This window comes from Kitasatospora sp. NPDC059673 (assembly GCF_042734215.1).
Lineage (GTDB): Bacteria > Actinomycetota > Actinomycetes > Streptomycetales > Streptomycetaceae > Kitasatospora.
Map to the genome: position 1 here is coordinate 1 of NZ_JBHWEN010000022.1, position 114,654 is coordinate 114,654.

The window sequence follows — 114,654 nt, forward strand, 5'->3', positions numbered from 1 at the left end:
CGCGCCGCCCCGCCCGCCCCGCCCCCCGCGCCCGCGCCGCCCCCCCCCGGGGGGGGGGGGGGGGGGGGGGGGGGGCGGGGGGGGGGGGGGGGGGGGGGGGGGGGGGGGGGGGTCCTTTGCCCGCCCACCCACCCGTGGCCCACCTGCAGGGAATGTGAGGAGGGGGAGGCGGGGGCCGAAGGGGAGGGAGGGCTGTGAGGAGGGCTGGGGGAAGGGGAGACGGGGAGGCAGGTGGGGGGAGGGGACGGCGGGGGCCGCGAGGAGGCAGGTGGGGGATGGGGTGGCGGGGGAGGCGAGGGGGCAGGCGGGGGAAGGGGAGGGTGGGGCCGCGAGGAGGGGAGGAGGAGGGAGGGGGCAAGGGGGAGGTGAGGAGGCAGGTGGGGGAAGGGGAGGGCAGGTGCGAGGAGGGCAGGTGGGGGGAGGGGCGGCGGGGGAGGCGAGGTGGGGGTGTGTGGGGGTGTGGGTTGACGTGGGGCCTACTGGGGGCGTGGTTAGGATCTGCGGTTATGGGGTTCGCTGAGGCGTGGCGTGGGTGGGTGGTGCGTCGGCGGGTGGTGGTGGCCGGGGGCGCGGTGGTGGGGTTGTTGGTGGGGGGTGGGGCGGTGGTCGCGGCGGTGGGGGAGCCGGGTGCGGTGCATCGGGAGGATCGGTTTTTGGAGGGGGCGGACGGGGTTCGGATTGATACCTCGTTCTTTTCGGCGGGTGGGGCGGGTCGGCGGCCGGCGGTTCTGTTGGCGCATGGGTTCGGGGGGTCGAAGGAGGGGGAGCGGCAGCGGGCCGAGGAGTTGGCTCGGGCCGGGTATGCGGTGCTGACGTGGTCGGCGCGCGGGTTTGGGCAGTCGTCCGGGCAGATCGGGCTGAATGAGCCGGAGCGTGAGGTCGCGGATGTGTCGCGGCTGGTGGACTGGTTGGCGCAGCGGCCCGAGGTGCAGTTGGACGGGGAGGGCGATCCGCGGGTCGGGGTGACGGGGGCGTCGTACGGTGGGGCGGTGTCGCTGTTGGCGGCCGGGTACGACAAGCGGATTGATGCGATTGCGCCGCAGATCACCTGGTGGAATCTGGCGGATGCGTTGTTTCCGCAGGCGGCGCAGGGGAGTTCGGCCGCCGACGGGGTGTTCAAGAAGTTGTGGGCGGGGATCTTCTTCACCACGGGTTCGGCGTCCGGGCTGGGTGAGGGCGGGCCGAAGCAGCAGGTGCAGGGGCCGGTGGGGTGTGGGCGGTTCCGGGACGAGCTGTGTGCGATGTACAACCGGGTGGCGGCGGCCGGGCGGCCGGATGCGGACGCGGTGCGGGTGTTGGAGCGGTCGAGCCCGTCGTCGGTGGCAGAGCGGATCAAGGTGCCGACGCTGGTGATCCAGGGCCAGCAGGACTCGTTGTTCCCGCTGGACCAGGGGGACCGGATCGCGAAGGCGGTGGCCGCGAACGGTGCGCCGGTGGCGGTGGACTGGTTCGGTGCGGGCCATGACGGCGGGCAGGAGAGCAGTACCCGCTCGGACGCCCGGGTGACGGCCTGGTTCGATCATTATCTGAAGGGCGCCGACGGTTCCACCGGGCCCGCGTTCCGGGTGACGCGTACCGGTGGCGTCGATTCGACGGGTTTCCAGGCGGTGCTGCGCGGCGCGGACGCCGATGTCTACCCCGGGTTGGGTGGGACGGCGCAGCGCAGTGTGGAGTTGACGGGCCGTGAGCAGCGGGTGGCGAACCCGCCCGGTGGTGCGCCGCCGAATATTTCGACGCTGCCGGGGATCGGGGCGCTCTCCCAGTTGTCCTCGGTGGGGGCAGGCCTGTCGATCGACTTCCCCGGCCAGTTCGCGTCGTTCGATTCCGCGCCGCTGGGCAGTGCGCTGCACCTGACGGGTGCGCCGACGGTGGCGGTGCGGGTGGCGGCGGATGTGCCGGAGGCGGTGCTGTTCGCGAAGGTGTACGACGTCGCGCCGGACGGGAAGCAGGTGCTGCCGCAGCAGTTGGCCGCGCCGTTGCGGGTGACCGGGGCGGACGCGGCGGGCGGGCGGACGGTGCAGGTGGCGCTGCCGGCCGTGGACCACGAGTTCCCGGCCGGGCATCGGCTGCGGCTGGTGCTGGCGTCCACCGACCTGGCGTACGCCTCACCGGCGCAGGCCGCGACGTACACGCTGTCCGTGGCCGGGCCGCTGAGTGTGCCGACGGTGGAGCAGTTGCGCACCGAGGCCGCGCCGGTGCCGAACCGGACCTGGGTGCTGCCACTGGTGGCGCTGGCGATCGGTGCGCTGCTGGTGTTCGCGCGGCGGCGGCGGGTGGCGACTCCTGCGCCGGATCCGGAGCTGGCCGGGGTGCCGTTGCAGATCACCGGGCTGTCGAAGAAGTACAAGGGGTCGGTGGACCGTTACGCGGTACGGGAGTTGTCGTTCCGGGTGGAGGCCGGGCAGGTGCTCGGTCTGCTCGGTCCCAACGGCGCGGGCAAGACCACCACGCTGCGGATGCTGATGGGTCTGATCCGCCCCGACGAGGGCGAGATCCGGGTGTTCGGGCACGCGATCCGGCCGGGTGCGCCGGTGCTGTCCCGGGTCGGGGCGTTCGTCGAGGGCGCGGGCTTCCTGCCGCACCTGAGCGGGCGGGCCAACCTGGAGTCGTACTGGGCGGCCACCGGGCGGCCGGTCGAGGACGCGCACTTCGCGGAGGCGTTGGAGATCGCCGGTCTCGGCGAGGCGCTGGAGCGTGCGGTGCGGACGTACTCGCAGGGCATGCGACAGCGGCTGGCGATCGCGCAGGCCATGCTGGGCCTGCCCGATCTGCTGATCCTGGACGAGCCGACCAACGGGCTCGACCCGCCGCAGATCCGTGAGATGCGGGAGGTGATGGTCCGTTATGCCGCCGCCGGGCGGACCGTCATCGTCTCCAGCCACCTGCTCGCCGAGGTCGAGCAGTCCTGCACCCACCTGGTGGTGATGGAGCGCGGCCGGCTGGTGGTGGCCGGGCCGACTGTGGAGATCACCGGTGCGGGTGAGCAGTTGCTGGTGAGTGTCGAGGAGGGGTACGGGGAGGCGGCGGCGGTCGCGGAGAAGCTGGCCGCGTTGGGCGGGGTGGAGTCGGTGCAGGCGGTGGACGGCGGGTTGTTGGTTCGGCTGGACGGGCTGCCGGTGAGTCGGTTGACCGCCGAACTGGTGCGTCTGGGCGTACCGGTGGCGGGCATCGGCCCGCAGCGACGGCTGGAGGACGCCTTCCTGTCCCTGATCGGAGGAGCGGCATGAGCGCGGTGAGCGCGGTGGCGGACACGGCGGCTCCCGGGTACCGGCCCGGGCGGACCTTGCCGCTGCGGGTCGAGGCGATGCGGCAGTTGCGGCGGCGTCGGACCCTGGTGGTCGGTGGGGTGCTGGCGGTGCTGCCGTTGATCGTTCTGGCGGCTTTTCAGATCGGTGGGACGCCCGGGCGGGAGAACCGCACCACGTTCATCGAGCTGGCCACCGCGTCCGGGGTGAACTTCGCGACCACGCTGCTGTTCATGGGCACCGGGTTCCTGCTGGTGATTCCGGTGGCACTGTTCTGCGGTGACACCGTTGCGTCCGAGGCGAGTTGGTCCTCGCTGCGGTACCTGCTGGCGGCGCCGGTGCCGCGGGCACGGTTGCTGGCGCGGAAGTTCACTGTGGCGATCGGGTTCTCGGCCGCGGCGGTCGTGCTGCTGCCCGCCGTCGGGCTGGTGGTCGGTACGGCCGCGTACGGGTGGGGCGACCTGAAGCTTCCCACCGGGGCGACGCTCTCCGCGACCGAGGCGGTGCCGCGCCTGGCGCTCGCCGTGCTGTACGTCTTCCTCGCCGAGATCGTGGTCGGCGCGCTGGCGTTCTGGCTCTCCACCGCGACGGACGCTCCGCTGGGGGCGGTGGGCGGCGCGGTGTTCGCGTCGATCATCACGGGTGTGCTGGACGCCGTCACCGCGCTCGGTTCGCTGCGCGAGTGGTTCCCCGCGCACTGGCAGTACGCGTGGGCGGACGCGTTGCAGCCACAGCTGGAGTGGGGCGGGATGGTGCAGGGGTTGGTGCTGTCGCTGTCGTACTCGGTGGTGCTGTTGGCGCTGGCGTTCCGTGGGTTCGCGACGAAGGACGTGGTGTCGTGAGGGTCGGTCAGAAGCCGCGGTGGACGCCGTCGGGGTCGGTGGAGCGGAGGTAGTCGGCGAAGTCCAGGTTGGAGATGGAGAGGTTGTTCTCGACGCTCCACAGTCTGGTGGCCACCACCCGGACGGTCGGGGTCGCCGGGTCGCGCAAGTGGGCGACCAGGAGGGGGAGTTCGGGGTCCGTGAGGGCTCGGCGGTCGGCGAGGACGAGCAGCGGGTGGTGGTAGCCCGACGGCAGGTGGGCCGTCAGGCCGGCGAGGTGGAGGCCGGAGAAGGCGGGGTCGTCGACCGGGACGACGGCGGGGAGGAAGCCCTCCTCGGTAGGAGTGGCCAACACCTCGCACAGGCGCTGCCAGGCCGCTGGGTCGGCGAAGTCGGTGCGCACCACCAGGGCGCCGGCGGTCATCGGGCACCGTCACGGAGCAGCAGGAGGTCGAGGGACTGGGCGTGGGCGTGCGAGGCCCAGGTGGGGAGGTGTTCGGTGAGGAACCAGGCGGCGTCTTCGAGGTCGTCGTCCTCCAGGTTGGCGGTGGGGTGGTCGGGGAGGGCCTTGGGGTCAAGGGCGGCGAGGTCGGTCAGGACGGCGGGGAGGGCGGCGTGCGGGGTGAGGGTGGGGTAGGGCCAGGGCCGGTCGTCGGTGGCGCCGTCCGGCCAGGGCCAGCGTCGGGACCAGAGGCCGGTGAGGGCGGGCAGGCGCAGGGCGCGGAAGACGTCGGCGAGTTCGTCCCAGTGGCGGCCCGCGAGGACGGCCTCGCCCAGGGGGGTGCCGAGGGTGCCCGCGAGAGTCGGCAGCAGGGCGGTGTAGCGGGAGTCCGCGTCGGCGCGCAGGCGGCCGGAGAGCAGCTCGGTGAGGGCCGCGCAGCGCGGGACGCCCGGCAGCCCCGGCCCGCCCGAGCCGGGCAGGCGCAGCAGCAGCGCGGCGTCCACCGCGAAGGCGGTGACGTACTGTTCGGCCATGTCCGGCACTCTTCCCCAGGGGTGTGACAACTCCGGTGCGGTGTACGGGAGTCGGGTCGGGATCGGCTCAGGAGAAGCGGAAGAGCTGGGACTTGTCGCCGGGTGAGCAGTTGGTGAAGGCGAGGGTGTTGCCGGTGCCGCTGTCGGTGAGGCAACTCTGCACGCCGTAGCCGAACTTGATCTGGAAGGTGCCGGAACCGGCGTCGGTGACGTACCAGTTGGTCAGGTCGCCGTAGGAGTTGGAGTCGGCCAGTTCGGCGATGTTGGGGTTGCCGGCGTAGCGGCCGCCGAGTTTGATGCCGCTGCCGCTCTTGCAGGCGGTGAAGGTGGTCTGGCCGGAGCCGTCGGTGGCCTTGATCCAGCCGTAGGAGGTGTTGCGGCCCGATACCACCGGAACGCCCGCCGTCAGCGCGTCCGAGCCGAGGCCGGCGGCTTGGCCGGTGCCGACGTTGACCAGTCGGCCCCAGCCGCTGCCGCCGCAGCCGGAGGCGGGGCCGCCGCCGGTAGTGGGGGGTTTGGAGGTGTTCGGGGCGGGCTGGGCCGGGGTGGAACCGCCGCCACCGGTGTTGTTCGAGCCGCCGCCCGAACTGCCGCCTGAGCCGCCGGTGTTCGAGCCACCGGTGTTCGAGCCGCCGTTGTTGGTGCCTCCGGAGCCGCCCGTGCTGCCGCCGGTGTTGTTCGAGGAACCGCCGTTGGTGGAGCCGCCGTTGCCCTGGTCGGGTGCGCCGCCGGGCTGCGGGGGGTTGCCGTTCGGGTCGGTGGACGGTGGGGCGGAGGACTGGGGCTGCTGCGGTTCCGGGCTGTTCCGGGCGGGGTCGGAGGGTGATCCGATGGGGCTGGAAGTTCCTTGGTTGCCGGGTGAGTTGGCGCCGTTGGTGGATTCCGGGCGGTGCTGCCAGGGCAGCAGTTCGAGCTGCTGGGCCGTCACCCCGCCGCCGGTGACCAGCACCAGCGGCAGGAACAGGGTGACGAGCCGTCGGCGGCCGGAGCGTTCTGCCTGCTTGCGGGCGGTGGCGGCGGGCGGAGGTTCGAGGGCCACGACGGCGCCCAGTCCGGCCTGGGTGGACATTGCCTGCCGGGCGGCGAGGGCCATTGCCGCGGCGTCCGGGTAACGTTCGCCGGGTTCTTTGGCGAGGGCCTTCGCGACCACCGCGCGCACCGGCGCGGGCACCGTCCCGGGCAGTTCCGGTGCCGGTTCGCGGACGTGCTTGAGCACCACCTCCAGCGGGGTCTCGCCGGTGAACGGCGGCTTCCCGGCCAGGAGTTCGTACAGCACCACGCCGACCGAGTACAGGTCGGAGGCGGCCGAGGCGTCCTTGCCCTCGGCGCGTTCCGGGGCCATGTACAGGGCGGTGCCGACCACCGCGTGGGCGGTGGTGATCCGGGTGTCGGCCAGGGTGCGGGCGATGCCGAAGTCGGTGACGGTGATCCGGCCGTCCTGGTCGATCATCAGGTTGGACGGCTTGATGTCGCGGTGCACGATGCCCTGTTGATGCGCGGCGTGCAGGGCGTCCAGCATCTGTGCGGCGATGTCGAGCGCCCGGTCCGGCGGGAAGCTGCCGCGTCCCTTGGCCTTGTCCAGCGGCCGGCCGGACAGCAGTTCCATCACGATGTACGCGATCTTCGCGGACGGGTCGGAGGCGTCCTCGCCGTAGTCATGGATGTGCACCACGCCGCGGTGGCTCATCGCCGCCAGCACGGTCGCTTCGCGGCGGAACCGGGCCGCGAAGACCTCGTCCTCCATCAGCGCCGGAAGCACGATCTTCACCGCGACCTGACGGCCCAGCACGTGGTCGTCCGCCCGCCAGACCTCGCCCATGGCGCCACTGCCGAGCCGCTCGGTGAGGGCGTAGCGGCCCCCGAGTACCGTCCCCCGACCCCACATGTCCCGTTTCCCCCGAGCATGGTGTACGACCTGTCAACAAGAGAGTCTGGCCTGCCGGGCCACCCGATGGGAAGTCGGCCGGGCCCCCTCTTCGCGCGGCGACTCTACACGCCGCCCGGGCACGTCCGTTCGAGTGGAACGTTGGCACTGACGTACGGTCAAGTGACGGGCCGTGCAGGACAGATCCGAAGGAGCGCCCCAGTGACCGGCAACTCGATCGACTTCACCACCGGGCGGCCCGAGACGCGGCCGCTGGACGTCAGCTGGAACCACGGCTCGCCGTCGGCCAAGCACAACACCGACCCCGACCTGCAGGTGTACGCGTACGACGAGCACACCGTGATCCTGCGGCAGAACATGGCCGTCAACTACGAGGCGCCGTTCCTGTACCTGCTGTTCGGCAACGAGCGGGCCGTGCTGATCGACACCGGGGCCACCGCCGAAGCCGAGTACCTGCCGCTGCGGCGGACGGTGGACGAGCTGATCGACGGCTGGCTGGCGCGCAACCCCCGGGAGGACTACCGGCTGCTGGTGGTGCACACCCATGCGCACGGCGACCACGTCGCCGGGGACGGGCAGTTCGCGGACCGGCCCGGGACGGAGCTGGTGCCGGCCGGAAAGGACAGCGCCTGGCCGTGGTTCGGCTTCGACGCCGACCCGGAGGCCGTCGCCCGGATCGACCTCGGCGGGCGGGTGCTGGAGTGCCTGGCCACCCCCGGGCACCACGCCGCCTCGGTCACCTACTACGACCCGTGGAGCGGCTTCCTGCTCACCGGCGACACCGTCTACCCCGGCCGCCTCTACATCGAGGACTGGGCCGCGTTCACCCACAGCATCGATCGGATGATCGACCTGGCTGAACGGCGGCCCGTCACCCACGTGCTCGGCTGCCACATCGAGATGTCGATCCGGCCCGGCGTCGACTACCCCATCAGGTACACCCACCAGCCGTACGAGGCGCCGCTGGAACTCACCGTGGCGCACCTGTACGAGATCCGCGGGGCGCTCGGCGCGACGGCCGCGCACGGCGGAGAACCGCGGCGCATCGCACTGCCGCGGTTCATCCTCTGGCCGAGTGAGTAGCCCGCCGGGCGGTCAGCGACGCAGGCGGGCGTCCTCGGCGAGGGACTGCACCAGGGCCTCCACCCGCTCGGGTGGCAGGCCCCGGGAGACGAACCAGGCGCCGACATTGCGGACGTCCCGCTCCAGGAAGGACAGGCCGCGCGGGTTCGCCACCACGTCCACGATCTGCGGGACGTCGATGATCACCAGGCGGCCCTGGTGCACCAGGATGTTGTACGCCGAGAGGTCGCCGTGCGCGTAGCCGTCGTACGCCAGCAGTGAGAGGCTGCGGCCCAGCTGCTCCCAGAGGTCGTCGATGTCGGCCTCCTCGGCGCGCAGTTGGGCCAGCCGCGGGGCGGCCGTGCCCGCCTCGTCGCCGACGAACTCCATCAGGATCTCGGTGCCGGTGATCTGCACCGGGTACGGCACGGCGACCCCCGCCGACCACAGGCGGCACAGCGCCGAGAACTCGGCCGCCGCCCACTGGCCGGCGATCGCCTCCTTGCCGAACGCGGTGCGCTTGGCCATCGCCCGGCTGACCCGGGACTCCTTGTGCTGGCGGCCCTCCAGGTAGCCCGAATCCCGGTGGAACATGCGGTGCTGGGCATCGCGGTAGCGCTTGGCCGCCATCAGGGTGCGGCGCTCGGTGCCGGGGACGGCGCGCTCCAGCAGGAAGACGTCGGCCTCCTTGCCGGTCTTCACGATGCCCAACTCGGTGTCTACGGCCGCGAGTTCGGTGACCACCCAGTCAGGGCGCGGCTGCGGGCCCTTCTCGGTCGGGGTGGACTGGTCCCAGGTGGACCAGCGGTCGCCGACGGCGGGGCCGTCAGGGGTGGTCGGGGCCTCGTGGTCCTCCTCGAAGTCGAACTCCTCGGAGGGGAAGTACAGGTACTCGGGCTCGGCGTCGTCGAAGCGGTCGGCCTTGCGGCCACGACGGGAAGCGCCCTTGGGGCGGATACGGGAGAAGGAATCGCTGTCGGCAAAGCGCTCGCGCACTGCGGTGGCTCCTGAGGAGTGGCCCACCGGGGCGCGGTATGGCGCGCAGTCAGCCGGTGGGGAGAAGACGGGGGGAAGAGGCGTATGGCGCGCAGGCGAAAGCGCGCCGCGTCACGGCGGCAACCATCCTGGCCACACCTCCTCACTCGTCTCGCCACCCGCGCATGGGTGCTTGCGGGCGGACTTGGACCACCTTAGTCAGCGGGCCGGTGGATGCAAACGGTTTTTTCGCGGAGTGGGGAGGGTGAGGTTCGGGGCAGTGGCGGGCGGGGGTGGCCTTGGTGGCTGTGACAGCTAAATGATCGACATATCTCAATGGTTGACCTATCGTCTTCGCATGACCGATCGTCAACTGCCTGAGCCCACACGGCTCGTGCTCACCGCGCTCGCCGACGCGCCCCGGCACGGATACGCGATCCTCCAGGAAGTCCTGGCGATCACCGACGGGCGGACCAGGATGCTCACCGGCACCCTCTACACGGCGCTGGACCGGCTGCTGCAGCAAGGGCTCATCCAGGTCGAGGCCGAGGAGGTCGTGAACGGGCGGCTGCGGCGCAGCTTCGCCCTGACCGACCAGGGCCGGCACACCCTGACCGAGGAGACACGGCGGCTGCGCGCCGGGGCCGACGAGGCCGAACGTCGGCTTGCCCTCGGCGGGTTGCGGCTGAGCGGGTTGCGGCTGGGCGGGGGGACGGCATGACCCGTCCGTTCCTCGGGTTGCTGCGCCGTCTGTACCCCACCGGATACCGGGCCGCGCACGGTGAGGAGATCGTCGCCGTCTTCGCCGAATCCGTTCGGCATGCCGACCGCCGTACCGCCGTGCGCGAGTGGGCCGTCCTGGCCGCGCACGCGCTGCGGCTGCGCGCCCGGCTCAGCTCCCGCGACCCGGCGGGCCGGGTGCTCGCCGGTGCCGCGCCGTTCCTGGTGGCCGGTGGTGCCGCACTGGGCGCGGTCCAGCTGCTGACCATGCTGCTCACGCGCGGCACGCACGACATACCGGCGGCGCTGGACGTCGCTCACGCCGCACCCTTGGTCCTCGCCCTGCTGTGTGCCCTGCTCGGCCGTTGGGCCCCGGCCCGGGTCCTCGTCCTGCTCGCCGTCGTCACCGCACAGTTCGGTGCGGACGCGGAGTCCATCGGGGCCACCAGCCTGCTCGGAGTCTGGGCCGTCGTGGGCGCGTTGGTGCTTCTCGCCCCGCCCGACGCGGTCGGGCTCTCCCGGCGCGACCGCACCCGGCTCGTGGCCGCCGCGACGGCCGTCGCCCTGCCGATGATCGGTGTCGCCGCCCTGTGGCTCGGCGTTTGGGCCGAGGACTACGCCGCTGTCCTGTTCCCGCCGATCGCGCAGACCCCGATCGACACGTCCCTCGCCTGGCCGGCGGTCGTCATGGCCGTCGCGTACCTGCTGCACCTCGCCGACCCCGGCACCGACCGACTGCGGGCCGTCGGCGTGGCGCTGGCCGCCCTGCCCTGGGCCGCGATGGTGGCCCCGCCGCTCTACCGCAACGCGCCCGCCGAGCCGCGCGACCTGCTGCGCGACGCTGTCGTCGTTCTCGGGTTCCTGGCCGCGGCCACCGTCATCGGCCTGCGGCGCCGCAACCGCCTTGCCGGCGCGGGCCGAGGGGGAGCGGCCGGCCCGCTGCTCTGAACGGCAGTCGAGAGGCCCCGTCGATCCCTGGGCAGCAGGGGCGGCGGGGCCTCGCGTGCGTCGTGGGCGGGCACGCGTTGCGGAAGTGGTCTGCCGTGACGGCGTCGATGAAGGCGGCGAAGCTCGCCGGGCCGAACGGCAGGTGGGAGCCCTCGGGGCGCTTCGGGTCGCGGAGGGGCGCGATGCCTTCGGTGGCGGCCAGGTGCCGTGCAGCCGGGCGGGTGAGTGCCGATGACGTGGTGACGACGGCCGCCGCGATGCGGGACGGGCCCGCTGCCCGTGGGGTGCGCCGAGTCAAGGGCGGCCGAGTTGCCTGCGGCGATGGAGGGGCAACTGGCGTGGCATGCAGCGGGACTCCGAACGGTGAACACGGGGCGGCGAATCCGGGGAGCCGTTTCGGGTGGCGGTGCGGCAGGAGTGGGCCGAAGAGGCCGGCGGGTGGCCGGAGTTCGGGGTCGTGTCGGCTCTTGTCGCCCGTGACGCCGGGCGGGGCCGCCGCTGTGGCGGCACGGTGTGCCCTTCGAGCAGGCCCGGCCCCGGGTGAGGTGCGGGTTGGGGGCAGTGGCAGGGCGTCCGGGCCGGCGCGTTTGTGCAGGCGGCGGCGGAGGCGCAGCGCGTGGTTGGTGCGTTCCCGGGGGCGCGATCGGCCCGGGCGATTTGAGTGTGCCCGAGGCCGGCGGGGGCAAGTGGCGGGCCCGGTGAGGTGGGGCGATGGAGAGATGGTGCCGTATCCTTCCCTACTGGTTGGGTGATAGGGAATGATGGGGAAGGATACGGCAGTGCAGGAGTTCTACTCCGTCGAGGATGTGGCCGAGCTGCTGGGGCTGCATGTGAAGACCGTCCGGGGTTATGTGCGGGACGGGAAGTTGAAGGCGGTGCGGATCGGGAAGCAGTACCGGATCGCGCGGGCGGAGGTGGAGGCGTTCACGGGGGGTGCCGAGGCGGCGGGGCCGCCCTCGCGGGTGGAGGTTTCGGCGGTGGTGCAGGTGGAGGGGGTGGGGCGGGGGGAGGCGGATCGGTTGGTGACGGCGGTGCTTGCGGCGGCGTCGGCCTGGTCGTCGGGGGAGGAACGGCCGTTGTGGGTGCAGGCGGTGCGGGACGAGGCGCGGAGCGGGTTGCGGTTCGTGGTGCTGGGGCCGCCGCGGCGGGTGGGGGATGTGCTCGGGTTGATCGAGGAGTTGACGGGAGAAGTGCGGTGACGGTGGTTCAGGAGCTGGGCGGGGTCCAGGTGATGGTGTGCGCGGCGGAGGGGGAGGCGGTCGCGGGGGAGCAGGACGCGGTGGACCTGCTGGGGAACGCGTACTACCAGGGGGCGTCCTGGGTGGCGGTGCCGGTGGAGCGGTTCGGGGAGGAGTTCTTCCGGCTGCGCAGTGGGGTCGCGGGCGGGGTGGTGCAGAAGTTCGCCCAGTACCGGATGGGTCTCGCGGTGGTGGGGGATGTCGCGCCGCATGTGGCGCGGTCGGGCGCGCTGCGGGATTTCGTGCGGGAGAGCAATCGCGGGTTGCAGCTGTGGTTCGTCGCGGACTTGGCGGAGCTGGCGGGCCGGTTGGCCGGCTAGGCGTCAACTCCGGGGTTATGCGGGCCAGTTGATCCGGGACTGAGGGGTTCCCGCGTGAGGTGACATGTGCAATTGTACATGTCACCCCCTGCTGTTGAGCCGGTCTCGACGGCGTTTTCCCCCCATCCGCCGCGCCCCAACACGCGGCGTCATATCGGCCCGGAGGCCCCCACGTGCGAACCTTCCGGATACCGTTCGCGTCCCCCGCGCGAACGTGGAGTCTGCTGCTGTCCTTCTGCCTGACCCTGGGCTTCCTTGCCGCCTTCGTGCCGGGCGCCCGGGCGGCCACCCCCACCGATCCCACCGGTGAGCGGCCCGCGAAGGCGTCGAAGTCGGCGCCGCGCAGCACCGAGGCGGCCGAGCGCCGCAAGGACTCCGACCGTGACGTGCGGTCGGACGCCAGCAAGCGGCCGCCGCTCGCCGTCAACGGCGAGCCGGAGCAGGCCAAGTCGCTCGCGGCGGCGGCCAGTTGCAACGTCTCCGACTTCACCGGGAAGACCGGCGGCGCGCTGGTCGCCCAGATCAAGTCCGCCACCGTGGACTGCGTCAACTCGCTGTTCCTGCTCAAGGGCAACGACGCGAAGCTGGCGTTCAACGAGGCGCAGATGGTGAGCGCGGCCAACGCGCTGCGCGAGGTCTCCGCCAACTACCCGGGTGACGACTCCACTTCGGCCACCCAGATCGTGCTGTACCTGCGGGCCGGGTACTACGTGCAGTGGTACAACCCGGACGTGGTCGGCCCGTACGGCGCCAACCTGAAGTCCGCGATCGAGGGCGGCCTGGACGCCTTCTTCGCCGCCCCGCACTCGCAGGACGTGACCGACGCCAACGGCACCACGCTGCGCGAGGCCGTCACCCTGATCGACAGCGCGGCCGAGAACGCCCGCTACCTGTCGGTGGTGAAGCGGCTGCTGAACGGCTACAACAGCAGCTACGACTCGTCCTGGTACATGGTCGACGCCGTCAACAACGTGTACACGGTGCTCTGGCGCGGCCACCAGAACAGCGACTTCCTGCCCGCCGTCCAGGCCGACCCGAGCGTGCTGGACACCCTCCAGTCGTTCGCCACCCGCAACAACGCCCTGCTCGGCGGGACCAACGACTTCCTGGTCTCCAACGCGGGCCGCGAACTCGGCCGGTTCCTCCAGTACCCGGCGATGCAGGCGAAGGTCCGGCCGCTGGTGAAGAGCCTGCTGGACCAGAGCGCGATCACCGGGCGGACCGCCTCGCTGTGGGTGGGCCTGGCCGAGATGACCGACAGCTACGACAAGGCGAACTGCGCCTACTACGGCACCTGTGACCTGCCGAACCGGGTGAAGGCGGCCGTGCTGACCGTCAACTACACGTGCAGCCCCAGCATCCGGATCGTCGCCCAGGCGCTGACGGCCGACCAGCTGAACACCGCCTGCACCAGCCTGAAGGGCCAGGACGCGTACTTCCACGGCGTGGTCCGGGACAACGGCGCGGTGGCAAACGACAACAACTCCACCATCGAGGTGGTGGTGTTCCACTCCAGCAGCGACTACCGGATGTACGCCGGCATCATCTTCGACATCTCCACCGACAACGGCGGCATGTACCTGGAGGGCGACCCGGCCGTGGCCGGCAACCAGCCGCGCTTCATCGCCCACGAGGCCGAGTGGGTCCGCCCCGCCTTCCAGATCTGGAACCTCAACCACGAGTACACCCACTACCTCGACGGCCGGTTCGACATGTACGGCGACTACAAGGCCGGCCAGACCACGCCGACCGTGTGGTGGGTCGAGGGCCTCGCCGAGTACATCTCCTACGCCTACCGGGGCGTCGAGTACACCGGCGCGATCACCCAGGCCGGGCAGCACACCTACGCGCTGTCCACCCTGTTCGACACCACCTACGACAACGCCGACCAGACCAGGGTCTACAACTGGGGCTACCTGGCGGTCCGTTACATGCTCCAGTCGCACCGCAGCGACATGGACGCGGTGCTCGCCAAGTACCGCGCCGGCGACTGGAACGGCGCCCGGACGATCCTGAAGTCCACCATCGGCACCCGGTACGACGCCGACTTCAACAGCTGGCTGACGGCCTGCAACGCCGGGAACTGCGGCCCCACCGTGCCGACCACCCCCGAGTGCACCGGCTCCGACACCCGGCAGCTCGACAAGAACTGCCGCCGCTCGAACGTCGCCGCCACCGTCAACAACTACGCGTACTTCTACCTGTGGGTGCCGGCCGGCACCACCAGCCTGACCGTCACCGTCTCCGGCGGCACCGGCAACGCCGACCTGTACTACAACGGCAGCAACTGGGCCACCACCGGCTCGTACAACGCCAAGTCCACCGGCAGCGGCAACAGTGAGACGCTGACCATCGCCAACCCGCCCGCCGGGTACAACTACGTCAGCCTGTACGCCCAGCAGGGCTTCAGCGGGGCGTCCGTCAGCACCTCGTACTGACCCGCCCGCCCGAGCGGCCCGGCCCACCCACTGGTGGGCCGGGCCCCGGTGCGTTCCCGGATGGGAGATCATGGAGGGTCCAGCACCCCGCACCGAGGAGCCCACCCGTGGCCGAGATCGTCCTGTTCCACTCCGCGTACGGCCTGCGCCCCGCCGTGCACCGGGCCGCCGACCGGCTGCGCGACGCCGGGCACACCGTGCACACCCCCGACCTGTACCAGGGCCGCACCTTCGACGAGGTGGAGGAGGCCATGGCGTACCGCGACGAGGTCGGCAACGACGAGCTGCTGCGCCGCGCCGTGACCGCCGTCGCCCCGCTGCTGCCCGCGAAGCACGGCCTGGTGTACGCCGGCTTCTCGCTCGGCGGGTCGCTGGCGCAGAACCTGGCCCTGGCCGACGAGCAGGCCCGCGGGCTGCTGCTCCTGCACGGCACCTCCGACCTGCGGGAGGACGCCGCCACCGGCATCGCCGTGCAGCTGCACGTGGCCGAGCCGGACGCGTACGAGTCCGAGGACTGGCTGAACACCTGGTACCTGCAGATGACCCGGGCCGGCGCCGACGTCGAGGTGCACCGCTACCGGGGCGCCGGGCACCTGTACACCGACGCCGACCTGCCGGACTACGACGCCGAGGCGGACGAGCGGACCTGGGCGGCCGCGCTGGCGTTCCTGGCGGAGCTGGACGAGCAGGAGTAGGAGCGGGGCGTCAGGACGCGAACGTCACCGTCCGGCAGCGCCCGCGGGCAGTCCAGCAGATCAGGTGCGGGCCCGGCCGCCGGAGAGCCCCGCCGCCCACGCAGCTCGGGCCGACGGCGGGCACTCCGACAACGCGCCCGGACAAGCGCCCGGACCGCTCAGGCGGGCGGCTGCGCGGGCGGAGCGGGCGGCTGGGTCGGCGGCTGGGCGGGCGGCGGCGGGGGAAAGACGGACGCGGCGCCGGGGGCGCCCGGGGGCGGCTGCGGGGGCCGGTACCCCGTGGGAGCGGCGGGCGGCGGGGGAGCACCCCAGGTGCCCGGGGCCGGGTCGGTGGCAGCGGGCGCCGGGACGGGCGGGGCCGGGTACGGCGGGGTCGGGTAAGGGGGCAGGGCCGGAGCCGACTGCTCACGGCCGGCGGCCGCGATCAGCACGACGGCCAGGGCGAGCAGGACGTCCGCCACATAGGTGGCGGTGAGCAGCATCGGGACGGCGTCCTGGTGCAGGACGCCCTCGCCGTTGTTGACGAACGCCGCGATCAGCGTGGTCGCCGAGCCGTAGGCGTTGACCGCGAGGACGGCGACCGCGCCCGCCCGGGCCCACGGGCGGCGGTTGAACGCGCCGAAGGCCAGCACCAGTGAGGTGAGCACCAGCGCCGTGTCGTAGCCGGTGAAGGCGGCCGGGGCGGGCACGTAGTAGCGGGGGTCGACCGGCACCCCGAGGGCGATCGGCAGATAGTTCAGGCCGCTGTGACTGAGGTCGTAGCCGAGGATCGCGAGCTCCACGGCGATCTGCACCAGCAGCAGGACGCCGACTCCGGGCAGTCCCCGGCCCCCCGGCCGGGGTGTCGGCAGCGGTGGTTGGACGAAGGCCATGGCGGGTCCCCTCCCGTAACCGTGTGGTGGTCGGAGGTTAGCGCTTCCACGTCCGGAGGGGGACTAGACTCGGGGACGCGATCCCGGAAGCCGTGGTCCGAGCCCAGGTGGTGGCTCGGGCCTTACGTGTTTCAGCCCCCCTCAGGACCCCGGAGGCCCCGCCTTGAGCGACCAGCCGTACGCGCACCTGCACGTCCACACCGAGTACTCGATGCTGGACGGCGCCGCCCGGCTGAAGCAGCTCTTCAAGGAGGTCGAGCGGCTGGGCCAGACCCACGTCGCGATGACCGACCACGGAAACATGTACGGCGCCGCCGAGTTCCACAAGCAGGCCACCGCCGCCGGCATCACCCCGGTGATCGGCATCGAGGCGTACGTCGCGCCGGAGTCCCGCTCCAACACCAAGCGCATCCTGTGGGGCCAGCCGCACCAGAAGAAGGACGACGTCTCGGCGTCCGGTGCCTACACCCACAAGACCATCTGGGCCCGCAACAAGGAGGGCCTGCACAACCTCTTCAAGCTGACCTCCCGCTCCTACGCGGAGGGCTGGCTGGTCAAGTGGCCCCGGATGGACCAGGAGATCATCGCCGAGCACGCGGCCGGCCTGATGGCCACCACCGGCTGCCCGTCCGGCGTGGTGCAGACCCGGCTGCGGCTCGGCCAGTTCGACGAGGCGCTCAAGTCGGCCGCCGAGTACCAGGAAATCTTCGGCAAGGAGAACTACTTCCTGGAGCTGATGGACCACGGCCTCGACATCGAGAAGCGGGTCCGCGACGGCCTCCTGGAGATCTCCAGGAAGCTGAACATCCCGCCGGTGGTCACCAACGACTCGCACTACACCACCGAGGCCGACGCGGGCGCCCACGACCTGCTGCTGTGCGTGCAGACCGGCAAGAACCTCTCCGACCCGGACCGCTTCCGCTTCGACGGCACCGGCTACTACATCAAGTCCGCCGCCGAGATGTACGCCCTCGACTCCTCCGACATCTGGCAGGAGGGCTGCCGCAACAGCCAGCTGCTGGTGGCCTCCCGGGTCGACACCGAGGGCATGTTCAAGTTCAAGAACCTGATGCCGCGGTTCCCGATCCCGGAGGGCTTCGAGTCCGAGGCGGACTTCTTCAAGTCCAAGGTCTGGGAGGGCATGGACTGGCGCTTCCCGGGCGGCTACGACGAGGAGCACAAGAAGCTCGCCGAGTACGAGATGGACACCATCATCCAGATGGGGTTCCCGGCGTACTTCCTCGTGGTCGCCGACTTCATCATGTGGGCCAAGAGCCAGGGCATCGCGGTGGGTCCGGGCCGTGGTTCGGCGGCGGGTTCGCTGGTCGCCTACGCGATGGGCATCACCGACCTCGACCCGATCCCGCACGGCCTGATCTTCGAGCGCTTCCTCAACCCCGAGCGCATCTCCATGCCCGACGTCGACATCGACTTCGACGAGCGCCGGCGCGGCGACGTGATCCGCTACGTGACGGAGAAGTGGGGCTCCGACAAGGTCGCCATGATCGTCACGTACGGCACCATCAAGGCGAAGGCCGCCATCAAGGACTCCTCGCGCGTCCTCGGCTACCCGTACGCGATGGGCGACCGGATCACCAAGGCGATGCCGCCGGACGTCATGGGCAAGGGCATCCCGCTCTCCGGCATCACCGACAGCTCGCACCCCCGCTACGGCGAGGCCGGCGAGATCCGCGGCCTGTACGAGAGCGACCCGGACGTCAAGAAGGTCATCGACACCGCGCGCGGCATCGAGGGCCTGATCCGCCAGCCCGGCGTGCACGCCGCCGGCGTCATCATGTCCGCCGAGCCGCTGACCGACCACATCCCGGTCTGGACCCGGCACACCGACGGCGTCACCATCACGCAGTTCGACTACCCCACCTGCGAGGGCCTCGGCCTTCTCAAGATGGACTTCCTCGGCCTGCGCAACCTGACGATCATGGACGACGCCGTCAAGGCGATCGAGAAGAACAAGGGCATCAAGATCGAGCTGCTCGACCTGCCGCTCGACGACAAGCCCACCTACGAACTGCTCGCCCGCGGCGACACCCTCGGCGTCTTCCAGCTCGACGGCGGCCCGATGCGCTCGCTGCTGCGCCTGATGAAGCCCGACAACTTCGAAGACATCTCCGCCGTCCTCGCGCTGTACCGCCCGGGTCCGATGGGCGTCAACTCGCACACCAACTACGCGCTGCGCAAGAACGGCCAGCAGGAGATCACCCCGATCCACCCGGAGCTGGAGAAGCCCCTGGAGGAGATCCTCAAGCCGACCTACGGCCTGATCGTCTACCAGGAGCAGGTGCAGAAGGCCGCGCAGATCCTGGCCGGCTACTCGCTCGGCCAGGCCGACCTGCTGCGCCGCGCGATGGGCAAGAAGAAGAAGGAGATCCTGGAGGCCGAGTTCGTGCCCTTCCAGAAGGGCTGCCGCGAACACGGCTACTCGGACGCCGCGATCCAGGCCGTGTGGGACGTCCTGGTCCCGTTCTCCGGCTACGCCTTCAACAAAGCCCACACCGCCGGCTACGGGCTGGTCTCCTACTGGACCGCCTACCTCAAGGCCAACTACCCGGCCGAGTACATGTCCGGCCTGCTCACCTCGGTCAAGGACGACAAGGACAAGTCCGCGGTCTACCTCAACGAGTGCCGCAAGATGGGCATCCAGGTGCTCCCGCCGGACGTCAACGAGTCCGACGCCGACTTCACCCCGCACGGCAGCGACACCGTCCGGTTCGGCCTGACCGCCATCCGCAATGTCGGCGGCCCGGTGGTGGAGTCGATGATCCGCACCCGGAAGGCCAAGGGGAAGTACACCTCCTTCCCGGACTTCCTGGACAAGGTCGAGGCGGTGGTCTGCAACAAGCGCACCGTGGAATCGCTGATCAAGGCCGGCTCCTTCGACTCGCTCGGGCACACCCGCAAGGGCCTGACCGCCCAGTTCGAGCCGATGATCGACAACGTGGTCTCGATCAAGCGCAAGGAGGCCGAGGGCCAGTTCGACCTGTTCGGCGGCGACAGCGTCTCCGACGAGCCGAGCTTCGGCCTGGACGTGGTGTTCTCCGAGGAGGAGTGGGAGAAGTCCTTCCTGCTCACCCAGGAGCGCGAGATGCTCGGCCTGTACGTCTCCTCGCACCCGCTGCACGGCATCGAGCACGTGCTCGCCGACAAGGCCGACTGCGCGGTCGCCGACCTCGCCGAACGACCCGACGGCACCATCGTCACCATCGGCGGCATCATCTCCGGCCTCCAGCGCAAGATGACCAAGCAGGGCAACGCCTGGGCGATCGCCACCGTCGAGGACCTGGCCGGCTCCATCGACTGCATGTTCTTCCCCGCCAGCTACCAGCTGGTCTCCTCCCAACTCGTCGAGGACGCCGTGGTGTTCGTCCGCGGCAAGCTCGACAAGCGGGAGGACGTGCCCAGGCTGATGGGCATGGAACTCTCCGTGCCCGACCTGTCCAACGTCGGCGCCCAGCTGCCGATCGTGATCACCGTGCCGGAGAACAAGCTCACCCCGCCGATCGTGGCCCGGCTCGGCGAGGTGCTGGGCAGCCACCGCGGCTCCACCGAGGTCCACGTCCACCTGCGCGGCCGGACCAGGACCGTGGTGCTGCGCCTCGACCGGCACCGGGTGAAGTCCGACCCGGCGCTGTTCGGCGACCTCAAGCAGCTGCTCGGGCCGAGCTGCCTGGCCAGCTGACGCGTCCCGTCACAACGGAAGGCCCCCCGCGTTCGTGCGGGGGGCCTTCCGGCGTGTGGCGGAGGATCAACCCTCCTTGACCACCACGGTCTTGGCGGCCTTGTCGTGGAAGGTCTGCTGGAACGGCTTGTCCCACAGCTGCGAGAGGCCGTTGACCAGGCCGAGCAGCCCGCCGATGAACGGGACGATGAACGGACCGCCCCAGACGCCGGCCCGGGTCCACAGCTCGTTGTCGGTCGGACGGCCGCCGTGGGCCAAGCTGACCACCCGGAGCTTCATGACCTTCTTGCCGACGGTCTGGCCGTGCTGGCTGAGCATCAACGCCGCGTCGTAGGCGGCGTAGGCCAGGGCGATCACCAAGGAGGCGAGGACGAAGGGCATGATCGAGACGACGATGTAGACCGGGATCAGCAGGATCGCCCAGTCGATCAGGCGGGCCACGAAACGGTCGGCGAACGTCGCCAGCGTCCGGACGCCCGGGGTCGGCGGCATGCCGGGCGGCGGGGTCTGGCCGAGCCAGGCCGGCCACTGGGCCTGCGGGGCGCCGTACCCCGGCTGCTGGCCGTAGCCGGGCTGGGCGCCGTACCCGGGCTGCTCGCCGTAGCCCGGCGGCGGGGGAGGCGGCGGCGGGGTGCCGTAGCCGCCGGTCGCCGGAGGCGGCTGCTGGCCGTACGGGTTCTGGCCGTACGGGTCCTGCGGCCCGTAGCCAGGAGGAGTGTTGCTGCTCATGCGTCCGACTCCAGGTCAACTGTTGGGAGTTGCTGGAGCCGTTGTACCCGGTTGAGGGCAAGCTGTGTATGACGATCGGACAATCGTTACTCAGTGCCAGCCGTAACGATGCCTCAACGAGTCGACCACCAGCTGGAAACGGGCCCGGTCAAGGGCACAGGCCTCGCGCCGCATCCCCCCGTCGTGCACCCGGAACACCCGGTCCAGGGCCACCCAGGAGTCCCGGCCGCTGCGGTCCCACGGGCCGGCGCCGAGCGGCACCCAGTCCGGGTCCTGGTCGTGACCCTTGCTGGACAGCATCACCGTCAGCAGCGTGCCGGCCCGCTCCCGGGCCACCACCAGCACCGGCCGGTCCTTGCCGCGCCCGTCGTTCTCCTCGAACGGCACCCAGGTCCAGACGATCTCGCCCGGATCCGGGTCCCCGTCGGGGTCGGGCGCGTACGCGGTGTGCACCGACCCGATCCGCTCGGCCGCGATCTCCACCGTCGCCTCGGCCCCGAACCGGCCGGGCTGCTCCGTCTGCTCGTTCACCTCATGCATGGCGGAAGGCTATCGACCGCCCGGGGCGTCCGGCAGGTGGGCGTCGTAGAGGCGTTGCAGCAGCCGGTTCAGCCGGGCCCGGTCGGCGGCGGGCAGGGCGGCCAGGAAGCGGTCCTGCTCGGCGGCGGCCGCGGCGGCGAGGCCGTCCACCAGCGCGCGCCCCTCGGCGGTCAGCGCGACCACCCGGCGGCGGCCGTCGGTGTCGTGCGGCCGGCGCTCCAGGAGGCGGCGGTCGGTCAGGCCGTCGAGCACCGACACCAGGTTGCGGGCGTCCACCGCCACCAGCCCGGCCAGCCGGCCCTGGCCGACCGGGCCGTGCTGCCCGAGCGCGACCAGGACGCCGTACTGGGCCTGGGTCAGCCGGTGCTCGCCGAGAAAGGCCGTCCAGGAGCGGGTGGCGAGCGAGCCGAGCCGGGCCAGCAGGAAGCCGGTGCCGCGCTCGTAGCCCGGGCGGTCGTCGTTCATGCGGCCCAGCCTAGACGACCAGGGATCGACATGATCCATGTCTTTTGATAGACATGGATCATGTCGATCGAACTGAGGCGCCGTCAGCTGCCCGTTGGTGAACTCTCCCTGCACGTCGTGGAATCCGGCGACCCCGAAGGGGAGCCCTTCCTGCTGCTGCACGGCTGGCCCGAGTCCTCCCGCACCTGGCAGGGCGTGATGGCCGCGGCCGGTGAGGAGGCCCGCCTGCTGGCCGTGGACCTGCCCGGCATCGGCCGCTCCACCGGCGGCGTCGGCGGCTCCAAGCGGCGGATCGCCGCCGCCGTGCACTCCCTGATCGGCCAACTCGGCCTCACCGGCACCACCTTGGTCGGCCACGACGCCGGCGGCATGGCCGCCTACGCCTACCTGCGGACCTTCGACGCCGTCGACCGGGTGGTGGTGATGAACACCGTGCTGCCCGGCGTCGCCCCCTGGGAGCAGGTGCTGCGCAACCCGCACATCTGGCACTTCGGCCTGCACGCCGTCCCCGGCCTGCCCGAGACGCTGGTGGACGGCCGGCAGGAGGCCTACTTCGCGTACTTCTACCAGGTGCTGTCCGCCGACCCCGAGCGGATCACTCCCGCGTCGCGCGCCGAACAGGCCGCCGCCTACCGCGAACCCGACCGGCTCACCGCCGGGTTCGACCTCTACCGGGCGCTCGCCCAGGACGCCCGCGACAACGCCGAGTCCGCCGCCGCCGGGCCGGTCGACACCCCGCTGCTCTACCTGCGCGGCACCCGCGAACCCGTGGACCTCGACGCCTACGCCGCAGGCCTGCGGGACGCCGGGGTGCGGGCGCTCAGCACCGGGCTGGTGGACGGCGGCGGGCACTTCATGCAGGAGGAGCGGCCCGCCGAGGTCTGGCGGCTGATCCGCGAGTTCGCGGGCTGAACGGCCGTCAGGCGGCCCGCAGTTCGGCCGGGACCGCCGCGTGCAGGGCCGCCGCGAAGGCGGCCACCGCGGGGTGGGCGGCGGCGCCCGCGCGGAAGGCGGTGCGGGTGCGGCGGTAGATCGGCAGGCGGGTCAGGGCGACGTTCACAGGGCAGTGGCCGGTGCCCAGGTGCGGAACCAGTGCCACGCCCTGGCCGGCCGCCACCAGCGCCAGCTGGGCCGCGAAGTCGTCCACCCGGTGCCGGACCCGGGGGCTGAACCCGGCGGCCTGGCAGGCGCGTTGGGTGAGTTCGTGGCAGCGGGTGCCGGGCGGGGCGGTGATCCACGGGCTGCCCTGGTGGTCGGCGAGGGTGCCCGCGCTGCGGGCTGCCAGGTACATCGGCTCGGCGAACACGGGGCCGGTCAGCGCGATGCCCTCCTCCGGCTCGTCCGGCACCAGGTCGTACTCGTGCACCAGCGCCAGGTCCAGCTCGCCCGCGCGCAGCGCCGCCGCCACCGCGGCCGGGTCCACCTCGCTCACCATGGCCTCCAACTCCGGGTGCCGGGAGGCCAGTTCGGCCAGCGCGGCCGGAACCAGGGCGCGCACGGCGGACGGGTAGGCGCCGATCCGCAGCGGGCCGGCCAGGCCGCGGCGGGCGTGGGCCAGCTCGGCGTCGGCCCGCTCCAGCAGCTCCAGCACCGCCTCGGTGTGCCGCACCAGGTTCCGCCCGGCCGGGGTCAGCGCCACCCGCCGACCGGTCCGCTCCAGCAGTGGCACCCCGGCCTCCCGCTCCAGCACCGACAGCTGCTGGGACACCGCCGAAGGACTGAACGCCAGGGCGTCCGCCACCGCCGCGATCGTCCCCAGGTGGGCCAGTTCGCGCAGCAGCCGCAGTCGTCGCACATCGAGCACCGGCTCAGCTTACGAGAAGCATCGGAAATGTGAACTGGACCCGCACGGTCGGCGCCCGGCACGCTTCCCCCATGGAACTCCACGGCATTCACGTCCCGCTGGTCACTCCGTTCACCGCCGACGGCGCCCTCGCCCTCGACGCGCTGGAGCAGCTGGCCCGCGACAGCCTGGACGCCGGCGCCGCCGGACTGGTCGCCCTCGGCACCACCGGCGAACCCGGCTCCCTCACCGACGCCGAACAGGACGCGGTGGTCGAGCTCTGTCGGCGCGTCACCACCGAGTACGGGGCCGTGCTGACGGTCGGCGCCGGGCACGGCGGCACCGCGCGGACGGCCGAGGCGCTGGGCCGCCTCGACGGGCGGGCGGACGCGGCACTGGTCGCCGTCCCGGCGTTCGTCCGGCCCGGCGAGGCCGGGGTGCTCGCGCACTTCCGGGAGCTGGCCGCCACCAGCCCGGTGCCGCTGGTGATCTACCACATCCCGTACCGCACCGGGCAGCCGCTGGGCGCCGCCACCTTGCTGGAGCTGCTGGCCCTGCCGCAGGTCGCGGGCCTCAAGTACGCCCCCGGCGGGATCGACGAGCAGGCCGTGGCGCTGCTGGCCGCCGGCCCGCGCGGGGTGCTGGTGGGCGACGACCTGTTCCTGTCCCCGCTGCTGGCACTCGGCGCCGACGGCGGCATCCTGGCCTCCGCGCACCTGGAGACCGCCCGCTTCGTCGCCCTGCACCGGGCCTGGGCCGACGGCGACGTGCCGCTGGCCCGCCGGCTCGGCGCGGAACTGGCCGGGGTGTCCAGGGCCGCGTTCGCCGGGCCCAACCCGACCGCGCTCAAGGCCCTGCTGCACCGCGCCGGGCGGATCCCCACCCCGGCGGTGCGGCTGCCGCTGCTCGCGCACGGCTGATTTCCGCGCAGGATTTCCGGCCCGCGGGCGCCCCGACGAAAGGGATTGCCGCGCCGGACGGCAGGCGTTCACGCCTTGGGACGCCCCCGCGCACACCAGCTCTGACAAGGCATGATGGCTTTGCACAACGTAGGAGGAGGAGACGGATGAAGGTCGGCATCGTAGGAGCCACCGGTCAGGTCGGCGGCGTGGTCCGCGAGATCCTGGCGGAGCGCAGCTTCCCGATCGAGCAGCTGCGGCTGTTCGCCTCGGCCCGCTCGGCGGGGCGCACCCTGCCCTGGAAGGACACCGAAGTCACCGTCGAGGACGCCGCCACGGCCGACTACCGCGGCCTCGACATCGTGATCTTCTCCGCCGGCGGCGCCACCTCCAAGGCCCTCGCCCCGAAGGTCGCCGAGGCCGGAGCCGTCGTCATCGACAACTCCTCCGCCTGGCGCCGCGACCCCGAGGTCCCGCTGGTCGTCGCCGAGGTCAACCCCGAGGCGATCGCCGAGCGCCCCAAGGGCATCATCGCCAACCCGAACTGCACCACCATGGCCGCGATGCCCGTGCTGCGGCCGCTGCACGGCGAGTCCGAGCTGGTCTCGCTGGTGGTCTCCACCTACCAGGCGGTCTCCGGCTCCGGCCTGGCCGGCGTCTCCGAGCTGCACGAGCAGGCCCGCAAGGTGGTCGAGGACGCGACCGCGCTGGTGCACGACGGCGCCGCCGTCGAGTTCCCCGCCCCGGGCGTCTACAAGCGGCCGATCGCGTTCAACGTGCTGCCGTTCGCCGGCGGGCTGGTGGACGACGGCAGCAACGAGACCGACGAGGAGCAGAAGCTCCGCCACGAGAGCCGCAAGATCCTCGGCATCCCCGGGCTGAAGGTCTCCGGCACCTGCGTGCGCGTCCCGGTCTTCACCGGCCACTCGCTCCAGGTCAACGCCCGCTTCGCCCGCCCGCTCAGCCCCGAGCGCGCCACCGAACTGCTGGCCGACGCCCCCGGCGTCGTCCTCACCGACATCCCCACCCCGCTGCAGGCTGCCGGCCAGGACCCGAGCTACGTCGGCCGGATCCGGGTGGACGAGACCGTCGACAACGGCCTGTCGCTGTTCCTGTCCAACGACAACCTGCGCAAGGGCGCCGCGCTCAACGCGGTGCAGATCGCCGAACTGGTCGCCGCCGAACTGCGCGGCTGACGCAGACCTGCCGTCAGGGGCGCCGGGGAACCTCCCCGGCGCCCCTGACGCGTTCACCGGCCGGGGCCGACGCGTTCACTGGCCGGGGTTGGCCGGCTCCGGGTCGACGGTGATCGCCAGCTCCGCCGAGGTCGCCGAGCCCGTCCACTTGTCGCCCGGGGTGAACCACTGGTACGTGCCCGGCCGGAGAGCCGGGACCTGGACGGACACCTGGCCCTCGGCGTTCGTGTTGGCCGCCGTCAGCGTGCTCCAGGTGTCCGAGCCGGTCGGGCGGAACTGCAGGTACACCGTCGTCCCGCTCTGCGGGATGTAGCCGTTCTCGTCCCACATGGTGCGCTGGAGCCGCGCCTGCACCTGGATGCTCTGGCCGAAGGCCGCCGTGGCCGGGGCGGACGCCTGGTCGATCCGTGCCGTCCGCTTCAGCGAGAAGCCGCCCGCCGACTTCGACACGTAGCGGTCGCCGTCGTTGGCCTGGATCCGCAGGTCCACGAACCAGGTGCCGGCCTGGTCGTCGAACAGCACCCGGGAGGTCGCCGAGGCCGTCACCTCGCCCGTGCAGCGGCTCACCGTGCCGGTGGCGTCCAGCGGGACGCAGCTCATCGGGCCGACCTTGAGGGTCGCGTAGTTCGGGCCCCACACGCCGATCGGATCGACCGCGCGGATACCGGAACGGTCCGTCGCCGTCACCTCCACCGGGAAGGTCCGGGTCTCGGTCGGGCCCAGCTCGATCGTGCGGCCGCCGTTGACCACCACCGAGACCAGCGCGGTGTCCCCCTGGGAGGTCTCCGGAACGGTCGAGGGCACCAGAACAATGGCGACCGCGCCGATCGCCGCCACTGCGCACATTGCCACCGCACTCTTCCGCACGGTGTCCCAGTATCCAGGCTCGCGAGCCGAACCGTTCGACGCGGTTCACGGAGCGAACGAGGGGTAAAGGTGTGCGCAACGGTGGGCCGGACCGCCGGGCGGCCTCCCCACCGCCGCGGCGCCGGGCCGAGGAGGAGGTGCCGGATGGACCGCTGCGTCGTCCTGGTGGACGCGGGCTACCTGCTGGGCGCCGCCGCCAGCCTGCTCGCCGGAGAACCCGGCCGGTCACGGATCGCCGTCGACCATCACGTGCTGATCGCCGCGCTGCGCGAACGTGCCGAGGAGGAGACCGGGCTGCCCCTGCTGCGGATCTACTGGTTCGACGCCGCCATCGACCGCAGACCCGTGCCCGAACACCGCCGCCTCAGAGTGCTGCCCCGGGTCACCGTCCGGCTCGGCGCGCTCACCCGGGCCGAGGGCCGCTGGGTGCAGAAGGGCGTGGACGCCGCGATGCACGCCGAACTCAGCGAACTCGCCCGCAACCACGCCTGCGCCGACGTGGTGCTGGTCACCGGGGACGGCGACCTGCTGCCCGGCGTCGCCTCCGCCAAGGAACACGGCGTGGCCGTCCACCTGTGGGCGCTGGAGGCCGCCGACGGCGACTTCAACCAGTCCGAGGAACTCGTCGGCGAGGCCGACGAACGCCGGGTGCTCGACCGTGCCTGGATCGAACGCTGGGCCCGCCCCCGGGAGAGCACCCCCGAACCCGTCACCCCCGTCGTCGCACCCGTCGCCGTGCTGCCCACCCCGCCCCGCCCCCGCGCCACCGCCCCCGCCGCAGCGGCCCCCAGTGGGCGGACAGCCCCGTTACGCGTCATCCCGACCCCCAAGGACCTGGCAGGCCGCACCCCCGTCCCCGTCCCCGCTGCCGTGCCGTCGGCCGCCGCGCTCGGCGGGCCGGTGCTGCGCTGGTCCTCCGACCGGGGCTGGCTGGAGCGCACCGACACCCCCAGCGCCGCCGACGCACTGCCCACCCTGGACCGCCTCACCACCGCCGCCCAGCGCTGGGCCGACCGCGAGGAGGACATCACCAGCGTCGGCGGCGACCCGCAGGAGGTCGGCCAGGTCTTCGCCCGCCGCTGGCTCGACCGCCTCGCCCCCACCGACCGCCCCGCCCTGCTGTGGACCGAGCACCCGCGCATCCCGCACCGCCTCGACGGCGAACTGCTGCGCTACGCCGCCCGGTTCGGCCTGCTCGCGCACAAGGAGGACCAGATCGACGAGCAGGACCGGTACGCCATCCGGGAGGGCTTCTGGAAGGAACTGGCCGCCCGCGTCCCCGACACCCGGCGCCCGGCGGAGGCCCTGGAGGACAACTGACCGCCGCCGGCGACCCGACCCGCGTGCCCGGAACGTCCCCCGCGGCGCGTAAAGTCTTCCGTCGTGAGCAAGGCACCTCAGGGCTGCTGCACCGTCAGCGGCCTGGTCAAGACCTATCGGGCGGGCGGCACCGAGGTCCGGGCCAACGACGGCATCGACCTCGCCGTCGGGCGCGGCGAGATCTTCGGGCTGCTCGGCCCCAACGGCGCCGGCAAGTCCACCCTGGTCCGCCAGCTCACCGGCCTGCTCCGCCCCGACGCCGGCACCATCGAGCTGCTCGGCCACGACATCGTCCGCCACCCCGAACGGGCCGCCCGGCTGCTCGGCTACCTCGGCCAGGAATCCACCGCCCTCGACGAGCTCACCGTCGCCCTCGCCGCCGAGACCACCGGCCGACTGCGCGGCCTGTCCCGCGCCGCCGCCCGCGCCGAGACCGCCGACGTGATCACCGAACTCGGTCTCGAACCGCTCGCCCACCGTCCGCTCGCCAAACTCTCCGGCGGCCAGCGCCGCCTCGCCTGCTTCGCCGCCACCCTGGTCGGCGAACGCCCGCTGCTGGTCCTGGACGAGCCCACCACCGGCATGGACCCGGTCGCCCGCCGCGCCGTGTGGAGCGCCGTCGATCGCCGCCGCGCCGAGCGCGGCACCACCGTGCTGCTGGTCACCCACAACGTCATCGAGGCCGAGACCGTGCTCGACCGGGTCGCCGTGATCGACGGCGGCAAGGTCATCGCCTGCGACACCCCCGGCGGCCTCAAGGCCCTGGTGGACGGCAACGTCCGGCTCGACCTGGTGTGGCGGCACGACGCCCCGATGGGCGTCCCCGCCGTTGCCGCGCTCGCCGAACGCGCCGAGCGCACCGGCCGCCGCTGGACCCTGCGCACCACCCCCGACGAGGCCCGCGAACTGGTCGCAGCCGTCACCACCGGCCCCGCCTTCGCCGCGCTCGACGACTTCACCCTCGCCACCCCCACCCTGGAGGACGCCTACCTCCGACTCGGCGGCCGGCACGAAGGACTCACCCGATGACCCTGCTCGATGCGCCCGCCGCCACCGGCACCGGGCAGGCCGCCCCGCTGGCCCCCGCCGCCCGGCTGCTGCCCGCCCTGGCCGCCGTCTACCGTGCCCAGCTGGCCCGCGCCAAGGTCGCCCGGATCCCGCTGCTGTTCGTCGCCACCTTCCAGTCCATCGGCATCCTGGTGATGATGCGCGGCGTGGTGGACCCCGGCGACAACCCCTCCGCGCACGCCGTGGTGGCCGGCTCCGCCGTCCTGGTCGTCGCATTCGTGGCGCTCAACCTGCTCGCCCAGTACTTCGGGAAGCTCCGCCACACCGGCGGCCTCGACCACTACGCCACCCTGCCCGTCCCGCCCGCCTCCGTGGTGCTCGGCACCGCCGCCGCGTACGCCTCCTTCACCGTGCCCGGCGTGTTCGTCACCGCCGCGGCCGGCAGCTGGATGTTCGACCTGCCGATGGGCCGGCTGTGGATCCTGCTCGCCGTCGTCCCGCTGGCCGGTGCCGCGCTCGCCGGACTCGGTGCGGCGCTGGGGCTGCTCGCCCCGCGCCAGGAACTCGCCACCCTCGCCGGACAGCTCGGCATGTCCGCCGCCCTGCTGCTGGGCGTCCTGCCGGCCTCCCGGCTGCCCGTCCCCGTGCAGTGGCTGCGCGACCTGCTGCCCTCCAGCTACGGCGTGGACGCGCTCGCCCTCACCTTCGCCCCGCAACCGGACTGGGCCCGCGTCCTGCTCGACCTCGGCGTCTGCGGCGCCGTCGGCCTCGGCTCGCTGACGCTCGCCACCTGGGCGTACCGGCGGGCCGCCCGCTGAGACCGCTCCCGTGGGGAACGTGCACCGGGTCGTGCGGGAACGTGCACCGGGTCGTGCGGGAACTTGCACCGACCGGAGATCGACAGTGGCGGGGGCGGCCATGAAACGATGGGGCCGTGACCGTACCGAACACACCTGCGGGTAACACGCCGCCCGGGGCGGACCCGTTCGCCCCGCCCCACCCGCACCAGTCGCCCGCCCCCGTCGAGCGGCCGCCGGTCGGCCCCGAATTGCGGATCGGAGCGATCATCGCTGTCGCCGGAGCGGTCCTCGGCGTCGTCCTCGGCCTGCTCTGGCTCTGGCTCGCCCCCCGGGTCGGCTTCGAGGTCCAGGACAACCGCATCCTCTACCGCGACCCCGAAGGCGAAGCCCAGATCGCCGCCGTCGGCGTCTTCTCCCTGCTCGGCCTCGCCCTCGGCGTCGCCACCGCCCTCGGCGCCTTCCTGTGGACCCGCGCCCGCGGCGGCGGCATCGCCGTCGCCGTCGGCCTCACCGCCGGCGGCCTCCTCGGCTCCGTCATCGGCTGGCAGCTCGGCAGCCGCCTCGGCCCCACCACCGATCTGCGCGCGCACGCCCTCGCGGTCGGCAACGGCGGCACGTTCGACGGGCCGCTGGAGCTCACGGCGCACGGCGCGCTGCTGGTGTGGCCGATGACGGCAACGATTGTGCTGCTCGCACTGTCGGCGACGTTCGGCAAGCGGGAGCCGGACCGGCCGCCTTATTGGGCGCAGCAGTAGGAATCGAACGCAGGCGGGCGCGAACCCGGGGGCGCGGGGAACTGCGCGACAAGCGCACACCGGTCCGTAAGGTCGCGATCAATGGCAAGTCATTGCCCGCGTCGCGATCTTGCGGTTGGGGTCTTCCGCTTCGCGCAGTTCCCCGCGCCCCTGGTTGTGCTCTCCTCACCCCTTCCCGATCGCCCACGTCTTCGCGTTCGTGAGCCGGATCAGGTCCGCCGGGGCGAGTTCGATTTCCATGCCGCGTTTGCCGGCGGAGACGTAGATCGTGGGGTGGCTCAGGGCGGTGGTGTCGATGACGGTGCGGAGCTTCTTGCGTTGGCCGAGGGGGGAGATGCCGCCGAGGACGTAGCCGGTGGAGCGTTCGGCGGCGGTGGGGTCGGCCATGGTGGCGCGTTTGGTGCCGAGCGCGGTGGCGAGGGCCTTGAGGTCGAGTTGGCCGGAGACGGGGACGACGGCGACGGCCAGGGTGCCGTCGGTCTCGGCGAGGAGGGTTTTGAAGACCCGCCCGGGCGGGACGCCCATCGCCTCGGCCGCCTCCGCTCCGAAGGAGCTTGCGGCGGGGTCGTGGGCGTATTCGTGAACGGTGAACGGGACCGCGGCGGTGTCGAGGGCGACGGTCGCGGGGGTGCCGCCGGCGGTCTTCTTCTTGGACATGGGCGGGGGAGTCCTCAGTTCGGGCTGAACGCCTGGCGGGTGAGGTCGGTGGCGGGCAGGGACGGGAGTTTGGCGATCACCGCGCTCTCCTGGCGGAGCAGTTCGAGCTCGCGGGTGAGGCGCTGCGCGGTGTCGGGGCAGGCGAGGAGTTCCTGCTTGACGGCCACCGGCAGGGTGGTCGCGGCGGCGACCAGGTAGGAGAGCACCTGCGGGTCGTCGGGCAGTTCGGGTTCGCCGTTGAGGGTGGCTTCGCGGGCGCCGGCCAGCCGCTTCTGGTAGGTGCGGAAGGCGCGTTCGACGCCGGCGGCGAGTGCGCCGGAGCCCTCGCCGGGCTGTTCGGGCAGTACGGAGACGTCGCCGACCAGGTAGGGGCCGGTGGCGTCGATGGCGCGCAGCCGGAACCGGGTGGTGCCGGTGACGAGGAGTTCGTAGCGGCCCTCGGGCTGGTCCCGGACGGAGGCGACGTCGGCGACGCAGCCGACCGGGTGGAGGGCGTCCAGCGGGTCCTCGCCGGGGGCGCCGATGCCGTCCAACGGGCCTGCGGGCTCGTCGAGTTCGCGGACCGGCGCGATCTCCCGGCCGTCCCTGATGGCGATCACGCCGAAGCGGCGCGGTTCGTCCTCGGGCAGCTTCTGCAGGTCGGCGACCAGGTGTCGGTAGCGCTCCTCGAAGACGTGCAGGGGCAGCACCAGGCCCGGGTAGAGGACCGTGTTGAGGGGGAAGAGCGGGAGCCGATCAGTCACGGCGGACAGCGTAGTTCCCGTGGGGCCGCCGCCGCGCCGCACTTACCGGCTAGCCCCGCTGGAGGAGGCGGGTGACGCCGGCCACGGCGGTGGTGGCGAGGACCCAGCCGGTCAGGACCAGGGCGGTGGCGACCCACTGGCCGGGGTGGTCGGGGTTCCAGCCGGCTTGGCCGAGGTCGATCAGCGGGAGGACCTTGCCGGCCGCGTACAGGGCCGGGTTCCACACCACATGTTCGTCGGATTTGACCGGCTCGGGCGGGTGCTCCTGGAAGTAGATGGTGCCGAGGGCCCAGGCGAGGACCAGCCAGGTGGCGGCCCGGCCGGGGCGGTAGCCGTAGCCGACGGCGGCGTCCTGGAGGTGGCCCCAGAGCCGGCCGGGCAGCGGCAGGGTGCCCCGGCGGCGGCGCTGCTTGGCGAGCAGGACGGTGCGGGCGTCCTCGTCGGCGCCGTCGCGGCGCAGTGCCGCGGCGAGCTGCTCGTAGGCCTCGGGGCGGAACTCGGCGCCGGACTCCAGCCATTCGACGCGGCGTTCCAGCGGGAAGGGCTCGGCGGGGCGGAGCGATTCGTAGCTGAAGCCGGTGAGCGAGATGTGCCGGTCGGTGGGCCAGGCGCCGGGGGAGTCGACCAGGTTGCCGATCCGGGCGCGGTTGAGGCTGACGGTGCCGGTGGGCGGGGTCTCGCAGGTGAAGCGCAGCTCGGGGGTCTGGATCCGGTTGAGGGAGAGTTCCTGGCCGGGGCCGAGGTGGAACTCGGCGGCGGTGATCAGGCAGGCGTTGTCGAAGCGGGCGTCGGAGAGCCGGACCCGGCCCCAGGAGCGGAACGGGGTGTGGCGGGTGGCGCGGTATTCGAGGGCGTCGCCGGACTCGCCGTAGCCGGAGCCGTAGACGGTGCGGGAGCCGGTCCAGGTGGTGTCGTCGGAGCCGGACAGGTACAGGGTGTGGCCGATGCTGATCCGCGGGGCGTTGAGCGCGTTCGGGTTGTTGGGGGCGGAGCGCAGGGCGGCGCCGCGCAGCGAGAGCCGGCCGCCGATCCGGGCCGAGCGCAGGCTGAGTTCGCCGAGCAGGCCGAGGCGTTCGGCCTCGCAGTCCTGGCTGACGGTGATGCCGTCGGCGGAGATCGCGCGGCCGAACGAGTCGGGGCCGACGGCGGACTGGTTGAGCAGCAGGTCGGTGCCGATCCGGGCGTCGGTGAGGCGGATGCCGCCGGGTATGCCGCAGCGGGCGAGGTGCATGTCGCCCTCGGTGGCGAGCCGGGAGGCCTCCAGCCGGGGGAGGACGCAGGAGACCAGCCGCAGGGTGCCGGCGGTGGCCTCGGAGAGCAGCAGTTTGCGGTCGAAGCGGCAGAGCTGGAACTCGACGTAGCAGCCGATGGTGCCGCCGGCCAGGGTGAGGTCGCCAGTGATCCGGGCGCCGGTGAGTTTCAGCGCGGCGACCCGGCCGGGGACGGGTTCGGGCCCGTGCAGCAGCAGCCGGGCGAGCACCTCGGCGCGGACGGTGCGCCCGGGGCCCCACTCCTCGGCGGTGAACGGGTCGTCCGGGCCGAGGCTCTCCTCGTCGGGGCGGACGGCCGCACCGGCGGGGGCGGGCAGCAGGAGATCGGTGGCCCCGCCGACACGCCCGGCGCGCAGGTCGTACACCTCGCCGTGGCGGAAGGCGTCCCACAGGCCGCGTTCGGTGTCCGTCCAGTCGTCCGGTGCCTGTTCCACCGCGCCCCCCGATGATCTTGTAGATGTCTCACCTTTCGTATCACGGACTGAAATGCCCGGCTGCCGGTTTTCGCCACTCCTTACACTTGGCCGTGTGATTTCTCGAATCGACCTCCGCGGCTCCGACCAGGACCCGCGTGACGTGCTGCCCCGTGCCGAGTTCGACGTGGAAGCCGCCCTTGAGAAGGTGCGGCCGATCGCCGAGGACGTACGCCATCGCGGCGTAGCGGCGCTGATCGAGATCACCGAACGCTTCGACGGGGTGCGGCTGACGTCCACCCGCGTCCCGGCCGGGCAGATCGCCGAGGCCCTGGAGCAGCTCGACCCGAAGGTGCGCGCCGCGCTGGAGGAGTCGATCCGCCGGGCCCGCGCCGTGCACGGCGACCAGCGGCGCACCGGCCACACCACGCAGGTGGTGCCGGGCGGCACCGTCACCCAGCGGTGGGTGCCGGTGGACCGGGTCGGCCTGTACGTGCCGGGCGGTCTGGCGGTCTACCCGTCCTCCGTTGTGATGAATGTGGTGCCCGCGCAGGAGGCCGGGGTGCGCGGCATCGCCGTCACCTCGCCGCCGCAGAAGGCGTTCGGCGGTCGGGTGCACCCGACCATCCTGGCGGCGTGCGCGCTGCTCGGCGTGGACGAGGTGTACGCCGTGGGCGGCGCCCAGGCGGTGGCGATGTTCGCGCTCGGCACCGAGGAGTGCGCGCCCGTCAACCTGGTCACCGGCCCCGGCAACATCTACGTGGCGGCCGCCAAGCGGCTGTTCGCCGGCCGGATCGGCATCGATTCGGAGGCCGGCCCGACCGAGATCATGGTGCTCGCGGACGACACGGCGGACGCCGCCGAGGTCGCCGCCGACCTGATCAGCCAGGCCGAGCACGGCCCGACCTCCGGTTCGGTGCTGGTCACCGCCTCGGCGGAGCTCGCCGACGCGGTGGAGGCCGAGCTGAAGACCCAGGTCGCCCGCACCCGGCACTCCGCGCGGGTGGCCGAGGCGCTGGGCGGCCCGCAGTCCGGCATCATCCTGGTCGACGACCTGGACCAGGGCCTGGCCGTGGTCAACGCGTACGCCGCCGAGCACCTGGAGATCCAGACCGCCGACCCGCACGCCGTCTCCGAGCGGGTCCGCAACGCCGGCGCGATCTTCCTCGGCCGCTTCACCCCGGTCTCGCTGGGCGACTACGCGGCCGGCTCCAACCACGTCCTGCCGACCGGCGGCTGCGCCTGCCACTCCTCGGGCCTGTCCGTGCAGACCTTCCTGCGCGGCGTCCAGGTCGTCGAGTACGACCGCGCGGCGCTGGCCGGGATCGCCGCGCACGTGGTCAACCTGTCCGAGGCCGAGGACCTGCCGGGCCACGGAGACGCCGTGAAGGCACGTTTTGTCGGAGACGAACAGAACTGGCACAGCGACTGGAGTGTCCCCACCCCGTGACGAAGATCGACGACCTGCCCGTCCGGGACGAGCTGCGCGGCCAGTCCCCTTACGGCGCACCGCAGTTGGACGTGCCCGTCCAGCTGAACACCAACGAGAACCCGTACCCGCTGCCCGAGCCGCTGGTGGCCCGGATCGCCGAGCGGGTCGCCGACGCCGCCCGGCAGCTCAACCGCTACCCGGACCGGGACGCGGTCGAGCTGCGCACCGGCCTGGCCGCCTACCTGACCGACACCACCGGCCACGCCGTGACGAAGGACCAGGTGTGGGCCGCCAACGGCTCCAACGAGGTGCTCCAGCAGCTGCTGCAGACCTTCGGCGGGCCCGGCCGCACCGCGATCGGCTTCGAGCCCTCGTACTCGATGCACGCCCTGATCGCCCGCGGCACCGGCACCGCCTGGGTCTCCGGCCCGCGCAACGAGGACTTCACCATCGACCTGGACGCGGCCCGCGCGGCGATCGCCGAGCTGCGCCCTGACGTGGTGTTCATCTGCTCGCCGAACAACCCGACCGGTACCGCCGTCGAGGCCGACACCGTGCTCGCGCTGTACGAGGCCGCGCAGGCCGCCAGGCCGAGCATGGTGGTGGTGGACGAGGCGTACGTCGAGTTCTCGCACCGCGCCTCGCTGCTGCCGCTGCTGGCGGGCCGCCCCAACCTGGTGGTCTCGCGCACCATGTCGAAGGCGTTCGGCGCGGCCGGGCTGCGGCTCGGCTACCTGGCCGCCGACCCGGCCGTAGTGGACGCGGTGCAGCTGGTCCGGCTGCCGTACCACCTCTCGGCGGTCACCCAGGCCACCGCGCTGGCCTGCCTGGAGCACACCGACACGCTGCTCGGCTACGTCGAGCAGCTGAAGTCCGAGCGCGACCGGGTGGTGGTCGCGCTGCGCGAGCTGGGCCTCGAAGTGACCGACTCCGACGCCAACTTCATCCAGTTCGGCCGCTTCGCCGACACCCACGCGGTGTGGCAGGCGATCCTCGACCAGGGCGTGCTGGTCCGCGACAACGGCGTGCCCGGGTGGCTGCGCGTCACCGCCGGCACCCCCGCCGAGAACGACGCCTTCCTCGGCGCCGTCGCCAACGCCCTCCCGTCGCCCACCCCCACCCTTGATCGTGCGCGCTCCGCGCGCGCTGCCAGTCAGGAGCTGTAAACCCGCAATGTCCCGTATCGGCCGCGTCGAACGCACCACCAAGGAGACCTCCGTCCTGGTCGAGATCGACCTCGACGGAACCGGCAGGACGGACGTCTCCACGGGCGTCGGGTTCTACGACCACATGCTCGACCAGCTCGGCCGCCACGGCCTCTTCGACCTCACCGTGAAGACCGACGGCGACCTGCACATCGACACCCACCACACCATCGAGGACACCGCGCTCGCCCTCGGCGCCGCCTTCAAGCAGGCGCTCGGCGACAAGGTCGGCATCTACCGGTTCGGCAACTGCACCGTCCCGCTGGACGAGTCGCTGGCGCAGGTCACGGTCGACCTGTCCGGCCGCCCGTACCTGGTGCACAGCGAGCCCGAGGGCATGGCCCCGATGATCGGCTCGTACGACACCACGATGACCCGGCACATCCTGGAGTCCTTCGTCGCGCAGGCCCAGATCGCCCTGCACGTGCACGTGCCGTACGGCCGCAACGCGCACCACATCGTGGAGTGCCAGTTCAAGGCGCTCGCCCGGGCGCTGCGCTACGCCTCCGAGCGCGACCCGCGCGCCGAGGGCATCCTCCCGTCCACGAAGGGCGCCCTCTGATGGCCTCTGTACTGATCTTCCTCGGCATCTTCTTCGCCGCCGGCGTCTACTCGTTCTGGAAGCAGGACAAGCCGAAGAGCGTGATCCTCGTCCTCGGCTTCGCCTCGGCCATGTGCCTGGCCGCCGGCATCCTGCGCTACTAGGAGATTCCGCGACATGAGCAAGAACGTGGTGGTGCTGGACTACGGCTCCGGCAACCTGCGCTCCGCCCAGCGCGCCGTCGAACGGACCGGCGCGACCGTCACCGTCACCTCCAACTTCCAGCAGGCGCTGGACGCGGACGGCCTGCTGGTGCCCGGCGTCGGCGCCTTCGAGGCGTGCATGCGCGGCCTGAAGGCGGTGCGCGGCGAGCAGATCATCGGCCGCCGGCTGGCCGGCGGCCGCCCGGTGCTGGGGATCTGCGTCGGCATGCAGATCCTGTTCGAGAAGGGCGTCGAGCACGGCGTCGAGACCGCCGGCTGCGACGAGTGGCCCGGCGTGGTCGAGCCGCTGGACGCGCCGGTCGTCCCGCACATGGGCTGGAACACCGTCGACGCCCCCGAGGACAGCCGGATGTTCGCCGGGATGGACGCCGACACCCGGTTCTATTTCGTCCACTCCTACGGCGTGCGGCACTGGCTGCTGGAGACCCACTCCGAGAAGATCCGCGCCCCCAAGGTGACCTGGGCCACCCACGGGCAGCCGTTCGTCGCCGCGGTGGAGAACGGACCGCTGTGGGCCACCCAGTTCCACCCCGAGAAGTCCGGTGACGCCGGCGCCGCCCTGCTGACCAACTGGGTCGACACCCTCTGACGCCCTCCGACTTGGGAGACCAACGGATCATGACCAACCGCCTCGAACTGCTGCCCGCCGTCGATGTCCGCGACGGGCAGGCCGTCCGCCTGGTCAAGGGCGCCTCCGGCACCGAGACCTCCTTCGGCGAGCCGCTGGCCGCCGCCCTGGCCTGGCAGAACGCCGGCGCCGAGTGGCTGCACCTGGTCGACCTGGACGCCGCCTTCGGCACCGGCAGCAACCGCGACCTGCTCCGCGAGGTCACCGGCCGGCTCGACATCAAGGTCGAACTGTCCGGCGGCATCCGCGACGACGAGTCGCTGGCCGCCGCGCTCGCCACCGGCTGCACCCGGGTCAACCTCGGCACCGCCGCGCTGGAGAGCCCCGAGTGGGTCGCCAAGGTGATCGCCGAGCACGGCGACAAGATCGCCGTCGGCCTCGACGTGGTCGGCACCACCCTGCGCGGCCGCGGCTGGACCCGCGACGGCGGCCAGCTGTTCGACGTCCTCGCCCGCCTCGACTCCGAGGGCTGCGCCCGCTACGTGGTCACCGACGTCAACCGCGACGGCACCCTGACCGGCCCCAACCTCCAGCTGCTGCGCGACGTCTGCGCCGCCACCGACCGCCCGGTGGTCGCCTCCGGCGGCGTGTCGTCGCTGGACGACCTGCGCGCGATCGCCACCCTGGTGCCGGAGGGCGTCGAGGGCTCGATCGTCGGCAAGGCCCTCTACGAGCAGAAGTTCACCCTCGAAGAGGCCCTGGAGGCTGTGTCCCGATGACCGACGAAACCCCGGCCGCCGACGCCCGTTACTCCGCAAAGTCCCCCTGGGAGGACGCTTACGGATACTCCCGGGCAGTGGCGGCCGGGGACTTCGTCCTGGTCTCGGGCTGCACCGCCTTCGACGACGGGGTCGCCCTGGTCGAGGGCGACCCGTACGAGCAGACGATCGCCGCCTTCAAGGTGGCCTTCGACGCGCTCGCTCACTACGGACTCACCGCCGCCGACGTGGTCCGCACCCGGATGTACCTCACCCACGTCCGGGACTGCGACGAGGTCGGCCGCGCCCACAAGGAACTCTTCGACCAGGTCCGGCCGGTCACCACGATGGTGGTCGTCCAGGGCCTGACCGACTCCCGGATGATGGTCGAGGTCGAGCTGGAGGCCCACCGCCCCGGCCTGGCCCGCACTTTGGAAGGCAAGCAGCCGTGACCCTCGCAGTACGCGTGATCCCCTGTCTGGACGTGGACGCCGGACGCGTCGTCAAGGGCGTCAACTTCCAGAACCTGCGCGACGCCGGCGACCCGGTCGAGCTCGCCAAGCTCTACGACGCCCAGGGCGCCGACGAGTTGACCTTCCTCGACATCACCGCCTCCTCCGGTTCCCGGGAGACCACCTACGACGTGGTCCGCCGCACCGCCGAGCAGGTGTTCATCCCGCTCACCGTCGGCGGTGGCGTGCGCACCGTCGAGGACGTCGACAAGCTGCTGCGGGCCGGCGCCGACAAGGTCGGCGTCAACACCGCGGCGATCGCCCGCCCCGAACTGATCCGCGAGATCGCGCAGCGCTTCGGCCGCCAGGTGCTGGTCCTGTCGGTGGACGCCCGGCGCTGCCCCGAGGGCACCCAGACCGCCTCCGGCTTCGAGGTCACCACCCACGGCGGCCGCCAGGGCACCGGCCTGGACGCCGTCGAGTGGGCGGTGCGGGCCGCCGAACTCGGCGCCGGCGAGATCCTGTTGAACTCGATGGACGCCGACGGCACCAAGGACGGCTACGACCTGGAGATGATCGGCGCCGTCCGCAAGGCCGTCTCGCTGCCCGTCATCGCCTCCGGCGGGGCCGGCAAGCTCGCCGACTTCGCGCCCGCCGTCGATGCCGGTGCCGACGCGGTGCTCGCCGCCAGCGTCTTCCACTTCGGCGACCTGACGATCGGCCAGGTCAAGGACGAACTCCGCACCACCGGCCACCTCGTCCGCTGAGCCACCGACGCCCCGCCGGGCCCTGGTACGGCGGGGCGTCGCACGGGCCCTCAGCTCTCCGGCAGCGGCAGCGCCTCGGCCAGTGCGGCGACCGCGGCCGGGTCGCCCTGCACCGTCACCGCCGTCCTCGCGCCGCGCCCGAGCAGGAACAGCACCAGCTCGCCGGGCTCCCCGGTCACCGTCACCAGCGGCCGGTCCCCGCGACGGATCGTCACCTCCCGGCCGTCCGGCCGCGTCAGGCGCAGCGACACCGACGGCCGCGACTCGCCCAGCCGGGCCGCCGTCGGCACCCGCCGCCACAGCGCCTCCGCCAGCTCGGGCGACACCGGCTCCGGCTCGAAGGCGACCGCCCGGCGGACGTCCTCCGCGTGCACGAAGTACTCCAGCAGGTTCGCCGCCTCGTCCACACCCGGCAGGTTGAACGGCGAGAGGGCCGGTGGCCCCGAGCGGAAGGACTTCACCAACTGCTCGTACGGGCGCTTCGCCGTCCGGTCCTGCACCCGCTGCGTCCACTTGGCCAGCGCCCGCACCTTGATCCCGGCCGCCGCGTCCGGACGGCCCTCCCGCACCACCAGGTGTGCCACCAGATCCCTGGTCAGCCACCCCGCACACAAGGTCGGCCCGTCCGGGCCGGCCGCCGACAACAATCCGGTGAGACGGGCACGCTCGGCCCGCGCAAGGCTCGACATGCCGCACAGCCTACGCAGCGGTCGGGCCGTCAGGCCTTGAAGGTCAGTGCGCAGGTGACTCCGCGCCAGCCCTGCTGGTAGAACTCCAGCGGCAGGCCGATCGAGGTGGCGTGCCGCGGGCCGTCGCCGGTGCGCGCCAGGGCCTGCTTGCTCGGCTCCTTGCACAGCTCGGTCATGGTGCGGTAGATCGCCGGCAGATCGGCGAGGCCGTCCGGCAGGTCCGTGTTGGCGATCGCCTCGGCGTCGTGCGGCTGTTCGCAGGGGACGGCGGTGGGCTGCTGCACCTTGCTGAGCCGCGGCACCTGGAAACACGTGCCCGGCGTGAAGTACGGGTACGGAACTTCCTTGGTCGGACTCGGTGAAGGTGCCGGGGAGGAACTGGGGGGAGACGGTGGGGCGGCGGCCTGCCTGTGCGGCTCGGGCCACAGCAGGACGGCGGCCAGCGCAGCCAGTACGGCCGCCACCACCGCAGTCAGGACCGTCTTCTGTCGCCCGCTCATGCCAACCCCCTGGTTCCCTGCCCATTGTGATGGCCGGCCGGTTGCCGCGTCAGTGCTTTTCGGACATCTGTTTGCGAAGCCTTTGCATGCGGATCAGTAGGATGACCGGCCAGTTGAAAGGTCGCCGAGGGAGGGCAACTGTCATGGGGGACGGCGGATTTCGGGTCGAACCGGGCGCACTCGATCGATATGCGTCACTGCTTCAGGAGCAGTCCGAACAGCTGAGCAGGATCGCGTCGGCCACCGCCGCGATCACCATCTCGTCCGACGCCTTCGGACACCTGCCGAACGCCCAGCACCTGGCCTCGGCGTACCAGGAGCACGCGAACGCCAACCGGGAGAACGTCGGCGCGCTCGGCAACGCCGTCAACGGCACCTCCGAGGGGCTGGCGGGCGTCTCGCAGAACTACGCGGACCACGAGGACCACGTGGTGCGCACGATGGGCGGTGGTCGGTAATGGCGGGGAAGGGCGGCAGCTCCGGAAGGGTCTCGACCCCCAGTCCGTCGCGCCGGACACCGCCGCCGCAGCCGGCGCCGTCGCGCCCGGCCACGCCGCCGTCGCGCCCGGTGTCGCAGCCGCCGAACGTGCGGCACCCGCAGCAGCCGCCGCAGCCGCAGGCCCCGCACGTGCCGCCGCAGCCGCAGGCGCCGCACCCGCAGCAGCCGCCGCAGCCGCCGAACCACCCGACGGGCGCCGACGACGGCGGCGCCGACGGGGTCGGGCCGATCGATCCGCGGGAGAGCTGGTTCAGGGGCAAGCTGAGGGATGGCGCTTCGACCGCCATCGACGGCCTGGTTCAGCGCGGCACCGACTGGGCGGGCGACCGGATCTTCGGCCCGAAGGAGCCGGCGAACCCCGAGCCGGGCGGCGGCGCCGCGCCGTCGACCGGGCTGGACGGTGTCGGCGACGGCGGCGCGGAGGGCGAGCGGGGGGTGCCGCGCGGGCCCTGGGAGGAGAACCCCGGCTTCGCTCCGGGCGGCAGGCGGGACCCCGGCTACGACGTGGACCCCGGTTTCCACGTCGATCCGGGCGGCGGCGGCGTCTGGAGCGGCCCCTACCCCGTCTCTCCGGGCAGCTTCCCGAATGGCCCGGGCAGGGAAATGACCGGTGTCAGCGACGCCTATGCCTGGGCGCACGCCCGGGTCGAGCAGGCGATGGCGAACCTCGACCCGGCCGAGCACCCCGACCGCAGCGGCCTGGGCGGAATGCTCGACGAGGCGGTCGAGTGGGCGCTGGAGCAGTCCGGTCTGATCGGGATGCTGGAGAAGGTCACCGGCAACCTCGCGGAGCTGAACGCGGCCGCCGAGGAGTGGCAGGCGCAGGCGCACGCCGTGCAGTCGGTCGCGACCGAGCTGCGGGGCGGCGCGGTGCCGCTCGCCGAGGCGTGGTCGGGCGGCGCCAGCGACGCGTTCGGCGGGCACATGGGCGAGGTCGCGGACGCGCTCGACCAGACCGCGCAAGGCATGCTGCAGACCGCGCAGATCATCAACTCGGCGGCGCAGGAGTGCGCGATGGCCGAAGGCATGGTGATCCAGATCATCAGCGAGGCGATCGAGGCACTGATCGTGTCGCTGGCCGCCGAGGCGGTGATCGCGGTGTTCACCATGGGCATCGGCCTGATCGCGGACGCGCTGATCACCGAGGCGGAGATCGCCGTCTTCGTGGCTCGGGTGGCCCGGGTCTCGACGCAGCTGGCCCAGAAGCTGGAGGCGCTGCTGAAGGCGCTGAAGGAGATGGGCGCGGCGGTCAAGGCCGTCCGCAACATGGAGGGCATCAGCAAGGCGCTGAGCCAGGTCAAGAACGTGAAGGCCGCGTTCCAGGGCATGCGGGAGCTGGAGCAGGGCGAGGGGATGATCGCCAAGGCCGCGCAGAAGCTCGACGGCGAGGCCGGCCAGTGGGTGAACGGCAAGTTCCGCGAGACGCTCGGGATCGACCAGGACGACCCGGTGCAGATGGGTGACGGAACGGTCAAGGGCACGCTGAAGGCGGCCGGGCAGTCCGCCTGGGCGGTCGGCAAGGCGGGCCTGACGAGCGACGTCAACAAGGAAGCGGTCAAGCAGGAACTCCTGCACGACGTGGGCCTGGCCAACGACCCGGCGCCCTACCGGGTGGACGAGTCGCGGATCGCGACCGCGTTCGGCTGACCGGCCTGGGGGCCCCGCCGCCACTACGGCGGCGGGGCCCTCGTCGTACGGTCAGCGCCCGGCCGTCGGTCAGCGCCCGGCCGTCGCCGCGCGGAACGCCTCGCGCTCGTCCGAGTCCTCGAAGTCCAGGGCGATCCAGGAGCCGTCCCCGAACAGCAGGTCCTGGCGGGCGGCCCAGATGTCGTTCGGGGTGTCCGGGCGCAACCACCAGCTGCCGAGCGGGAGTTCGTACAGCGGGACGGCCCGGTAGTGCTCGTGGTGCTGCCCGTAGGTCCAGCGGCTGAGGATCAGCAGCCGGCGGTCCGTCAGCAGCACCGTGAAGTAGTCGTGGTCGGCCCGCAGCTTCTCGCCGGGTGTGGTCCGCACCGCCCGCCAGACCTGCCATGCCGTCGAGCCCTCGTCGCCGCTCAACGAGCCGCCGTGCAGCGGCCGGCGGATCGCCCGGTAGGCGCGCCGGGTCAGCGACAGGCCGTACGGGCGCCGCAGGTGCACGTCCGGCGTGAACCAGTAGACGAACCAGCGCGGCAGGAAGTACAGCAGGAAGCCGTACCAGAGCCGCACGAAGAAGTTGTGGATCCAGGCCAGCGGGGCGTGGCTCGCGGCGCGGACGGTGTCGCGGTCCCACCAGAGCGGTGCGAGGCGGTCCAGTTTCATCGCCCAGGTGCCGATCATCGGCTCGCCGGGGTGGAGGTGCTCGCCCGCCGTCCGCTGGAGCAGGTGGTGACCGAAGGCGACGGTCGGCAGTGGTTGCGACTGGTACTGACTCACCCGGCAAATCCCCCATCGTGCAGAGCAGTTCTGTTTTTGTCGGGGCTCAAACTACCGGGTCCGGGCCGGTCGCCCGGGCGGACCGGGCCAGCTCGCGAGACGCGGCCTGCGAGAATGGACCGCATGTCGACCAACCCCGCCACCCCCGGCAGCACCGCCCTGGACCCGGCCATCGCCGCCCGCCTCAAGCGCACCCCGGACGGCCTGGTGCCCGCCGTCGCCCAGCAGTACGACACCGGTGAGGTGCTGATGCTCGGCTGGATGGACGACGAGGCGCTGCACCGCACCCTGACCACCGGCCGCTGCACGTACTGGAGCCGCAGCCGGAGCGAGTACTGGGTGAAGGGCGACACCTCCGGCCACGTCCAGCACGTGAAGCACGTCGCGCTGGACTGCGACGGCGACACGGTGCTGGTCAAGGTCGACCAGGCCGGCGCGGCCTGCCACACCGGCGAGCGGACCTGCTTCGACGCCGACGTGCTGCCGCTGTCCCGCTAGCCTGTTCCCGACCACCCGCTGCTCCCATCTGATCGGTGCTCCATGGAACTTGAGGCTTTCCGCGCGCTCGCCGCGGACACCCGGGTCATTCCCGTCACCCGCCGGCTCCTCGCGGACGGCCTCACTCCGATCGGCGTGTACCGCAGCCTGGCGGCCGAGCGGCCCGGCACCTTCCTGCTGGAGTCCGCCGAGCAGGGCAGCTGGACCAGGTACTCGTTCGTCGGGGTGCGCTCCGGCGCCGTCCTGACGGTCGGTCAGGACGGCGGCGCGCGCTGGCTGGGCGAGCCGCCGGTCGGCATCCCGACCTCCGGCGACCCGCTGGAGGTGCTGCGCGCCGCGCTGGCCGCCCTGCACACCCCCCGGCACCCGGACGACGGCCTGCCGCCGCTCACCGGCGGCCTGGTCGGCTACCTCGGCTACGACGTGGTCCGCCGCCTGGAGAACCTGCCCGACCGCACCCCGGACGACCTGCGGCTGCCCGAGCTGACCCTGCTGCTGGCCACCGACCTGGCGGTGCTCGACCACGCCAGTGGCACCGTGCTGCTGATCGCCAACGCCGTCAACCACAACGACCTGGCCACCGGCGTGGACGAGGCCCACGCCGACGCGGCGGCCCGGCTGGACGCGATGGAGGCCGACCTGCGCCGCCCCGTCGACCCGGGCCTGGCGACCTGGACGCCGACCGAGGTGGAGGCGCACTCGCCGTTCGGCGGCGAGCCCTACCGCAAGGCGGTGGAGATGGTGAAGGAACGGATCCGGGCCGGCGAGGCCTTCCAGGTGGTGCCCTCGCAGCGCTTCGAGGCGCCCTGCGAGGCGTCCGCGCTGGACGTGTACCGGGTGCTGCGCACCACCAACCCCAGCCCGTACATGTACCTGTTCCGCTTCCCCGGCCCCGACGGCGGCGCGGAGGGCGGCTTCGACGTGGTCGGCTCCAGCCCGGAGGCGCTGGTCAAGGTCGCCGAGGGCGAGGCGATGGTGCACCCGATCGCCGGCACCCGGCACCGCGGCGCCACCGCGATGGAGGACGCCGAGCTGGCCGCCGAGCTGCTGGCCGACCCGAAGGAGCGGGCCGAGCACCTGATGCTGGTCGATCTGGGCCGCAACGACCTGGGCCGGGTCTGCGCGCCGGGGTCGGTCGAGGTGGTGGAGTTCATGGCGGTCGAGCGCTACAGCCACGTGATGCACATCGTCTCCACCGTCACTGGCAAGGTCGCCGAGGGCCGCAGCGCGCTCGACGTGCTCACCGCCTGCTTCCCGGCGGGCACGCTCTCCGGCGCGCCCAAGCCCCGCGCCATGCAGATCATCGAGGAACTGGAGCCCACCCGCCGCGGCCTGTACGGCGGCTGCGTCGGCTACCTGGACTTCGCGGGCGACTCGGACACCGCGATCGCGATCCGCACCGCGGTGATCCGCGGCGGCACCGCGTACGTGCAGGCCGGGGCGGGCGTGGTCGCCGACTCCGACCCGCACGCCGAGGACGCCGAGTGCCGCAACAAGGCCACCGCCGTGCTGCGGGCGGTCGCCGCCGCCAACACGCTGCGCTGAGCTCGGCGGTTCCGGGGGCGGCGATTCTGCGGGTGGCGGCGAGGGGTGCTGACGCTCGGTCGCTCAGGGGCCTGATGGGGTGTGGTGGTGGGCGGTGCTGGGGCCTGACGCGCGGTGGCCCGGGGGTGGTGGTGGCGCGGAGGCCTGACGCCTGGCGGCGCAGGGGCGGTGGCGGGCGGTGCTGACGCTTGGTCGCTCAGGGGCCTGATGGGGTGTGGTGGTGGGCGGTGCTGGGGCATGACGTGCGGTGGCCCGGGGGTGGTGGTGGCGCGGGGGTCTGACGCCTGGCGGCGCAGGCGGCGCAGGGGCGGCGTGGGGCGACGGCGCGGGGGTCTGACGCCTGCGGCGCAGGGGCGGTGGCGGGCGGCGTGGGGCGACGGCGCGGGGGCCTGACGCCTGCGGCGCTGGGGCGGTGGCGAGGGGCGCTGACGCTTGGTCGCTCAGGGGCCTGATGGGGTGTGGTGGTGGGCGGTGCGGGGGCATGACGCGCGGTGGCCCGGGGGTGGTGGTGGCGCGGAGGCCTGACGCCTGCGGCGCAGGGGCGGTGGCGACAGCGCGGGGGTCTGACGCCTGGCGGCCCCGGGGGCGGTGGGCGGTGCGGGGCTGATGTCCGGCTGCCGAGAGGCTTGGCTCGGGGGTGCAGGGGCGGTGGTGGGCGGTGGGGTGGGGTCGGGGACACTGGTCGGGTGAGTGAGACTCCCGCTGCCCCCAAGTCGTCCCGTGGCACCCTCGTGCTGATGCTGCTGCTGACCGCGCTCGGTGCCGCCCTGGTGCTGACCGCCGTCGGCCGCACCTGGGCGGAGGGGGTGGCGCCGGGCACGGCCGGTGGCCGGATCGCGATCTCCGCCTCGGGCAGCAAGCTGACCGGCCTGCCGACCGGCACGGCGCTGGTGGCGATGGCTGCCGCCGTCGCGGTGTTCGCGGTGCGCGGCCGGGCCCGGCTGCTGGTGGGCCTGCTGACGGTGCTGGCGGGCGCGGGCGCGGTCGCCGGGGCACTGATCGGCCGGGCCGACACCGCGGGCCTGCACACCCTGGCCGCGACGCAGCTGGGGCTGACCAGTGCGCACGCCGAGGAGATCACTCGCACTGCCTGGCCGTGGGTGGCGCTGGCGGGCGGCCTGCTGCTGGTCGCGGCCGGTGCGCTGACGGTGCGCTTCGGCCGGAACTGGCCCGCGATGGGCTCCCGTTACGAGGCCCCGACCCGCCGCCGTCCGGCCGGGAAGGCCGGGGCGACCGGTAACAGCCCCGCTGACCTGTGGAAGGCGCTGGACCGCGGCGAGGACCCCACCGGCTGAGTGTGCTCGGCACCACGGCGGCCCCCGCTTGGGGACGCCGTGTTCGGCCCGGCACAATGGAGGGGTCAACCCGTCGAGCGCCACCCCGGACCGCCCGACCGGGGCCCCGTAGAACAAGGAGCAGCATCAAGATGGCTTCAGCAGCGCACGGCCACACTCCCGCCGCGTGGACCGGCGTGGTCATTTCCTTCGTCGGTTTCTGCGTGGCCGGCGTGGCCATGATCATGCCGAACGTCGTGCTGACCATCGCTGGCCTCGCCGTGGTCCTGATCGGCGGCGTCGTCGGCAAGGCGATGTCGATGGCAGGCATGGGCAAGCAGCCCAGCAAGCACTACGCGCCGGCGCCCACCGAGGAGCGCCCCGCGGTCACCACGGCCTGAACCTCGGCGTCAGGTTTCGAACGGCGGGCCGCGCGCCCGCCGTTCGGCGTTTTCCGGGGAGTTTCCGGAGCGGCCCGGGCACAATCGTGCCCGTGAACGCTCCCCCCGTCCCCACCGCCGGCTCGGTGCCGCGCCGCCTGGTCCGCCCGCTGGCGGCGCTGGTCGCGGTGGCGATGCCCACCGCGTTCGTCGCCGCGGTCGACCCGAACATCCCCGGCCACTACCCGGTCTGCCCGGTGCTGCAGGCGACCGGCTGGTGGTGCCCCGGCTGCGGCGGGCTGCGTTGCGTGCACGCGCTGACCAGGGGCGAGCTGCTGACCGCCGCCCACGACAACCTGCTGGTGACGCTGCTGGCGCTGGCCGCGCTCGTGCTGTGGCTGCGCTGGACGGTGCGGGCGCTGCGCGGCCGCCCCGCAGGCTTCCGGCTGACCGGCCGGCAGACGGTGCTGCTGCTGCTGGCCCTGGCCCTGTTCACGGTGCTCCGGAACCTGCCGGTCGGCGCCGGCCTCGCGCCCCCTGCGGTCTGAGCGGGCGCCCGGCGGTCCGCCGATCGAGACGCACGCCGGTCGGATGCTGAGTGCGCCCCCCGGGCCCGATACCATCGAAAGGCCGGGGCTGTGCATCTGCGTCCCCGGCCTCACCAGCGATACACGATGGGGGCGCACGCGTGACTGTGCTCGACGAGATCATCGACGGGGTCCGGCAGGACCTTGCCGAGCGACAGGCCCGAACCTCCCTGGACGAACTCAAGGAGCTCGCGGCGAAGGCACCCGCGGCGAAGGACGGCGCGGCCGCCCTGCGCGGCGACGGTGTCCGGGTGATCTGCGAGGTCAAGCGCTCCAGCCCGTCCAAGGGCGCGCTGGCGGCGATCGCCGACCCGGCCGCGCTGGCGGTCGACTACGCGGCCGGCGGGGCCGCCGCGATCAGCGTGCTCACCGAGCAGCGCCGCTTCGGCGGCTCGCTGGCCGACCTGGACGCGGTGCGGGCCGCGGTCGAGACCCCGATCCTGCGCAAGGACTTCATCGTCACCGCCTACCAGCTGTGGGAGGCCCGCGCGCACGGCGCGGACCTGGCGCTGCTGATCGTCGCCGCGCTGGAGCAGCCGGCCCTGGTCTCGCTGATCGAGCGGGCCGAGTCGATCGGGCTGACCCCGCTGGTCGAGGTGCACGACGAGGAGGAGATCGCCCGCGCGGTGGACGCCGGCGCGAGGATCATCGGCGTCAACGCCCGCAACCTGAAGACCCTTGAGGTCGACCGGAACACCTTCGGCAACGTGGTGGACGCCATCCCGGCGCACATCGTCAAGGTCGCCGAGTCCGGGGTGCGAGGCCCGCACGACCTGATCACCTACGCCAACCAGGGCGCCGACGCGGTGCTGGTCGGCGAGTCCCTGGTGACCGGCCGCGACCCGCGCACCGCGGTCGCCGACCTGGTCGCCGCCGGGGCCCACCCGGCGCTGCGCAACAACGGACGGGGCTGACCCTCCGCCATGTCGATCGCCACCCGTCTCGCCCCCGGTTGCCGCCCGCGCGGCTGCCGCGCGCCCGCACGCCGGGTGCTGGGGCGGCGGGTGCGGTACGTGATCGGCTGCGAGCCCGGACAGGTCCCCGGACGCCGATGGCGCGGAACCCGCGGCTGAGTACTCCCCGCCCGTTCCACCTTCACGCCGTCAACTTCCAGACAGAGGACTGTCCATGTCCGAGCTCAACGTTCCGGGTACCCAAGTCCCGGACGCTCGTGGTTACTTCGGCGCCTACGGCGGCCGCTTCATCCCGGAGGCGCTGGTCGCCGCCGTCGAGCAGGTCGCCGAGGAGTACGAGAAGGCCAAGGCCGATCCGGCGTTCGCCGCCGAACTCGACGCCCTGCTGAAGGACTACACCGGCCGGCCCAGCCCGCTGACCGACGTCCACCGGTTCTCCGCCGAGGCGGGCGGGGCGCGGGTGCTGCTCAAGCGCGAGGACCTGAACCACACCGGCTCGCACAAGATCAACAACGTGCTGGGGCAGGCACTGCTGACCCGCCGGATGGGCAAGACCCGGATCATCGCCGAGACCGGCGCCGGCCAGCACGGCGTGGCCACCGCCACCGCCTGCGCGCTGTTCGGCTTCGACTGCACCATCTACATGGGTGAGGTCGACACCCAGCGGCAGGCCCTGAACGTCGCCCGGATGCGGATGCTGGGCGCCGAGGTCGTCCCGGTCAAGTCCGGCAGCCGCACCCTGAAGGACGCCATCAACGAGGCGTTCCGCGACTGGGTCGCCAACGTGGACACCACCCACTACCTGTTCGGCACCGTCGCGGGCCCGCACCCGTTCCCGATGATGGTGCGCGACTTCCACCGGGTGATCGGCATCGAGGCCCGCCAGCAGGTGCTGGACCGCACCGGGCGGCTGCCCGACGCGGTGGTCGCCTGCGTCGGCGGCGGCTCCAACGCGATGGGCATCTTCCACGAGTTCATCCCGGACGCGGGCGTGCGCCTGATCGGCTGCGAGGCGGCCGGCGACGGCGCCGACACCCCCAAGCACGCCGCCACCCTCACCAAGGGCGACCCGGGCGTGCTGCACGGCTCGCGCACCTACGTCCTGCAGGACGAGGACGGCCAGACCATCGAGTCGCACTCGATCTCGGCCGGCCTGGACTACCCCGGCGTCGGCCCCGAGCACGCCTGGCTGAAGGACACCGGCCGGGCCGAGTACCGCCCGGTCACCGACCGCGCCGCGATGGAGGCGCTGCGGCTGCTGTCCCGCACCGAGGGCATCATCCCGGCCATCGAGTCCGCGCACGCCCTGGCCGGCGCGCTCGAACTCGGCCGCGAGCTGGGCCCGGAGGCGACCATCCTGGTCTCGCTCTCCGGCCGCGGCGACAAGGACATGCACACCGCCGCCGAGTACTTCGGCCTCTACGACGACGCCGAGGGGACCAACTGACCATGGCCGACACCAAGCTCACCACCGCCCTTGCCGCCGCCAGGGCCGAGGGCCGGGCCGCCCTGATCGGCTACCTGCCGGCCGGCTTCCCGACCGTGGACGGCGGCATCGCCGCGATCAACGCGCTGATCGAGGGCGGCTGCGACGTCGTCGAGGTCGGCCTGCCGCACTCCGACCCGGTGCTGGACGGCGCGGTCATCCAGACCGCCGACGACATCGCGCTGCGCGGCGGCGTGAAGATCAAGGACGTGCTGCGCACCGTTGCCGAGGTCGCCGCCGCCCACCCGGCCGTGCCGGTGCTGGTGATGACCTACTGGAACCCGGTGGACCGCTACGGCGTCGCCCGGTTCGCCGCCGACCTGGCCGCGGCCGGGGGAGCGGGCTGCATCCTGCCCGACCTGCCGGTCGAGGAGTCGGTGGAGTGGCGCAAGGCCGCCGGGGAGCACGGCCTGGACACCGTGTTCGTGGTCGCCCCGTCCTCCAAGGACGCCCGGCTGGCCGAGGTCACCGCGGCCGGCTCCGGCTTCGTCTACGCCGCGGCCGTGATGGGTGTCACCGGCACCCGGGCCGCGGTCGGCAACCTGGCCGAGGACCTGGTGGCCCGTACCCGGGCCACCACCGCGCTGCCGGTCTGCGTCGGCCTGGGCGTCTCCAACGCCGACCAGGCCGCCGAAGTCGCCGCGTTCGCGGACGGCGTGATCGTCGGCTCCGCGTTCGTGCAGCGCCTGCTGGACGCCGCCGGGCCGGCCGACGGCCTGGCCGCCGTCCGGGCGCTGGCCGCCGATCTGGCGTCGGGTGTGCGCCGCAAGTAGTTCGCGCGGTTCGGAGGGCCGCCCGGGGAGCAACAGCCGCTCCCCGGGCGGCTCTTCGGCTTTCTCGGGCCGCCACCTGATCGGGTGAACTGTCCCGGGCGTTCGGTGATCTTGTCGCGGCCCGGGCCGTTGAACCCGCTGACGGTCGGTCGGTGAAAGGGCGTGCGGATGGCTCGGGTGCACAAACCGGTCCTGCTGCGGGCACTGGCGGCGGGCCTGGCGCTGGCCGCCGCACTGGCCGGAACCGGCGGCGTGGAACGGGAGTTGGCGCGCCGCGGTGCGGAGCGGGCGGTGGTCTGCCAGCACTCGGAGGCGGAGTGCGGACCGCCGGGCCGATGACCAGAAGAATCGGATGTATGACCGTATAGCGTCACTCATCCGGCGTAACTGGCGAATATGGAGGAACCGCACCTCATCCCCTACGGTTCATCAGGCAGGAAACGGTGAAGCGCGCCCGAGGGGGAACTGATGGCCAGTCAACAGGCCCAACACGGCCGGGTGAGCGGGTTTCGCCGGGTCGTGGACGGTCCGGCGGCCGAGTGGTTCGGACTGGTGGTGCGGCTGGGCCTGGCCGTGGTGTGGGGCTGGGCCGGACTGGCGAAGGTCGCCGACCCGGCGGAGGCGGCACAGGCCGTGCGGGCCTACGCGATCCTGCCGGAGGCACTGGTGAAGCCGGTCGGCTGGGGGCTGCCGTTCCTGGAACTCGCACTGGCGGTACTGCTGGTGCTCGGCCTGGGCACCCGGGTGGTCGCGGTGATCTCCGCGACGCTGCTGGTGCTCTTCATCGCCGGCATCACCTCCGTCTGGGCGCGCGGCATCTCGATCGACTGCGGCTGCTTCGGCGGCGGCGGCCCGGTGAGCGAGTCGCAGACCAAGTACGTGCAGGAGATCCTCCGCGACACCGGCTTCCTGCTGCTGTCGGCGTGGCTGATCTTCCGCCCCCGCACCAAACTCTCGGCGGACGCCTGGCTGGCCGCCTGACCGCACCCCGTCCCGCAGCACCCAACGAAGAGAACCGATCCCTGGACCATGGCAGAGCACCTCATGAGCGAGAAGAACGAAGAAGGCAAGCGCAGCGCCCGTGAGCGGATGCTGGTGGAACGGGCGGAGCAGGAGGCCCGGGCGAAGCGGAAGAAGAAGCTGGTGGTCGGCGGCGCGGTGCTCGGCGTGATCGCCGCCGCCGTGGTGGTCGGCGTGGTGGTGCAGAACCAGCGCTCCAAGCCGGAGACACCGACCGCCGCCCCCGCGGGCACCATCGGAGACAAGAACCTGATCATCCCCGTCGGGTCCGCCAACGCCCCGTCCACCCTCACCGTGTACGAGGACCCGCGCTGCCCGGCCTGCGGCGCCTTCGAGCGCGCCTTCTCGCCGACCATCGACCAGCTGGAAGACGCCGGCAAGATCTACCTCAACTACCACATCGTGTCGTTCATCGACCGCTCGCTCGGCGGCAACGGCTCCAAGTACGGTGCCAACGCGCTGGGTTGCGCGCAGAACGCCGGGCACTTCCGGGACTACCACGACGTGCTGTACCGCAACCAGCCCGGGGAGACCGAGGACACCTTCGGCAGCAAGCAGGCCCTGATCGACCTGGGCAAGCAGGTGCCGGGCCTGGACAACGCCGAGTTCCAGACCTGCGTCAACACCAACAAGTTCGCCGGCTGGGTCTCCGCGGTGCAGCAGAACTTCGACAAGTCCAGCTTCAAGTCGACGCCCACGGTGCTGCTCAACGGCGAGCCGATCTACCCGAAGAAGGGCGACGAGCAGATCAGCCCGGAGAACCTGGTCAAGTGGGTGGACGAGGCCAACCAGGGCAAGCAGCTGGGCACCCCCGGCTCGCACGGGCAGAGCCCGGCGCCCACCTCGACCGCCGCCGAGACCAACACCCCGCCCGCACCCTGACGGCCGGACGACCGGCCGGGAGGAGTGACGCTTCCGTGACCCGTTCCGGTGCCGGTGCGGCGGGCGGGACACGGTAGCGTCGAGGGTGTCATGGATCTCGCATACATTCCGAGCCCGTCGCGGGGAGTCCTCTACCTGGGACCCATCCCGCTTCGCGCCTACGCGTTCTGCATCATCATCGGTGTCGTCGTGGCCGTGTGGCTCGGCAGCAGGCGCTGGGTCGCCCGCGGCGGCGGCCGGCACACGGTCGGCGACATCGCCGTCTGGGCGGTGCCGTTCGGCTTGGTCGGCGGTCGGCTGTACCACGTCATCACCGACAACCAGCTGTACTTCCGCGAGGGCAAGAACCCGCTCGACGCGCTGAAGATCTGGGAGGGTGGCCTCGGCATCTGGGGCGCGATCGCCTTCGGCGCGGTCGGCGCCTGGATCGCCGCCCGCCGCCGCGGCGTCGCGTTCCCCGCGTACGCCGACGCCATCGCCCCCGGCATCGCCCTCGCCCAGGCCATCGGCCGCTGGGGCAACTGGTTCAACCAGGAGCTGTACGGCAAGCCCACCACGCTGCCCTGGGGCCTGGAGATCGACAAGACCCTGCCGAACGGCGAGGTGGTCACCGGCACCTACCACCCGACCTTCCTGTACGAGTCGATCTGGTGCGTGCTGGTCGCGGTGGCGGTGATCTGGGCCGACAAGCGCTTCACCCTCGGCCACGGCCGGGCCTTCGCCCTGTACGTCGCGCTCTACACGCCCGGCCGGTTCTGGACCGAGTGGCTGCGCATCGACGAGGCACACCGCTTCTTCGGCCTGCGGCTGAACGACTGGGTGGCGATCGCCGTCTTCATCGGCGCGGTGGTCTACCTGGTGCTCTCCGCCCGGCTGCGCCCCGGCCGCGAGGACCCGGACGAGATCGACCCGCAGGCCACCCGCGAGCGCGCCGAGGCGGCGGCCCGGGAGAGCGGCGCGGAGGCGATCGCGGACGCGCCCGGCAAGGGCGGCCCGAAGGACGCTCCCAAGGACGGCCCGAAGGGCAGCCTCAAGGACGGCCCGGAGGACGGCCCGGAGGACGGCGACGGAGCCGCCGAGCACAATGCGGACGTCAAGGATTCCGAAAAGTCTTCCTGAGTACGCGAATTGACCCCGTTGGGGCCGCTCCCGCCACGGTCGGCGGGGGCGGCCCCAACTGCCTTTGGGCAGGCTTACTTTGCTGGAAAGTCGCAGGTCAAACGGCTACGTTCGAGGGGTACGACCAGCCCTGGCCGGAATGCGCCCCGGGGGGCCTTCGCCGTGCCCGGAAGGGGAGCCGCCAGCATGAGCACGATCATCGCCGACCCGTACACCAACGGTCCGCAGCCCCGGATTCCGGCCGACGGCCACCACCGGGACGTCAACGGCGGCTGGCTGCGGCCGGCCGTGTTCGGTGCGGTGGACGGCCTGGTGTCCAACTTCGCGCTGATGACCGGCGTGGTCGGCGGGGCCGCCGAGCCGAGCACCGTGGTGCTGACCGGACTGGCCGGACTGGCGGCCGGCGCGTTCTCCATGGCCGTCGGCGAGTACACCTCGGTGGCCTCCCAGCGCGAGCTGGTGGAGGCCGAGCTGGAGGCCGAACGGATCGAGCTGAAGCGCAACCCGCAGGGCGAGCTCGCCGAGCTGGCCCAGCTGTACGTGGCCAAGGGCGTGGACCCGGAGCTGGCCATGGAGGTGGCCCGCCAGCTGTCCGCCGACCCCGCCACCCTGCTCGCCGTGCACGCCCGCGAGGAACTCGGCGTGGACCCGGAGGACCTGCCCTCGCCGCTGGTCGCCGCCGGCTCCTCGTTCGCCTGCTTCGCCCTGGGCGCGCTGCTGCCGGTGCTGCCGTACCTGCTGGGCGCGACCGCACTGTGGCCGGCCGCGCTGCTGGCGACGCTCGGCCTGTTCGGCTGCGGCGCGGCGGTGGCCCGGGTGACCGCCCGCACCTGGTGGTTCAGCGGCCTGCGCCAGCTGGCGCTGGGCGGCGTGGCAGCGGCCGTCACCTTCCTGCTGGGCCGCCTGATCGGCGGGGCGATCGGCTGACCGGCCACCTGGCAGGGCCTGTACGAACACCCGGATCTCTGCATGGTTATGCACTGCGGCGCGTGATGTTCCACACATGGGCAGCGGCCTCCGCCTTGCCCTAGTCTCAACATCCGATCGCCGAACCGAACAATCCCCACCGTGTCCGGCGCCCGGCCAGGGAATCCCAGGCCGGCTCCGGACCGGGGGCGTTCCGAGGGTGTTTCGCCCCTGTTTCACCCCCCTGGACACCGGGCACACTGGTCTGGACGCGCGACGCTGCGCCCTCCCCCCGTCCGTCCCGTGACCTGGGGTTGCGTCCGGGATGTGGACGCAGATTCCACTTCCCGGGACGATCGGCATCATGTAACCTGCACCGACACATCGCATCAGGGCCAACGTCGTCCCTTTGCATCAAGCAACTGATCACGACGACGGGAGAGCCGATGCTGTCTGCATCCATGCACTCCGGCCACGAGGACGCCCGGGCCACCCGCCCCTACGCCCTCGTTCCGGACGCGCGTCCCCAGGCCCAGGGTCTGTACGACCCGCGCAACGAGCACGACGCCTGCGGCGTCGGCTTCGTGGCCACGCTGACCGGTGTCGCCGACCACCGGATCGTCGAGCAGGCACTGACCGTGCTGCGCAACCTGGAGCACCGCGGCGCCACCGGCGCCGAGCCCGACTCCGGCGACGGCGCGGGCATCCTGACCCAGATCCCGGACGCCTTCCTGCGCGCCAGCACCGACTTCGAACTCCCCGCCGCCGGGTCCTACGCGGTCGGCATCGCCTTCCTGCCCCAGGACGAGGAGGCGACCGCTGCCGCCGTCGCCCGGATCGGCGCGATCGCCGCCGAGGAGGGCCTGACCGTCCTCGGCTGGCGCGAGGTCCCGACCGCCCCCGAGCTGCTGGGCGCCACCGCCCGCTCCGTCATGCCGCGGTTCCGGCAGCTCTTTGTCGCGTCGGCGCCTTCCGACGAGCACGGCGGGCGGACCGGGATCGAGCTGGACCGGGTCGCGTTCGTGGTGCGCAAGCGCGCCGAGCGGGAGGCCGGGGTGTACTTCCCCTCGCTGTCCGCCCGGACCCTGGTCTACAAGGGCATGCTGACCACCGGGCAGCTGGAGCCGTTCTTCCCCGACCTGTCGGACCGGCTGTACGCCTCCGCGATCGGCCTGGTGCACTCGCGGTTCTCCACCAACACCTTCCCGAGCTGGCCGCTCGCCCACCCGTACCGCTTCGTCGCGCACAACGGCGAGATCAACACCGTCAAGGGCAACCGCAACTGGATGACCGCCCGGGAGTCCCAGCTCGCCACCGACCTGATCCCCGGCGACCTGGGCCGGATCTTCCCGGTCTGCACTCCGGACCACTCCGACTCGGCGTCCTTCGACGAGGTGCTGGAGCTGCTCCACCTCGGCGGCCGCTCGCTGCCGCACGCGGTGCTGATGATGATCCCGGAGGCGTGGGAGAACCACGCCACCATGGACCCGGCCCGCCGCGCGTTCTACCAGTACCACTCCAACCTGATGGAGCCCTGGGACGGCCCGGCCTGCGTCACCTTCACCGACGGCACCCGGATCGGCGCCGTCCTCGACCGCAACGGCCTGCGCCCGGCCCGGTACTGGATCACCGAGGACGGGCTGGTCGTGCTCTCCTCCGAGGTCGGCGTGCTCGACATCGAGCAGGACAAGGTCGCCAGGAAGGGCCGCCTGCAGCCCGGCCGGATGTTCCTGATCGACACGGCCGAGCACCGGATCGTCGAGGACGAGGAGATCAAGTCCGCGCTCGCCGCCGAGAACCCTTACGAGGAGTGGGTCGCCGCCGGGCAGATCCAGCTCGCCAAGCTCCCCGAGCGCGAGCACATCGCCCACACCCACGCCTCGGTGACGCGCCGGCAGCAGACCTTCGGCTACACCGAGGAGGAGCTGCGGGTCGTCCTCGCGCCGATGGCCAAGACCGGCGCCGAGGCGCTCGGCTCGATGGGCACCGACTCGCCGATCGCCGCGCTCAGCGAGAAGCCGCGGCTGCTGTTCGACTACTTCACCCAGCTGTTCGCCCAGGTCACCAACCCGCCGCTGGACGCCATCCGCGAAGAGCTGGTCACCTCGCTGCACAGCAACCTCGGCCCCGAGGGCAACCTGCTGGACGCCACCCCGGCGCACTGCCGCTCGGTCGGCATCACCTTCCCGGTGATCGACAACGACGAGCTGGCCAAGCTGATCCACATCAACGCGGACGGCGACCAGCCCGGTCTGAAGGCCGTCACGCTCTCCGGCCTGTACAAGGTCGCCACCGGCGGCCAGGGCCTGGCCGCCCGGCTCGCCGAGATCGCCGCCGAGGCCGACGCCGCGATCGCCGACGGGGCCAGGATCATCGTGCTCTCCGACCGGCACTCGGACGCCGAGCACGCCCCGATCCCGTCGCTGCTGCTCACCTCGGCGATCCACCACCACCTGATCCGCACCAAGCAGCGCACCCAGGTGTCGCTGCTGGTCGAGGCCGGCGACGTCCGCGAGGTGCACCACGTCGCGCTGCTGATCGGCTACGGCGCCGGCGCGGTCAACCCGTACCTGGCGATGGAGTCGGTCGAGGACCTGGTCTCCCAGGGCGTGTTCGTCAAGGGCGAGCCCGAGAAGGCGATCAAGAACCTGATCAAGGCGCTCGGCAAGGGCGTGCTGAAGGTGATGTCCAAGATGGGCATCTCCACCGTCGCCTCCTACCGCGGCGCGCAGGTGTTCGAAGCCATCGGCCTGTCCCAGGAGCTGGTGGACGCCTACTTCGCGGGCACCACCAGCAAGCTCGGCGGCATCGGCCTGGACGAGCTCGCCAAGGAGACCGCCGCCCGGCACGCCAAGGCGTACCCGGCGTCCGGCATCTCTGCCGCGCACCGCGCGCTGGAGATCGGCGGCGAGTACCAGTGGCGCCGCGAGGGCGAGCCGCACCTGTTCGACCCGGAGACGGTGTTCCGGCTCCAGCACTCCACCCGCACCAAGCGCTACGACGTCTTCAAGCAGTACACGGACCGGGTGAACGCCCAGTCCGAGCGGCTGATGACGCTGCGCGGCCTGTTCCGGCTGGACGCGCTCGGCCGGACCCCGATCTCCGTGGACGAGGTCGAGCCGGTCTCCGAGATCGTCAAGCGCTTCTCCACCGGCGCGATGTCGTACGGCTCCATCTCGATGGAGGCGCACGAGACCCTCGCGATCGCGATGAACCGGCTCGGCGGCAAGTCCAACACCGGCGAGGGCGGCGAGGACCCGGAGCGCCTGTACGACCCCGAGCGCCGCTCGGCGATCAAGCAGGTCGCCTCCGGCCGGTTCGGCGTCACCTCCGAGTACCTGGTCAACGCCGACGACATCCAGATCAAGATGGCCCAGGGCGCCAAGCCTGGCGAGGGCGGCCAGCTGCCCGGCCACAAGGTCTACCCGTGGGTGGCGAAGACCCGGCACTCGACCCCGGGCGTCGGCCTGATCTCCCCGCCGCCGCACCACGACATCTACTCCATCGAGGACCTGGCTCAGCTGATCCACGACCTCAAGAACGCCAACCCGGACGCCCGCATCCACGTGAAGCTGGTCTCCGAGGTCGGCGTCGGAACGGTCGCGGCCGGCGTGTCCAAGGCGCACGCGGACGTGGTGCTGATCTCCGGCCACGACGGCGGCACCGGCGCCTCCCCGCTGACCTCGCTCAAGCACGCGGGCGGCCCCTGGGAGCTCGGCCTCGTCGAGACCCAGCAGACCCTGCTGCTCAACGGCCTGCGCGACCGCATCGTGGTGCAGACCGACGGCCAGCTGAAGACCGGCCGCGACGTGGTCATCGCCGCCCTGCTGGGCGCCGAGGAGTTCGGCTTCGCGACCGCCCCGCTGGTGGTCTCCGGCTGCATCATGATGCGGGTCTGCCACCTCGACACCTGCCCGGTCGGCGTCGCCACCCAGAACCCGGTGCTGCGCGAGCGGTTCTCCGGCAAGCCCGAATTCGTGGTCAACTTCTTCGAGTTCATCGCCGAAGAGGTCCGCGAGCTGCTCGCCGAACTGGGCTTCCGCTCGATCGAGGAGGCCGTCGGCCACGCCGAGCACATCGACGCCCGGGCCGCGATCGACCACTGGAAGGCCTCCGGGCTCGACCTGGCCCCGCTGTTCCACGTCCCCGACCTGCCCGAGGGTGCCGCCCGGCACCGCACCACCGAGCAGGACCACGCGCTCGACAAGGCACTCGACAACCAGCTGATCGAACTGGCCGAGGACGCCCTGGAGCGCGGCGACGCCGTCCGCATCCAGCTGCCGATCCGCAACGTCAACCGCACCGTCGGCACCATGCTCGGCCACCGGGTCACCAGGAAGCACCGCGGCGAGGGCCTGCCCGAGGGCACCATCGACGTCACCTTCACCGGCTCGGCCGGCCAGTCCTTCGGCGCCTTCGTCCCCCGGGGCGTGACGCTGCGACTGGAGGGCGACGCCAACGACTACGTCGGCAAGGGCCTGTCCGGCGGCGTGATCGTGGTCCGCCCGGCCCGGGACGCCGCCGCGATCGGCGCCGACGCGCAGCAGCACGTGATCGCCGGCAACACCATCGGCTACGGCGCCACCTCGGGCCGGATCCACCTGCGCGGCAAGGCTGGTGAGCGTTTCGCCGTCCGCAACTCCGGTGCCACCCTGGTGGTGGAGGGCGTGGGCGACCACGGCCTGGAGTACATGACCGGTGGCCGGGTGGTGATCCTCGGCGAGACCGGCCGCAACCTGGCGGCGGGCATGTCCGGCGGCATCGCCTACGTGCTGGACCTGCGCCCCGCCAACGTCAACAGCGGCATGGTGGGCATCGAGGCCCCGGGCGCCGCCGACCGCGAATGGCTGCGCGAGACCGTGCAGCAGCACTACGAGGAGACCGGCTCCACCGTCGCCGCCGAACTCCTCGCCGACTGGGGCAGTGGGGTCTCCCGCTTCTCCACGATCATGCCGACCGACTACAAGGCAGTGCTCGCCGCCAAGGACGCCGCTGAGCGCGATGGCCTCTCCGAGGCCGACACCACCGCGAAGATGATGGAGGCGGCACGTGGCTGACCCCAAGGGCTTCCTGACCACGCCCAAGCAGCTGGCGGAGCGCCGTCCGGTGGACGTGCGACTGCGCGACTGGAACGAGGTCTACGTCGAGCGCAGCCTCCTTCCGATCATCAGCAAGCAGGCCGGACGCTGCATGGACTGCGGCATCCCGTTCTGCCACAACGGCTGCCCGCTCGGGAACCTGATCCCCGAGTGGAACGACCTCGCCTACCGGGACGACTTCGTCGGCGCCATCGAGCGGCTGCACGCCACCAACAACTTCCCGGAGTTCACCGGCCGCCTGTGCCCCGCCCCGTGCGAGTCCGCGTGCGTGCTCGGCATCAACCAGGACGCGGTGACCATCAAGAACGTCGAGGTCAGCATCATCGACAAGGCCTGGGACCGGGGCGGCGTCACCCCGCAGGTCCCCGAGCGGCTGTCCGGCAAGACCGTCGCCGTGGTGGGCTCCGGCCCGTCCGGCCTGGCCGCCGCCCAGCAGCTCACCCGGGCCGGGCACACGGTGGTGGTGTACGAGCGTGCCGACCGGATCGGCGGACTGCTGCGCTACGGCATCCCCGAGTTCAAGATGGAGAAGCGCCACATCAACCGCCGCATCGAGCAGATGCGCGCCGAGGGCACCCGGTTCCGCACCGGGGTCGAGGTCGGCGTCGACCTCACCGGGCAGGACCTGCGCTCGCGCTTCGACGCCGTCGTGATCGCGGCCGGCGCCACCACCGCGCGTGAGCTGCCCGTCCCTGGGCGGGAGTTGAACGGCATCCACCAGGCGATGGAGTACCTGCCGCTGGCCAACAAGGTCCAGGAGGGTGACTACGTCGACTCCCCGATCTCGGCCAAGGGCAAGCACGTCGTGGTCATCGGCGGCGGCGACACCGGTGCCGACTGCGTCGGCACCGCACACCGCCAGGGCGCGGCCTCCGTCACCCAGTTGGAGATCATGCCGCGCCCGTCGGACGCCCGTCCGGCCGGGCAGCCGTGGCCGACCATGCCGATGACGTACAAGGTCACCTCGGCCCACGAGGAGACCAACTACCTCCTGCAGGCCAAGAATGGCGGGATGCAGGCAGAGGGACCCTCCTCGCCGAAGGCGGGCAAGGAGGGACGGATCTACTCGGTCTCCACCACGCACTTCTCGGGTGACGCGAACGGGAATGTGCAGGAGCTGCACCTGGTCGAAGTCGCCTTCAAGGACGGCAAGTTCGAGCCGGTGCCCGGGAGTGAGAAGGTGATCCCCGCTCAGCTGGTCACCCTCGCCATGGGGTTCACCGGGACGGACGTCAAGAACGGCCTGGTCGAGCAGCTGGGTGTCGAGCTCGACGCCCGCGGAAACGTCGCCCGCGACGGCAAGTTCGGCACCAACGTCGACGGGGTGTACGTTTGCGGTGACGCCGGTCGCGGTCAGTCGCTGATCGTCTGGGCGATCGCGGAAGGCCGCTCGGCCGCCGCGGCGGTCGACACCTACCTGGGCGGCAGGACAGCGCTCCCCGCGCCGATCAAGCCGACCGACCGGCCCCTGGTGGCCTGACCCCCACCACCCCGAACACCGACCCGCCAGCGTTGCCGGGATCCGGTCGACGCCTGCCCCTTTCCCCGACCAGGTTGAGGGCAGGCGTCGTTGTTTTGGCTCTCCCTGGTTGCTCACCCCCTACGCGGCCGGCACCTTGTCCAGGAAGCCCACGACCGTGGCAACGCGACCGTCCTCCGTGGCCGTGAGGACGTCGAAGCCGACGATCAGGGCCTCCTCCGCGCCTTCGGGGGCGAGTTCCCAGGTGAAGCGGGCGGCGTTGTGGTGGGCGTCGATGGGGCTGCCGAGGCGGAAGACGAGGCCGGCGAACTGGGTCTGGACGGCGGCGACGGCGGCGTCGAACTCCTCGCGGCCGCGGGTGGCGACCATCGGGTCGGTGTAGGTGCCGTCGGTGGCCCAGACGTCTTCGAGGAGCTTGCGGCGGGCGGTCGAGTCGGTCTCGTTCCAGACGGCGAGGTAGCGCTCGACGAGGTTCTGCAGGTCCATGGTGGGCTCCGTTTCGAGTGTTTCTGCCTTGCGGGACAAGAAGTTACGGATCTTGCGGCGCAGGGGAATCAGTCACGTATAGGTAGGGTGCTGAGCATGCTGCTGTACGGGCGGGGAACGGAGCAGGCGGCGGTCGGCCGGCTGCTGGCGGAGGCGGGTGCGGGCCGGGCCGGAGTGCTGGTGCTGCGCGGTGAGCCGGGGGTGGGGAAGAGCGCGCTGCTGGCCGCGGCGGCGGAGGACGCGCCGGGGCGGGTGCTGCGGGCGACGGGCGTGGAGCCGGAGGCCCGGCTGCCGTACGCGGCGCTCAGTCAGCTGCTGGCCCCGGTGCTGGACCGCACGGACGCCCTGCCGGGGCCTCAACGGGCGGCGCTCGAACGGGTGTTGGGGCTGGCGGACGGCCCGGCCGGGGACCGGCTGCTGGTCGGGCTGGCGGTGCTGACGCTGCTGGGCGACCTCGCCGAGCAGGGCCCGCTGCTGTGCCTGGTGGACGACATGCAGTGGGTGGACCGGGAGTCCGCGGAGGCGTTGCAGGTGGCGGTCCGCCGGCTGGGCGCGGAGGCGGTGGTGGTGCTGCTGGCGACCCGGACGGACGGGCCGGAGCTGCCCGGGCTGCCGGAGTTGCGGGTGGAGCCGCTCGGCGAGCAGGCCGCCGCCGAGCTGCTGGCCGCCGTCGCGCCCGAACTCGTCGATGTGGAGCCGGTGTTGACGGCGGCTCAGGGCAACCCGCTGGCGCTGGTGGAGCTCGCGGCGGCCGGCGCGGCCGGCGTGCTGCCCCCGGCGGGGCGGCTGCGGCTGACGTACCACGGGCAGGTGAGCCGGCTGCCGGGTGGCGCGCAGCGGTGGCTGCTGCTGGCGGCGCTGGAGGAGACCGGTTCGCTGGAGGTGCTGCTGCGGGCCGCCGGGGAGTGCGGGCTGGCGGTCGCGGATCTCGCACCGGCCGAGCAACAGGGCCTGGTGCGGGTGGAGTTGGCGGCGGGCCGGGTGGTGTTCCGGCATCCGCTGCTGCGTTCGGTGCTGGTGGACCGGGCGCCGCTGGTGGACCGGCTGGCCGCGCACACCGCGCTCGCCCGGGCGTGCGGGGAGCGGGAGCCGCTGCGGCGGGCCTGGCACCTGGCGCTGGCCGCGACCGGCCCGGACGCGGCGGTGGCGGAGGAGTTGGCGTCGGCGGCGGCCGGCGCGGCGTCGCGGGGCGGGTACACCGGCGCGTCGGCGGCGTACGAGCGGGCCGCGCGGCTGAGCCCGGACCCGCTGCGGGCGCGGGAGTTGACGGTGGAGGCGGTGGAGGCGGCGCTGGAGGCGGGCGAGGTCGGCCGGGCCGAGGCGCTGGCGGCCGCGGCGGACGCCCCGGGGCTGGACGCGGTGACCCGGGCGCACCTGCTGTGCGCCCGCGGGGTGGCGGAGTTCTGGCGGGGCGAGCACCGCTCCGCGCACCGGCGGATGGTGGAGGCGGCGGGCCTGGTGGCGGAGCTCGCGCCGAACCCGGCGGCCCGGGTGCTGGTGCAGGCGGTGCACGCGGCCTGGTACCTGGACGCGGCGGTGGTGCGCCGGACGCTGGCCCGGCTCGGCGCGCTCCCCCTGCCGGCGGGCGATCCGCTGGTGCCGGTGGCGGGCTACCTGATCGGGGCGCTGGGGGACGCACCGGACGGGCCGACGCTGGCGGAGACCGAGCGGGCGGCCCGGGCCGCAGGGGCGGTGGCGCCGGTGGACCTGGCGCTGCCGTGCGGGGCGGCCCTGCTGCCGGGCCGGGACGAGGATGCCCTGGACCTGGCGGGCCGGCTGGTCCGGGAGGCCCGGGAGAGCGGCGCGTTCGGGACGCTGCCGACGCTGCTGTTCTTCCTGGCGGAGGCCGAGCTGTTCACGGGCCGTCCGGGCACCGCCGACGAGCACGCCGCAGAGGCGCTGCGGCTGGCCGAGGACTGCGGGCAGCCGCTGTGGACCGGGCAGTTGCACGGCTTCCTGGCGTACCTGGCGGCAGCCCGCGGCGAGGACGCGGCGTGCCGGGAGCACGCCGGGCTGGCGCGGGCCCGCGGCGCCTCCGGGATGCCGTGGGCGCAGTGGGCGCTCGGGGTGCTGGAGTTGGGCGCCGGCCGGGCCGAGGACGCCTTCGCGCAGCTGGCGGCGCTGGCCGGCGGCGGGCAGAACTTCCAGGTGTCGGCCGTCCGTTCGGTGCCGGACCTGGTGGAGGCGGCGGTGCGGCTGCGCCGGCCGGAGGAGGTCGCCGAGCCGCTGGACCGGTTCGAGCACTGGGCGCGGCGCAGCGGCCTGCCGTGGGCCCGGGCGCTGGTGCACCGCTGCCACGCGCTGCTGGCCCCCGAGGAGTTGGCGGAGGAGCTGTACCTGGCGGCGCTGGCCCGGCACGCCGAGCAGCCGCGTCCGTGGGAGCAGGCCCGCACCGAGCTGCTGTACGGCGAGTGGCTGCGCCGGGCCCGGCGCAAGGCGGAGGCCCGGGTACCGCTGCGGGCGGCCGAGCAGACGCTGCGTCACCTGGGCGCGCTGCCCTGGGCGGAACGGGCCCGGCTGGAGCTGGACGCCGCCGGCGCGCCCGCCGCGCGCGGCCCGGTCAGGGCGGTGGCGGGCCTGACGCCGCAGGAGTCGCAGATCGTCCGGCTGGCGGCGCAGGGCCTGTCCAACCGGGACATCGCCGCGCAGCTCTTCCTGAGCGCCCGTACCGTCGGCCACCATCTGTACAAGGCGTATCCGAAGCTCGGGGTGAGTTCGCGCACCGATCTTGCGGAGGTGCTCCCGGCGCTGTCCTGAGCGGGGCCGAAGCACAAGTGTGCAACGGCTTGGCCAAATGCCGGAAGCCCCTCGCGGAGTGTCGCCGGGCAGTGGCAGACTGCATCCCTACGGGGTCCAACTGATGGTTCGGGGCGGAGGTTTGCATGACGGGCCTGCAGACGGGCAGTGGTGCGACCGCGCGTCGCATCCAGTTGGGCGCCCAGTTGCGGCGCCTGCGCGAGGCCCGGGGGGTGACCCGGGAGGACGCGGGCTACTCGATCCGCGCGTCCGAGTCGAAGATCAGCCGGATGGAACTCGGCCGGGTCGGCTTCAAGCAGCGCGACGTGGCGGACCTGCTGACGCTGTACGGCGTCGAGGACGAACACTCCCGGGCGGCGCTGCTCGGCCTGGTCGGCGAGACCAACGCCCCGGCCTGGTGGCACGGCTACGGGGACGTCATCCCCGGCTGGTTCCAGACGTACCTCAACCTGGAGGACGCGGCGAACCTGGTGCGCAGCTACGAGGTGCAGTTCGTGCCCGGGCTGCTGCAGACCCCCGAGTACGTGCACGCGGTGATGCGGGCGGGCAGCCCGGGCGTGGCGGAGGAGGAGATCACCCGGCGGGCGGCCGTCCGGCTGCGCCGCCAGGAGCGCTACCTCGCGCCGGACACCACCGCCCGGCTGGAGCTGATCGTCGACGAGACGGCGCTGCGGCGGCCGTGCGGCGGGCCGGAGGTGATGCGCGGTCAGCTGGCGCGGCTGGCCGAGCTGTCGCTGCGCGAGACCATCAGCCTGCGGGTGCTGCCGCTGGGCATGGGCGCGCTGGCGGCGGACAGTGGGGCGTTCACGGTGCTGTGCTTCCCGGAGCCGGACTTGGCGGACGTGGTGTACGTCGAGCAGTTCACCACCGCGCTGTACCTGGACAAGCCGAGCGAGGTCGCCGAGTACACGGCCGCGCTGGACCGGGTGTCGGCGGCGGCGCTGTCCGAGGAGGAGACCCGGTCGCTTCTGGCGGAGATCCTCCAAGAGAGCTAGCCCGCAATTAAGATGATGATCCGTCAGTAGGTGATCGTTAACGCCGAAAGGGATCAGATGTCCTTGATCGCGGAACTCGCCCAGCAGTACATCGACGGCCAGTGGCGGCCGGGAACCGGCTCCTGGGACATCGTGGACCTCGATCCCTTCAGCGGGGAGAAGCTGGCCTCCTTCACCGTGGCCACCGCCGAGGAGATCGACCAGGCCTACCGGGCCGCCGAGCGGGCCCAGCCCGCCTGGGCCGCCACCAGCCCCTACGAGCGCCGGCTGGTGTTCGAACGGGCACTGCAGGTGGTGGAGGCCCGCGAGGCCGAGATCCTCGAGGTGATGACCGTCGAACTCGGCGGCACCCTGATGAAGTCCGCGTTCGAACTCTCGCTGGTCAAGGACATGCTGCGGGAATCGACGGCGACGGCACTGCGCGGCGAGGGCAAGATCCTGCCCTCCCCGGTGCCCGGCAAGGAGAACCGCCTCTACCGCCTGCCGGTCGGCGTGGTCGGCGTGATCAGCCCCTTCAACGCCCCCGTCTTCCTGTCGCTGAAGGCCGTCGCGCCCGCGCTCGCCCTCGGCAACGCGGTCGTCCTCAAACCGCACCAGGACGCGCCGGTGGCCGGCGGCACCCTGATCGCCAAGATCTTCGAGGAGGCCGGGCTGCCCGCCGGCCTGCTCAACGTCGTCCTCACCGACATCGCCGAGATCGGCGACGCGTTCATCGAACACCCCGTGCCCAAGGTGATCGCCTTCACCGGCTCCGACACCGTCGGCCGGCACGTCGCCACCGTCGCCGCCGGCCACCTGAAGCGGACCGTGCTCGAACTCGGCGGCAACAGCGCCCTGGTGGTGCTCGACGACGCCGACGTCGACTACGCGGTGGACGCCGCCGTCGCCAGCCGCTTCGTCCACCAGGGCCAGATCTGCATGGCCGCCAACCGGATCCTGGTCCACCGCGGCCTGTTCGCCGAGTTCAGCGAGAAGTTCACCGCGAAGGTCGCCTCGCTGCGGGCCGGCGACCCCGGCGACCCCGCCACTCAGCTCGGGCCGCTGATCAACTCCGCGCAGGCCGAATCCGTCACCGCCGAGGTCGACCAGGCGATAGCCGCCGGCGCACGGCCGCTGCTGCACGGTGCGACCGTCGGCACGCTGGTGAAGCCCACCGTCCTCACCGACATTCCGGCCGACGCCCCGATCCTGCACCGCGAGATCTTCGGCCCGGTCGCCCTGCTGATCCCCTTCGAGGACGAGGACGAGGCCGTCCGGATCGCCAACGACACGCCCTTCGGCCTCTCCGGCGCCGTCCACACCGCCGACATCGAGCGCGGCGTGCGGTTCGCGCAGCGCATCGACACCGGCATGATGCACGTCAACGACGGGACCATCGCGGACGAGCCGATCGTGCCCTTCGGCGGCCAGAAGAACTCCGGCCTGGGCCGACTCAACGGCGAGACCAGCGTGGACGCGTTCACCACCGTCAAGTGGATCTCGATCCAGCACGGGCGCTCGCGCTTTCCCTTCTGAGAGAACGCGAGAGCACAACCAGGGGCGCGGGGAACTGCGCGAAGCGGAAGGATCCGACCGCAAGATCGCGATGTGGGCAATGACTTGCACTTGATCGCGACCTTGCGGACGTGGTGTGCGCTTGTCGCGCAGTTCCCCGCGCCCCCGGTTTCGCACCCTCCTGCGTTCGCGCCCAAACGCTCGCGTCCGCGTTGCTCAGCCGAGGCGGAACGCCTCCATCTCGGTGCCGTACCAGCGGTCGGTGCGGCCGAGCGGGGTCATGCCCAGGCGGTGGCAGACCGCCATGGAGCGGGTGTTGTCCGGGCGGACGACGGCGTACAGCTCGGTGAGGCCGTCGGTGAAGGCGCGGTCGCGGATCGCGGTCGCGGCCTCCGTCGCGTAGCCGTGGCCCCAGCTGTCGGGGTGGAAGTGCCAGCCGATCTCGATCTCGCCGGCGCCGTCCGGGATCGGGATCAGCAGCAGCGTCCCGGCGATCACACCGGTCTCGCGGACTTCGACCGCCCACACGCCGTACCGGCCGTCCGGGGTGCAGCGGGAGCGGAAGCGGGCGATCACCTCGTCCGCCTCGGCCGGTTCGGCGAGGGCGCGGGGCTCGCGACCGAGCCAACGGGCCACCTCCCACTGGGAGTACAGGTCGAAGGCGCGGTCGCGGTCGGCGGGTTGCCACGGGCGCAGCACGAGGCGTTCGGTGGTCAGCATTCCGTCAGGCTACTGGGCTGTGCCGGTCTCGTCCCAGGGGTCAGCGCTTGCCGCGCGGGGACTGCGGGAGTCCGTCGTCGAGGCCCAGGACGGCGCGGGTGCCGAGGGGGTGGGAGAGGCGGAACTCGACCGGGGCGAAGCCCAGCCAGGCGGCGCAGGCGGTGCCCTCGGGGAGGCGGCGTCGGGTGGTGCGGCCGATCAGGACGACGGCCTGGTCGGTCTCGTGGACCTCGCCGGGCTGGACGAGGTCGCAACTGCCGTGCGGGACAGTGGCGGTGAGGACCAGGCCGTCGGGGGAGACGGAGACCAGCGTGGTGCCGCCGCTGCCGGCGGCGGGGCCGGGGCCGGGGGTGGGCGGGTTCTGGGCCTGGGTGAGAACGGCGGGGTAGCGGAACGGCTGGTCGTAGCCGGCGATGGTGAACTCCCAGACGGGGATGGTGGCCCGGCCCCGGCTGGTGGTGACGGTGGTGGTGCCGGGCTGGACGGCGGTGATGGACAGCCGGCCGTCGCCGCACCCGCCGAGGCAGGGGTCCTTGCGGCTGGTCAGCCAGGTGAGGGTGTCCTTCGCGGAGCGCTGCGGGAGGGTCATCCGGGAGCCGTCCGCGAACTGCACCTCGGCGGTGCCGGAGACGTTCACCGGCAGCGTGGTCCGCAGGTCGATCCGGGCGGCCTCGTAGGCCTCCTTGTCGGCGCTGTTGTGGAACGCCCCCTGGGGGATCCACTGGGTGGTGTCCTCGGTGGGGTAGTAGCCGTGCGTCCAGGCCTGTTGGGCGGCCGACCCGGGCCACGCGGCCGTCACCTCGGCGGCCCGCCGGGCGGCGTCGCCGGTGGCGGGGCGCACCTCGGGTCCGGCCGTGATCAGCGTCGGCCCGGGCTCCAGGTCCGGTGCCTCCGGGGTGCTCGTGCACCCGCCCAGCAGCAGGGCCGCCGCCACCACCGTTACTGCGATTCGTCCGCGCATCACTGTTTTCCCCTCAACGCCCATGTGCAGGTCGGGAGTTGGACGGACGCCGGGGAGAGTCGGTTCCGTGGGGAACGCGGCGGGCCGTCCGGACAGCATCCGAACGGCCCCGGGGCGGTGGGGTTTTAGAAGACCGGCACGCCGGCGCGGACCAGGCGCCAGCCGGACTGGCCGTAGAAGTCGGCCGGGTCGATGACGCCCTTGGCCTTCACCCAGGCGATCATGGTGTTGCGGATCTCGTCGGAGTTCGCCCACAGCTGCTGAGCCTTGGCGATGTGCGGGAAGTTGCCGCCGCCGTTGGCACGGTAGTTGTTGACGGCGAGGACGAACTGCGCGGCCGGGTCGACCGGCTTGCCCTGGTACGACAGGTTGACGATGCGGCTGCCGACGGGCTGCGCGATGTCGATGTCGTAGCTGACGCCGTAGAGCGAGTCGTAGTTGTAGTCGGGGGTGTTGTTGGCCTGGTTGGTCAGGGTGTCCAGGTTGATCGGCGCGCCCGGGGCGACCTGGGCGTAGTACTTGGCGGAGTACTCCAGGTAGTCCTTGATCTGGGCGCCCGTCAGGATCCGCGCCTCAAGCGTGTTCTCGTAGATGTACAGGCCGGCCGCGTCGCGCAGCTTGACCTGGCCGGCCGGGATCACCGCGGTGCGGTTGAACGGCGCGGCCTGGGCGATCACCGGCAGGCTCGCGTACTGGCCGCCGGCCAGCGCGGTGCGCACCGCGTCGGCCTGGACGCGGCCGATCAGGTCGATGATCGGGGTGTCCTTGAACCGGGACTCGGCTATGGAGAGGCTCTCCTTGCAGGTGCCGATGACCTGGTTGACGTAGGCGACGACCTTCTTGTGCTGGGCGTCCACCAGCTTGACGATCTTCGGGTCCTCGGCGACGGCGTTGGAGTTCAGCAGCCGCGAGGTGACGCCGGTGACGGTCCACTGGCCGCGGGCGAACTCGACCTCGAAGTCGAAGCAGGTCAGGCGCTCGCCCCAGCACAGCGGCTCGGACAGCACGACGTTCTTGCCGGTCTGGGTGTTGACCACGATCCGCTGGGCGATCTCCTTGTGGGCGTGGCCCACCAGCACCGCGTCGATGCCCGGCACGGTGGCGGCCATCGCGGCGCCCGCGTTCTCCGCGTAGGGCAGCTGGTCGCCCCAGGAGGACGGGTCGTCGACACCGGTGTGCGCGGAGACCACGACCACGTCGGCGCCGGCGGCGCGCAGCTTCGGCACCCACTTGGCGGCGACCTCGGGGATGCCCGGGAAGGTCAGCTTGCCCTGGACGTTGGCCTTGTCCCAGATGGCGATGCCCGGGTTGGTCAGGCCGAGGATGCCGACCCGGATGGGCCGGCCGTGGCCGAGGTGCAGCTCGCGGATCACGTACGGCGGGAAGGCCGGCTTCTCGTCCTTGGCGTTCAGCGCGTTGGCGCCGAGCAGCGGGAAGTTCAGCTGCTCCTGGTAGGCGCGCAGCAGCGGAATGCCGTAGTTGAACTCGTGGTTGCCGAGCGCGGCGGCGTCGTAGCCGATGGCGTTCATCGCGGCGGCCATCGGGTGGCGCGGGGCACGCTTGCCGGTGATCGGCTCGACCCGGGCGTAGTAGTAGGACAGCTGGGTGCCCTGGATGGTGTCACCGGCGTCGATCAGCAGGGTGTGGCCGCGGCCCTTCTCGGCGCGGACCTGCTCGACCAGGGTGGATATCTTGGCCAGGCCGACGTCGTTGTGGGCCTTGTCGTCGAACTCGGAGTCGGTGAAGTACTCCCAGTTGAAGACGTGGCCGTGCAGGTCGGTGGTGCCCATCACGGTGAAGCTCGCCTTGAACGGGACGGGGCCCCGGCCGCGGAACTCGTCCTGGTTCTGGTCCGCCGCGGCGGCGGGGGTGGCCACGGCGGCGGTCAGGCCGCCGGCCAGGGCGGCCCCGGCCGCGGTGGCGGCGGAGCGGGTGACGAAGTCACGGCGGTTCAGGGACATCAAGACTCCAAGTCGGGCGGTACGGGCCGTCAGGCGGGCATGGCGACAGGGCGGCTGACACCCCGCCACCTGCCGCGACGCGCGTAGAAAAACGCGTGTGGCAGTCTGCCCTCTTCTCGCGTCCGGTACCAGCCCCGCGAGCTTTCCAACAGGTGAGATCTGGGCAACTCGCCCGTGACGCCGACCCCCGATCCGCACGCCAGTGCGTCAACCGGAACCGGTCGTTCTCACCCCGCACACCACCGACCCGACTGTGCCGGTCCGTTCATCAAATCTTTCGCCAACTGCCATGGGACGACTGGCCGGAAGCGTGCTGTTACGGCCGGGTAATACCTAGGCTGCTGAGGTATGCGCCGAGCAAAAATTGTTTGTACTCTCGGGCCGGCCACGGACTCGTACGACCAGATCAAGGCCCTGGTCGACGCCGGAATGGACATCGCCCGACTGAATCTCAGCCACGGCTCCCACGCGGAGCACGAGGATCGTTACCACCGGGTCCGCAAGGCCTCGGACGAGTCGGGCCGCAGCGTCGGGGTGCTCGCCGACCTGCAGGGCCCGAAGATCCGGCTGAGCACCTTCACCGACGGCCCCGTCCTGCTGGAACGCGGCGACGAGTTCACCATCACCACCGAGGACGTCCCGGGCGACCGGGAGATCTGCGGCACCACCTACCAGGGCCTGGCCGCCGACGTGTCGCGCGGCGAGCGGATCCTGGTCGACGACGGCCGGGTCAGCCTGGAGGTCACCCACGTCGAGGGCCCCCGGGTGCACTGCATCGTCATCGAAGGGGGCCTGGTCTCCGACCACAAGGGCCTCAACCTGCCCGGAGTCGCCGTCTCCGTGCCCGCGCTCTCCGACAAGGACGTCGAAGACCTGCGCTGGGCGCTGCGGACCGGCGCCGACCTGATCGCGCTGTCGTTCGTGCGCAGCGGGAAGGACGTCGAGGAGGTGCACCGGGTGATGGCCGAGGAGGGCCGCCGGATCCCGGTCATCGCCAAGATCGAGAAGCCACAGGCGGTGGAGAACCTGGAGTCCGTCGTGGACGCCTTCGACGGCCTGATGGTCGCCCGCGGCGACCTGGGCGTCGAACTCCCGATGGAGCAGGTGCCGATCGTCCAGAAGCGGGCGATCACGCTGGCCAAGCGCAACGCCAAGCCGGTGATCGTCGCCACCCAGATGCTGGACTCGATGATCAACGCCTCCCGGCCGACCCGCGCCGAGGCGTCCGACGTCGCCAACGCGGTGCTCGACGGCACCGACGCGGTGATGCTGTCCGGGGAGACCTCGGTCGGCAAGTACCCGGTCGAGACGGTCAGGACCATGGCCCGGATCGTCGAGGCCGTCGAGTCCGAGATCCTGGGCGCCGGGCTGCCGCCGCTCACCGGGAAGAACAAGCCCCGCACCCAGGGCGGCGCGGTCGCCCGGGCCGCCGCCGAGATCGGCGACTTCCTGGACGCCAAGTACCTGATCGCGTTCACCCAGAGCGGCGACACCGCCCGCCGGCTGACCCGCTACCGCTCGCCGATCCCGGTCCTGGCGTTCACCTACGAGCCCGCCGTGCGCAGCCAGTTGGCGCTCACCTGGGGCGTGGAGACCTTCCTCGGCCCGTTCGTCACCACCACCGACGAAATGGTCGCCCAGGTCGACGCCCAGCTGATCGGCCTGGGCCGGTGCAAGCGCGGCGACATCGTGGTGATCACCGCCGGCTCCCCGCCCGGCCTGGCCGGCTCCACCAACCTGGTGCGGGTGCACCACGTCGGCGAGCTGGACAACTGAACCGCGGAAGGGGCCGCTGAACCGCGGAAGGGGCCACCCCCGGCGGCCCCTTCCGTACCAGGCGTCACACCGTCAGGACGATCTTGCCGCGCAGGTGGCCCTGCTCGCTGATCCGGTGCGCCTGCGCGGCCTCGGCCAGCGGCAGCACGCGGTGCAGCGGCAGCACCAGGGTGCCCGCCTCGTGCAGGGCCAGCGCGGCCGCGAACGCCCGCGGGTGGTACGGCTCGACCTCCGCGCCGCCGGTGAAACGGACGCCGTGCTGCTCGCCGGCCATCGGCGAGGTGATGGTCACCACCCGGTCCGCGCTGCCGGTCAGTTCGACCGACACCGCCACCTCGTCGGCCTTCCCGGACGCGTCCACCGCCCGGTCCACCCCGCCGGGGGCGGCCGCCCGCACCCGCTCGGCCAGCCCCTCGCCGTACGTCACCGGGATCGCGCCCAGCTCCCGCAGGTAGCCGTGGTTGGCCTCGCTCGCGGTGCCCACCACGGTGATCCCACGGGCCCGGGCGAACTGCAGCAGCAGCGTGCCGACCCCGCCGGCCGCGCCGTGCACCAGCAGCGTCTCGCCCGGCCGCACGCCGAGCACACCGAGGATCCGCTCGGCGGTCTCCGCGGCCACCGGCAGCGCCGCCGCCTCCGCCCAGTCCAGCGAGGCCGGCTTGCGGGCCAGCAACTCGACGTCCGCCAGGGCGTGTTCGGCGTAGCCGCCACCGTTCACCGCACCGAACACCGCGTCCCCGACGGCGAATTCGGTCACCTCCGCGCCGACGGCCTCCACCACGCCCGCCACCTCGTGGCCGGGCACCCACGGGAAGGTGATCGGGAAGAAGCCGTCCAGCGCGCCGCTGCGCAGCTTGTGGTCCAGCGGGTTGACGCCCACCGCGCGGACCGCGATCCGCACCTGGCGCGGGCCCGGCGCGGGCAGGTCGAGGTCGGTCGGGCGCAGCACGTCCGGGTCGCCGTAGTGCGTGAAAGCAATGGCCTTGGTCATGGCAATGTCCTTGGAATCGAGGGGAGTTGATTGCTCCGGCGAGTTCCATCCTGGGCCTGCGGCACCCGCCGATCGGCCAGCCTTTCGGACAGTTCGACCTGGCCGGAAAGCCAGGGCGGGCCGGCGGCGCCCCAACTAGGCTGGCGGGTATGGACGAGACCGCCCCCTGGGCCCGCCCGCAGGACGCCCTGGCCCGCGTCGTCGAGGTGCTGCGCGAACCCCGCCCCGGACTGCTGCCCCGGCTGTCCGAGGTGCTCGAACCCCTGGTCCCGCACCTGGCGGCCGCCCAACTCAGCGGCGTCTGCGCGTACTCGCCGGCGAACACCGTCGGACCGGCCGAGTTCGCCGACGCGTTCGGCAGCCTGGTGATCTCCCGGCTCGGCGAGCGCGCCATGGCCGAGGCCGGGCCCGGCCGCCCCTGGCAGGGGAAAGCCCAACTCGCCGGGGAAGAACGGCCGTTGGTGGTCGTCACCACCACGCCCGGCGGCGGAAAGGGCGCCGTCCTGGTGCTGGTCCGGTCGGACGGGCGGCCGCTCACCACGGACGTCCTGGAGATCCTGCAACACCTGTGGGACCTGATGGTCGCCCACTCCGACCACCGCGCCACCGACTCCGCCCCCACCCAGGCCGCCGTCTCCCGGGTCTCCGCCAACGCCCGCGCCTGGGCCATCGCCAAGTCCACCGGCGCCCACAGCGCCGCACTCACCGCCATCCTCGCCCCGCTGCGCTCCGCCGACCTGGACGACGCCGCCGCCCGCCGGGCCGCCACCGAACTCGCCGTCACCGCCCTGCTCGACCTGCGCCGCTCCGCCGACCTGGACCGCACCCTCAGCGAGGAACCCGCCGACGCCGCGTTCGCCCGGCTGGCCCGCGAACTGCGCCCGCTGCTGCGCCACACCAAGGTCCGCCTGGATGTCGCACCCCCGGCCGACGCCGCCCGCTCCGTCCCCGCCGATCTGGCGTACACCGCCCGGGACGCCGTCCGGGTCGCCGTGCTGCTGATGCTCGACCAGGACAAGCCCGGCCGGATGCACGTCAGTTGGCAGTTCGCCGACGGCCTCGCGGGGCACGGCACCGTGCTGCGCGCGGTGGTGCGCGGCGACGGCCTCGGCGTGCTGGCGGCCGACGCGCTGGGCGCGCACCGCACTGCGGAGCGGATCGCCGCGCTGGGCGGCCGCAACACCGTCGAGGCCGTCCCCGGCTGGGGCGCCACCGTCACCGTGGACCTGCCGCTCGCCCTGCCCGAACCCGCCGCCGGCGACCCGCTGGACGGTCTTCAGCCGCGCGAACTGGAAGTCCTCGACCAACTCGCCCGGGGCCGCCGCAACCGGGACATCGCCGCCGCGCTGCACATCAGCGAGTCCACGGTGAAGTTCCACGTCGCCAACATCCTGGCCAAACTCGGTGTCGCCTCCCGCGGCGAGGCCGCCGCCCTCGCCCACCGGGCCGGCCTGCCCGCCGGGCTGCACCTGGCCTCCTGATCAGGCCAACTGCCCTGCGGCGGAGGGGATTTCACCGTACGGGCGCGGATTGGTCACGAGCCGGACCGCGCCTGCCCGGGCGACGGTGTCTCCCTGATGCTCGGTACCCCGGCAGCGAGCAGGCCGTCGTCCCACTGGGCGAGACGGACGTTCCGGAGACAGCGACGCCGCCGTGGTGATGATCACCGCGGCGGCGCGCACCCCAAGGTCGGTGACCTTGGAATCGAAGGAAAAGTGCCCCGAGTGGGATTCGAACCCACACCGGACGGTGTTTGAGACCGTTGCCTCTGCCGATTGGGCTATCGGGGCCCAGCGGTTCGAAGGTCAAACCCCCCACCGTGGTGAACCAAACATACCGTGTCTCGGTAGGCTCGTGCATGCAGCACCCCGCCGGACCGAGGAGCCCCGTGAGCACCGCCGACGAGCAGGCCCAGCCGCTTGACACCGACTCGCCCCAGATCACCCGAATCGTCATCGCCGAGGACGAGGCACTGATCCGCCTCGATCTCAAGGAGATGCTGGAGGAGGAGGGCTACACCGTCGTCGGTGAGGCCGGTGACGGTGCGACGGCGCTCCGGCTGGTCGAGGAGCTCAAGCCCGACTTGGCCATCCTGGACGTCAAGATGCCGGTGCTGGACGGCCTGTCCGCCGCCGAGCGGATCCACGAGCAGCACCTCGCCCCGGTGCTGATGCTCACCGCCTTCTCGCAGCGCGAACTGGTCGACCGGGCGCGCGACGCCGGCGCGATGGCGTACATCGTCAAGCCGTTCAGCAAGAGCGACCTGGTGCCGGCGATCGAGATGGCGGTCTCCCGCTACACCGAGATGCGCACCCTGGAGCAGGAGATCGCGGACCTCGCGCAGCGCCTGGAGACCCGCAAGCTGGTCGACCGGGCGAAGAGCGTACTGCAGACCAAGTTCGGGCTGAACGAGCCCGCCGCGTTCCGCTGGATCCAGAAGACCTCGATGGACCGCCGGATGACCATGGCCGCCGTCGCCGAGGCCGTGATCGAGGAGGGCGCCGCCCAGGACCGCAAGAAGGCCGAGGCCGCCGAGGGCTGAGCCGGCCCGACCACAAGGCCCGGACCGCAAGGCCCGGACCGCAAGGCCCGGACCACAAGGCTTGGACCAGGCCCGGACAACGCACCGTGCCCGCCGTCGGGGATTCCGACGGCGGGCACTGTGCCGGCGGCGGGTCAGTCCTCGCCCAGGTACGAGCGGCGCACCGTGTCGTCGCGCAGCAGTTCCGCGCCCGTGCCGGAGAGGGTGATCTCGCCGGTGGTCATCACGTACGCGCGGTCCGAGAGCGAGAGCGCGGCCTGCGCGTTCTGCTCCACCAGCAGGATGGTGGTGCCCGAGGCGCGCAGTTCCACGATGGTGGCCATGATCTTCTGCATCATCAGCGGCGACAGGCCCATCGACGGCTCGTCCAGCATCAGCAGCTTCGGACGGGACATCAGCGCCCGGCCCATCGCCAGCATCTGCTGCTCGCCGCCGGACAGCGTGCCCGCGGCCTGCTTGCGCCGTTCGGCGAGGATCGGGAACAGCGTGCAGGCCCGCTCCACGTCCTGCGCGATGCCTGCCTGGTCGCGTCGCAGGAACGCGCCCAGCAGCAGGTTCTCCTCGATGGTCATCCGCGGGAAGATGTGCCGGCCCTCGGGGGAGTGGGCCAGGCCCAGGGCGACGATCCGGTGCGCGGGCACCGTGTCGATCGGCTCGCCCTGGAACACGATCTTTCCTGTGGTCGGCCGGAGCAGCCCGGAGAGCGTGCGCAGGGTGGTGGTCTTGCCCGCGCCGTTGGTGCCGATCAGGGTGGTGACCTCGCCCTGTTCGACGGTGAAGCTGATGCCCTTGACGGCCTCGATCTTGCCGTAGGCGACGCGGAGGTCCTCGACCTCCAGCAGAGCGGTCACTGGTCGGCCTCCGTTGCGGTGGTGTTTCCTTCGAGCGGGGCGCCCAGGTAGGCGGTGACGACCCGCTCGTCGTTCTGGACGGTCTCCCGGTCGCCCTCGACGATCTTCTCGCCCTGCACCAGCACCGCGGTGCGGTCGCACAGGTTGAAGATGAACTTCATGTCGTGCTCGATCACCAGCACCGCGATCCCGAGGTCCCGGATCGCGAACACCAGCTCCTCGGCGGCCCGGGTCTCCTGCGGGTTCATGCCGGCGGTCGGCTCGTCCAGCAGCAGCAGGCCGGGCTCGGAGGCCAGCGCCCGGGCGATCTCCAGCTTGCGCTGCTCGCCGTAGGGCAGGTTGCGGGCCAGGTGCTCGGACTTCGCGGCCAGGCCGCAGAACTCCAGCAGCTCCATCGCCCGCTCGCGGCTCTCGGCCTCGGCCCGCCGGTAGCCGGGGCCGCGCAGGATCGCCGAGAACAGGCCCTCCTTGGTGCGGGTGTGCCGTCCCACCAGGACGTTCTCCAGCACCGTCATGTTGGAGAACAGTCGGATGTTCTGGAAGGTCCGGGCGATGCCGGCCTGGGTGACCAGGTGCGGCTTGGGCGGCAGCACCTGGCCCTTGTACATGACGACGCCCGAGGTGGGGACGTACAGCCCGGTCAGGCAGTTGAAGAAGGTGGTCTTGCCGGCGCCGTTCGGGCCGATCAGGCCGACGATCTCGCCCTGGCGGACCGTCAGGTTCACCTGGTTGACGGCGGTCAGGCCGCCGAAGCGCATCACCACGTTCGTGGCGGTCAGCACGGGTTCGGCGAGCGGCGCGGGCCCGGCGGGCGCGGTGTCGGTGGTCATGGTGCTCACGCCCCTGCCTTCGAGAGTGCGTCGTCGGTCGGGCCGCCCTGCGCGGGCAGCTCGGCCTCGTGGAACTCCAGCTTCTGTCGGCGGTTGGCGATCAGGCCCTCCGGGCGGAAGCGCATCAGCAGGATCAGCGCGATGCCGAACGCCAGCAGCTGGTAGGACTGCAGGAACTGGAGCTTGGCCGGGATCAGGAACAGCAGCGCCGCACCGACCAGCGGGCCGCTGATGGTGCCCATGCCGCCGAGGATCACCGCGGCCAGCAGGAACGCCGAGTTCGGCGGGACCGGCCCGGCGAACTGGTACTGGTCGGGGGAGACCGCGCCCGCCACGTGGGCCTGCACCGCGCCGGCCAGGCCGGCCAGGGTGGCGCCCAGCGCGAAGGCGATCAGCTTGACCCGGAAGCCGTTGATGCCCATCGCCTCGGCCGCCGTCTCGTCCTCGCGGATCGCCACCCAGGCGCGGCCGATCCGGGAGTTGGCGACCCGGCCGAACACCACCACGACGATCGCGGTGACCACCAGCATCAGCAGCAGATAGTTGCCGAACTTGCCGAGCTGCACGAAACCGAAGTCGTGCGGCTGGCCGAAGTCGAACCCGAACAGGTTGACGTCGGGGATCGCCGCGACGCCGTTCGGGCCGTTGGTCAGGCTCGGGCCGGAGCGGCCGTCCAGGTTGTTCATGGCGATCCGGAAGATCTCACCGAAGCCGAGCGTGACGATCGCCAGGTAGTCGCCGCGCAGCCGCAGCGTCGGGGCGCCGATCACCACGCCGAACACCAGCGCGGCCAGCGCGCCGATCAGCACCGCGACCGGGAACGGCAGGTGCAGGCCGCGGAACACCGAGTACGGCGAGCCGGAGACCAGCGCGGCCGCGTACGCGCCGACGCCGAGGAAGGCGACGTAGCCGAGGTCCAGCAGACCGGCCAGGCCGACCACCACGTTCAGGCCGAGCGCCACGGTGGCGAAGATCAGGATGTTGGCCCCGATCAGCACGTACGTCTCGCTGCTCTGGGTGAACGGGAACGCGCCCGCGGCGGCGAACGCCGCGCCGGTGGTCACCGCGCGGTGGCGGGTGGTCAGTTCGCTCAGCCGACCGACCGCTCCGCAGGCCAGCAGCGCGGCGGTGGCGAACACCGCGAGCAGCAGGAAGCCGATGAACAGCTCGCCGTACTCGGTGGAGATGCCGAACTCGACCACGCCCAGGCCGAGCGCGAACACCGCGGTGATCACCAGGATCTCCGCCCAGGACGGCAGCGCGCGGGCGGCGAGCAGCGGGCGCTCGATCCGGCCGATCCGCAGCCAGGCGTCCAGCAGCTGCCAGAGCCGGTAGCCGAGGATCGCGGCCGGCAGCGCGACGAAGAACCACAGGTTCTCGGTGAAGATCGGCCGGATCCCGGTCGGGACGGCGTTCAGCGCCCAGCCCTGGCCGAAGCCGAGGCGCAGCACCAGGGCGACACCGGCCACCAGGTACCACCACCAGGCCACGGCGGGCTGCTTGACGGTGCGGCGGCGGTCCAGCGGCAGGCCGAGCGCGCCGACCACGGCGAGCAGCGAGCCGACCGCGGCGACCCAGCCGCCCGGGTCGAGGTTGACCAGGCCGTCGAGCTGGACGGCGATCGCGATCACCGAGTACCAGCACACCGCGAGGGTGCCGAGGGCGGCGAACAGCACGCCGTTGTGGCTGCCGGACGGGCTCAGCCAGCGCAGGCCCGTCACGCCGCCCGCGGCGAGCGCCAGCAGCACGGTCAGCAGGCCGCCGGCCAGCGCCAGCCACTGCAGGCCGGCCGGGGAGCCGTAGTAGGTGAGGTCGCCGGGGAACTGGGCGGTCCAAGTCCAGGACATCGCCGCGGACGCGGCGGCCAGCACCCCGCCGGCCACCGTCGCGGCGAGTGCAGCGGCGCGGGGCAGCGGCAGAACGGGCGTGGTCTCGTGGGAAGTTGTCGTCATCTGTTCACGCCCGATCCGCGACGCGCTCGCCGAGCAGGCCCTGCGGCCTCACCAGCAGCACGACGATCAGCAGGACGAACGCCCACACGTTGGCCCAGGCGCCGCCGCCGAGCTGATGCATGCCGGGGACGTTCTGGATGTACGCGGTGGCCAGCGATTCGGCGACGCCGAGGACCAGCCCGCCGAGCATCGCACCGTAGATGTTGCCGATGCCGCCCAGGACGGCGGCGGTGAAGGCCTTCAGGCCGGCCAGGAAGCCCATCATGAAGTCGACCTGGCCGTACCGCAGGCCGTGCGCCACGGCCGCGACGGCGGCGAAGGCCGCACCCAGCGCGAAGGCGATCACGATGATCCGGTCGGTGTTGATGCCCATCAGCTTCGCGGTGTCCGGGTCCTGCGCGGTGGCCTGCATGGCCCGGCCGGTGCGGGTGAAGCGCACGAACGAGGCCAGGATCAGCATGCACAGCGGCGCGGCGGCCAGCAGGAACAGGTCGTTGCGCTGGAGGTGGAACAGGCCGAGGCTGACGGTGTCGCCCTCGAACTGCGGGAAGGAGATGGCCTTCTTGGCTCCTGGGTAGAACGCCCAGACCACCTGCTGCAGCGCGATGGACAGGCCGATCGCGGTGATCAGCGGGGCCAGCCGGGGCGCGCCGCGCAGCGGCCGGTAGGCGAAGCGCTCGGCCGCGGTGGCGGTGAGCACGGAGGCGATCACGCCGCCCAGGATCATGACCGGCAGCGCCAGCCAGAGCGAAGTGCCGTGCGGCAGGGCCGCGAAGGCGGTGAGTGCGCCGAAGCCGCCGATCATGAAGATCTCGCCGTGGGCGAAGTTGATGAGTTGGACGATGCCGTAGACCATCGTGTACCCGATGGCGATCAGGCCGTACATCAGGCCGAGCATCAGTCCGTTGGCCAGGTTTTGCGGCAGTTCGTGCACCGCGGGCCTCCGTGTTCAGGGGGTATGAGAAGGCGGGGGGCACTTGTGGCGCCCCCCGCCCGACGGGCTGGTGCGGTGCAGGTGGTCAGCCGTTGTAGGTGCCGCTCTTGACCGGCTTCCAGTCCGGGCCCTTGACGGTGTAGACGGTGAGCTGCTTGTTGGTGGTGTCGCCGTACTGGTCGAAGGAGACCTGGCCGGTGACGCCGGCGAAGTTCACCTTGGCCATCTCGGCCAGCACCTTGGCACGCAGGTCGCTCGGGACCTTGCCGTTGTTGTGCTCGACCGCGGCCTTGACGGCCTGGATGATCGACCAGGCGGCGTCGTAGGAGTAGCCGCCGTACGCGGAGTACGCGTCCTTGTAGCCGGCCGCGGTGTAGTCGGCGACGAAGGTCTTGGCGGAGTCCAGCTCCTCCACCGGGGCGCCGACCGAGGTGGCCAGGTCGCCCTCGCTGTTGCTGTTGGAGAGCTTGATGAACTCGGGGTCGACGAGGCCGTCGCCGCCCATCAGCGGGATCTTCGCGCCGGCCTTCTTGATCTGGTCGGAGAGCGGGCCGCCCTCCGGGTACTCGCCGCCGTAGTACACCGCGTCGGCGCCGGAGGAGGCGACCTTGGTGGCGACCGCGGAGAAGTCCTTGTCGTCCGGGCTGATGTGGTCGGTGCCGACCACGGTGCCGCCGAGCCGCTTGAACTCGCCCTGGAAGATGGCCGCGAGGCCCGCGCCGTAGGTCTTCTTGTCGTCGATGACGTAGACCTTGGTCTTCTTCGCGTCGTTGAACAGGTACTGGGCGGCGTACTTGCCCTGCACCACGTCGGTGGTGGCGGTGCGGAAGTACGTGGAGTACGGGCGGGTGAACTTGTTGCTGCCCCAGTCCGGGCCGAGCGACAGGTCGGGGGTGGTGTTGGCGGGGGAGACCTGGGTCAGCTTGCCGTCGTCGAAGACCTTCTGCATGGTCTGCGAGACGCTGGAGTTCAGCGGGCCGACCACGCCGACGACGTCCTTCATGTCGACCAGGGCGGTGGCGTTCTGCTTGCCGGAGGTCGGGTTGGCCTGGTCGTCCTTGGCCTCGATGGTGAAGGTGACACCGGGGACCAGGTTGTCCTTGTTGGCCTTCTTGGCGGCCAGGTCGGCCGAGTTCTTGATGCCCAGGCCCAGCGCGGACAGCTTGCCGCTGAGCGGGGCGTCCACGCCGATGACCACCTTGGTGGTGCCACCGTTCGCCTGGCCCGACCCCGATCCACCGCCACGCGAGCCACAGGCCGAGAGGGTGAGCGCTCCGGAAACTGCAATGGTCACGACAAGAAGTGAGCTCTTTCGCACGACGGGGGTCTCCTTCTGGACGGAAGACACGCGCACAGGGCTGGCGGTGCCGGAACGCGTCGACCGAGCCCGAAAATCGGACAGGCGGTGACTGGGCGTGACTCTAGACCGGGCGCGGCGGCTCGGGCAGAGGGACGAGAGAGGCTGTGATTCTCTTGTTATGACCACGCCGGAAGTTGATCTCCGTGCGCGGTCGAAAACCCCAGGTGGAGCCCCCGGTTCCGGGCCTCGCTCCGCGGAGTGAACGGTGCGCGTTCTCAACTCCCTGTTCAGGCTTGGGAAATCCGCTTATCGAACAGGTTTGTCCGGCGCGGTCGGGCTGGTCGTCGGCGTCCGATTATCGGGAGCGTCGCAGGTGGCGTGCAGCGCTGCGGACAGGTCGCGGGCGTACGCGTCACCCGGGATCTCGCTCACGGTCTCCATCGCGCGCGCGTTACGCAGGGTGACATCGAGGAAGGGCATTCCGGCGTCCGCCGGGGCCGCCGAACAGTCCGTCACCCGCAGGCCGACCCGCAGCGAGACGGTCTGCCCCGGCGGCACCGTCTGCGGCAGCCAGCCCGACACCACCACCGACAGGCCGCGGTAGCCCTGGCTCACCCCCAGCACGTCCACCGGGCCCGCGCTGGTGTTGTGCACCCTGAGCGACAGTGCGAAGGAGTCCTGCCAGGCCGGCAGCGGACCGCCGTATTCGAACCGGGTGGCCTGCGAGGGGAACGGAAGTGCGGGCGGTGGCGGCGAGTTGGCCTCGGCGGTCGAGCGGTCCATCGCATGCCGGACCGTCAACGCGAGCGCCAGGGCAAGCAACAGCCCCACCACCAAAGATTTCTGACGCAGGCTCAGCAGGCGCGGCGGCTTCTCGACGGACATCCTCGGCTGCGTCCAGGTGCCCTCGCCCGGCTCCACCGGGCTGAGGAACCCCGCCCGCTCGCCCGGTCTTTCGCTCTCTGCGGACATGGCGGCGCCCCCTCGTCCAGCCGAGATTTCCCGTGTCGGGGAGCGGCCAAACCCAGGGGGCGCGTAGGGAGTTGGGGACTTTCGGGCTACAGGTCGCGCAGCATGCAGGTCAGCCGGCAGCTGGTGACCCGGCGGCCGGTGTCGTCCGTCACCGCGATCTCGTAGGTCGCCGCGGTGCGGCCCTTGAACACCGCCGTCGCCACGCCCGTCACCAGGCCGGAGGTGGCCGAGCGGTGGTGGGTGGCGTTCAGGTCCACGCCCACCGCGTAGCGGCCCGGGCCGGCGTGCAGCATCGCGCCGATCGACCCCAGCGTCTCCGCCAGCGCGGCCGAAGCGCCGCCGTGCAGCAGCCCGTACGGCTGCTGGTTGCCCTCCACCGGCATGGTGCCCACCACCCGGTCCGGGGAGGCCTCGACGATGCTGATGCCCAGCTTCTCGCCCAGGTGCCCGCCCGAGAAGGTCTCCGGGCTCACCCCCAGCTTCGCGAAGTGGTCCAGCACGTCCTGGGGCACGTTCAGTACGGGCGCCGCGTCGGTCATGGTGCTCCTGTTCGGGGTTCACTTCGTCTGGCGCGTCGATGGTACGACTGTCTACCTGCCGGTAGGGAGGTGCTCCGCGCCGCGCCCGGAGATGTCGGCCCCGGGTCATAGGATCGGGGAGGCAGTGCAATCCGGCAGGAACAGGATGTGACGTGGCGACACAGGGTGCAGGCAAGAGTGCGGCCGGGCGGCCCCGGCTGATGCTGCTGGACGGGCATTCGATGGCCTACCGGGCCTTCTTCGCCCTGCCGGTGGAGAACTTCTCCACCACCACCGGCCAGCACACCAACGCGGTGTACGGCTTCACCTCGATGCTGGTCAACACCGTCCGCGACGAGGCACCCACCCACCTCGCGGTCGCCTTCGACATCTCCCGGCAGACCTTCCGGGCCGCCGAGTTCCCGGACTACAAGGCCAACCGCGCCAAGTCCCCCGACGAGTTCCGCAGCCAGATCCCGCTGATCTTCGAACTCCTCGACGCCATGCGGATCCCCCGGCTCACCGCCGAGGGCTTCGAGGCCGACGACATCATCGCCACCCTCGCCACCGCCGCCGTGGCCGAGGGCTTCGAGGTGCTCATCGTCACCGGAGACCGGGATTCGCTCCAACTGGTCAACGAGCACGTCACGGTGCTCTACCCGACCAAGGGCGTCTCCGAGTTGACGCGCTACACGCCCGAGAAGGTCACCGAGAAGTACGGCGTGCGCCCCGACCAGTACCCGGACCTCGCGGCGCTGCGCGGCGACCCGTCCGACAACCTGCCCGGTATCCCCGGCGTCGGCGAGAAGACCGCCGCGAAGTGGGTCAACCAGTTCGGCTCCTTCGAGGAGTTGGTCAACCGGGCCGACGAGGTCAAGGGCAAGATCGGCGAGAAGCTCCGCGAGCACCTCGACTCCGTCAAGCGCAACCGGATCCTCACCGAACTCGTCCGGGACGTCGAACTCCCGCTCGCCGTACCGCAGTTGGAGCGCACGCCGTTCGACCGGGAGGAAATCGCCCGGCTGATGGAGGCGTTGGAGTTCCGCAACCCCAACTTCCGCGACCGGGTGCAGGGCATCGACCCGGCCGGCGCCGAGGCCGCCGCCGAGATCCCCACCGGCCCCGCCGTCGAGGGCGACCTGCTCATCGAACCCGGCGCGCTCACCGCCTGGCTGGAGGAGCACACCGGTGGCGGCGAACGCACCGCGCTCGCCGCCGACTACGAATGGGCCCTCGGCGCCGGCCGGGTCAAGCAGGTCGCCCTCGCCACCGGCACCGCCGCCGCCTGGTTCGACCCCGTCACGCTGGACGAGAACGACGACCGGGCCTTCACCGCCTGGCTCGCCGACCCCGACCGCCCCAAGGCCCTGCACATCGCCAAGCAGGTCATCCGCGCCTTCGCCGAACAGGGCTGGCAGTTCGCCGGCGTCACCGCCGACACCGCGCTCGCCGCCTACCTGGAGAAGCCCGGCCGCCGCACCTTCACCCTCGACGTCCTCGCCGAGGAGTACCTGGCCCGCTCGCTCGCCCCCGCCGCCCAGGCCGAGACCGGCCAGCTCAGCTTCGACGCCGACGAACCCGACCCCACCGCCGGCGCCCAGGCCCTGATGACCGAGGCCCGCGCCGTCCACGACCTCGCCGAACTCTTCGACACCCGGCTCGAGGAGGTCGGCGCCGCCAAGCTGTTCCACGACATGGAACTGCCCATCGCCGAACTCCTCGCCCGGATGGAGCGCTACGGCATCGCCGCCGACCGCGCCTGGCTGCAGGGCCTGGAGGCCCAGTTCGCCGCCGAGATCCAGCGCTGCGTCGAAGAGGCGCACGCCGCCGCCGGCCGCGAGTTCAACCTCGGCTCCCCCAAGCAGCTCCAGGAAATCCTGTTCGGCGACCTCGCCCTGCCCAAGACCAAGAAGATCAAGACCGGGTACACCACCGACGCCGACGCCCTCACCTGGCTCGCCACCCAGACCGACAACGAACTGCCGGTCATCCTGCTCCGCCACCGCGACCAGGCCAAGCTGCGCACCACCGTCGAGGGCCTGCTCAAGACCGTCTCCCCGCAGGGCCGCATCCACACCACCTTCAACCAGATGGTCGCCGCCACCGGCCGGCTCTCCTCCCAGGACCCGAACCTGCAGAACATCCCCGTCCGCACCGAGGAAGGCCGCGCCATCCGTCGCGCCTTCGTGGTCGGCGAGGGCTACGAGTCGCTGCTCACCGCCGACTACTCGCAGATCGAACTGCGCATCATGGCGCACCTGTCCGAGGACGAGGCCCTGATCGAGGCCTTCGCCTCCGGCGAGGACCTGCACACCACCGTGGCCTCCCAGGTCTTCTCGGTCTGCCCCGACGGGGTCGACGCCGAGATGCGCCGCAAGATCAAGGCCATGTCGTACGGCCTCGCCTACGGCCTGTCCGCGTACGGCCTGGCCCAGCAGCTCGGCATCAAGCCCGGCGAGGCCCAGGGCCTGATGGACACCTACTTCGAGCGCTTCGGCGGCGTCCGCGACTACCTGCACAACGTGGTCGAGGAAGCACGCGCCGTCGGCTACACCGAGACCCTGCTCGGCCGCCGCCGCTACCTGCCCGATCTCACCAGCGACAACCGCCAGCGCCGCGAGATGGCCGAACGCATGGCCCTCAACGCCCCCATCCAGGGCTCCGCCGCCGACATCGTCAAGATCGCCATGCTCCGGGTGGACGAAGCCCTCCGGGCCGCCGGTCTCGGCTCCCGCATGCTCCTCCAGGTCCACGACGAAATCGTCCTCGAACTCGCCCCCGGCGAGCGCGAACCGGTCGAAACCCTGGTCCGCGAGCAGATGGCCGCCGCCTATCCGCTGCGCGCCCCGCTCGACGTCTCGGTCGGCGTCGGCCCCAACTGGGAGGCCGCCGCCCACTGATCCCTTGCGGCGCGGCCCCGCCGGTCCCGAGACTGGCCCGGTGATCGAACCGCGTGCCCCCTTCGCCGACAAGCCCACCCTGGTGGGCGAGAAGGTCCTCCTGCGTCCCGTCCGGCCGCAGGAGGACCTTCCGCTGCTCCGCGTCCTGCTCCAGGACGCGGAGATCCTCCGCTGGACCTCCGGTTCCTGGACCCCTGCCGTCCCCGATTGGGACGAGGCGCTGGAGCGCCGCACCATCGACCGGTACCGCACCCGCAACGACCGGACCGACTGCCTCGACCTGATCGTGGTCGACAGGTCCACCGGCCGCGGCGTCGGCGAGATCGGCCTCGACGAGTGGGACGAGCCCGGCAACTCCTGCACCCTCCGCATCGCCCTCGGCCCCGACGGCCGCGACCGGGGCCTCGGCCCCGAGGCAATTCGCCTCCTCACCGACCACGCCTTCCGCGTCCTCGGCCTCCACCGCGTCTCGCTCTCCGTGCACCGCCTCAACAGCCGCTGCCATGTCTTCCAGAAGGCGGGGTTCAGGGTCGAGGGGGTGCGGCGGCGTGCCCTGCCGTTCAACGGACGGTGGGTCGACCGCGTCGAAATGGCGGCCCTCGCGGAGGACTGGGGCCATGAACTGCCCCCCGGCCCGGACCCGGAGCGTCCCGCCGGCGTCCTGGAGGACGACCCCGAGCGCAGGCTGACGGACGCCGAGTGGACCAGGCTCCGCGACTACCTGCGGCGCTACGTCGTGCACGAGCTCGACCAGTGGGAGTGCTGGCGCATCGACACGGCCCACGGCCCGATCGCCATGACGCTCAGCAACGCGTTCCGGGAGGACGACCACCCCGGGGCGTGGCGCGCGATCTGATCCGGACGTCCGCTAATTCGATTGCCTCGGTCGCCAGGGGCTCGGAGACTGGCCGGATGACTGATCAACTTGCCGTCCCGACCGCCACCTTCGCCGACAAGCCGACGCTGGAGGGGGAGCGGATCGTGCTCCGGCCGGTGCGGCCGGAGGAGGATCTGCCGATGCTCCGGGTGATGCTCGAGGACCCGGAGGTGCTCAAGTACACCTCGGACGAGTACACCCCCGTGGCGCCCGAGTGGGACGAGGCGATGGAGAAGCACATCGTCGACTGGTACACCACCCGCAACGAGCAGACCGACCGGCTCGACCTGATCATCGTGGACAAGTCCACCGGCCGGGGCGTCGGCGAGGTCGTCCTCAACGAGTGGAGCGAACCCAACCGCTCCTGCAACCTCCGGATCTGCATCGGCCCCGACGGCCGCGACCGGGGCTTCGGCACCGAGGCCGTCCGGATGGCCACCGACCACGCCATCCGCGCCCTCGGCCTCCACCGGGTCTCGCTCAACGTCTACGCCTTCAACGGCCGCGGTCAGCGCGCCTACGAGAAGGCCGGCTACAAGGTCGAGGGCGTCCGCCGCAAGGCGCTGCGCTGGGGCGACGAGTGGATCGACGACATCGACATGGCCGTCCTCGCGGAGGACTGGGTGTGACCCGGCCTCACTTGCGCGGGTTGGCCCGGCGGGTGGGTTCGGCCGTGGTCGGGTCCTCCGGCCACGGGTGGCGGGGGTAGCGGCCGCGCAGGTCGGCCCGGACGGCGCGGTAGCCCTCGCGCCAGAACGCGGCCAGGTCGCCGGTAACGGCGGCCGGCCGGCCCGCGGGGGAGAGCAGGTGGACGGTGAGCGGGGCGCGGCCGTCGGCGAGGGCCGGGGCGGCGTCCCAGCCGAACAGCTCCTGGAGCTTGACGGCGAGGACGGGGCGGTCGCCCGCGTAGTCCACCCGGATCCGGCTGCCGCTGGGCACGGTGATCCGCTCGGGGGCCAGCTCGTCCAGCCGGCCGGCCTGGCCGCTCGCCCAGGGCAGCAGCCGCTGAAGCGCGGCGGCGGTGTCGATCCGCTCCAGGTCGGCGCGGCGCCGGGCCCGCGACAGCTCCGGCTCCAGCCACTGCTCGGCGGCGGTCAGCAGCGCGGCGTCACTCACGTCCGGCCACACCCCGCCCAGGGTGCGGTGCAGGAACGCCAGCCGCTCCCGCAGCCCGGCCGCGGCCGGCGGCCAGCTCAGCAGGGCGGAGACCCCCTCGCGGGCCAGGCCCTCCAGCAGCGCCTCGCGCACCAGCGCCGGATCGGGCGCCGTCAGTGGCACCGCGGCGAGCTCGATCGCGCCGAGGGTCTCCACCCGGCGGGCCGTCACCTCCCGCTGCCGGGCCGACCAGTGGACCTCCTCCCGCCCGTCCAGCAGCGGCGCACCTGCCCGGCGGGCCGTCGCCTCGTCGATCGCCACCGCCCGCAGCACCCGCGCCGACGGCGACCCGGCGGGCCGGTCGGCCACCGCGATCGCCAGCCACCCGCCGGCCGGCAGCCGCGAGCCGCCCTGCACCTGGGCGGCCGTCCCGGAGGCCATCAGGTACGCGCCCTCGCCGCCCTCCCGGGCCCGGGCCAGCCGCTCCGGGTACGCCAGGCCGACCACCAGCCCGACGGCCGCGGCGTCCGGGAGACCGCCCGGTGAACCTTCGACCTGGCGCTCCAGCCGCCGGGTCTCGTCCTTCCAGCGGCGCGCGTACGGGTCGTTGCTCTGCTTGACGGTGCGCCAGATGTGGGCCAGGTCGTCGCCGAGGGCGCGCGGCGGCTCCTCGGACAGCAACGCGACCAGCTCGGCGGCCCGCCGGGAGCCCACCGCTGCGGCGCCGTCGAGCAGCGCCCGGGCCAGCCGGGGGTGCAGGCCGGTGCGGGCGATCGCCCGGCCGCGTTCGGTGGGGCGGCCGTCGGCGTCCACCGCGTCCAGCGCGCGCAGGGTGGCGCGGGCGGCGGCCATCGCCCCGGCGGGCGGCGGGTCGGGGAGGGTGAGGCCGCCGGCGTCCGGGTCGCCCCAGCAGGCGGCCTGCAGGGCGAACGAGGTCAGGTCGGCGAGTGCGATCTCCGGCGTGGGGAAGCGGGCGGCGCGGGCGTCCTCCACCTCCGCCCAGCACCGGTACACCGTGCCCGGGGCCTCGCGTCCGGCCCGGCCGGCCCGCTGCCGGGCGGCGGCCAGCGAGGTGCGGACGGTGACCAGCCCGGACAGGCCGCGGGCGTGGTCGGTGCGCGGCTCCCTGGTCAGCCCGGAGTCGACCACCACCCGCACGCCCGGCACCGTCAGCGAGGACTCGGCGACCGAGGTGGCCAGCACCACCCGCCGCCGCTCGCCGGGGCTCAGCGCCGCGTCCTGCACGGCCGGCGGCGCCTGCCCGTGCAGCTGCAGCACCTCGACGCCGTCCAACTGCCCGGCCACCCGGGCGATTTCACCCACCCCCGGCAGGAAGCACAGCACATCCCCGGCCCGCTCGGCGAGCGCCCGGCGGACCGTCGCCGCGACGTGCGCGAGCAGCGCCGGATCGACCTTCGTCCCGTGCGGCGGGCGGACGGTACCGGGCGGCGGCGCCCACACCACCTCCACCGGGTGCGAGACGCCCTCGGCGGCCACCACCAGTGCGCCGTCCAGCAGTTCGGCCCAGGCGTCGGTGTCGGCGGTGGCCGAGGCCAGCAGCAGCCGCAGCTCCGGGCGCAGGGCCGCCCGGACGTCCAGCAGGAACGCCAGCGCGGTGTCCGCGTCCAGGTGCCGCTCGTGGCACTCGTCGAGCACCACCACGTCCACGCCCGGCAGCTCCGGGTCGCGCTGAAGGCGCTGCAGCAGGACGCCGGTGGTGACCACCTCGACCCGGGTGTCCGGGCCGACCCGGCGCTCGCCGCGCACCGTGAACCCGACCCGCCCGCCGACCGGCTCGCCCAGCAGCCAGGCCATCCGCCGGGCCGCGGCCCGCACCGCCAACCGGCGCGGCTCGGCGACCAGCACCCGGCGCGGCGGGCCCGGGACGGGGCTACCTCCCAGCCCGCTCGGGGCTGGGGGAGCGTCCAGCAGACCCGCCAGCGCGAGTGGCACCAGGGTGGTCTTGCCGGTGCCCGGCGGCGCGGACAGCACCGCCGCGCCGTGCTCCTCCAACGCCGCGGTCAACCCGGGCAGCGCGGTGCGGACCGGCAGTTCGAGCCCCCCGGTGCGCACCGTCAGCCGTCCCGGCGGGCGACGAAGATCGCCGTCCCGGGGATGTGCCGGCCGCGCAGCGGGCTCCAGCCGCCCCACTCCTGCTCCAGCTCCTCCGGCCACTCCGGCTCGATCAGGTCGAGCAGCGTGAACCCGGCCCCCACCAGCTCCCGCACCCGGTCGCCCAGCGTCCGGTGGTGCTCGACGTAGGTCGCCACGCCCTGCTCGTCCTGCTCCACGTACGGTGTGCGGTCGAAGTACGAGGAGGACGCCGTCAGGCCCTCCTCGCCCGGCTCGTCCGGGAACGCCCAGCGGATCGGGTGCGTCACCGAGAACACCCACCGCCCGCCCGGCCGCAGCACCCGGTGCACCTCGCGCATCAGCCGCGCGGTGTCCGCGCTGAACGGCACCGCGCCGTACGCCGAGCACGCGTGGTCGAACGAGCCGTCCGCGAACGGCAGCGCCGCGCCGTCCGCCTGCACCACCGCGACCGGCTCCAGACCGCGGCCCAGGTCGATCCGCCGCGAGTGCTGCAACTGCCGGTACGAGATGTCCAGCGCCACTGGCCGGGCCCCCTGCGCCGCCAGCCAGCGCGAGCACTGGGCGGCCCCCGAGCCGATCTCCAGCACCTGCGCGCCCTTCAGTGCCGCCGGCTCCCCGAGCAGCCGCACCTCGGCCTCGTCCACCCCCTCCGGGCACCAGGTGAACCGGTCGTCACCGAGGAACTCCCCGTGCTCGTCCTGGTACTCGTCCGCGTTCCGGTCCCACCAGTGCCGACTCGCCCGGCTCGACTCCACCTCCCCGACCTCCCGGCGGAGCGCCTCGTCGCCGTCGTCGTCCTGATCGGACTCGACGTGGTAGGCGCTCGGGACGTCGTACTCGGCGGGGTCGTAGTCGCGGGGCGCGATGGGACCGGGGGTGGTGGAGTGGGTCATGGAATCCGTCACGTAAGGTATGGGATGCGGAAGCGCCGCTGCCGCGGAGCCGGTCCCTTGCGGGGCCGGGTCGGGCTGTGGCATCCGGGGTAGGGCCGGTGTTCGAGCCGCCGCGAGGTGCGCCTTCGGAGGATATGGCCTGATCCGTCCCGGCCTCTACCGGTCTTGCCGTCTTCGGCATTGACCGTGTCCGGGTGTCCCCGTATGCTACAAGTTGCGCTGCGGGCCTGCGCGCCTCGGACGGAGCAGGTCGCGCTCGCATCTGTCGAAGACCCCACGGTCGTCAGACGGACACCGGGATTCCGATCGCAGGAATCTTTTCGGTGGCCGTTTTCTGGCCTGTACGGCTTTCGGTGGGAGCGATCAGGGCCCTCCGCGTGGCATTACTACGACTTCATGTCCGTACCGGAGCCCTTTTCCTAATGACGAGCCCCACCGACACCTCTGTCAGCACCACCCCGCAGGTTGCGGTCAACGACATCGGCGACGCCGAGGCCTTCCTCGCCGCCATCGACGAGACCATCAAGTACTTCAACGACGGCGACATCGTTGAGGGCGTCATCGTGAAGGTCGACCGTGACGAGGTGCTCCTCGACATCGGTTACAAGACCGAGGGTGTCATCCCGTCCCGTGAGCTCTCGATCAAGCACGACGTCGACCCCCACGAGGTTGTCGCGGTCGGCGACAACATCGAGGCCCTGGTTCTCCAGAAGGAGGACAAGGAGGGTCGCCTGATCCTGTCCAAGAAGCGCGCCCAGTACGAGCGCGCCTGGGGCACGATCGAGAAGATCAAGGAAGAGGACGGCATCGTCACCGGTACCGTCATCGAGGTCGTCAAGGGTGGTCTCATCCTCGACATCGGCCTCCGTGGCTTCCTCCCGGCCTCGCTGGTCGAGATGCGCCGCGTCCGCGACCTCCAGCCCTACGTGGGCAAGGAGCTCGAGGCGAAGATCATCGAGCTGGACAAGAACCGCAACAACGTGGTCCTGTCCCGCCGTGCCTGGCTCGAGCAGACCCAGAGCGAGGTCCGCCAGACCTTCCTCACCACCCTGCAGAAGGGCCAGGTCCGCTCCGGCGTCGTTTCCTCGATCGTCAACTTCGGTGCGTTCGTGGACCTCGGCGGCGTCGACGGTCTGGTGCACGTCTCCGAGCTGTCCTGGAAGCACATCGACCACCCGAACGAGGTTGTCGAGGTCGGCCAGGAGGTCACCGTCGAGGTTCTCGACGTTGACATGGACCGCGAGCGCGTCTCCCTGTCGCTGAAGGCGACCCAGGAGGACCCGTGGCAGCAGTTCGCCCGCACCCACCAGATCTCGCAGGTCGTGCCGGGTAAGGTCACCAAGCTGGTTCCGTTCGGTGCGTTCGTCCGCGTGGACGAGGGCATCGAGGGCCTGGTCCACATCTCCGAGCTGGCCGAGCGCCACGTCGAGATCCCGGAGCAGGTCGTCCAGGTCGGCGACGAGATCTTCGTCAAGGTCATCGACATCGACCTTGAGCGTCGTCGCATCAGCCTCTCGCTGAAGCAGGCCAACGAGTCCCTCGGTGCCGACCCGGCGTCGGTCGAGTTCGACCCGACCCTGTACGGCATGGCTGCCTCGTACGACGACCAGGGCAACTACATCTACCCGGAGGGCTTCGACCCCGAGGCGAACGACTGGCTGCCCGGCTTCGAGAAGCAGCGCGAGGAGTGGGAGCGGCAGTACGCCGAGGCCCAGGCCCGCTTCGAGCAGCACCAGGCCCAGGTCATCAAGTCCCGCGAGGCCGACGCCGCTGCCGCGGCCGAGGCCGGCGAGGAGGCCCCGGTGTCCGGTGGCGGCTCGTACTCCTCCAGCAGCGACGAGGGCTCTGGCGCGCTTGCCTCGGACGAGGCCCTGGCCGCTCTGCGCGAGAAGCTGGCCGGTGGCCAGAGCTGAATCGCTCTCGCTGAGTAGCTGACTCAACAGGAACCCCCCACCCAGGCTTGCCCTGGGCGGGGGGTTCCTGCTTTTTTGCGCCCACCCAGGGCAAGGCGCTGCGCGCGGCCGGGCTGGGTTTTGTTGGAGTTGCGCCCACCCGCCCGCCCGAGCACCCACCAGCGAAGGTGCGCTGCGCGCGGCGATGGGGCGGGGCAGGTGCGCTGCGCGCGACAGCGGGGCTTGGTGCTGCGCCCACCCACCCGAGCACCCGCTTTCGCCATGGCCCGCCGCCTGCGGCGCCGTGTACTTCCGTCCTGGCTCGCTGCTCACGGTGGTGTTGTTCGACGGCGGGTGCTCGGGCGGGCGGGTGGGTGGGAGCGGGGGAGCTTAAGTGGCGTTTATGTGAAGGGAATTGTGAGATGAGGCTCATCATCCGCCTATAGGACGTTCGGGAAGTCGCGCATACATTGAGGTGACTTGTCCGAAAGGCTCCCCGCATGCGCAGCTCTCGCCCCACCGCAGCAGAGGTCGAGGTTTCCCAGGTTTCCGGTCGGTTGGCCGGGCTTGGGCGAGTGTGTTTCCGGCACCGGCGTTGGGTGTTGGGGGTGTGGGCGGTGGTGCTCGCGGCGGGGGTGCTGATCGGCGGGCGGGTGTTCGAGGGGTCGGTCGCGGGGACGGGCACCGGGGGGTCGGAGTCGGCCCGTGGCGTCGCGGTCGTGCAGGCGGCGGACCCGGTGCAGGGCACCGTCACCGCGGTGGTGGACGGGCCCCAGGTGGGCAGCGAAGGCGTGCGGACGGCCGTCCAGCAGGCGAGTACCGAGGTGGCGAAGCTGCCGGGCGTGCTCTCGGTGGCGGACACGTACTCGACGCAGGGGCAGCTGACCGCCGACGACGGCCGGGCGTCGCTGGTGAACGTGCGGATGGCGGACGGGGCGAGCGCCAAGCAGCTGAGCGCGGTGACCGACCGGCTGGAGCGGATCACTGCGGACGGGGCGCACACCGTGGTGGGCGGCGATCTGGTGCTGCAGCAGGAGGTGAAGGACCAGACCGCGAAGGACACCCGTTTCGGGGAGATCGTGACGTTGCCGCTCACCCTGATCGTGATGGTGCTGGTGTTCGGCGGGCTGGCCGCGGCCGGTTTGCCGGGGATCGGGGCGGTGGCCTCGGTGGGCGGGGCGCTGCTGGCGATGTTCGGGTTCAGCAAGATCATGGACATCGACACCAGCGTGCTGCCGATCGCGACGGTGCTGGGGTTGGGCCTGTCGATCGACTACGCGCTGCTGATGGTGAACCGTTTCCGCGAGGAGCGCGGCCTGGGCGCGACGATCGCGCAGGCGGTGGAGCGGACGTCGGCGACGGCCGGCCGGACGGTGGCGTTCTCGGGGCTGACGGTGGCGGTGGCGCTGAGCGGCCTGTTCGTGTTCACCAGCCCGGTGTTCCGGGCGGTCGCGGCGGCGGGCGTGAGCGTGGTGGTGATCGCGGTGGCGGCGGCCCTGACGCTGGTGCCGGCGCTGCTGGGCTTCATGGGGCGGCGGATCAAGGCGCCGAGCACGCCCGTCCCGGACGAGGGGTTCTTCTCCCGGACGGTGCGCCGGGTGCAGCGGCGGGCGGTGCCGGTGATGCTGGCGTGCGTGGCGCTGCTGCTCGCGGCGGGGGCGCCGTTCCTGGGCTCGCACTTCCGCAACTCGGGCGCCGATGTGCTGCCGAAGAGTTTCGCCTCCCGGCAGGTAGCCGAGGCCGTGCAGGAACGTTTCCCGGCGCAGGTCCCGGCCCCCGTACAGGTGGTCGTCAAGGGCACGCCGCAGCAGGCGCAGCACTACGCGGACACCGTGGTGGCGAAGCTGCCGGGCGTGTCGGGCGTGCGGGCCGTCACCCCCGTCTCGGAGGGGGTGCAGACCGTGGACGTGCTGGTGAAGGGTGACCCGCAGGGCGCGGAGGCCAAGCGGGTGGTCGGTGAGCTGCGCGAGCACCGGGGCGGCCTGGAGACGTACGTGACGGGGGACGCGGCGTCGCTGGTGGACTTCCAGCACGAGATCGGCTCGCGCGGGCCGTGGGCGGTGGGCCTGGTCGCGGCGGGGACGCTGGTGCTGCTGTTCATGATGACCGGCTCGGTGGTGCTGCCGATCAAGGCGCTGCTGATGAACGTGCTGTCGCTGGGCGCCTCGCTGGGCGCGCTGACGCTGGTGTTCCAGCACGGGTACTTCAGCGGGCTGCTCGGGTTCACCCCGACCGGCGGTCTGGAGACGATGATCCCGGTGCTGGTGTTCGCCTTCGCGTTCGGGCTGTCGATGGACTACGAGGTGTTCCTGCTGTCCCGGATCAAGGAGCTGTACGACCAGGGCCACGGCTGCCTGCGGTCGGTGGAACTGGGCCTCCAGCGAAGCGGTCGGATCATCACCTCGGCCGGCCTGCTGATGGTGATCGTGTTCGCCGGATTCGCCGCCGGACAGATGCTGATGGTCAAGCAGATGGGCGTTGCGCTCGCCGTCGCCGTCGCCGTGGACGCCACCCTGGTGCGCACCCTGCTGGTGCCCGCCACCATGTCCTTGTTCGGCCGACTCAACTGGTGGGCACCCGCCCCGCTGCGCCGCCTGCACCGGATCATCGGCCTCAGCGAGCACGTCGAACTGCCGCCGCTGCGCCAGGCCGCGCTGCCCGCGCCGCGCACCGCCGAACAGTCCGCGCTGGTGCGTGCGTCCTAGGCTCTGTCCGGTCGATCGCGCCCGGCAGGATCGGCCGGTCAGACCCTAGGCTTGGGGCATGCGACTGACGAAGTTCGGCCACGCCTGCGTCCGGATCGAGCACGCGGAAGGGGCGGTGCTGATCGACCCCGGCATGTTCACCGGCCCCGAGGTGGTGCGGGACGTGAACGCCCTGCTGATCACCCACGAGCACGCCGACCACTTCACCGAACCGCTGGTGCGGGCCGCCGTCGAGGCCAACCCCGGGCTGCGGGTCTTCACCAACCGCTCGGTGGCCCGGCAGCTGGAAGGCATCGGCGCGCGCGTGACGGTGGTCGGCGAGGGCGACGCGTTCGAGCTGGACGGGCTGCCGGTGACGGTGCACGGCGAGTGGCACGCGGAGATCCACCGGGACATCGAGCGGATCCCGAACATCGGCTTCCTGCTCGGCGGCCGGGTGTTCCACCCGGGCGACGCGCTGACGGTCCCGCCGGACACCGTCGACACGCTGCTGCTGCCGCTCGGCGCGCCCTGGCTGCGGGCCGGCGAGCTGGTCGACTACCTGCGCGACGCCCGGCCCCGGCAGGCGGTGGCGATCCACGAGGAGACGCTCAGCCAGACCGGGCGGGCCATCCACGGGCGGCTGCTCGGCCCGCAGGGGCCCGGCACCGGCGGCGTGGCGTACCGGACTCTCGACATCGGCGAAGCGCTCGACCTGGTCTGACCCCGCAGCCCGGACGGCCGGGCCATGGCGGCCGCGAGCGGTCGGCCGGTGCGTGTCGGGGTCGGTCTTCTGTGCCGCGCGCATCTGGTCTCTGACCCTCGCAGCCGGACGGCCGGGCCATGGCGGCCGCGAGCGGTCGGCCGGTGTGCGTCGGGGTCGATCTCCGATGCGGCGCGCATCTGGTCTCTGAACCCCGCAGGCCGGACAGCCGGGCCATGGCGGCCGCGAGCGGTCGGCCGGTGCGCGTCGGGGTCGATCTCCGATGCCGCGCGCACCTGCCGGCCGAGCCGCCCGGCCTCGGAGGTTTCAGACGGCCGGCGCGGCGGCCGTGAACGGGCGGCCGTCCAGCGTCCAGTGCGGGTCGGGGACGATCTCCAGCGCCGCGTACACGTGCGCCGCGACGTCGGTGTGGTGCAGCGGGCCGACCGGTGCACCCGGGGTGATGCCGGGGCCGGAGGCGGCGATCCACGCGGTGCGCTCCAGCGCGCTGCGGCCGCCGTGGCCGCCGGCGTCCACGTGGCCGTGGTCGGTGACCACGATCACCGTCCACTCCTCGGCGGCGTACGTGGACCGCTCCCGCAGGGCGGCCAGCAGGCGGCCGAGGCGGACGTCGGCGGCCTCGATCGAGCGGCGGTAGTCCTCGCCGCAGCCGCGGAAGTGCGCGGTCTCGTCGACCGCGCCGAGGTAGACGAAGGAGGCCTGCGGGTCGTCGTCGGAGCGGGCGAGCACGTACTCGGCCTCGGCGGTGACCCGCTCGTCGCAGACCTCCCACGCCTCCGGAGTGTCCTCCAGCGGCGCGATGTACGAGAGCCGGCCGGGCGCGGCGAACAGCGGGCCGCCGTCGCGGGCCAGGAACAGCGGCTCCCAGCCGCCGACCGCGAAGGTGCGGCGGCGGTGCGCCTTGGCCAGGCGGGTGGTGAAGTCCGGGAACACGTCGAGCCGGTGGCCGCCCAGGTGGTTGCCGAGCACGCCGTGCTTGGCGACGCCGACACCGGTGGCGATGGTCGCCCAGCACGGGCCGGACATGGTCGGGGTGGCGTCGTCCACCTCGACCGGGCCGAGGAAGCCGGCGGCGGCGACCGCGTCCAGGTGCGGGGTGTGCAGCTCGGGCAGCAGGTCGAGTCGGACGCCGTCGATGCCGACGACCAGGACCCGGCGCGGGCCGGCGGGCCAGTTGCTGGACACGGGTGGTGCTCCGATCGTTCGAGGGTGGTGCAGGTGTTCGGCACCCTAGCGGCCGGACCGGGCCCGTGGAGCTGTATGGACAACTCTTTTCGGGCGCCCCTTGGACGGAGGGCCGGAGAGTTCCCGCGAAGTTCGCCCGGCGGTCGCCCCGAGTTCCGTCCCGCCCGGGCCGCTGCGGGCGCTCCCGTACGGGCCGGTAGCCTGACGGCATGCTGAGGATCGGACTGACGGGCGGCATCGGCGCGGGCAAGAGCGAGGTCTCCCGCCAACTGGCCGCGCTGGGCGCGGTGATCATCGATTCGGACGCGATCGCCCGCGAGGTGGTCGCCCCCGGAACACCCGGACTGGCCGCCGTGGTCGCCGAGTTCGGCCCCGAGGTGCTGCTGCCGGACGGCTCGCTCGACCGCCCCGCGCTCGGCCGGATCGTCTTCGCCGACCCGGCCCGGCTGGCCGCGCTCAACGCCGTCGTGCACCCGCTGGTGCGGGCCCGCTCCGCCGAACTGGAGGCCGCCGCCGGGCCGGACGCGATCGTCGTGCACGACGTGCCGCTGCTCGCCGAGAACGGCCTCGCCCCGCTGTACGACCTGGTCGTGGTCATCGACGTCCCCGACGCCGAACGCCTGCGCCGCCTCACCGCCCTGCGCGGCATGCCCGAGGACGAGGCCCGCGCCCGGATGGCCGCCCAGGCCACCCGCGAGGACCGGCTCGCCGTCGCCGACCTCGTCCTCGACAACAGCGGCGACCTCGACGGCCTCACCACCCGCGTCCAGGAGCTGTGGCGGCAACTGGAGCAACGCAACGCCTGACCCGCACCCGGCCTGACCTGCGCCGATCCGGCCGCAGCGGCCTGTGCCGACCGGGCCGCGGCGCGCGGGCGGGCGGCCCCGACCCGATGCTGGGACGAGGAGGGCGCGGCGGACGGCCCCGCCCGGGGTCGTCGGCTGGGGGCCGGTCGCGATGAGTTCCGGCAGAAGATGGTCCGCGGTGCCGTGCGGGCGGCGTCGGAAGTGGGTGGTGCTGGCGCTGTGGCTGGTGCTGCTGGTGGCCGCCGTGCCGCTGGCCGGGAAGCTGACGGGCGCCGAGGACAACCAGGCGTCCAGCTGGCTGCCCGCGAACGCCGAGTCGACCCGGGTGCTGGACGCGCAGCGCCGGTTCCAGCCGGTGGAGACCGCCCAGGCCGTGGTGGTGTACCAGCGGCCGGGCGGCATCACCGCCGAGGACCACGCCAAGGCGGTGCGCGACGCCGAGAACTTCACCACCGCGCCGCACGTGGTCGCGCCGGTGGTCGGGCCGACCGTCTCCGCGGACGGGCAGGCGATGCAGACCGTGGTGCCCGTCGAGGTCGGTACCAACGGGTGGAACAACCTCCGCCCGGCCGTGGACAGCATGCGCGCCACCGCCACCACCGACGCGCCCGCCGGGCTGGTCATCCACGTCACCGGTCCCGCCGGGATCGCCGCCGACCAGGCGAAGACCTTCGCGGGCATCGACAGCACCCTGCTGTTCGCGACCGTCGGCGTGGTGATCGTCCTGCTGCTGCTCACCTACCGCAGCCCCGTGCTGTGGCTGCTGCCGCTGCTGTCCGCCGGGGCGGCGCTGATGGTGGCCGAGGCCGTCATCTACCTGCTGGCCAAGCACGCCGGGCTGGTCGTCAACGGGCAGAGCGCCGGCATCCTGATCGTGCTGGTGCTCGGCGCGGGCACCGACTACGCGCTGCTGCTGACCGCCCGTTATCGGGAGGAACTGCGACGCCACGAGGACCGGCACGAGGCGATGGCCGCCGCCCTGCACCGGGCCGGGCCGGCGATCCTGGCCAGTTCGGCGACGGTCGTCGCGTCCATGCTCTGCCTGCTGGTCGCCGAGATGAACTCCACCCGCGGCCTCGGACCGGTCTGCGCGATCGGCGTACTCGTCGCCCTGCTCGCCATGCTCACCCTGCTGCCCGCGCTGCTGGTGGCGTTCGGACGCTGGGTGTTCTGGCCGGTCCGCCCCGGCTACGGCACGCCCGAGCCGACCAGGACCGGGCGCTGGGCGCGAATCGGCACCTGGATCGCCGACCGCCCCCGCAAGGTGTGGATCGGGACCGCGCTCGCCCTGGCCGCCTGCACCGCCGGACTGGTGTCACTGAACGCGACCGGCCTGAGCGTCGCCGGATCGTTCACCGGCACACCCGACTCCGTCACCGGCCAACAGGTGCTCGCCGCGCACTTCCCGGGTGGGACGGGCGCGCCGCTCTCGGTGATCAGCAACGCCGGGCCACCACTGGACGCCGTCCGGCAGGCCACCGCGAGCACCCCCGGAATCGCCGGGATCGGCCCCGCCGAGGTGCGCGGCGGCGAGGCGTACTTCCCCGCGACGCTCACCGACCCGCCCGACAGCGCCGCCGCCCGGGCCACCGTGGACCGGGTCCGGGCGGCCGTGCACGCCGTGCCCGGGGCGAACGCGCAGGTCGGCGGCTCCACCGCGGTGGTACTCGACGCCGGGCGGGCCGCCGCCCGCGACAACCGGGTGATCATCCCGCTGGTGCTGGCCGTGGTCGTGGTGATCCTCGCCGCCCTGCTGCGCGCCGTGGTGGCGCCACTGGTGCTGATCGCCACCGTGGTGCTCTCGTACGCGGCGGCGCTCGGCATCAGCGCGTTCTTCTTCGCGCACGTCTTCCACTTCGAGGCCCAGGACCCGGCCTTCCCGCTCTTCGTCTTCGTCTTCCTGGTGGCCCTCGGCATCGACTACAACATCTTCCTGATGACCCGCGTCCGCGAGGAATCCGCCCACCTCGGCACCCGCCGCGGCGCGGTCGCGGGCCTGGCCGCCACCGGCGGCGTGATCACCTCCGCCGGCCTGATCCTCGCCGCGACCTTCGCCGTCCTCGGCACCCTCCCCCTGGTCGCCTTCACCGAAATCGGCTTCGCCGTCGCCCTCGGCGTCCTCCTCGACACCCTGGTCGTCCGCTCCGTCCTGGTCACCGCCCTCACCGCCGACCTCCGCCACCACATGTGGTGGCCGGGCCGCCTGTCCCATGGGCTGCCACCGGCGGTGGAGGCCGACTGAGGCGCCGCCTTCTCGACGGGCGGGACGGTTCCGAAGAAAATGGTGGCATGTCCATCTGGAGCCGTTTCCGGTCGACGTTCCGTCAGTTGCCGGTGGCCACCGGCAGGTCGGTTTCCGGGCGGGCCCAGTCGGACCAGGAGCCGTCGTAGACGGTGGGGGTGGGGTGGGTGGTGAGGTGGGCGGCGAAGGCGAGGATGCAGGCGGTGACGCCGGAGCCGCAGGTGGTGATGAGGTGGGGGCGGTTGGCGGTGGCGGTGGTGAGGCGGGTGTGGAGGTCGGGGAGGGGGAGGTAGCGGCCGTCGGGGGTGAGGAGGTCGGTGAAGGGGAGGCTGGTGGAGCCGGGGAGGTGGCCGCGGCGCAGGTGGGGGCGGGGTTCGGGGGCGTCGCCGGTGAAGCGGTCGTGGGAGCGGGCGTCCAGGACGGTGGTGTCGGGGTCGGCGAGGGCGGCGGCCACGGCGTCCCGGTCGATGAGCAGGCCGGGGCGTGGGCGGGCGGTGAAGTCGCCGGGGGAGTAGGGGAGTTGGTGGGAGGTGACGGGGTGTCCGGCGGACTGCCAGGCGGGCAGGCCGCCGTCCAGGACAGCGGCGCGGTCGAAGCCCATGGCGCGCAGCATCCACCAGGCGCGGGGGCTGGAGTGGATTCCGGCGCCGTCGTAGAGGACGACGGTGGAGTGGTCGTTGACGCCGAGGGTGCGCAGTTCGCGCTGGAAGTCGGCGGCGGAGGGCATGGTGTGCGGAAGGCCGGAGCGGGGGTCGGACAGGGCCCCGTCGAGGTCGAACGGGCGGGCGCCGGGGATGCGGTGGGCCGCGTGGCGGTGGGCGCCGACGCCGGCGTCGAGGACGACCAGGTCGGGGTGGTCGAGGTGGGCGGCCAGCCAGGCGGGGCCGATCAGCGGCGGGGGCGGCGGCAGTGCGGTCATGGCGGGGGCTCCGTCGGTGAGGGGAGCCTCATGATCGCACCGCCGCCGTCGGCGGATTGAGGCGGCGTCAGGGCTTGCGGGCGACGCCGGCCCAGATGGCGACCTCGCTGTCGGTGTCCTGCGGGTCCTGGTCGGGGCGCCACTGCGGGGCGGTGACCAGGCCGGGTTCGAGCAGTTCCAGGCCGTCGAAGAAGCGCAGGACCTGCGCGCGGGTGCGCATGGTGAGCTGGGCGGTCGCGGAGCGGTAGATGGCCGGGCCCTTCCCGGCCTGCGCCGGGTCGATGAAGTCGGCGGTGGCGTGCGAGAGCGCCAGGTGGCTGCCGGAGGGCAGGGCATCGATCAGGGTGCGGACGATGGTGTACGGGTCGTCGGCGTCGTCGATGAAGTGCAGGATCGCGAACAGCATCAGGGCGACCGGCCGGTCGAGGTCGAGCAGTTCGCGGACGGCGGGGTCGGCGAGGATCGCCCTGGGGTCGCGCAGGTCGGCCTGCAGGACGCTGACGCTGCCCTGCTGGGCGCCGGCCAGCAGGGCCCGGCCGTGCACCAGGACGATCGGGTCGTTGTCCAGGTAGGCGACCTTGGCGGCGGGGTCGACGGCCTGGGCGATCTCGTGGGTGTTGCCCGCCGTGGGGATGCCGGTGCCGATGTCGAGGAACTGGCGGATGCCCTGCTCGGCGGCGAGGGTGCGCACCGCGCGCTGCAGGAAGGCGCGGTTGGCGAGTGCGCTGATCCGCACCAGCGGGCTGATCGCGATCACCTGTTCGGCGGCGGCCCGGTCGGCGGGGAAGTTGTCCTTGCCGCCGAGGTAGTAGTCGTACATCCGGGCCGGGTGCGGAACCTCCGGGCGCAGCTCGGCGGACGGCGGCGGACTCTGGTCGCCAGACATCCAGTCCAGCGAAATCTCCTGATGATCGGTCATATCCGGCCCCCCGTCGCTTGGAACGCGCTTTCGGGGGCAGCATAGACGGCCGGGAAACCGGTGCGACCACGGATGGCCGAAACCGGTCGCCCGGCAACGCGGCAAGGCTACCGGTCGGGTCCGACATCCGGATCGGTGACGGGCTCGGGCCCGCGGTCCGGGTCGCGGGTGAGCAGGTAGCGGGCGCCCGGTCCGGCGGCGCCCGCGCGGTCGTCGGCGTTGTACAGCGCGCAGCGGCTCATGGAGAGGCATCCGCAGCCGATGCAGCCCGTCAACTTGGCTTTCATCAGCTGGAGTTCGGCGATCTGCCGGTCGATCCGGTGCTGCCAGGTGGCGGCCACGGTGTGCCAGTCGCGGGGTGTGGGAGTGCGGTTCTCGGGCAGCCGGGCGAGCGCGGTGCGGACCTCCTCCAGCGAGAGGCCGACCTGCTGGGCGGCCCGGACGAAGGCGATCCGGCGCAGCGCGGAGCGCGGGTAGCGGCGTTGGTTGCCGCTGGTGCGTTCGGCATGGATCAGGCCGAGGCTCTCGTAGTAGCGCAGCGCGGAGGTGGCGAGGCCGCTGCGTTCGGCGAGCTGGCCGATGGTGAGGCGGTCGTGCCGGGACGGCGTCATGCTCCGGAAGACTACCCGCGGACGCCCTTGACCTGAAGCGGACTTGAAGTTGGATGCTCGTTGCCATGACGAGCGAAGCAACGAGCACTCTCGGCAGTCACGCGGACATGGCTTCCACCGGGCTGGCTTTCACCGACCTGCCGCACCTGATCTCCCTGATGACCGGCGACGAGAAGCACACGCCGGCCGCCACCTCCACCCTGGACGCCCTGTGGGTGCTGTACGACCGGGTGCTGAGGGTCGGCCCGGCCACCGCGGAGGACCCCGACCGGGACCGGTTCCTGCTGTCCAAGGGCCACGGCCCGATGGCGTACTACGCGGTGCTGGCCGCGAAGGGCTTCTTCCCGGTGGAGCTGCTGTCGAGCTTCGGGGCGTACGACTCGCCGCTCGGCCACCACCCGGACCGACTGCTGGTGCCGGGCGCGGAGATCGGCTCCGGGTCGCTGGGGCACGGGCTGCCGCTGGCCGTCGGCACGGCGCTCGGCCTGCGGGCGCAGGGCCTGGACGCCCCGGCGGTGTGGGTGCTGGTCGGGGACGCCGAGTTCGACGAGGGCAGCAACCATGAGGCGGTGGCGTTCGCCGGGGCGTACGGCCTGGAGCGGCTGCACGTCGTGGTGATCGACAACTCCTCGGCCACCCACGGCTGGAGCGGCGGCATCGCGGCCCGGTTCGCCGGCGAGGGCTGGTCCGCGGCCGCCGTGGACGGCCGCGACCACGAGGAGCTGTACCGGGCGTACACCACCCCGCACCCCGGCCGCCCGCACGTGGTGGTGGCCCGCGTCGAACCCAAGAACTGAGCACCCGAGCACCGAGAGCATCCGAGCACAGCCGAGCACCCGAGCACAGCCGAGAGCGGAGACACCAGGCCATGATCACCCAGGAGTTCACGATGCGCGACCAGTTCGCGCTCACCACCACCGAGTTGCTCGACCAGGACCCGCGCACCGTCCTGGTGCTCGCCGACATCGGCGCCGCCCAGTTCCCCGAGGCGGCCCGCGCCCATCCGGACCGGGTGGTGAACGTCGGCATCCGCGAGCAGCTGCTGATCGGCGTCGCCGGCGGCCTGGCGCTGACGGGGATGCGGCCGATCGCGCACACCTTCGCCAGCTTCCTGATCGAGCGGCCCTTCGAGCAGGTGAAGCTGGACCTGAACCACCAGGGTGTCGGAGCGGTGCTGGTGAGCGCGGCCGGCTCCTACGACTGGCCGGCCGGCGGCCGCACCCACATGGCGCCCGGCGACGTCGCCCTGCTGGACACCCTCCCCGACTGGAACGTGCACGTCCCCGGCCACCCCGCCGAGGCCGACCTGCTGCTGCGCCACGCCGTCGCGGCCGGCGACAGCCTGCAGTACGTGCGGCTGTCGGTCCAGCAGAACCGTGAGGCCCGGCCGATCGTGCCGGGGAAGTTCCTGACGGTCCGGGAGGGCGGCCGCGGCGTGGTCCTGGCGGTCGGCCCGATGCTGGACGAGGTGCTGGAGGCCACCGAGACGCTGGACGTGACGGTGCTGTACGCGAGCACCGTGCGGCCGTTCGACGCGGCGGGCCTGCGGGCGGCGGTCGGCGGCCGGGCCGACGTGGTGCTGGTCGAGCCGTACCTGGCGGGCACCTCGGAGCGCGAGGCGCACCTGGCGCTGGAGCACCTGCCGCACCGGGTCCTCGGGTTGGGCGTGCCGGTGGCCGAGCACCGGCACTACGGCTCGCTGCCCGAGCACCTGACGGCGTACGGCCTGGACGCGGCCCACCTGCACGCCCGGATCGCAAGCTTCCTCCAGTGAAGCGGCCGGTGGTTCAGGCCGTGCGCAGCACCGCCGCCGCGTCCGGCCCGAGCAGCACCGTGCCGTTCGGGCCGGGCCGCACCTCGCCGAACGCGGCTTCCAGCGCGGCGAGTTCGCCCTCCAGCGGGACGGCCGCGGGCTGCTCGCCGCCGATCCTGACCAGCACCCGGTAGCGGCTGCGGTGCACGGCCAGCCAGCCCGCCGCCGCGTCGTGCCGCACCCGCACGGCCGCCAGGTCGCCGGACGCCAGTTCGGGCGCGGCGCGCCGCAGCCGGATCAACGCCCGGTACCAGGCGAGGAGTTCGGCGTGCGGGGCGCGCTGCGGCTCGGACCAGTCCAGGGTGGAGGCGCGCACCGTGGCCGGATCCTGCGGGTCGGGGACGTCCTCGGCGCGCCAGCCGTGCTCGGCGAACTCCCGGCGGCGGCCCTGCCGGACGGCCTCGGCGAGCTGCGGGTCGGTGTGGTCGGTGAAGTACTGCCACGGGGTGGACGCCCCCCACTCCTCGCCCATGAACAGCATCGGCGTGAACGGGGACGTCAGGACCAGCGCGGCCGCGGCGGCCAGCCGGCCGGGCGGCAGTGCGGCGGAGAGCCGGTCGCCGGTGGCCCGGTTGCCGATCTGGTCGTGGGTCTGCGCGTAGCCCAGCAGCCGGTGCCCGTAGGCCGCCGGGAACGGGCGGCCGTGGGAGCGGCCCCGGAAGGAGGACCAACTCCCGTCGTGGAACCACCCGTTGGTGAGTGTCTTGGTGAGCGCCGTCCACGGGTCGGCCGCGAAGTCCGCGTAGTAGCCCTGGCTCTCGCCGGTCAGCAGCGCGTGCAGGGCGTGGTGGAAGTCGTCGCTCCACTGCGCGCTCAGCCCGAGTCCGCCGGCCGGCCGGGGTGCGGTGGTGCGCGGATCGTTCAGGTCCGACTCGGCGACCAGGAACAGCGGACGCCCGGTCGCCTGCGCCAACTCCTCGACGGCGGCGGCCAGTTCCTCCAGGAACGGCAGCGCCCGGCCGTCCGCCAGCGCGTGCACGGCGTCCAGCCGCAGCCCGTCGATCCGGTAGTCGCGCAGCCAGGCCAGCGCGCTGCCGATCAGGTACGCCCGCACCTCGTCCGAGCCCGGCGCGTCCAGGTTCACCGCCGCGCCCCAGGGGGTGTGGTGCCGGTCGGTGAAGTACGGGCCGAACCGGGGCAGGTAATTGCCGGACGGGCCGAGGTGGTTGTGCACCACGTCCAGGATCACGCCGAGGCCGCGCAGGTGCGCCGCGTCCACGAAGCGTTTCAGCCCGTCGGGGCCGCCGTACGGCTCGTGCACCGCCCAGGGCGACACCCCGTCGTAGCCCCAGCCGGAGCGGCCGGGGAACGGGCAGACGGGCATCAACTCGACGAAGTCCACGCCGAGTTCGACCAGGTGGTCGAGGCGGGCGGCGGCCGCGTCGAAGGTGCCCTCGGCGGTGAAGGTGCCCACGTGCAGCTCGTAGACCACGGTGCCCGGCAGCGGGCGGCCCCGCCAGGCCGTCGGGGACCAGCGGAACGCGGCGTGGTCGACCGGGCGGCTCAGCCCGTCCGGGCCGAACGGCTGCCGGGGCGAGCGCGGGTCGGGCAGCGCCGGGCCGCCGTTCAGCCGGAAGCCGTAGTCGCCGTCCGGGCCGTCCCCGTGCCACCAGCCCGGGTGCGCCGCATCGCGCTCCAACAGGTACGGGATCGCCCCGACCTCCACCTCGACCACCTTGGCCGCCGGTGCCCACACCCGGTACCGCATCAGGCCCCCTCGACCAGCAGCGCCACCGGCAACTGCTGGAACAGATACGACAGTTCGACCGGCCCGCCGACGAAGTGGCGGCCCGTCAACCGGTCCGTCCAGCGGCCCGGCGGCAGTTCCAGCAGGGTGCTGTCCCAGCCGCCCGCCCGGTGCAGCCCGTACGGCAGCCGGGTCGCCGCGCCCAGCACCCGGCTGCCGCGGGCGAACGCCACCAGGTGCTCGGCCGCCGGGCCCACCCCCGCCAGCGGGCGGTAGCGGCCCAGCGCGCCCTCCCGGCGCAGGTGCAGGGCGGTCTTCGTCAGGTGCAGCTTCTCCCGGGCCAGGTCGCCGGGGCGCGGCGCGGCCGCGTCGGTCAGCCGCACCGCCAGCGCGTCCAGGTCCACCGGCGCCCGGTTGTCCGGATCGACCAGCGTGTACAGCGGCTCCTCGCCGCCCTGGAACACGTCCGGCACGCCCGGCACCAGCAGGTGCAGCAGCGCCGCCGACAGCGAGTTCACCCGGGCGAACGGTTCCAGCATCCCGACGAACCCGGCGATCCGCGGACACAGCCCCGGGTTGGCCAGCGCCCCGCGCGCGTACTGTGCGAGCCGCTGCTCGAACGGCTCGTCCGGCTCCGTCCACGAGGTCCGGCGCTTCGCCTCCCGCACCGACTTCAGCAGCACGCCCAGCAGCCGCTCCTCGGACAGCGGCCACGCCGCCAGCAGGGTCTGCCACAGCAGCCACGCCGAGGCCCGGTCCGGGCACGGCCCGGCCGCCACCGTCCACGCCGCGCACTCCGCCGCCCACGCCTCGGGCAGCTCCGCCAGCACCGCGAGCCGGGCCCGGGCGTCCGCGCTGCGCTTGGTGTCGTGCGTGGACAGTGCCGTCATCGCGTGCGGCCAGTGCTGCTCCTGCCACTCGCACCAGCGGTGGAAGTCGGCCGGCGGCACGCCCGGGTGTTCGGGCAGGCCGCCGACCTCGTTCAGCGACAGCAGCGCGTTGAACCGGTAGAACGCGGTGTCCTCGACACCCTTGGCCGACACCGCCGAGGCGGTCTGGCCGAAGCGGTGGCAGAACTCGTCCTTGGCGGGGGAGCGGCCCAGCTCCCCGAGGGCGAGCAGGTGCACCAGCCGCTCGGCGTCCGACGCCTCCTCGGGCAGGGCGAGCGCCCGGGCGGCCTCCGGCGGGGCCGGCTCGCCCGGCACCACGTACGGGCGGTACACCGGGTACTCGGTCAGCAGGGTCTCCAGCGCCCGGCGCACCGCCAGCGGCGAGTGGTCGGCCAGCTCGGGGCCGTCCGCGCAGATCCGCTCCACCAGGCGCACCAGCCGGTCGGTCTCGGCCGACAGCGCCCCGTCCGGCGCGACCATCTCGGCCCGGCCGATCAGCGCCGACGCCGCCGCGTCCGTCCGGTCGCCGACGTCGCGCCGGTAGGCGACCGCCAGCTTCTCCGCGCCCCGGCGGTCGGTCAGCACCCCGTCGATCCGGCGCAGCGCGTCGTAGCCGGTGGTGCCCGCGCACGGCCAGTCGGCGGGCAGCCGCTCCTCGCCGGTGAGGATCTTCTCCACCACCGTGTACGCGCCGCCGGTGGCCTCGGCCAGGCGCCGCAGGTAGCCGCGCGGGTCGGCCAGCCCGTCCGGGTGGTCGATCCGGAAGCCGTCCAGGACGCCCTCGCGGTGCAGCCGCAGCAGCACCGCGTGCGTCGCCTCGAACACCTCCGGGACTTCCATCCGCACCGCGATCAGCTCGTTCACGGTGAAGAAGCGCCGGTAGTTGACCTGCTCGTCGGCGAGCTTCCACCAGGCGAGGCGGTACCACTGGTGTTCCAGCAGCTGCGGCAGCGGCAGCTGCGCGGTGCCGGGGCGCAGCGGGAACTCGTGCTCGTGGTAGCGCAGCACCTCGCCGTCCACCGTCAGCCGGTCGAGTTCCACGCCCAGCCGGTCGCCGAGCAGCGGCAGCAGCAGCCGGCCGCGCCCGGGGGCGTCGACCGGGCCCGGCTGGGACGTCCAGTCGATGTCGAACCAGGCGGCGAACGGGTCGTCCGGGCCGTTCGCCAGGACCTGCCACAGTGGCCGGTTCAGCTGTTCGGGCACCGGCAGCGCCATGTGGTTGGGCACCACGTCCGCGATCAGGCCCAGGCCGTGCCGCCGGGCCTGCGCGGAGAGTTCGCGCAGCGCCCTCTCGCCGCCCAGCTGCTCGGCGATCCGGCCGTGGTCGACCGTGTCGTAGCCGTGCGTGGAGCCCGGCACCGCCTCCAGCAGGGGCGACAGGTGCAGGTGCGAGACGCCGAGCGCCGCCAGGTACGGCACCGCCCGGCGGGCGTCGTGCAGGGTGAACTCCGGCTGCAGCTGGAGCCGGTAGGTGGCCGTCGGGAAGCGGGCCGTGGAAGGGCGCGCGGCGGCTGACGTCATAGCCGCATCCCTACCCGGACGGCCGGAGGCCTACCGCCGATTGCCCCGATCGGGCGGCGTCAGGCGGGCCGTTGGAGGACCAGCAGGGAGTAGTCCGGCAGGTGCAGGGTGTCGCCGGCCTTGGCGCGCGGGCCGGTGCCGGGGGCGGGGAGGGCGGGCAGCGAGGTGTCGACGACGACCTGCCAGACCTCGCCGTGCCCGGCCGGGACGGTGAAGGCGATCGGCTCCGAGTGGGCGTTGAACATCAGCAGGAACGAATCGTCGACGATCTTGCCGCCGCGCCGGTCCGGCTCGGAGATGGCGTTGCCGTTCAGGAAGACCGTCAGCGATTTCGCGTACGAGGTCGACCAGTCCTGCTCGGTCATCTCCTCGCCGCCCGGGGTGAACCAGGCGATGTCGGTCAGCGCGTCGTGAGTGCCGGAGACCGGGCGGCCGTGGAAGAACCGGCGGCGGCGGAAGACCGGGTGGTCGCGGCGCAGCCAGATCATGCCCTGGGTGAACTCCAGCAGCCGGGTGTCGGCCTGCTCCCCGGCCTCCCCGGCCTCTCCGGCGCGGTTCGGCCAGGCCAGCCAGGTCAGTTCGGAGTCCTGGCAGTAGGCGTTGTTGTTGCCGTGCTGGGTGCGGCCGAGTTCGTCGCCGTGCGAGAGCATCGGCACACCCTGGGAGAGCATCAGGGTGGCGATGAAGTTGCGCTGCTGGCGGGCGCGCAGGTCGAGCACGCCGGGGTCGGTGGTGGCGCCCTCGACGCCGCAGTTCCACGACCGGTTGAAGGACTCGCCGTCCTGGTTGTCCTCCCGGTTGGCCTCGTTGTGCTTGTCGTTGTACGACACCAGGTCGCGCAGGGTGAAGCCGTCGTGGCAGGTGACGAAGTTGATCGAGGCGATCGGGCGGCGGCCGTCGTCCTGGTACAGGTCGGAGGAGCCGGTGAGCCGGGAGCCGAACTCGGCCAGGGTGGCCGACTCGCCGCGCCAGAAGTCGCGGACGGTGTCGCGGTACTTGCCGTTCCACTCCGTCCACAGCGGCGGGAAGTTGCCGACCTGGTAGCCGCCCTCGCCGAGGTCCCAGGGTTCGGCGATCAGCTTGGCCTGCGAGACCACCGGGTCCTGCTGGACCAGGTCGAAGAACGAGGACAGCCGGTCCACCTCGTGGAACTGCCGGGCCAGCGTCGCCGCCAGGTCGAAGCGGAAACCGTCCACGTGCATCTCGGTGACCCAGTAACGCAGCGAATCCATGATCATCTGAAGGACGTGCGGCGAGCGCATCAGCAGCGAGTTGCCGGTGCCGGTGGTGTCCTCGTAGAACCGCTGGTCCTTCGCCAGCCGGTAGTACGAGGCGTTGTCCAGGCCGCGGAAGGACAGCGTCGGGCCGAGGTGGCTGCCTTCCGCGGTGTGGTTGTAGACCACGTCGAGGATCACCTCGATACCGGCCGCGTGCAGCGCCTTCACCATCGACTTGAACTCCTGCACCTGATGCCCCCGGTCGCCCGTGGAGGAGTACGAGGAGTGCGGGGCGAAGAAACCGACCGTGTTGTAGCCCCAGTAGTTGGACAGCCCCAGGTCGCGCAGCCGGTGGTCGCGGACGAACTGGTGCACCGGCATCAGCTCGATCGCGGTGACGCCCAGCTTCGCCAGGTGCTCGATCACCGCCGGGTGCGCCAGGCCCGCATAGGTGCCGCGGATCCCCTCCGGGATGCCCGGGTGCAGCTTGGTCAGGCCCTTCACGTGCGCCTCGTACACCACCGTGCGGTGGTAGTCGGTGTGCGGCGGCCGGTCGGTGCCCCAGTCGAAGTACGGGTTGATCACCACCGAGTGCATGGTGTGCGGCCCCGAATCCAGGTCGTTGCGGCGCTCCGGGGCGCCGAAGTGGTAGCCGTACACCGACTCGTCCCAGTCGATGTGGCCGCCCATCGCCTTCGCGTACGGGTCCAGCAGCAGCTTCGAGGCGTTGTGCCGCAGGCCCAGGCCCGGCTGGTACGGGCCGTGCACCCGGAAGCCGTACCGCTGGCCCGGGTGCACGCCCGGCAGGTACGCGTGGCGGACGAAGGCGTCGGTCTCGCGCAGTTCGACGGCCGTCTCCGAGCCGTCCTCGGCGATCAGGCAGAGCTCGATCCGGTCCGCGCTCTCGGAGAACACCGCGAAGTTGGTGCCGGCGCCGTCGTAGGTGGCGCCGAGCGGGTAGGGCTGTCCCGGCCAGACCTGCATGTGTCCTCGACTTCCCTGTGCCAGACGCCAATCGGCGCCCCTGCGGGTGGTCACCCGGCGGAGCGCCCGAGCATGTGCGGGGCGTCGGCGGCGCGATCGGGCCGGACGCACGGCACACCCGCATACTCCCCGCCGGACGGCCGAACGCCGTGCCCATCGGGGCCCATTCGCCCGTTGTTCGCCCGAACGGGTGTCCCGGATGTCGGGTCGGACAGCAGGGCCCTGACGGACCGTCGATTGCCGGTGCGCGAGCTGTCAAGAGGGCTGTGTCGCGGCCACGGAGGGCGATACCCTTGATCGTCCGGACCGCGAGAACCCCGGGCCCGTGCGGCCGACGACCAGGGGCCGGCATGGCGAGTCAGCGGACAGGCCGTCGGCCCAGGGGCGGCGGGCGAGAGGTGAGGTAGCGGATGGCGTTCCCCGCCGGCGGCGACGGACCCGACCCGCGGGCCGGTGGCAGCGAGGCCCCGACACTGGTCGTCCGCACCGGCGGACGCGGAGCGCTGCCCCCGCAGGGCGGCCCCGCCGAGGGCATGCCGCCCGCCTGGGCCGCCGACCAGTGGGACGGCGCCTACCGCCGGGTCCGGCTGGCCGGCCGCGCCTACGTCTGGCTCAACCTGGTCGAACAGCGGATGCGCGCCCTGGTGCACGAGGTGCTGCACCCCGTCTACGCGCCCGCGCACGGCGAGGAGTGGGTCACCGCCGCCGCCGGACCGGCCGGCGAGGAATGGGTGCACCGGGCCGCCGCCGTCCGCGAGGTCTCCCGCCGCAAGGGCTACCTGCTCGACCCCGTCGACGACGACCCGCTGGTCTTCCTCACCCTGCCGCAGCTGCGCGAACTGATGGTCCAGCACTGGCCGTTGTTCGAACCGCACCTGGTGGACCGCCGGGAGATCGAACTCGCCCTCGACGAACTGGAGGTCGCCCGGCACGTGGTCTCCCGCAACCGGGCGCTGACGAAGACCGTCCTCGACCAGACCGAACGGGCCGCCGCCCGGCTGCTCGCCCTGCTCGACGGCGCGCACGGCGGCGTGCCCGCCGACGTGGTCGAGGAACTCGTGGCCGGCCGCTACGCCGACGTGGTCGCCGTCCACCCCGACCGGGTCCGCCTGCAGCGCGACCTGCCCGTCGAGGACCTGCTCGACGGCGCCCGGCGGCTGGACGCCGTCGGCATCGGCCTCGGCCTGCTCTGCCAGAACTACACCGGCAAGCGCCTGGTGCGGCTGGCCGGCGACGGCTGCCGGATGCGGCTGCTGTTCCTCAACCCCGCGAGCAGCGCCGTCCGCCGACGCGAACGCGAACTCGGCCTCGGGCGCGGCGAGTTGGGGCGCTCGGTGGAGATGAACATCATGCACGTGCGGCGGGTGCGGGCCCGGCTGCGCGACCCCGGCAGCTTCGAGATCCGGGTGTTCGACGAACTGCCCCGGTTCACCGCCTACCTGGTCGAGGGCCAGCGCACCACCGGCGCGGGCGGCCGGCGGCGCTCCACCGACCTCGGCGTGATCCAGCCCTACCTGCGCCGGGCCCGCGGCATCGAATCGCCCGCCCTGGTGCTGCGCGGCGGCGCCGGACAGGAGGCCGGCGGCACCGAACCGGGGCTGCTGGAGGTCTACCGGGAGGAGTTCGAGGACCTCTGGGGGGACTCCCGCGCGGTCTCCTGACCGGCACCGTTGCCGCCCGCGGGCGGGACGCGCCGTCGGCGCTGTCACAGCGGCACGCGATGATGGTCCGCATCTTGGCAGTGCTGACGGAAGGACACACCCCATGACCTGGTGGAAGGGGCCACTCACCGGATTCGACCTGGAGACCACCGGCACCGACCCGCAGGAGTCCCGGATCGTCACCGCCGCCGTGGTCGACACCCTCGGCGGCCGCGTCGAAACGTCCACCAACTGGCTGATCGACCCCGGCGTTCCGATACCCGCCGAGGCCACCGCCATCCACGGCATCACCGACACCGAGGCCCGCACCCACGGCCGGCCCGCCGCCGAGGCGATCGAGGAGATCGCCCGCGCCCTGCACCAGCGGCTCGCCGCCGGGCGGCCCGTGGTCGCCTTCAACGCGCCCTACGACCTGTCGCTGCTCGACGCCGAACTGCGCCGCCACGGCCGCCCCACCCTCGCCGAACGCCTCGGCGGGCCGGTCACCCCCGTGGTGGACGCCATGGTCGTCGACCGCGCCCTCGACAAGTACCGCAAGGGCTCACGCACCCTCCAGCGGGTCTGCGAGGTCTACGGCGTCGAACTCCACGACGCCCACGAGGCCGGCAGCGACGCACTCGCCGCCGTCCGGGTCGCCGTCGCCCTCGGCCACCGCTACCCCGAACAGGCCGGCGACCTGCCGCTGGACGAACTGCACCGGCGGCAGATCGACTGGTACCGCGACTGGGCCACCGGCCTGCAGGACTGGCTGCGCCGCAAGGACCCGGCCGCCACCGTGGACCCGCGGTGGCCGCTCAAGGCGGCGTCCTGAGGACGCTTCGGCCGTCGATCAGGTGAGCGCCCGGCGGCGGGACAGCAGGAACCGCTGCCGGGCCAGGTCCACTTCGAGGATCCGCACAGCCAGCGGGTCGCCGACCTGAACGGCCTCCCCGGCCAGCTCGGCGGTGGGGACCAACCCCTGGAGACCGTCCGGCCGGTCCTCGACCCGCACGAAGACGCCGAACGGCAGCACCTTCGTCACCACGCCGTCCACCAACTCGCCGACGCGGTCGGCCAGTTGCTTGAGCGGGTTGTCCTGAAGGGCCTTCAGTGACAGATACAGCTCCTCGCGCACCAGGTCGGTGCCGAGCACCTCGGCCGTGACCTCCTGACCCACCGGGACGAGATCCGACGGGTGGCGCAACGGCCGCCAGGACAGCTCCGGTTGGCGGATCCGCGCCGTGAAGCCGTCGACGTCCACGAAGGTGACGGTGTCGGCGACCCCGGTGACCGTGCCGGTGACGACCTGGCCCGGGCGCAGCGCGCTCAGGAACGCCCAGGTCCGGTCGCAGGGCGACCAGGTGGTCCGCCAGCGGGCCCGCAGTACGCCGTCCGCGTCCGGCAGCACCGCGCTCGCCAGCGGCCGGTGCTCGTCGACCGTGGTCGGCAGCGCGGCAGCGGCCCGCGCGCCCGTCACCAGGACCGCCAACTCCTCGCGTTGCTCAGCGTCCGCGTGGACGCTGCTGATCGTGCCCGCCGGGTCCTCCCAGACGAACTCCATCCGGTCGTCCTCGGGGAGCGAGGCCAGCACGGCCGCGACGTCGGTGGACAGCGGCGGCCAGAGCGTCAGCATCGCGCGCGGCGCCAGGCCCGCACGCACCGTGTCGATCG

The 114,654-nt window shown here is 72.5% G+C and carries 99 protein-coding genes and 1 tRNA gene (1 of these 100 only partly in view); 61 read left to right on the forward strand and 39 right to left on the reverse strand.

Annotated elements, in window-relative coordinates; genetic code table 11:
• Positions 1-506: 506 nt before the first annotated feature.
• Positions 507-3,227 carry an alpha/beta fold hydrolase gene (locus tag ACFV18_RS24060; RefSeq protein ID WP_380486620.1) on the forward strand — a complete coding sequence of 907 codons (2,721 nt, stop codon included), beginning with the start codon at positions 507-509 and terminating at the stop codon, positions 3,225-3,227.
• Positions 3,224-4,087: an ABC transporter permease gene (locus ACFV18_RS24065; RefSeq protein WP_380486439.1), complete on the forward strand. Its 864-nt coding sequence runs from the start codon at positions 3,224-3,226 to the stop codon at positions 4,085-4,087. Before ACFV18_RS24060 ends, ACFV18_RS24065 begins: the two co-directional genes overlap by 4 nt.
• A gap of 7 nt (positions 4,088-4,094) precedes the next feature.
• Here ACFV18_RS24065 and ACFV18_RS24070 read toward each other — a convergent pair whose 3' ends face one another.
• From ACFV18_RS24070 to ACFV18_RS24080, 3 genes are all read right to left on the reverse strand, one after another.
• Positions 4,095-4,490, reverse strand: a complete 396-nt coding sequence (locus ACFV18_RS24070) for a DUF6924 domain-containing protein (protein ID WP_380486441.1) — start codon at positions 4,488-4,490, stop codon at positions 4,095-4,097.
• Positions 4,487-5,041 (reverse strand): hypothetical protein, encoded by a 555-nt coding sequence (locus tag ACFV18_RS24075; RefSeq protein ID WP_380486443.1) that lies wholly within the window; start codon positions 5,039-5,041, stop codon positions 4,487-4,489. Before ACFV18_RS24075 ends, ACFV18_RS24070 begins: the two co-directional genes overlap by 4 nt.
• A gap of 67 nt (positions 5,042-5,108) precedes the next feature.
• A complete protein-coding gene (locus ACFV18_RS24080; protein WP_380486444.1) occupies positions 5,109-6,926 on the reverse strand; it encodes a protein kinase in 1,818 nt (605 codons plus the stop codon).
• 201 nt (positions 6,927-7,127) lie between these two features.
• Here ACFV18_RS24080 and ACFV18_RS24085 point away from each other — a divergent pair, with 201 nt between their 5' ends.
• Positions 7,128-8,009, forward strand: coding sequence for an MBL fold metallo-hydrolase (locus tag ACFV18_RS24085; protein WP_380486447.1), 882 nt, complete (start codon positions 7,128-7,130; stop codon positions 8,007-8,009).
• 12 nt (positions 8,010-8,021) lie between these two features.
• On the opposite strand, the gene ACFV18_RS24090 is transcribed toward ACFV18_RS24085, so the two are convergent.
• Positions 8,022-8,984 carry a serine protein kinase RIO gene (locus tag ACFV18_RS24090; RefSeq protein ID WP_380486449.1) on the reverse strand — a complete coding sequence of 321 codons (963 nt, stop codon included), beginning with the start codon at positions 8,982-8,984 and terminating at the stop codon, positions 8,022-8,024.
• Between the two features lie 337 nt (positions 8,985-9,321).
• Between ACFV18_RS24090 and ACFV18_RS24095 the strand changes: the two genes are divergently transcribed.
• The 6 genes from ACFV18_RS24095 to ACFV18_RS24120 all read left to right on the forward strand — a co-directional run bounded on the left by ACFV18_RS24095 (position 9,322) and on the right by ACFV18_RS24120 (position 15,322).
• A complete protein-coding gene (locus ACFV18_RS24095) occupies positions 9,322-9,684 on the forward strand; it encodes a PadR family transcriptional regulator (protein WP_380486451.1) in 363 nt (120 codons plus the stop codon).
• Positions 9,681-10,631: a hypothetical protein gene (locus ACFV18_RS24100; RefSeq protein ID WP_380486452.1), complete on the forward strand. Its 951-nt coding sequence runs from the start codon at positions 9,681-9,683 to the stop codon at positions 10,629-10,631. Before ACFV18_RS24095 ends, ACFV18_RS24100 begins: the two co-directional genes overlap by 4 nt.
• A 779-nt stretch (positions 10,632-11,410) precedes the next feature.
• Entirely contained in the window at positions 11,411-11,830 is a 420-nt protein-coding gene (locus tag ACFV18_RS24105; protein WP_380486454.1) for a helix-turn-helix domain-containing protein, read from the forward strand.
• 32 nt (positions 11,831-11,862) lie between these two features.
• Entirely contained in the window at positions 11,863-12,189 is a 327-nt protein-coding gene (locus tag ACFV18_RS24110; protein WP_380486621.1) for a DUF4180 domain-containing protein, read from the forward strand.
• A 239-nt stretch (positions 12,190-12,428) separates the two neighbouring features.
• Entirely contained in the window at positions 12,429-14,627 is a 2,199-nt protein-coding gene (locus ACFV18_RS24115; RefSeq protein ID WP_380486623.1) for a M9 family metallopeptidase, read from the forward strand.
• Positions 14,624-15,322 (forward strand): dienelactone hydrolase family protein, encoded by a 699-nt coding sequence (locus ACFV18_RS24120; protein ID WP_380486625.1) that lies wholly within the window; start codon positions 14,624-14,626, stop codon positions 15,320-15,322. The genes ACFV18_RS24115 and ACFV18_RS24120 overlap by 4 nt, the downstream gene beginning before the upstream one ends.
• Positions 15,323-15,480: 158 nt before the next feature.
• Here ACFV18_RS24120 and ACFV18_RS24125 read toward each other — a convergent pair whose 3' ends face one another.
• Entirely contained in the window at positions 15,481-16,194 is a 714-nt protein-coding gene (locus ACFV18_RS24125; protein ID WP_380486456.1) for a hypothetical protein, read from the reverse strand.
• A 163-nt stretch (positions 16,195-16,357) separates the two neighbouring features.
• On the opposite strand from ACFV18_RS24125, the gene dnaE reads away from it, so the two are divergent.
• Positions 16,358-19,891, forward strand: coding sequence for a DNA polymerase III subunit alpha (gene dnaE / locus ACFV18_RS24130; RefSeq protein WP_380486457.1), 3,534 nt, complete (start codon positions 16,358-16,360; stop codon positions 19,889-19,891).
• Positions 19,892-19,957: 66 nt separating this feature from the next.
• Here the strand turns inward: dnaE and ACFV18_RS24135 are convergent, their stop codons facing one another.
• The 3 genes from ACFV18_RS24135 to ACFV18_RS24145 form a co-directional block, all read right to left on the reverse strand.
• The gene (locus ACFV18_RS24135) at positions 19,958-20,620 is read right to left on the reverse strand and encodes an RDD family protein (RefSeq protein ID WP_380486459.1); all 663 of its coding nucleotides are present in this window, start codon (positions 20,618-20,620) and stop codon (positions 19,958-19,960) included.
• Positions 20,621-20,710: 90 nt separating this feature from the next.
• On the reverse strand, positions 20,711-21,160 hold the full coding sequence (locus ACFV18_RS24140; protein ID WP_380486460.1) for a type II toxin-antitoxin system PemK/MazF family toxin: 450 nt from the start codon (positions 21,158-21,160) through the stop codon (positions 20,711-20,713).
• Positions 21,161-21,169: 9 nt separating this feature from the next.
• Complete coding sequence (locus tag ACFV18_RS24145; RefSeq protein WP_380486462.1) at positions 21,170-21,625, reverse strand: MarR family winged helix-turn-helix transcriptional regulator; 456 nt, start codon at positions 21,623-21,625, stop codon at positions 21,170-21,172.
• Positions 21,626-21,685: 60 nt separating this feature from the next.
• Here ACFV18_RS24145 and ACFV18_RS24150 point away from each other — a divergent pair, with 60 nt between their 5' ends.
• A complete protein-coding gene (locus ACFV18_RS24150) occupies positions 21,686-22,537 on the forward strand; it encodes an alpha/beta fold hydrolase (protein ID WP_380486464.1) in 852 nt (283 codons plus the stop codon).
• A gap of 7 nt (positions 22,538-22,544) precedes the next feature.
• On the opposite strand, the gene ACFV18_RS24155 is transcribed toward ACFV18_RS24150, so the two are convergent.
• On the reverse strand, positions 22,545-23,429 hold the full coding sequence (locus ACFV18_RS24155; RefSeq protein ID WP_380486466.1) for a LysR family transcriptional regulator: 885 nt from the start codon (positions 23,427-23,429) through the stop codon (positions 22,545-22,547).
• Between the two features lie 71 nt (positions 23,430-23,500).
• On the opposite strand from ACFV18_RS24155, the gene ACFV18_RS24160 reads away from it, so the two are divergent.
• On the forward strand, positions 23,501-24,328 hold the full coding sequence (locus ACFV18_RS24160) for a dihydrodipicolinate synthase family protein (RefSeq protein ID WP_380486468.1): 828 nt from the start codon (positions 23,501-23,503) through the stop codon (positions 24,326-24,328).
• Positions 24,329-24,474: 146 nt separating this feature from the next.
• The gene (locus ACFV18_RS24165; protein ID WP_380486470.1) at positions 24,475-25,503 is read left to right on the forward strand and encodes an aspartate-semialdehyde dehydrogenase; all 1,029 of its coding nucleotides are present in this window, start codon (positions 24,475-24,477) and stop codon (positions 25,501-25,503) included.
• Between the two features lie 75 nt (positions 25,504-25,578).
• On the opposite strand, the gene ACFV18_RS24170 is transcribed toward ACFV18_RS24165, so the two are convergent.
• A complete protein-coding gene (locus tag ACFV18_RS24170; protein WP_380486471.1) occupies positions 25,579-26,370 on the reverse strand; it encodes a hypothetical protein in 792 nt (263 codons plus the stop codon).
• 144 nt (positions 26,371-26,514) lie between these two features.
• Here ACFV18_RS24170 and ACFV18_RS24175 point away from each other — a divergent pair, with 144 nt between their 5' ends.
• From ACFV18_RS24175 to ACFV18_RS24190, 4 genes are all read left to right on the forward strand, one after another.
• Positions 26,515-27,690 (forward strand): NYN domain-containing protein, encoded by a 1,176-nt coding sequence (locus ACFV18_RS24175; RefSeq protein ID WP_380486473.1) that lies wholly within the window; start codon positions 26,515-26,517, stop codon positions 27,688-27,690.
• 63 nt (positions 27,691-27,753) lie between these two features.
• Positions 27,754-28,719, forward strand: coding sequence for an ABC transporter ATP-binding protein (locus ACFV18_RS24180; RefSeq protein WP_380486475.1), 966 nt, complete (start codon positions 27,754-27,756; stop codon positions 28,717-28,719).
• Positions 28,716-29,516 (forward strand): ABC transporter permease, encoded by an 801-nt coding sequence (locus ACFV18_RS24185; protein WP_380486477.1) that lies wholly within the window; start codon positions 28,716-28,718, stop codon positions 29,514-29,516. The genes ACFV18_RS24180 and ACFV18_RS24185 overlap by 4 nt, the downstream gene beginning before the upstream one ends.
• Before the next feature lie 116 nt (positions 29,517-29,632).
• Positions 29,633-30,253, forward strand: coding sequence for a hypothetical protein (locus ACFV18_RS24190; RefSeq protein WP_380486479.1), 621 nt, complete (start codon positions 29,633-29,635; stop codon positions 30,251-30,253).
• Between the two features lie 165 nt (positions 30,254-30,418).
• On the opposite strand, the gene ybaK is transcribed toward ACFV18_RS24190, so the two are convergent.
• Genes ybaK through ACFV18_RS24205 form a run of 3 tightly spaced genes read right to left on the reverse strand, consistent with a single transcriptional unit; the run spans position 30,419 to position 33,358 of the window.
• Positions 30,419-30,910: a Cys-tRNA(Pro) deacylase gene (ybaK, locus tag ACFV18_RS24195; RefSeq protein ID WP_380486481.1), complete on the reverse strand. Its 492-nt coding sequence runs from the start codon at positions 30,908-30,910 to the stop codon at positions 30,419-30,421.
• Between the two features lie 14 nt (positions 30,911-30,924).
• The gene (locus tag ACFV18_RS24200; protein WP_380486482.1) at positions 30,925-31,653 is read right to left on the reverse strand and encodes an LON peptidase substrate-binding domain-containing protein; all 729 of its coding nucleotides are present in this window, start codon (positions 31,651-31,653) and stop codon (positions 30,925-30,927) included.
• A gap of 49 nt (positions 31,654-31,702) precedes the next feature.
• Positions 31,703-33,358 (reverse strand): oxidoreductase, encoded by a 1,656-nt coding sequence (locus ACFV18_RS24205; protein WP_380486484.1) that lies wholly within the window; start codon positions 33,356-33,358, stop codon positions 31,703-31,705.
• Positions 33,359-33,452: 94 nt separating this feature from the next.
• Between ACFV18_RS24205 and hisD the strand changes: the two genes are divergently transcribed.
• From hisD to hisF, 8 genes are read left to right on the forward strand one after another with little or no spacing between them, the layout of a single operon-like run.
• Positions 33,453-34,787, forward strand: coding sequence for a histidinol dehydrogenase (hisD, locus tag ACFV18_RS24210; protein ID WP_380486485.1), 1,335 nt, complete (start codon positions 33,453-33,455; stop codon positions 34,785-34,787).
• A complete protein-coding gene (locus ACFV18_RS24215; RefSeq protein WP_380486488.1) occupies positions 34,784-35,935 on the forward strand; it encodes a histidinol-phosphate transaminase in 1,152 nt (383 codons plus the stop codon). Before hisD ends, ACFV18_RS24215 begins: the two co-directional genes overlap by 4 nt.
• A 7-nt stretch (positions 35,936-35,942) precedes the next feature.
• Entirely contained in the window at positions 35,943-36,536 is a 594-nt protein-coding gene (gene hisB / locus ACFV18_RS24220) for an imidazoleglycerol-phosphate dehydratase HisB (RefSeq protein ID WP_380486489.1), read from the forward strand.
• On the forward strand, positions 36,536-36,679 hold the full coding sequence (locus tag ACFV18_RS24225) for a hypothetical protein (RefSeq protein WP_380486491.1): 144 nt from the start codon (positions 36,536-36,538) through the stop codon (positions 36,677-36,679). The genes hisB and ACFV18_RS24225 overlap by 1 nt, the downstream gene beginning before the upstream one ends.
• 13 nt (positions 36,680-36,692) lie before the next feature.
• The gene (hisH, locus tag ACFV18_RS24230) at positions 36,693-37,328 is read left to right on the forward strand and encodes an imidazole glycerol phosphate synthase subunit HisH (protein WP_380486493.1); all 636 of its coding nucleotides are present in this window, start codon (positions 36,693-36,695) and stop codon (positions 37,326-37,328) included.
• A 29-nt stretch (positions 37,329-37,357) separates the two neighbouring features.
• Positions 37,358-38,086, forward strand: coding sequence for a bifunctional 1-(5-phosphoribosyl)-5-((5-phosphoribosylamino)methylideneamino)imidazole-4-carboxamide isomerase/phosphoribosylanthranilate isomerase PriA (priA, locus tag ACFV18_RS24235; RefSeq protein ID WP_035861549.1), 729 nt, complete (start codon positions 37,358-37,360; stop codon positions 38,084-38,086).
• Positions 38,083-38,517 (forward strand): RidA family protein, encoded by a 435-nt coding sequence (locus ACFV18_RS24240; protein ID WP_380486495.1) that lies wholly within the window; start codon positions 38,083-38,085, stop codon positions 38,515-38,517. The genes priA and ACFV18_RS24240 overlap by 4 nt, the downstream gene beginning before the upstream one ends.
• The gene (gene hisF / locus ACFV18_RS24245) at positions 38,514-39,284 is read left to right on the forward strand and encodes an imidazole glycerol phosphate synthase subunit HisF (RefSeq protein WP_380486497.1); all 771 of its coding nucleotides are present in this window, start codon (positions 38,514-38,516) and stop codon (positions 39,282-39,284) included. The genes ACFV18_RS24240 and hisF overlap by 4 nt, the downstream gene beginning before the upstream one ends.
• A gap of 50 nt (positions 39,285-39,334) precedes the next feature.
• Here hisF and ACFV18_RS24250 read toward each other — a convergent pair whose 3' ends face one another.
• Positions 39,335-39,973 (reverse strand): TIGR03085 family metal-binding protein, encoded by a 639-nt coding sequence (locus ACFV18_RS24250; RefSeq protein ID WP_380486498.1) that lies wholly within the window; start codon positions 39,971-39,973, stop codon positions 39,335-39,337.
• 29 nt (positions 39,974-40,002) lie between these two features.
• The gene (locus ACFV18_RS24255) at positions 40,003-40,473 is read right to left on the reverse strand and encodes a septum formation family protein (RefSeq protein WP_380486500.1); all 471 of its coding nucleotides are present in this window, start codon (positions 40,471-40,473) and stop codon (positions 40,003-40,005) included.
• A gap of 143 nt (positions 40,474-40,616) precedes the next feature.
• On the opposite strand from ACFV18_RS24255, the gene ACFV18_RS24260 reads away from it, so the two are divergent.
• A complete protein-coding gene (locus tag ACFV18_RS24260) occupies positions 40,617-40,931 on the forward strand; it encodes a hypothetical protein (protein ID WP_380486502.1) in 315 nt (104 codons plus the stop codon).
• A 128-nt stretch (positions 40,932-41,059) separates the two neighbouring features.
• Complete coding sequence (locus tag ACFV18_RS24265) at positions 41,060-42,619, forward strand: hypothetical protein (protein ID WP_380486504.1); 1,560 nt, start codon at positions 41,060-41,062, stop codon at positions 42,617-42,619.
• A 69-nt stretch (positions 42,620-42,688) separates the two neighbouring features.
• Here ACFV18_RS24265 and ACFV18_RS24270 read toward each other — a convergent pair whose 3' ends face one another.
• Positions 42,689-43,387, reverse strand: coding sequence for a hypothetical protein (locus ACFV18_RS24270; RefSeq protein WP_380486506.1), 699 nt, complete (start codon positions 43,385-43,387; stop codon positions 42,689-42,691).
• A gap of 123 nt (positions 43,388-43,510) precedes the next feature.
• Between ACFV18_RS24270 and hisI the strand changes: the two genes are divergently transcribed.
• The 16 genes from hisI to ACFV18_RS24350 all read left to right on the forward strand — a co-directional run bounded on the left by hisI (position 43,511) and on the right by ACFV18_RS24350 (position 61,350).
• Complete coding sequence (gene hisI / locus ACFV18_RS24275) at positions 43,511-43,885, forward strand: phosphoribosyl-AMP cyclohydrolase (protein WP_380486508.1); 375 nt, start codon at positions 43,511-43,513, stop codon at positions 43,883-43,885.
• Between the two features lie 42 nt (positions 43,886-43,927).
• Positions 43,928-45,430: an anthranilate synthase component I gene (locus tag ACFV18_RS24280; RefSeq protein WP_380486510.1), complete on the forward strand. Its 1,503-nt coding sequence runs from the start codon at positions 43,928-43,930 to the stop codon at positions 45,428-45,430.
• Between the two features lie 686 nt (positions 45,431-46,116).
• Positions 46,117-46,725 carry a TIGR02234 family membrane protein gene (locus ACFV18_RS24285; protein ID WP_380486512.1) on the forward strand — a complete coding sequence of 203 codons (609 nt, stop codon included), beginning with the start codon at positions 46,117-46,119 and terminating at the stop codon, positions 46,723-46,725.
• A 131-nt stretch (positions 46,726-46,856) separates the two neighbouring features.
• On the forward strand, positions 46,857-47,105 hold the full coding sequence (locus ACFV18_RS24290) for an HGxxPAAW family protein (protein ID WP_380486514.1): 249 nt from the start codon (positions 46,857-46,859) through the stop codon (positions 47,103-47,105).
• Between the two features lie 92 nt (positions 47,106-47,197).
• Entirely contained in the window at positions 47,198-47,632 is a 435-nt protein-coding gene (locus tag ACFV18_RS24295; RefSeq protein WP_380486516.1) for a DUF2752 domain-containing protein, read from the forward strand.
• Between the two features lie 140 nt (positions 47,633-47,772).
• Complete coding sequence (trpC, locus tag ACFV18_RS24300) at positions 47,773-48,585, forward strand: indole-3-glycerol phosphate synthase TrpC (protein ID WP_380486518.1); 813 nt, start codon at positions 47,773-47,775, stop codon at positions 48,583-48,585.
• Between the two features lie 9 nt (positions 48,586-48,594).
• Positions 48,595-48,744 carry a tryptophan biosynthesis modulator TrpM gene (gene trpM / locus ACFV18_RS24305; RefSeq protein ID WP_167349402.1) on the forward strand — a complete coding sequence of 50 codons (150 nt, stop codon included), beginning with the start codon at positions 48,595-48,597 and terminating at the stop codon, positions 48,742-48,744.
• Between the two features lie 55 nt (positions 48,745-48,799).
• On the forward strand, positions 48,800-50,032 hold the full coding sequence (trpB, locus tag ACFV18_RS24310; protein WP_380486520.1) for a tryptophan synthase subunit beta: 1,233 nt from the start codon (positions 48,800-48,802) through the stop codon (positions 50,030-50,032).
• Between the two features lie 2 nt (positions 50,033-50,034).
• On the forward strand, positions 50,035-50,844 hold the full coding sequence (gene trpA / locus ACFV18_RS24315) for a tryptophan synthase subunit alpha (protein WP_380486522.1): 810 nt from the start codon (positions 50,035-50,037) through the stop codon (positions 50,842-50,844).
• A 177-nt stretch (positions 50,845-51,021) separates the two neighbouring features.
• A complete protein-coding gene (locus ACFV18_RS24320) occupies positions 51,022-51,183 on the forward strand; it encodes a hypothetical protein (RefSeq protein ID WP_380486524.1) in 162 nt (53 codons plus the stop codon).
• Positions 51,184-51,312: 129 nt separating this feature from the next.
• Positions 51,313-51,825, forward strand: coding sequence for a MauE/DoxX family redox-associated membrane protein (locus ACFV18_RS24325; protein ID WP_380486526.1), 513 nt, complete (start codon positions 51,313-51,315; stop codon positions 51,823-51,825).
• A 63-nt stretch (positions 51,826-51,888) separates the two neighbouring features.
• On the forward strand, positions 51,889-52,746 hold the full coding sequence (locus ACFV18_RS24330) for a thioredoxin domain-containing protein (RefSeq protein ID WP_380486527.1): 858 nt from the start codon (positions 51,889-51,891) through the stop codon (positions 52,744-52,746).
• 90 nt (positions 52,747-52,836) lie between these two features.
• Complete coding sequence (lgt, locus tag ACFV18_RS24335; RefSeq protein WP_380486529.1) at positions 52,837-53,865, forward strand: prolipoprotein diacylglyceryl transferase; 1,029 nt, start codon at positions 52,837-52,839, stop codon at positions 53,863-53,865.
• Between the two features lie 186 nt (positions 53,866-54,051).
• Positions 54,052-54,792, forward strand: a complete 741-nt coding sequence (locus ACFV18_RS24340; RefSeq protein WP_380486531.1) for a VIT1/CCC1 transporter family protein — start codon at positions 54,052-54,054, stop codon at positions 54,790-54,792.
• A 425-nt stretch (positions 54,793-55,217) separates the two neighbouring features.
• Complete coding sequence (gene gltB / locus ACFV18_RS24345) at positions 55,218-59,828, forward strand: glutamate synthase large subunit (RefSeq protein WP_380486533.1); 4,611 nt, start codon at positions 55,218-55,220, stop codon at positions 59,826-59,828.
• Positions 59,821-61,350: a glutamate synthase subunit beta gene (locus ACFV18_RS24350; RefSeq protein ID WP_380486535.1), complete on the forward strand. Its 1,530-nt coding sequence runs from the start codon at positions 59,821-59,823 to the stop codon at positions 61,348-61,350. The genes gltB and ACFV18_RS24350 overlap by 8 nt, the downstream gene beginning before the upstream one ends.
• A gap of 120 nt (positions 61,351-61,470) precedes the next feature.
• Here the strand turns inward: ACFV18_RS24350 and ACFV18_RS24355 are convergent, their stop codons facing one another.
• Positions 61,471-61,836, reverse strand: a complete 366-nt coding sequence (locus ACFV18_RS24355; RefSeq protein WP_380486537.1) for a nuclear transport factor 2 family protein — start codon at positions 61,834-61,836, stop codon at positions 61,471-61,473.
• A gap of 96 nt (positions 61,837-61,932) precedes the next feature.
• On the opposite strand from ACFV18_RS24355, the gene ACFV18_RS24360 reads away from it, so the two are divergent.
• The 3 genes from ACFV18_RS24360 to ACFV18_RS24370 all read left to right on the forward strand — a co-directional run bounded on the left by ACFV18_RS24360 (position 61,933) and on the right by ACFV18_RS24370 (position 67,103).
• Positions 61,933-64,593, forward strand: coding sequence for an AAA family ATPase (locus ACFV18_RS24360; RefSeq protein WP_380486538.1), 2,661 nt, complete (start codon positions 61,933-61,935; stop codon positions 64,591-64,593).
• 125 nt (positions 64,594-64,718) lie between these two features.
• Positions 64,719-65,588, forward strand: coding sequence for a helix-turn-helix domain-containing protein (locus tag ACFV18_RS24365; RefSeq protein ID WP_380486540.1), 870 nt, complete (start codon positions 64,719-64,721; stop codon positions 65,586-65,588).
• 57 nt (positions 65,589-65,645) lie between these two features.
• Entirely contained in the window at positions 65,646-67,103 is a 1,458-nt protein-coding gene (locus ACFV18_RS24370) for an aldehyde dehydrogenase family protein (RefSeq protein WP_380486542.1), read from the forward strand.
• A 195-nt stretch (positions 67,104-67,298) separates the two neighbouring features.
• On the opposite strand, the gene ACFV18_RS24375 is transcribed toward ACFV18_RS24370, so the two are convergent.
• The 3 genes from ACFV18_RS24375 to ACFV18_RS24385 all read right to left on the reverse strand — a co-directional run bounded on the left by ACFV18_RS24375 (position 67,299) and on the right by ACFV18_RS24385 (position 70,724).
• Entirely contained in the window at positions 67,299-67,802 is a 504-nt protein-coding gene (locus tag ACFV18_RS24375) for a GNAT family N-acetyltransferase (protein ID WP_380486544.1), read from the reverse strand.
• Between the two features lie 40 nt (positions 67,803-67,842).
• The gene (locus ACFV18_RS24380; RefSeq protein ID WP_380486547.1) at positions 67,843-68,763 is read right to left on the reverse strand and encodes a hypothetical protein; all 921 of its coding nucleotides are present in this window, start codon (positions 68,761-68,763) and stop codon (positions 67,843-67,845) included.
• A gap of 125 nt (positions 68,764-68,888) precedes the next feature.
• Positions 68,889-70,724 (reverse strand): bifunctional metallophosphatase/5'-nucleotidase, encoded by a 1,836-nt coding sequence (locus tag ACFV18_RS24385; RefSeq protein WP_380486549.1) that lies wholly within the window; start codon positions 70,722-70,724, stop codon positions 68,889-68,891.
• Positions 70,725-71,072: 348 nt separating this feature from the next.
• Here ACFV18_RS24385 and pyk point away from each other — a divergent pair, with 348 nt between their 5' ends.
• Complete coding sequence (gene pyk, locus ACFV18_RS24390; protein ID WP_380486551.1) at positions 71,073-72,500, forward strand: pyruvate kinase; 1,428 nt, start codon at positions 71,073-71,075, stop codon at positions 72,498-72,500.
• A 64-nt stretch (positions 72,501-72,564) separates the two neighbouring features.
• On the opposite strand, the gene ACFV18_RS24395 is transcribed toward pyk, so the two are convergent.
• Positions 72,565-73,491, reverse strand: a complete 927-nt coding sequence (locus ACFV18_RS24395) for an NADP-dependent oxidoreductase (RefSeq protein WP_380486552.1) — start codon at positions 73,489-73,491, stop codon at positions 72,565-72,567.
• 149 nt (positions 73,492-73,640) lie between these two features.
• On the opposite strand from ACFV18_RS24395, the gene ACFV18_RS24400 reads away from it, so the two are divergent.
• The gene (locus ACFV18_RS24400) at positions 73,641-74,972 is read left to right on the forward strand and encodes a LuxR C-terminal-related transcriptional regulator (RefSeq protein WP_380486554.1); all 1,332 of its coding nucleotides are present in this window, start codon (positions 73,641-73,643) and stop codon (positions 74,970-74,972) included.
• A gap of 235 nt (positions 74,973-75,207) precedes the next feature.
• Here the strand turns inward: ACFV18_RS24400 and ACFV18_RS24405 are convergent.
• Positions 75,208-75,281 (reverse strand) — tRNA-Leu (locus ACFV18_RS24405).
• A 98-nt stretch (positions 75,282-75,379) separates the two neighbouring features.
• Between ACFV18_RS24405 and ACFV18_RS24410 the strand changes: the two genes are divergently transcribed.
• Positions 75,380-76,033 carry an ANTAR domain-containing response regulator gene (locus tag ACFV18_RS24410; protein WP_380486556.1) on the forward strand — a complete coding sequence of 218 codons (654 nt, stop codon included), beginning with the start codon at positions 75,380-75,382 and terminating at the stop codon, positions 76,031-76,033.
• A 134-nt stretch (positions 76,034-76,167) separates the two neighbouring features.
• On the opposite strand, the gene ACFV18_RS24415 is transcribed toward ACFV18_RS24410, so the two are convergent.
• From ACFV18_RS24415 to ACFV18_RS24445, 7 genes are all read right to left on the reverse strand, one after another.
• Complete coding sequence (locus tag ACFV18_RS24415) at positions 76,168-76,884, reverse strand: ABC transporter ATP-binding protein (RefSeq protein WP_380486558.1); 717 nt, start codon at positions 76,882-76,884, stop codon at positions 76,168-76,170.
• Positions 76,881-77,723: an ABC transporter ATP-binding protein gene (locus ACFV18_RS24420; RefSeq protein ID WP_380486559.1), complete on the reverse strand. Its 843-nt coding sequence runs from the start codon at positions 77,721-77,723 to the stop codon at positions 76,881-76,883. Before ACFV18_RS24420 ends, ACFV18_RS24415 begins: the two co-directional genes overlap by 4 nt.
• Complete coding sequence (locus tag ACFV18_RS24425; protein WP_380486561.1) at positions 77,720-79,666, reverse strand: branched-chain amino acid ABC transporter permease; 1,947 nt, start codon at positions 79,664-79,666, stop codon at positions 77,720-77,722. Before ACFV18_RS24425 ends, ACFV18_RS24420 begins: the two co-directional genes overlap by 4 nt.
• 4 nt (positions 79,667-79,670) lie before the next feature.
• A complete protein-coding gene (locus ACFV18_RS24430) occupies positions 79,671-80,600 on the reverse strand; it encodes a branched-chain amino acid ABC transporter permease (protein WP_380486563.1) in 930 nt (309 codons plus the stop codon).
• Positions 80,601-80,685: 85 nt separating this feature from the next.
• Positions 80,686-81,918 (reverse strand): branched-chain amino acid ABC transporter substrate-binding protein, encoded by a 1,233-nt coding sequence (locus ACFV18_RS24435; protein WP_380486565.1) that lies wholly within the window; start codon positions 81,916-81,918, stop codon positions 80,686-80,688.
• A 288-nt stretch (positions 81,919-82,206) separates the two neighbouring features.
• A complete protein-coding gene (locus ACFV18_RS24440; RefSeq protein WP_380486567.1) occupies positions 82,207-82,872 on the reverse strand; it encodes a hypothetical protein in 666 nt (221 codons plus the stop codon).
• An 86-nt stretch (positions 82,873-82,958) separates the two neighbouring features.
• The gene (locus ACFV18_RS24445; RefSeq protein WP_380486569.1) at positions 82,959-83,411 is read right to left on the reverse strand and encodes a PaaI family thioesterase; all 453 of its coding nucleotides are present in this window, start codon (positions 83,409-83,411) and stop codon (positions 82,959-82,961) included.
• A 200-nt stretch (positions 83,412-83,611) separates the two neighbouring features.
• On the opposite strand from ACFV18_RS24445, the gene polA reads away from it, so the two are divergent.
• From polA to ACFV18_RS24460, 3 genes are read left to right on the forward strand one after another with little or no spacing between them, the layout of a single operon-like run.
• Positions 83,612-86,290 carry a DNA polymerase I gene (gene polA, locus ACFV18_RS24450; protein WP_380486627.1) on the forward strand — a complete coding sequence of 893 codons (2,679 nt, stop codon included), beginning with the start codon at positions 83,612-83,614 and terminating at the stop codon, positions 86,288-86,290.
• 40 nt (positions 86,291-86,330) lie between these two features.
• Positions 86,331-87,146, forward strand: a complete 816-nt coding sequence (locus tag ACFV18_RS24455; protein WP_380486571.1) for a GNAT family N-acetyltransferase — start codon at positions 86,331-86,333, stop codon at positions 87,144-87,146.
• A gap of 56 nt (positions 87,147-87,202) precedes the next feature.
• Positions 87,203-87,796, forward strand: coding sequence for a GNAT family N-acetyltransferase (locus ACFV18_RS24460; protein ID WP_380486573.1), 594 nt, complete (start codon positions 87,203-87,205; stop codon positions 87,794-87,796).
• A gap of 7 nt (positions 87,797-87,803) precedes the next feature.
• Here the strand turns inward: ACFV18_RS24460 and hrpB are convergent, their stop codons facing one another.
• Together hrpB and ACFV18_RS24470 are read right to left on the reverse strand one after the other, a co-directional pair.
• Positions 87,804-90,335, reverse strand: a complete 2,532-nt coding sequence (gene hrpB, locus ACFV18_RS24465; protein WP_380486575.1) for an ATP-dependent helicase HrpB — start codon at positions 90,333-90,335, stop codon at positions 87,804-87,806.
• Positions 90,336-90,337: 2 nt separating this feature from the next.
• A complete protein-coding gene (locus tag ACFV18_RS24470) occupies positions 90,338-91,249 on the reverse strand; it encodes a class I SAM-dependent methyltransferase (protein ID WP_380486630.1) in 912 nt (303 codons plus the stop codon).
• Between the two features lie 422 nt (positions 91,250-91,671).
• On the opposite strand from ACFV18_RS24470, the gene rpsA reads away from it, so the two are divergent.
• The 3 genes from rpsA (at position 91,672) to ACFV18_RS24485 (ending at position 96,549) form a co-directional block, all read left to right on the forward strand.
• Entirely contained in the window at positions 91,672-93,162 is a 1,491-nt protein-coding gene (gene rpsA, locus ACFV18_RS24475; protein WP_043913368.1) for a 30S ribosomal protein S1, read from the forward strand.
• 578 nt (positions 93,163-93,740) lie between these two features.
• On the forward strand, positions 93,741-95,846 hold the full coding sequence (locus ACFV18_RS24480; protein ID WP_380486577.1) for an MMPL family transporter: 2,106 nt from the start codon (positions 93,741-93,743) through the stop codon (positions 95,844-95,846).
• A gap of 58 nt (positions 95,847-95,904) precedes the next feature.
• Complete coding sequence (locus ACFV18_RS24485) at positions 95,905-96,549, forward strand: MBL fold metallo-hydrolase (protein WP_380486579.1); 645 nt, start codon at positions 95,905-95,907, stop codon at positions 96,547-96,549.
• Between the two features lie 306 nt (positions 96,550-96,855).
• Here the strand turns inward: ACFV18_RS24485 and ACFV18_RS24490 are convergent, their stop codons facing one another.
• Positions 96,856-97,734: an alkaline phosphatase family protein gene (locus ACFV18_RS24490; RefSeq protein WP_380486581.1), complete on the reverse strand. Its 879-nt coding sequence runs from the start codon at positions 97,732-97,734 to the stop codon at positions 96,856-96,858.
• A 209-nt stretch (positions 97,735-97,943) separates the two neighbouring features.
• Between ACFV18_RS24490 and coaE the strand changes: the two genes are divergently transcribed.
• Together coaE and ACFV18_RS24500 are read left to right on the forward strand one after the other, a co-directional pair.
• Positions 97,944-98,540 carry a dephospho-CoA kinase gene (gene coaE, locus ACFV18_RS24495; RefSeq protein WP_380486583.1) on the forward strand — a complete coding sequence of 199 codons (597 nt, stop codon included), beginning with the start codon at positions 97,944-97,946 and terminating at the stop codon, positions 98,538-98,540.
• A 151-nt stretch (positions 98,541-98,691) separates the two neighbouring features.
• Positions 98,692-100,782, forward strand: a complete 2,091-nt coding sequence (locus ACFV18_RS24500) for an MMPL family transporter (protein ID WP_380486585.1) — start codon at positions 98,692-98,694, stop codon at positions 100,780-100,782.
• A gap of 82 nt (positions 100,783-100,864) precedes the next feature.
• Here the strand turns inward: ACFV18_RS24500 and ACFV18_RS24505 are convergent, their stop codons facing one another.
• From ACFV18_RS24505 to soxR, 3 genes are all read right to left on the reverse strand, one after another.
• Positions 100,865-101,701 carry a sulfurtransferase gene (locus ACFV18_RS24505; protein ID WP_380486587.1) on the reverse strand — a complete coding sequence of 279 codons (837 nt, stop codon included), beginning with the start codon at positions 101,699-101,701 and terminating at the stop codon, positions 100,865-100,867.
• A gap of 67 nt (positions 101,702-101,768) precedes the next feature.
• Positions 101,769-102,620: an SAM-dependent methyltransferase gene (locus ACFV18_RS24510; protein ID WP_380486589.1), complete on the reverse strand. Its 852-nt coding sequence runs from the start codon at positions 102,618-102,620 to the stop codon at positions 101,769-101,771.
• A gap of 107 nt (positions 102,621-102,727) precedes the next feature.
• Positions 102,728-103,231 carry a redox-sensitive transcriptional activator SoxR gene (gene soxR / locus ACFV18_RS24515; RefSeq protein ID WP_380486591.1) on the reverse strand — a complete coding sequence of 168 codons (504 nt, stop codon included), beginning with the start codon at positions 103,229-103,231 and terminating at the stop codon, positions 102,728-102,730.
• Between the two features lie 65 nt (positions 103,232-103,296).
• On the opposite strand from soxR, the gene ACFV18_RS24520 reads away from it, so the two are divergent.
• Together ACFV18_RS24520 and ACFV18_RS24525 are read left to right on the forward strand one after the other, a co-directional pair.
• Entirely contained in the window at positions 103,297-104,028 is a 732-nt protein-coding gene (locus tag ACFV18_RS24520) for a transketolase (protein ID WP_380486592.1), read from the forward strand.
• Positions 104,029-104,099: 71 nt separating this feature from the next.
• A complete protein-coding gene (locus ACFV18_RS24525) occupies positions 104,100-105,005 on the forward strand; it encodes a transketolase family protein (RefSeq protein ID WP_380486594.1) in 906 nt (301 codons plus the stop codon).
• 13 nt (positions 105,006-105,018) lie between these two features.
• On the opposite strand, the gene treZ is transcribed toward ACFV18_RS24525, so the two are convergent.
• From treZ to glgX, 3 genes are read right to left on the reverse strand one after another with little or no spacing between them, the layout of a single operon-like run.
• Positions 105,019-106,752 carry a malto-oligosyltrehalose trehalohydrolase gene (gene treZ / locus ACFV18_RS24530; RefSeq protein ID WP_380486596.1) on the reverse strand — a complete coding sequence of 578 codons (1,734 nt, stop codon included), beginning with the start codon at positions 106,750-106,752 and terminating at the stop codon, positions 105,019-105,021.
• A complete protein-coding gene (treY, locus tag ACFV18_RS24535) occupies positions 106,752-109,142 on the reverse strand; it encodes a malto-oligosyltrehalose synthase (RefSeq protein WP_380486598.1) in 2,391 nt (796 codons plus the stop codon). Before treY ends, treZ begins: the two co-directional genes overlap by 1 nt.
• Positions 109,143-109,201: 59 nt before the next feature.
• A complete protein-coding gene (gene glgX / locus ACFV18_RS24540; protein WP_380486600.1) occupies positions 109,202-111,343 on the reverse strand; it encodes a glycogen debranching protein GlgX in 2,142 nt (713 codons plus the stop codon).
• A 410-nt stretch (positions 111,344-111,753) separates the two neighbouring features.
• On the opposite strand from glgX, the gene ACFV18_RS24545 reads away from it, so the two are divergent.
• Positions 111,754-113,004, forward strand: coding sequence for an SAV2148 family HEPN domain-containing protein (locus ACFV18_RS24545; RefSeq protein ID WP_380486602.1), 1,251 nt, complete (start codon positions 111,754-111,756; stop codon positions 113,002-113,004).
• A gap of 103 nt (positions 113,005-113,107) precedes the next feature.
• The gene (locus ACFV18_RS24550; RefSeq protein WP_380486603.1) at positions 113,108-113,815 is read left to right on the forward strand and encodes an exonuclease domain-containing protein; all 708 of its coding nucleotides are present in this window, start codon (positions 113,108-113,110) and stop codon (positions 113,813-113,815) included.
• An 18-nt stretch (positions 113,816-113,833) separates the two neighbouring features.
• Here ACFV18_RS24550 and ACFV18_RS24555 read toward each other — a convergent pair whose 3' ends face one another.
• On the reverse strand, positions 113,834-114,654 hold the 3' portion of the coding sequence (locus ACFV18_RS24555; RefSeq protein ID WP_380486605.1) for a S1 RNA-binding domain-containing protein. 628 nt of this gene lie beyond the right edge of the window; the window shows 821 of its 1,449 coding nt (coding positions 629-1,449); the start codon falls outside the window, past its right edge — the gene reads right to left on this strand; the stop codon is at positions 113,834-113,836.

Coding starts and splice junctions, on each gene's coding strand:
- ACFV18_RS24400 (WP_380486554.1), top strand. CDS start 73,641: ATGGACGAGACCGCCCCCTGGGCCCGCCCGCAGGACGCCCTGGCCCGC.
- soxR (WP_380486591.1), bottom strand. CDS start 103,231: ATGACGCCGTCCCGGCACGACCGCCTCACCATCGGCCAGCTCGCCGAA.
- ACFV18_RS24355 (WP_380486537.1), bottom strand. CDS start 61,836: ATGGACCTGCAGAACCTCGTCGAGCGCTACCTCGCCGTCTGGAACGAG.
- ACFV18_RS24525 (WP_380486594.1), top strand. CDS start 104,100: ATGATCACCCAGGAGTTCACGATGCGCGACCAGTTCGCGCTCACCACC.
- ACFV18_RS24545 (WP_380486602.1), top strand. CDS start 111,754: ATGGCGTTCCCCGCCGGCGGCGACGGACCCGACCCGCGGGCCGGTGGC.
- hisI (WP_380486508.1), top strand. CDS start 43,511: ATGTCGACCAACCCCGCCACCCCCGGCAGCACCGCCCTGGACCCGGCC.
- ACFV18_RS24110 (WP_380486621.1), top strand. CDS start 11,863: ATGGTGTGCGCGGCGGAGGGGGAGGCGGTCGCGGGGGAGCAGGACGCG.
- priA (WP_035861549.1), top strand. CDS start 37,358: ATGACCAACCGCCTCGAACTGCTGCCCGCCGTCGATGTCCGCGACGGG.
- hisB (WP_380486489.1), top strand. CDS start 35,943: ATGTCCCGTATCGGCCGCGTCGAACGCACCACCAAGGAGACCTCCGTC.
- hisH (WP_380486493.1), top strand. CDS start 36,693: ATGAGCAAGAACGTGGTGGTGCTGGACTACGGCTCCGGCAACCTGCGC.
- ACFV18_RS24185 (WP_380486477.1), top strand. CDS start 28,716: ATGACCCTGCTCGATGCGCCCGCCGCCACCGGCACCGGGCAGGCCGCC.
- treY (WP_380486598.1), bottom strand. CDS start 109,142: ATGACGTCAGCCGCCGCGCGCCCTTCCACGGCCCGCTTCCCGACGGCC.
- ACFV18_RS24325 (WP_380486526.1), top strand. CDS start 51,313: ATGGCCAGTCAACAGGCCCAACACGGCCGGGTGAGCGGGTTTCGCCGG.
- ACFV18_RS24375 (WP_380486544.1), bottom strand. CDS start 67,802: ATGCTGACCACCGAACGCCTCGTGCTGCGCCCGTGGCAACCCGCCGAC.
- ACFV18_RS24150 (WP_380486464.1), top strand. CDS start 21,686: ATGTCGATCGAACTGAGGCGCCGTCAGCTGCCCGTTGGTGAACTCTCC.
- ACFV18_RS24440 (WP_380486567.1), bottom strand. CDS start 82,872: ATGTCCGCAGAGAGCGAAAGACCGGGCGAGCGGGCGGGGTTCCTCAGC.
- ACFV18_RS24445 (WP_380486569.1), bottom strand. CDS start 83,411: ATGACCGACGCGGCGCCCGTACTGAACGTGCCCCAGGACGTGCTGGAC.
- trpA (WP_380486522.1), top strand. CDS start 50,035: ATGGCCGACACCAAGCTCACCACCGCCCTTGCCGCCGCCAGGGCCGAG.
- ACFV18_RS24290 (WP_380486514.1), top strand. CDS start 46,857: ATGGCTTCAGCAGCGCACGGCCACACTCCCGCCGCGTGGACCGGCGTG.
- ACFV18_RS24260 (WP_380486502.1), top strand. CDS start 40,617: ATGGGGGACGGCGGATTTCGGGTCGAACCGGGCGCACTCGATCGATAT.
- ACFV18_RS24360 (WP_380486538.1), top strand. CDS start 61,933: ATGCTGCTGTACGGGCGGGGAACGGAGCAGGCGGCGGTCGGCCGGCTG.
- ACFV18_RS24070 (WP_380486441.1), bottom strand. CDS start 4,490: ATGACCGCCGGCGCCCTGGTGGTGCGCACCGACTTCGCCGACCCAGCG.
- ACFV18_RS24240 (WP_380486495.1), top strand. CDS start 38,083: ATGACCGACGAAACCCCGGCCGCCGACGCCCGTTACTCCGCAAAGTCC.
- ACFV18_RS24075 (WP_380486443.1), bottom strand. CDS start 5,041: ATGGCCGAACAGTACGTCACCGCCTTCGCGGTGGACGCCGCGCTGCTG.
- ACFV18_RS24225 (WP_380486491.1), top strand. CDS start 36,536: ATGGCCTCTGTACTGATCTTCCTCGGCATCTTCTTCGCCGCCGGCGTC.
- ACFV18_RS24140 (WP_380486460.1), bottom strand. CDS start 21,160: ATGCATGAGGTGAACGAGCAGACGGAGCAGCCCGGCCGGTTCGGGGCC.
- pyk (WP_380486551.1), top strand. CDS start 71,073: ATGCGCCGAGCAAAAATTGTTTGTACTCTCGGGCCGGCCACGGACTCG.
- ACFV18_RS24280 (WP_380486510.1), top strand. CDS start 43,928: ATGGAACTTGAGGCTTTCCGCGCGCTCGCCGCGGACACCCGGGTCATT.
- ACFV18_RS24100 (WP_380486452.1), top strand. CDS start 9,681: ATGACCCGTCCGTTCCTCGGGTTGCTGCGCCGTCTGTACCCCACCGGA.
- ACFV18_RS24550 (WP_380486603.1), top strand. CDS start 113,108: ATGACCTGGTGGAAGGGGCCACTCACCGGATTCGACCTGGAGACCACC.
- ybaK (WP_380486481.1), bottom strand. CDS start 30,910: ATGTCCAAGAAGAAGACCGCCGGCGGCACCCCCGCGACCGTCGCCCTC.
- ACFV18_RS24380 (WP_380486547.1), bottom strand. CDS start 68,763: ATGCGCGGACGAATCGCAGTAACGGTGGTGGCGGCGGCCCTGCTGCTG.
- ACFV18_RS24460 (WP_380486573.1), top strand. CDS start 87,203: ATGACTGATCAACTTGCCGTCCCGACCGCCACCTTCGCCGACAAGCCG.
- ACFV18_RS24505 (WP_380486587.1), bottom strand. CDS start 101,701: ATGACCGCACTGCCGCCGCCCCCGCCGCTGATCGGCCCCGCCTGGCTG.
- ACFV18_RS24160 (WP_380486468.1), top strand. CDS start 23,501: ATGGAACTCCACGGCATTCACGTCCCGCTGGTCACTCCGTTCACCGCC.
- ACFV18_RS24485 (WP_380486579.1), top strand. CDS start 95,905: ATGCGACTGACGAAGTTCGGCCACGCCTGCGTCCGGATCGAGCACGCG.
- ACFV18_RS24510 (WP_380486589.1), bottom strand. CDS start 102,620: ATGACCGATCATCAGGAGATTTCGCTGGACTGGATGTCTGGCGACCAG.
- ACFV18_RS24095 (WP_380486451.1), top strand. CDS start 9,322: ATGACCGATCGTCAACTGCCTGAGCCCACACGGCTCGTGCTCACCGCG.
- rpsA (WP_043913368.1), top strand. CDS start 91,672: ATGACGAGCCCCACCGACACCTCTGTCAGCACCACCCCGCAGGTTGCG.
- trpB (WP_380486520.1), top strand. CDS start 48,800: ATGTCCGAGCTCAACGTTCCGGGTACCCAAGTCCCGGACGCTCGTGGT.
- ACFV18_RS24340 (WP_380486531.1), top strand. CDS start 54,052: ATGAGCACGATCATCGCCGACCCGTACACCAACGGTCCGCAGCCCCGG.
- ACFV18_RS24135 (WP_380486459.1), bottom strand. CDS start 20,620: ATGAGCAGCAACACTCCTCCTGGCTACGGGCCGCAGGACCCGTACGGC.
- lgt (WP_380486529.1), top strand. CDS start 52,837: ATGGATCTCGCATACATTCCGAGCCCGTCGCGGGGAGTCCTCTACCTG.
- ACFV18_RS24065 (WP_380486439.1), top strand. CDS start 3,224: ATGAGCGCGGTGAGCGCGGTGGCGGACACGGCGGCTCCCGGGTACCGG.
- ACFV18_RS24425 (WP_380486561.1), bottom strand. CDS start 79,666: ATGACGACAACTTCCCACGAGACCACGCCCGTTCTGCCGCTGCCCCGC.
- ACFV18_RS24385 (WP_380486549.1), bottom strand. CDS start 70,724: ATGTCCCTGAACCGCCGTGACTTCGTCACCCGCTCCGCCGCCACCGCG.
- ACFV18_RS24365 (WP_380486540.1), top strand. CDS start 64,719: ATGACGGGCCTGCAGACGGGCAGTGGTGCGACCGCGCGTCGCATCCAG.
- ACFV18_RS24165 (WP_380486470.1), top strand. CDS start 24,475: ATGAAGGTCGGCATCGTAGGAGCCACCGGTCAGGTCGGCGGCGTGGTC.
- ACFV18_RS24125 (WP_380486456.1), bottom strand. CDS start 16,194: ATGGCCTTCGTCCAACCACCGCTGCCGACACCCCGGCCGGGGGGCCGG.
- trpM (WP_167349402.1), top strand. CDS start 48,595: ATGTCGATCGCCACCCGTCTCGCCCCCGGTTGCCGCCCGCGCGGCTGC.
- ACFV18_RS24500 (WP_380486585.1), top strand. CDS start 98,692: ATGAGTTCCGGCAGAAGATGGTCCGCGGTGCCGTGCGGGCGGCGTCGG.
- ACFV18_RS24370 (WP_380486542.1), top strand. CDS start 65,646: ATGTCCTTGATCGCGGAACTCGCCCAGCAGTACATCGACGGCCAGTGG.
- treZ (WP_380486596.1), bottom strand. CDS start 106,752: ATGCGGTACCGGGTGTGGGCACCGGCGGCCAAGGTGGTCGAGGTGGAG.
- ACFV18_RS24250 (WP_380486498.1), bottom strand. CDS start 39,973: ATGTCGAGCCTTGCGCGGGCCGAGCGTGCCCGTCTCACCGGATTGTTG.
- ACFV18_RS24060 (WP_380486620.1), top strand. CDS start 507: ATGGGGTTCGCTGAGGCGTGGCGTGGGTGGGTGGTGCGTCGGCGGGTG.
- ACFV18_RS24175 (WP_380486473.1), top strand. CDS start 26,515: ATGGACCGCTGCGTCGTCCTGGTGGACGCGGGCTACCTGCTGGGCGCC.
- ACFV18_RS24080 (WP_380486444.1), bottom strand. CDS start 6,926: ATGTGGGGTCGGGGGACGGTACTCGGGGGCCGCTACGCCCTCACCGAG.
- ACFV18_RS24470 (WP_380486630.1), bottom strand. CDS start 91,249: ATGACCCACTCCACCACCCCCGGTCCCATCGCGCCCCGCGACTACGAC.
- ACFV18_RS24520 (WP_380486592.1), top strand. CDS start 103,297: ATGACGAGCGAAGCAACGAGCACTCTCGGCAGTCACGCGGACATGGCT.
- gltB (WP_380486533.1), top strand. CDS start 55,218: ATGCTGTCTGCATCCATGCACTCCGGCCACGAGGACGCCCGGGCCACC.
- ACFV18_RS24255 (WP_380486500.1), bottom strand. CDS start 40,473: ATGAGCGGGCGACAGAAGACGGTCCTGACTGCGGTGGTGGCGGCCGTA.
- glgX (WP_380486600.1), bottom strand. CDS start 111,343: ATGCAGGTCTGGCCGGGACAGCCCTACCCGCTCGGCGCCACCTACGAC.
- coaE (WP_380486583.1), top strand. CDS start 97,944: ATGCTGAGGATCGGACTGACGGGCGGCATCGGCGCGGGCAAGAGCGAG.
- polA (WP_380486627.1), top strand. CDS start 83,612: ATGCTGCTGGACGGGCATTCGATGGCCTACCGGGCCTTCTTCGCCCTG.
- ACFV18_RS24330 (WP_380486527.1), top strand. CDS start 51,889: ATGAGCGAGAAGAACGAAGAAGGCAAGCGCAGCGCCCGTGAGCGGATG.
- ACFV18_RS24395 (WP_380486552.1), bottom strand. CDS start 73,491: ATGACCAAGGCCATTGCTTTCACGCACTACGGCGACCCGGACGTGCTG.
- ACFV18_RS24145 (WP_380486462.1), bottom strand. CDS start 21,625: ATGAACGACGACCGCCCGGGCTACGAGCGCGGCACCGGCTTCCTGCTG.